Annotated in this window: 106 protein-coding genes, 3 pseudogenes and 1 riboswitch (2 of these 110 cut by a window edge); of the genes and pseudogenes, 42 read left to right on the forward strand and 67 right to left on the reverse strand. The window is 64.8% G+C overall.

The window, feature by feature from the left end; all coding sequences use genetic code 11:
* The 4 genes in view from AC4BCK_RS00280 to AC4BCK_RS00295 are tightly spaced (each overlapping or abutting the next) and all read left to right on the forward strand, a layout consistent with a single transcriptional unit that may run on beyond the window.
* Positions 1-133: the end of a carbohydrate ABC transporter permease gene (locus AC4BCK_RS00280; RefSeq protein WP_363936458.1), read on the forward strand. It extends 857 nt beyond the left edge of the window; the window shows 133 of its 990 coding nt (coding positions 858-990); its start codon lies beyond the left edge, outside the window; its stop codon occupies positions 131-133.
* Positions 130-1,047 (forward strand): carbohydrate ABC transporter permease, encoded by a 918-nt coding sequence (locus tag AC4BCK_RS00285; RefSeq protein ID WP_174180806.1) that lies wholly within the window; start codon positions 130-132, stop codon positions 1,045-1,047. The genes AC4BCK_RS00280 and AC4BCK_RS00285 overlap by 4 nt, the downstream gene beginning before the upstream one ends.
* Positions 1,044-2,528 (forward strand): glycoside hydrolase family 1 protein, encoded by a 1,485-nt coding sequence (locus AC4BCK_RS00290; RefSeq protein WP_364320517.1) that lies wholly within the window; start codon positions 1,044-1,046, stop codon positions 2,526-2,528. Before AC4BCK_RS00285 ends, AC4BCK_RS00290 begins: the two co-directional genes overlap by 4 nt.
* A complete protein-coding gene (locus AC4BCK_RS00295) occupies positions 2,528-3,589 on the forward strand; it encodes a LacI family DNA-binding transcriptional regulator (protein ID WP_174180802.1) in 1,062 nt (353 codons plus the stop codon). Before AC4BCK_RS00290 ends, AC4BCK_RS00295 begins: the two co-directional genes overlap by 1 nt.
* Positions 3,590-3,656: 67 nt before the next feature.
* On the opposite strand, the gene rsgA is transcribed toward AC4BCK_RS00295, so the two are convergent.
* Positions 3,657-4,832: a ribosome small subunit-dependent GTPase A gene (gene rsgA, locus AC4BCK_RS00300; protein WP_490566442.1), complete on the reverse strand. Its 1,176-nt coding sequence runs from the start codon at positions 4,830-4,832 to the stop codon at positions 3,657-3,659.
* Positions 4,833-5,224: 392 nt separating this feature from the next.
* Between rsgA and AC4BCK_RS00305 the strand changes: the two genes are divergently transcribed.
* A complete protein-coding gene (locus tag AC4BCK_RS00305) occupies positions 5,225-6,583 on the forward strand; it encodes an Nramp family divalent metal transporter (protein WP_251421283.1) in 1,359 nt (452 codons plus the stop codon).
* 33 nt (positions 6,584-6,616) lie between these two features.
* On the opposite strand, the gene AC4BCK_RS00310 is transcribed toward AC4BCK_RS00305, so the two are convergent.
* Positions 6,617-6,853 (reverse strand): zinc-ribbon domain-containing protein, encoded by a 237-nt coding sequence (locus AC4BCK_RS00310; RefSeq protein WP_174180798.1) that lies wholly within the window; start codon positions 6,851-6,853, stop codon positions 6,617-6,619.
* Positions 6,854-6,999: 146 nt separating this feature from the next.
* Between AC4BCK_RS00310 and AC4BCK_RS00315 the strand changes: the two genes are divergently transcribed.
* Positions 7,000-8,151, forward strand: coding sequence for a GGDEF domain-containing protein (locus AC4BCK_RS00315; protein ID WP_490566443.1), 1,152 nt, complete (start codon positions 7,000-7,002; stop codon positions 8,149-8,151).
* 156 nt (positions 8,152-8,307) lie between these two features.
* A complete protein-coding gene (gene mptB, locus AC4BCK_RS00320; protein WP_490566444.1) occupies positions 8,308-9,927 on the forward strand; it encodes a polyprenol phosphomannose-dependent alpha 1,6 mannosyltransferase MptB in 1,620 nt (539 codons plus the stop codon).
* Between the two features lie 9 nt (positions 9,928-9,936).
* Here mptB and AC4BCK_RS00325 read toward each other — a convergent pair whose 3' ends face one another.
* The 6 genes and pseudogenes from AC4BCK_RS00325 to AC4BCK_RS00350 all read right to left on the reverse strand — a co-directional run.
* Positions 9,937-10,179, reverse strand: a complete 243-nt coding sequence (locus tag AC4BCK_RS00325) for an acyl carrier protein (protein WP_174180792.1) — start codon at positions 10,177-10,179, stop codon at positions 9,937-9,939.
* A complete protein-coding gene (locus AC4BCK_RS00330; RefSeq protein ID WP_363936471.1) occupies positions 10,176-11,621 on the reverse strand; it encodes a dihydrolipoamide acetyltransferase family protein in 1,446 nt (481 codons plus the stop codon). The genes AC4BCK_RS00325 and AC4BCK_RS00330 overlap by 4 nt, the downstream gene beginning before the upstream one ends.
* Positions 11,614-12,594 carry an alpha-ketoacid dehydrogenase subunit beta gene (locus AC4BCK_RS00335; RefSeq protein ID WP_400511472.1) on the reverse strand — a complete coding sequence of 327 codons (981 nt, stop codon included), beginning with the start codon at positions 12,592-12,594 and terminating at the stop codon, positions 11,614-11,616. Before AC4BCK_RS00335 ends, AC4BCK_RS00330 begins: the two co-directional genes overlap by 8 nt.
* Entirely contained in the window at positions 12,591-13,589 is a 999-nt protein-coding gene (pdhA, locus tag AC4BCK_RS00340) for a pyruvate dehydrogenase (acetyl-transferring) E1 component subunit alpha (protein ID WP_343045014.1), read from the reverse strand. The genes AC4BCK_RS00335 and pdhA overlap by 4 nt, the downstream gene beginning before the upstream one ends.
* Complete coding sequence (locus AC4BCK_RS00345; protein ID WP_400511471.1) at positions 13,586-13,891, reverse strand: AMP-binding enzyme; 306 nt, start codon at positions 13,889-13,891, stop codon at positions 13,586-13,588. Before AC4BCK_RS00345 ends, pdhA begins: the two co-directional genes overlap by 4 nt.
* Positions 13,892-14,118: 227 nt before the next feature.
* Positions 14,119-15,333 (reverse strand): annotated as a pseudogene (locus tag AC4BCK_RS00350) (AMP-binding protein); the annotation flags it as partial.
* Positions 15,334-15,600: 267 nt separating this feature from the next.
* Here AC4BCK_RS00350 and AC4BCK_RS00355 point away from each other — a divergent pair.
* From AC4BCK_RS00355 to AC4BCK_RS00365, 3 genes are all read left to right on the forward strand, one after another.
* Complete coding sequence (locus tag AC4BCK_RS00355; protein WP_363936476.1) at positions 15,601-15,933, forward strand: CU044_2847 family protein; 333 nt, start codon at positions 15,601-15,603, stop codon at positions 15,931-15,933.
* Between the two features lie 72 nt (positions 15,934-16,005).
* Positions 16,006-17,343, forward strand: coding sequence for a phosphoribosyltransferase family protein (locus AC4BCK_RS00360; protein WP_364408819.1), 1,338 nt, complete (start codon positions 16,006-16,008; stop codon positions 17,341-17,343).
* The gene (locus tag AC4BCK_RS00365; protein WP_490566445.1) at positions 17,340-18,659 is read left to right on the forward strand and encodes an erythromycin esterase family protein; all 1,320 of its coding nucleotides are present in this window, start codon (positions 17,340-17,342) and stop codon (positions 18,657-18,659) included. Before AC4BCK_RS00360 ends, AC4BCK_RS00365 begins: the two co-directional genes overlap by 4 nt.
* 7 nt (positions 18,660-18,666) lie before the next feature.
* Here AC4BCK_RS00365 and AC4BCK_RS00370 read toward each other — a convergent pair whose 3' ends face one another.
* Positions 18,667-19,887: a glycosyltransferase 87 family protein gene (locus tag AC4BCK_RS00370; protein ID WP_490566446.1), complete on the reverse strand. Its 1,221-nt coding sequence runs from the start codon at positions 19,885-19,887 to the stop codon at positions 18,667-18,669.
* Positions 19,888-19,948: 61 nt separating this feature from the next.
* Positions 19,949-21,235, reverse strand: coding sequence for a glycosyltransferase 87 family protein (locus tag AC4BCK_RS00375; protein WP_490566940.1), 1,287 nt, complete (start codon positions 21,233-21,235; stop codon positions 19,949-19,951).
* Between the two features lie 351 nt (positions 21,236-21,586).
* Between AC4BCK_RS00375 and AC4BCK_RS00380 the strand changes: the two genes are divergently transcribed.
* Together AC4BCK_RS00380 and AC4BCK_RS00385 are read left to right on the forward strand one after the other, a co-directional pair.
* Positions 21,587-21,796, forward strand: coding sequence for a hypothetical protein (locus tag AC4BCK_RS00380; RefSeq protein WP_363936484.1), 210 nt, complete (start codon positions 21,587-21,589; stop codon positions 21,794-21,796).
* A gap of 207 nt (positions 21,797-22,003) precedes the next feature.
* Entirely contained in the window at positions 22,004-22,294 is a 291-nt protein-coding gene (locus tag AC4BCK_RS00385; protein WP_251421307.1) for a hypothetical protein, read from the forward strand.
* Here AC4BCK_RS00385 and AC4BCK_RS00390 read toward each other — a convergent pair.
* Complete coding sequence (locus AC4BCK_RS00390) at positions 22,291-22,770, reverse strand: hypothetical protein (protein WP_174180773.1); 480 nt, start codon at positions 22,768-22,770, stop codon at positions 22,291-22,293. The two genes, AC4BCK_RS00385 and AC4BCK_RS00390, sit on opposite strands and share 4 nt — an antisense overlap.
* 221 nt (positions 22,771-22,991) lie before the next feature.
* Here AC4BCK_RS00390 and AC4BCK_RS00395 point away from each other — a divergent pair, with 221 nt between their 5' ends.
* Positions 22,992-24,482, forward strand: a complete 1,491-nt coding sequence (locus tag AC4BCK_RS00395) for an FAD-dependent monooxygenase (RefSeq protein ID WP_490566447.1) — start codon at positions 22,992-22,994, stop codon at positions 24,480-24,482.
* A gap of 21 nt (positions 24,483-24,503) precedes the next feature.
* Here AC4BCK_RS00395 and AC4BCK_RS00400 read toward each other — a convergent pair whose 3' ends face one another.
* Both AC4BCK_RS00400 and AC4BCK_RS00405 read right to left on the reverse strand, forming a co-directional pair.
* Positions 24,504-25,391 (reverse strand): SAM-dependent methyltransferase, encoded by an 888-nt coding sequence (locus AC4BCK_RS00400; RefSeq protein WP_490566448.1) that lies wholly within the window; start codon positions 25,389-25,391, stop codon positions 24,504-24,506.
* Positions 25,392-25,437: 46 nt separating this feature from the next.
* Positions 25,438-26,241 carry an IclR family transcriptional regulator gene (locus tag AC4BCK_RS00405; RefSeq protein WP_174180767.1) on the reverse strand — a complete coding sequence of 268 codons (804 nt, stop codon included), beginning with the start codon at positions 26,239-26,241 and terminating at the stop codon, positions 25,438-25,440.
* 134 nt (positions 26,242-26,375) lie between these two features.
* Here AC4BCK_RS00405 and AC4BCK_RS00410 point away from each other — a divergent pair, with 134 nt between their 5' ends.
* From AC4BCK_RS00410 to AC4BCK_RS00455, 10 genes are all read left to right on the forward strand, one after another.
* Positions 26,376-26,879, forward strand: a complete 504-nt coding sequence (locus AC4BCK_RS00410; RefSeq protein ID WP_174180766.1) for a tripartite tricarboxylate transporter TctB family protein — start codon at positions 26,376-26,378, stop codon at positions 26,877-26,879.
* 2 nt (positions 26,880-26,881) lie between these two features.
* The gene (locus AC4BCK_RS00415) at positions 26,882-28,384 is read left to right on the forward strand and encodes a tripartite tricarboxylate transporter permease (RefSeq protein ID WP_490566449.1); all 1,503 of its coding nucleotides are present in this window, start codon (positions 26,882-26,884) and stop codon (positions 28,382-28,384) included.
* A gap of 52 nt (positions 28,385-28,436) precedes the next feature.
* The gene (locus tag AC4BCK_RS00420) at positions 28,437-29,441 is read left to right on the forward strand and encodes a tripartite tricarboxylate transporter substrate binding protein (protein ID WP_310113548.1); all 1,005 of its coding nucleotides are present in this window, start codon (positions 28,437-28,439) and stop codon (positions 29,439-29,441) included.
* Between the two features lie 32 nt (positions 29,442-29,473).
* The gene (locus AC4BCK_RS00425; protein WP_490566450.1) at positions 29,474-30,103 is read left to right on the forward strand and encodes an RraA family protein; all 630 of its coding nucleotides are present in this window, start codon (positions 29,474-29,476) and stop codon (positions 30,101-30,103) included.
* A 22-nt stretch (positions 30,104-30,125) separates the two neighbouring features.
* Positions 30,126-30,905 (forward strand): NAD(P)-dependent oxidoreductase, encoded by a 780-nt coding sequence (locus tag AC4BCK_RS00430; RefSeq protein ID WP_251421317.1) that lies wholly within the window; start codon positions 30,126-30,128, stop codon positions 30,903-30,905.
* 79 nt (positions 30,906-30,984) lie between these two features.
* Entirely contained in the window at positions 30,985-32,322 is a 1,338-nt protein-coding gene (locus AC4BCK_RS00435; protein ID WP_490566451.1) for a TRAP transporter large permease subunit, read from the forward strand.
* Positions 32,323-32,332: 10 nt separating this feature from the next.
* Positions 32,333-32,587 (forward strand): hypothetical protein, encoded by a 255-nt coding sequence (locus AC4BCK_RS00440; protein ID WP_364274508.1) that lies wholly within the window; start codon positions 32,333-32,335, stop codon positions 32,585-32,587.
* Positions 32,584-33,567 (forward strand): cyclase family protein, encoded by a 984-nt coding sequence (locus tag AC4BCK_RS00445; RefSeq protein WP_251421322.1) that lies wholly within the window; start codon positions 32,584-32,586, stop codon positions 33,565-33,567. Before AC4BCK_RS00440 ends, AC4BCK_RS00445 begins: the two co-directional genes overlap by 4 nt.
* A gap of 96 nt (positions 33,568-33,663) precedes the next feature.
* A complete protein-coding gene (locus tag AC4BCK_RS00450) occupies positions 33,664-34,320 on the forward strand; it encodes a GntR family transcriptional regulator (protein ID WP_174180751.1) in 657 nt (218 codons plus the stop codon).
* Positions 34,317-35,492 (forward strand): MFS transporter, encoded by a 1,176-nt coding sequence (locus AC4BCK_RS00455; protein WP_310113556.1) that lies wholly within the window; start codon positions 34,317-34,319, stop codon positions 35,490-35,492. Before AC4BCK_RS00450 ends, AC4BCK_RS00455 begins: the two co-directional genes overlap by 4 nt.
* Positions 35,493-35,524: 32 nt before the next feature.
* Here AC4BCK_RS00455 and AC4BCK_RS00460 read toward each other — a convergent pair whose 3' ends face one another.
* The 4 genes from AC4BCK_RS00460 to AC4BCK_RS00475 all read right to left on the reverse strand — a co-directional run bounded on the left by AC4BCK_RS00460 (position 35,525) and on the right by AC4BCK_RS00475 (position 39,413).
* On the reverse strand, positions 35,525-36,097 hold the full coding sequence (locus tag AC4BCK_RS00460; RefSeq protein WP_364274502.1) for an MOSC domain-containing protein: 573 nt from the start codon (positions 36,095-36,097) through the stop codon (positions 35,525-35,527).
* Positions 36,094-38,493 carry an ATP-binding cassette domain-containing protein gene (locus AC4BCK_RS00465; RefSeq protein WP_174180745.1) on the reverse strand — a complete coding sequence of 800 codons (2,400 nt, stop codon included), beginning with the start codon at positions 38,491-38,493 and terminating at the stop codon, positions 36,094-36,096. The genes AC4BCK_RS00460 and AC4BCK_RS00465 overlap by 4 nt, the downstream gene beginning before the upstream one ends.
* Before the next feature lie 93 nt (positions 38,494-38,586).
* Positions 38,587-39,009: a VOC family protein gene (locus AC4BCK_RS00470; protein ID WP_490566452.1), complete on the reverse strand. Its 423-nt coding sequence runs from the start codon at positions 39,007-39,009 to the stop codon at positions 38,587-38,589.
* Positions 39,006-39,413: a helix-turn-helix transcriptional regulator gene (locus AC4BCK_RS00475; RefSeq protein WP_174180815.1), complete on the reverse strand. Its 408-nt coding sequence runs from the start codon at positions 39,411-39,413 to the stop codon at positions 39,006-39,008. Before AC4BCK_RS00475 ends, AC4BCK_RS00470 begins: the two co-directional genes overlap by 4 nt.
* Before the next feature lie 286 nt (positions 39,414-39,699).
* Between AC4BCK_RS00475 and AC4BCK_RS00480 the strand changes: the two genes are divergently transcribed.
* Positions 39,700-40,101: a CBU_0592 family membrane protein gene (locus AC4BCK_RS00480; protein ID WP_174180741.1), complete on the forward strand. Its 402-nt coding sequence runs from the start codon at positions 39,700-39,702 to the stop codon at positions 40,099-40,101.
* Positions 40,102-40,104: 3 nt separating this feature from the next.
* Here the strand turns inward: AC4BCK_RS00480 and AC4BCK_RS00485 are convergent, their stop codons facing one another.
* The 6 genes from AC4BCK_RS00485 to AC4BCK_RS00510 all read right to left on the reverse strand — a co-directional run bounded on the left by AC4BCK_RS00485 (position 40,105) and on the right by AC4BCK_RS00510 (position 46,815).
* Positions 40,105-41,550, reverse strand: a complete 1,446-nt coding sequence (locus AC4BCK_RS00485; protein ID WP_490566453.1) for an SLC13 family permease — start codon at positions 41,548-41,550, stop codon at positions 40,105-40,107.
* Between the two features lie 24 nt (positions 41,551-41,574).
* Entirely contained in the window at positions 41,575-41,835 is a 261-nt protein-coding gene (locus AC4BCK_RS00490; RefSeq protein ID WP_174180737.1) for a hypothetical protein, read from the reverse strand.
* A 208-nt stretch (positions 41,836-42,043) separates the two neighbouring features.
* The gene (locus AC4BCK_RS00495) at positions 42,044-42,424 is read right to left on the reverse strand and encodes a universal stress protein (RefSeq protein ID WP_174180735.1); all 381 of its coding nucleotides are present in this window, start codon (positions 42,422-42,424) and stop codon (positions 42,044-42,046) included.
* Between the two features lie 36 nt (positions 42,425-42,460).
* On the reverse strand, positions 42,461-44,431 hold the full coding sequence (locus AC4BCK_RS00500) for a tripartite tricarboxylate transporter permease (protein WP_174180733.1): 1,971 nt from the start codon (positions 44,429-44,431) through the stop codon (positions 42,461-42,463).
* Between the two features lie 8 nt (positions 44,432-44,439).
* On the reverse strand, positions 44,440-45,657 hold the full coding sequence (locus AC4BCK_RS00505; RefSeq protein WP_400594551.1) for a Bug family tripartite tricarboxylate transporter substrate binding protein: 1,218 nt from the start codon (positions 45,655-45,657) through the stop codon (positions 44,440-44,442).
* A gap of 78 nt (positions 45,658-45,735) precedes the next feature.
* On the reverse strand, positions 45,736-46,815 hold the full coding sequence (locus AC4BCK_RS00510) for a PrpF domain-containing protein (protein WP_472531116.1): 1,080 nt from the start codon (positions 46,813-46,815) through the stop codon (positions 45,736-45,738).
* Positions 46,816-47,093: 278 nt separating this feature from the next.
* On the opposite strand from AC4BCK_RS00510, the gene AC4BCK_RS00515 reads away from it, so the two are divergent.
* Together AC4BCK_RS00515 and AC4BCK_RS00520 are read left to right on the forward strand one after the other, a co-directional pair.
* Positions 47,094-48,008 carry a LysR family transcriptional regulator gene (locus AC4BCK_RS00515; RefSeq protein WP_363956600.1) on the forward strand — a complete coding sequence of 305 codons (915 nt, stop codon included), beginning with the start codon at positions 47,094-47,096 and terminating at the stop codon, positions 48,006-48,008.
* A gap of 95 nt (positions 48,009-48,103) precedes the next feature.
* Positions 48,104-50,128 (forward strand): beta-galactosidase, encoded by a 2,025-nt coding sequence (locus tag AC4BCK_RS00520; RefSeq protein WP_490566454.1) that lies wholly within the window; start codon positions 48,104-48,106, stop codon positions 50,126-50,128.
* Here the strand turns inward: AC4BCK_RS00520 and AC4BCK_RS00525 are convergent.
* A complete protein-coding gene (locus AC4BCK_RS00525) occupies positions 50,093-51,097 on the reverse strand; it encodes an IS481 family transposase (RefSeq protein WP_174182309.1) in 1,005 nt (334 codons plus the stop codon). The two genes, AC4BCK_RS00520 and AC4BCK_RS00525, sit on opposite strands and share 36 nt — an antisense overlap.
* A 300-nt stretch (positions 51,098-51,397) precedes the next feature.
* Positions 51,398-52,957: an IS1182 family transposase gene (locus AC4BCK_RS00530; RefSeq protein ID WP_490566009.1), complete on the reverse strand. Its 1,560-nt coding sequence runs from the start codon at positions 52,955-52,957 to the stop codon at positions 51,398-51,400.
* Between the two features lie 141 nt (positions 52,958-53,098).
* Here AC4BCK_RS00530 and AC4BCK_RS00535 point away from each other — a divergent pair, with 141 nt between their 5' ends.
* The gene (locus AC4BCK_RS00535) at positions 53,099-53,416 is read left to right on the forward strand and encodes a hypothetical protein (RefSeq protein WP_400602061.1); all 318 of its coding nucleotides are present in this window, start codon (positions 53,099-53,101) and stop codon (positions 53,414-53,416) included.
* A 51-nt stretch (positions 53,417-53,467) separates the two neighbouring features.
* Positions 53,468-54,337, forward strand: coding sequence for a helix-turn-helix domain-containing protein (locus AC4BCK_RS00540; protein ID WP_174180725.1), 870 nt, complete (start codon positions 53,468-53,470; stop codon positions 54,335-54,337).
* A gap of 375 nt (positions 54,338-54,712) precedes the next feature.
* Here the strand turns inward: AC4BCK_RS00540 and AC4BCK_RS00545 are convergent, their stop codons facing one another.
* The 22 genes from AC4BCK_RS00545 to AC4BCK_RS00650 all read right to left on the reverse strand — a co-directional run bounded on the left by AC4BCK_RS00545 (position 54,713) and on the right by AC4BCK_RS00650 (position 76,969).
* Complete coding sequence (locus tag AC4BCK_RS00545) at positions 54,713-55,663, reverse strand: manganese catalase family protein (RefSeq protein WP_490566455.1); 951 nt, start codon at positions 55,661-55,663, stop codon at positions 54,713-54,715.
* Between the two features lie 439 nt (positions 55,664-56,102).
* On the reverse strand, positions 56,103-56,717 hold the full coding sequence (locus AC4BCK_RS00550; RefSeq protein ID WP_490566941.1) for an NUDIX hydrolase: 615 nt from the start codon (positions 56,715-56,717) through the stop codon (positions 56,103-56,105).
* Between the two features lie 467 nt (positions 56,718-57,184).
* Complete coding sequence (istB, locus tag AC4BCK_RS00555; protein WP_237428195.1) at positions 57,185-57,973, reverse strand: IS21-like element helper ATPase IstB; 789 nt, start codon at positions 57,971-57,973, stop codon at positions 57,185-57,187.
* Positions 57,970-59,499, reverse strand: coding sequence for an IS21 family transposase (istA, locus tag AC4BCK_RS00560; RefSeq protein ID WP_237428196.1), 1,530 nt, complete (start codon positions 59,497-59,499; stop codon positions 57,970-57,972). The genes istB and istA overlap by 4 nt, the downstream gene beginning before the upstream one ends.
* Positions 59,500-59,983: 484 nt before the next feature.
* On the reverse strand, positions 59,984-60,835 hold the full coding sequence (locus AC4BCK_RS00565) for an IclR family transcriptional regulator (RefSeq protein ID WP_364321802.1): 852 nt from the start codon (positions 60,833-60,835) through the stop codon (positions 59,984-59,986).
* On the reverse strand, positions 60,832-61,581 hold the full coding sequence (gene phtC / locus AC4BCK_RS00570; protein ID WP_364321805.1) for a 3,4-dihydroxyphthalate decarboxylase: 750 nt from the start codon (positions 61,579-61,581) through the stop codon (positions 60,832-60,834). Before phtC ends, AC4BCK_RS00565 begins: the two co-directional genes overlap by 4 nt.
* Entirely contained in the window at positions 61,578-62,810 is a 1,233-nt protein-coding gene (locus AC4BCK_RS00575; RefSeq protein ID WP_364321808.1) for an NAD(P)/FAD-dependent oxidoreductase, read from the reverse strand. The genes phtC and AC4BCK_RS00575 overlap by 4 nt, the downstream gene beginning before the upstream one ends.
* Positions 62,811-63,005, reverse strand: a complete 195-nt coding sequence (locus AC4BCK_RS00580; RefSeq protein WP_275215853.1) for a ferredoxin — start codon at positions 63,003-63,005, stop codon at positions 62,811-62,813.
* A 16-nt stretch (positions 63,006-63,021) separates the two neighbouring features.
* Complete coding sequence (locus AC4BCK_RS00585) at positions 63,022-63,360, reverse strand: hypothetical protein (RefSeq protein WP_364321811.1); 339 nt, start codon at positions 63,358-63,360, stop codon at positions 63,022-63,024.
* Positions 63,357-63,956: a 3-phenylpropionate/cinnamic acid dioxygenase subunit beta gene (locus AC4BCK_RS00590; RefSeq protein WP_364321814.1), complete on the reverse strand. Its 600-nt coding sequence runs from the start codon at positions 63,954-63,956 to the stop codon at positions 63,357-63,359. The genes AC4BCK_RS00585 and AC4BCK_RS00590 overlap by 4 nt, the downstream gene beginning before the upstream one ends.
* A gap of 2 nt (positions 63,957-63,958) precedes the next feature.
* Entirely contained in the window at positions 63,959-65,434 is a 1,476-nt protein-coding gene (locus AC4BCK_RS00595) for a Rieske 2Fe-2S domain-containing protein (RefSeq protein WP_400602069.1), read from the reverse strand.
* 141 nt (positions 65,435-65,575) lie between these two features.
* Positions 65,576-66,439, reverse strand: coding sequence for an aldo/keto reductase (locus AC4BCK_RS00600; protein ID WP_400602071.1), 864 nt, complete (start codon positions 66,437-66,439; stop codon positions 65,576-65,578).
* Positions 66,429-67,685, reverse strand: a complete 1,257-nt coding sequence (locus AC4BCK_RS00605) for an MFS transporter (RefSeq protein WP_490566456.1) — start codon at positions 67,683-67,685, stop codon at positions 66,429-66,431. The genes AC4BCK_RS00600 and AC4BCK_RS00605 overlap by 11 nt, the downstream gene beginning before the upstream one ends.
* Before the next feature lie 62 nt (positions 67,686-67,747).
* A complete protein-coding gene (locus tag AC4BCK_RS00610) occupies positions 67,748-68,404 on the reverse strand; it encodes an N-carbamoylsarcosine amidohydrolase (protein ID WP_490566457.1) in 657 nt (218 codons plus the stop codon).
* Positions 68,405-68,478: 74 nt separating this feature from the next.
* The gene (locus tag AC4BCK_RS00615; protein WP_400602075.1) at positions 68,479-69,138 is read right to left on the reverse strand and encodes an ABC transporter permease; all 660 of its coding nucleotides are present in this window, start codon (positions 69,136-69,138) and stop codon (positions 68,479-68,481) included.
* 137 nt (positions 69,139-69,275) lie between these two features.
* Positions 69,276-70,076 carry an ABC transporter permease gene (locus AC4BCK_RS00620; RefSeq protein ID WP_490566458.1) on the reverse strand — a complete coding sequence of 267 codons (801 nt, stop codon included), beginning with the start codon at positions 70,074-70,076 and terminating at the stop codon, positions 69,276-69,278.
* Complete coding sequence (locus tag AC4BCK_RS00625) at positions 70,073-70,834, reverse strand: ABC transporter ATP-binding protein (protein WP_490566459.1); 762 nt, start codon at positions 70,832-70,834, stop codon at positions 70,073-70,075. The genes AC4BCK_RS00620 and AC4BCK_RS00625 overlap by 4 nt, the downstream gene beginning before the upstream one ends.
* Before the next feature lie 62 nt (positions 70,835-70,896).
* Positions 70,897-71,907: an ABC transporter substrate-binding protein gene (locus AC4BCK_RS00630; RefSeq protein ID WP_364321838.1), complete on the reverse strand. Its 1,011-nt coding sequence runs from the start codon at positions 71,905-71,907 to the stop codon at positions 70,897-70,899.
* Between the two features lie 394 nt (positions 71,908-72,301).
* Positions 72,302-73,447 (reverse strand): MFS transporter, encoded by a 1,146-nt coding sequence (locus AC4BCK_RS00635; RefSeq protein WP_490566460.1) that lies wholly within the window; start codon positions 73,445-73,447, stop codon positions 72,302-72,304.
* A gap of 365 nt (positions 73,448-73,812) precedes the next feature.
* The gene (locus AC4BCK_RS00640; protein WP_400602079.1) at positions 73,813-74,862 is read right to left on the reverse strand and encodes a Bug family tripartite tricarboxylate transporter substrate binding protein; all 1,050 of its coding nucleotides are present in this window, start codon (positions 74,860-74,862) and stop codon (positions 73,813-73,815) included.
* 50 nt (positions 74,863-74,912) lie between these two features.
* On the reverse strand, positions 74,913-75,497 hold the full coding sequence (locus AC4BCK_RS00645) for a tripartite tricarboxylate transporter TctB family protein (protein ID WP_364321847.1): 585 nt from the start codon (positions 75,495-75,497) through the stop codon (positions 74,913-74,915).
* A gap of 11 nt (positions 75,498-75,508) precedes the next feature.
* Positions 75,509-76,969: a tripartite tricarboxylate transporter permease gene (locus tag AC4BCK_RS00650; protein ID WP_364321888.1), complete on the reverse strand. Its 1,461-nt coding sequence runs from the start codon at positions 76,967-76,969 to the stop codon at positions 75,509-75,511.
* Between the two features lie 1,236 nt (positions 76,970-78,205).
* On the opposite strand from AC4BCK_RS00650, the gene AC4BCK_RS00655 reads away from it, so the two are divergent.
* A complete protein-coding gene (locus tag AC4BCK_RS00655) occupies positions 78,206-78,925 on the forward strand; it encodes a FadR/GntR family transcriptional regulator (RefSeq protein ID WP_364321850.1) in 720 nt (239 codons plus the stop codon).
* Positions 78,926-79,552: 627 nt separating this feature from the next.
* Positions 79,553-80,815 (forward strand): NAD(P)/FAD-dependent oxidoreductase, encoded by a 1,263-nt coding sequence (locus tag AC4BCK_RS00660; RefSeq protein WP_490566461.1) that lies wholly within the window; start codon positions 79,553-79,555, stop codon positions 80,813-80,815.
* Between the two features lie 94 nt (positions 80,816-80,909).
* Here AC4BCK_RS00660 and AC4BCK_RS00665 read toward each other — a convergent pair whose 3' ends face one another.
* Genes AC4BCK_RS00665 through AC4BCK_RS00675 form a run of 3 tightly spaced genes read right to left on the reverse strand, consistent with a single transcriptional unit; the run spans position 80,910 to position 83,757 of the window.
* On the reverse strand, positions 80,910-81,905 hold the full coding sequence (locus tag AC4BCK_RS00665) for an amidohydrolase family protein (RefSeq protein ID WP_364321856.1): 996 nt from the start codon (positions 81,903-81,905) through the stop codon (positions 80,910-80,912).
* Complete coding sequence (locus AC4BCK_RS00670; RefSeq protein WP_490566462.1) at positions 81,902-82,609, reverse strand: 4-carboxy-4-hydroxy-2-oxoadipate aldolase/oxaloacetate decarboxylase; 708 nt, start codon at positions 82,607-82,609, stop codon at positions 81,902-81,904. Before AC4BCK_RS00670 ends, AC4BCK_RS00665 begins: the two co-directional genes overlap by 4 nt.
* Positions 82,609-83,757, reverse strand: coding sequence for a zinc-dependent alcohol dehydrogenase (locus AC4BCK_RS00675; protein WP_364321861.1), 1,149 nt, complete (start codon positions 83,755-83,757; stop codon positions 82,609-82,611). The genes AC4BCK_RS00670 and AC4BCK_RS00675 overlap by 1 nt, the downstream gene beginning before the upstream one ends.
* A gap of 99 nt (positions 83,758-83,856) precedes the next feature.
* On the opposite strand from AC4BCK_RS00675, the gene AC4BCK_RS00680 reads away from it, so the two are divergent.
* Both AC4BCK_RS00680 and AC4BCK_RS00685 read left to right on the forward strand, forming a co-directional pair.
* On the forward strand, positions 83,857-84,804 hold the full coding sequence (locus AC4BCK_RS00680; RefSeq protein WP_490566463.1) for a substrate-binding domain-containing protein: 948 nt from the start codon (positions 83,857-83,859) through the stop codon (positions 84,802-84,804).
* A gap of 17 nt (positions 84,805-84,821) precedes the next feature.
* Positions 84,822-85,186: pseudogene (locus AC4BCK_RS00685) on the forward strand (RpiB/LacA/LacB family sugar-phosphate isomerase); the annotation flags it as partial.
* Positions 85,187-85,258: 72 nt separating this feature from the next.
* On the opposite strand, the gene AC4BCK_RS00690 reads toward AC4BCK_RS00685, so the two are convergent.
* The 6 genes from AC4BCK_RS00690 to AC4BCK_RS00715 form a co-directional block, all read right to left on the reverse strand.
* On the reverse strand, positions 85,259-85,915 hold the full coding sequence (locus AC4BCK_RS00690) for a 2,3-bisphosphoglycerate-dependent phosphoglycerate mutase (RefSeq protein ID WP_364321870.1): 657 nt from the start codon (positions 85,913-85,915) through the stop codon (positions 85,259-85,261).
* Positions 85,915-86,763, reverse strand: coding sequence for an alpha/beta fold hydrolase (locus AC4BCK_RS00695; protein WP_490566464.1), 849 nt, complete (start codon positions 86,761-86,763; stop codon positions 85,915-85,917). The genes AC4BCK_RS00690 and AC4BCK_RS00695 overlap by 1 nt, the downstream gene beginning before the upstream one ends.
* A 12-nt stretch (positions 86,764-86,775) precedes the next feature.
* Positions 86,776-87,582, reverse strand: a complete 807-nt coding sequence (locus tag AC4BCK_RS00700; RefSeq protein WP_490566465.1) for a 3-methyl-2-oxobutanoate hydroxymethyltransferase — start codon at positions 87,580-87,582, stop codon at positions 86,776-86,778.
* The gene (locus AC4BCK_RS00705; protein WP_490566466.1) at positions 87,579-87,812 is read right to left on the reverse strand and encodes a hypothetical protein; all 234 of its coding nucleotides are present in this window, start codon (positions 87,810-87,812) and stop codon (positions 87,579-87,581) included. Before AC4BCK_RS00705 ends, AC4BCK_RS00700 begins: the two co-directional genes overlap by 4 nt.
* 285 nt (positions 87,813-88,097) lie before the next feature.
* Entirely contained in the window at positions 88,098-89,378 is a 1,281-nt protein-coding gene (locus AC4BCK_RS00710) for an aromatic ring-hydroxylating dioxygenase subunit alpha (RefSeq protein ID WP_490566467.1), read from the reverse strand.
* 86 nt (positions 89,379-89,464) lie between these two features.
* Positions 89,465-89,788: a 2Fe-2S iron-sulfur cluster-binding protein gene (locus tag AC4BCK_RS00715; protein ID WP_364321885.1), complete on the reverse strand. Its 324-nt coding sequence runs from the start codon at positions 89,786-89,788 to the stop codon at positions 89,465-89,467.
* A 1,018-nt stretch (positions 89,789-90,806) separates the two neighbouring features.
* On the opposite strand from AC4BCK_RS00715, the pseudogene AC4BCK_RS00720 reads away from it, so the two are divergent.
* Positions 90,807-91,688 (forward strand): annotated as a pseudogene (locus AC4BCK_RS00720) (recombinase family protein).
* Here the strand turns inward: AC4BCK_RS00720 and AC4BCK_RS00725 are convergent.
* Both AC4BCK_RS00725 and AC4BCK_RS00730 read right to left on the reverse strand, forming a co-directional pair.
* The gene (locus AC4BCK_RS00725; protein WP_251421350.1) at positions 91,685-92,917 is read right to left on the reverse strand and encodes a ZIP family metal transporter; all 1,233 of its coding nucleotides are present in this window, start codon (positions 92,915-92,917) and stop codon (positions 91,685-91,687) included. The pseudogene AC4BCK_RS00720 and the gene AC4BCK_RS00725 overlap by 4 nt on opposite strands.
* A complete protein-coding gene (locus AC4BCK_RS00730) occupies positions 92,914-94,038 on the reverse strand; it encodes a multicopper oxidase domain-containing protein (protein ID WP_397425330.1) in 1,125 nt (374 codons plus the stop codon). Before AC4BCK_RS00730 ends, AC4BCK_RS00725 begins: the two co-directional genes overlap by 4 nt.
* 70 nt (positions 94,039-94,108) lie before the next feature.
* On the opposite strand from AC4BCK_RS00730, the gene AC4BCK_RS00735 reads away from it, so the two are divergent.
* Positions 94,109-94,777 carry a metal-dependent transcriptional regulator gene (locus AC4BCK_RS00735; protein WP_251421356.1) on the forward strand — a complete coding sequence of 223 codons (669 nt, stop codon included), beginning with the start codon at positions 94,109-94,111 and terminating at the stop codon, positions 94,775-94,777.
* Positions 94,778-94,987: 210 nt separating this feature from the next.
* Positions 94,988-95,662: a fasciclin domain-containing protein gene (locus AC4BCK_RS00740; RefSeq protein WP_251421359.1), complete on the forward strand. Its 675-nt coding sequence runs from the start codon at positions 94,988-94,990 to the stop codon at positions 95,660-95,662.
* A gap of 389 nt (positions 95,663-96,051) precedes the next feature.
* Here AC4BCK_RS00740 and AC4BCK_RS00745 read toward each other — a convergent pair whose 3' ends face one another.
* Positions 96,052-97,038, reverse strand: a complete 987-nt coding sequence (locus AC4BCK_RS00745) for an arsenic resistance protein (protein WP_251421362.1) — start codon at positions 97,036-97,038, stop codon at positions 96,052-96,054.
* Between the two features lie 245 nt (positions 97,039-97,283).
* On the opposite strand from AC4BCK_RS00745, the gene AC4BCK_RS00750 reads away from it, so the two are divergent.
* Positions 97,284-98,534, forward strand: a complete 1,251-nt coding sequence (locus tag AC4BCK_RS00750) for an Nramp family divalent metal transporter (protein WP_251421365.1) — start codon at positions 97,284-97,286, stop codon at positions 98,532-98,534.
* Positions 98,535-99,123: 589 nt separating this feature from the next.
* Here the strand turns inward: AC4BCK_RS00750 and AC4BCK_RS00755 are convergent.
* The 8 genes from AC4BCK_RS00755 to AC4BCK_RS00790 form a co-directional block, all read right to left on the reverse strand.
* The gene (locus AC4BCK_RS00755) at positions 99,124-100,554 is read right to left on the reverse strand and encodes an IS1380 family transposase (protein WP_363960553.1); all 1,431 of its coding nucleotides are present in this window, start codon (positions 100,552-100,554) and stop codon (positions 99,124-99,126) included.
* 298 nt (positions 100,555-100,852) lie between these two features.
* Positions 100,853-101,560, reverse strand: a complete 708-nt coding sequence (locus AC4BCK_RS00760; protein WP_251421368.1) for a metal-dependent transcriptional regulator — start codon at positions 101,558-101,560, stop codon at positions 100,853-100,855.
* Positions 101,561-101,754: 194 nt separating this feature from the next.
* A complete protein-coding gene (locus AC4BCK_RS00765; RefSeq protein WP_251421607.1) occupies positions 101,755-102,555 on the reverse strand; it encodes an SURF1 family cytochrome oxidase biogenesis protein in 801 nt (266 codons plus the stop codon).
* A 77-nt stretch (positions 102,556-102,632) separates the two neighbouring features.
* A complete protein-coding gene (locus tag AC4BCK_RS00770) occupies positions 102,633-103,268 on the reverse strand; it encodes a thioredoxin-like domain-containing protein (protein ID WP_251421371.1) in 636 nt (211 codons plus the stop codon).
* A gap of 29 nt (positions 103,269-103,297) precedes the next feature.
* Positions 103,298-103,963 (reverse strand): DUF305 domain-containing protein, encoded by a 666-nt coding sequence (locus AC4BCK_RS00775; protein ID WP_251421610.1) that lies wholly within the window; start codon positions 103,961-103,963, stop codon positions 103,298-103,300.
* A gap of 5 nt (positions 103,964-103,968) precedes the next feature.
* Complete coding sequence (locus AC4BCK_RS00780; RefSeq protein WP_251421374.1) at positions 103,969-104,790, reverse strand: M23 family metallopeptidase; 822 nt, start codon at positions 104,788-104,790, stop codon at positions 103,969-103,971.
* A gap of 4 nt (positions 104,791-104,794) precedes the next feature.
* Positions 104,795-104,968: riboswitch (cyclic di-AMP (ydaO/yuaA leader) on the reverse strand.
* A 186-nt stretch (positions 104,969-105,154) separates the two neighbouring features.
* A complete protein-coding gene (locus AC4BCK_RS00785) occupies positions 105,155-106,126 on the reverse strand; it encodes a cytochrome c oxidase assembly protein (protein ID WP_251421378.1) in 972 nt (323 codons plus the stop codon).
* Positions 106,127-106,168: 42 nt separating this feature from the next.
* The gene (locus AC4BCK_RS00790) at positions 106,169-106,588 is read right to left on the reverse strand and encodes an ArsR/SmtB family transcription factor (protein WP_397425288.1); all 420 of its coding nucleotides are present in this window, start codon (positions 106,586-106,588) and stop codon (positions 106,169-106,171) included.
* Positions 106,589-106,800: 212 nt separating this feature from the next.
* On the opposite strand from AC4BCK_RS00790, the gene AC4BCK_RS00795 reads away from it, so the two are divergent.
* The 6 genes from AC4BCK_RS00795 to AC4BCK_RS00820 form a co-directional block, all read left to right on the forward strand.
* Positions 106,801-108,894: a bifunctional copper resistance protein CopD/cytochrome c oxidase assembly protein gene (locus AC4BCK_RS00795; protein ID WP_251421381.1), complete on the forward strand. Its 2,094-nt coding sequence runs from the start codon at positions 106,801-106,803 to the stop codon at positions 108,892-108,894.
* A 53-nt stretch (positions 108,895-108,947) separates the two neighbouring features.
* Positions 108,948-109,325, forward strand: coding sequence for an ArsR/SmtB family transcription factor (locus AC4BCK_RS00800; RefSeq protein WP_251421384.1), 378 nt, complete (start codon positions 108,948-108,950; stop codon positions 109,323-109,325).
* Positions 109,322-110,242 carry a cation diffusion facilitator family transporter gene (locus tag AC4BCK_RS00805; protein WP_251421387.1) on the forward strand — a complete coding sequence of 307 codons (921 nt, stop codon included), beginning with the start codon at positions 109,322-109,324 and terminating at the stop codon, positions 110,240-110,242. Before AC4BCK_RS00800 ends, AC4BCK_RS00805 begins: the two co-directional genes overlap by 4 nt.
* Positions 110,242-110,931 carry a DsbA family protein gene (locus AC4BCK_RS00810; protein WP_251421390.1) on the forward strand — a complete coding sequence of 230 codons (690 nt, stop codon included), beginning with the start codon at positions 110,242-110,244 and terminating at the stop codon, positions 110,929-110,931. Before AC4BCK_RS00805 ends, AC4BCK_RS00810 begins: the two co-directional genes overlap by 1 nt.
* Before the next feature lie 75 nt (positions 110,932-111,006).
* The gene (locus AC4BCK_RS00815; RefSeq protein ID WP_251421393.1) at positions 111,007-111,612 is read left to right on the forward strand and encodes a hypothetical protein; all 606 of its coding nucleotides are present in this window, start codon (positions 111,007-111,009) and stop codon (positions 111,610-111,612) included.
* An 80-nt stretch (positions 111,613-111,692) separates the two neighbouring features.
* Positions 111,693-111,770 carry the 5' portion of a copper resistance CopC family protein gene (locus tag AC4BCK_RS00820; protein ID WP_251421396.1) on the forward strand. It continues 546 nt past the right edge of the window, so the window shows 78 of its 624 coding nt (coding positions 1-78); its start codon is at positions 111,693-111,695; its stop codon lies beyond the right edge, outside the window.

The following is a 111,770-nucleotide window of genomic DNA, read 5'->3' on the forward strand; positions in this document are numbered from 1 at the left end:
ACTCGGCTGGGGCCAGCGCAACTTCGGCAGGGCTTCTGCCGTGGCGTGGCTGCTCTTCCTGATCATTGTGGTGATCGCCCTGCTCAACTTCCTCATCACCAAGCGCATCGCAAGCCAGGGAGGCCGCAAGTGAGCTCCATCCCCATGATCGAACAGACCGCCGGGAAAGGGGCAGCCAAGGCGGCAGCGAGGCGCGGGCCAGGTGCCAGGAAACCAAGGTCCGGCCACGGAAGTGACCGCCGGCCCGGCTTCCTCACCTACGGATTCCTGGGTGCAGTCCTGTTGGCGTCCCTCTTTCCGCTCTATTGGTCCTTCCTGGTGGGAAGCCATGACAACACGGTCCTGAGCCGCGGCATCCCGCTGCTGCCCGGCGGGAACTTCCTGGCCAATGCCGCGAAAGTCTTTGACAGCATCCCGTTCTGGAAGGCGATGGGCAACAGCCTGATCGTCTCGTGCGTGACCGCGGCGTCCGTCGTCGTGTTTTCCACCCTTGCCGGATTCGCCTTCGCGAAGCTCCGCTTCCGCGGCAGCAAGGGGCTGCTGGTGTTCGTCATCGCTACCATGGCGGTTCCCACCCAGCTGGGCGTCGTCCCGCTGTTTATCGTGATGTCTAAGCTGGGGTGGACCGGCTCGCTGTGGGCGGTCATCATCCCCGGCGTCGTGACCGCCTTCGGCGTGTTTTGGATGACCCAATACCTGCGTGACGCCCTCCCGGATGAACTCATCGAGGCCGTGCGGATGGACGGGGCGTCCATGATCCAGGCCTTCTGGTACATCGGGTTCCCGGCCGCGCGCCCTGCGGCCGCCATGCTCGCCCTGTTCACCTTCGTGGCCACCTGGACGAACTTCTTCTGGCCGTTCATTGTCCTCGACCCGTCAAACCCCACCCTTCCAGTGGCTCTGCAGCTGCTGCAGGCCGCGCACTTCGTGGACTACTCCGTGGTCCTGGCGGGTGCCGTCCTGGCCACCGTCCCACTCCTGCTCCTGTTCATAGCGGCGGGACGCCAACTCGTATCCGGAATTATGCAAGGAGCAGTCAAAGGATGAGTTCCACCCAACTTCCGTTCCCGGAGGGTTTTCTCTGGGGCGCGGCAACAGCTGCCTACCAGATTGAAGGCGCAGCACACACCGGCGGCCGGCAGGACTCCATCTGGGATGTGTTCTCCCGGCTGCCCGGTGCCGTGGCCGACGGCCACAACGGTGACGTGGCCTGCGACCACTACCGGCGCTACAAGCAGGACGTGGCGCTCATGGACCGGCTGCACATGAAGGCCTACCGGTTCTCCACGTCCTGGGCCCGCTGCATGCCCGACGGCGTCACGCCCAATCCGGAAGGGATCGCCTTCTACTCGCGCCTGGTGGATGAACTGCTGGCCGCCGGGATCACACCGTGGCTGACCCTCTACCACTGGGACCTGCCGCAGGCGCTTGAGGACAAGGGCGGCTGGGCCAACCGGGACACGGCCTACCGTTTCGCCGAGTACGCGGCGCTCATGCACGGCGTCCTGGGCGACAGGGTCCGGATCTGGACCACCCTCAACGAACCGTGGTGCTCGGCGTTCCTGGGCTATGCGGCCGGCGCCCATGCGCCGGGACGGCAGGACCCTCGGGCAGCACTTTCCGCCGCCCACCACCTGCTGCTCGGCCACGGCCTGGCAGCCCGTGCGCTGCGCCGCGAGGATCCGGACGCCTCAGTGGGCATCACCCTGAACCTGACGGTCCCGGATCCGCGGGATCCCGGCAGCGAGGGCGACAGGGACGCGGCCAGGCGGATCGACGGCCAGTTCAACAGGATCTTCCTGGACCCGCTGTTCAGGGGGGAGTACCCGGCCGACCTGCTGGCAGACGTGGCGCACCTTGGAATGGCTGACCTGGTGCAGGACGGGGACCTCGAGATCATATCCACGCCGCTGGACCTGCTGGGCGTCAACTACTACCACGGTGAATCCCTCACGAAGGACCCGGCGGGACCCGGGGAACAGGCGGGGCAGGAGACGACGTCGGCTCCGGGGCAGGCAGCCCGCCCGGTGTCCTCCCCGTTCGTGGCAGCCGACGGCGCCCGCTCGGCACCACGGGGCCTGCCGGTGACGGGAATGGGCTGGGAGGTCCAGCCGGAGGGGCTGCGGCGCCTGCTCAACAGGCTGCAGGGGGAGTACACGGGTCCGGCCGGGATCCCCATCTACATCACCGAAAACGGTGCAGCGTACGATGACGTCCCCGACGAGGCGGGCTTCGTGGACGACCAGGACCGGCTGGGGTTCTTCGCGGCCCACCTCCAGGCAGTGCATGGCGCCATCGCGGACGGCGTGGACGTCCGGGGGTACCTGGCCTGGTCCCTGCTGGACAACTTCGAGTGGTCCTTCGGCTACCACCAGCGCTTTGGCCTGGTGCGGGTGGACTATGCAACCCAGGAACGCATCCCGAAAGCCAGCGCCTGGTGGTACTCGGCGGTGGCGGCGGCCAACGCGATTCCGGCCGGCACCCACCCCGTGCTGCCTTCGGAGCCGGGTGTCGTATTGTCTGTGTAATGAACGAAAAGTCCCGCCGGTCCGGCCTCCTGCACGCCGGGCGGCCCAGCCCGACGCTCGAGGACCTCGCCACGGCGGCCGGAGTGTCCCGCTCCACCGCGTCCCGGGCAATCAACGGCGGGCTGAAGGTCAGCCCGGAGGCGCAGGCCGCCGTCGACGCCGCAATCGTGGCCCTCGGATATACACCAAACCGTGCTGCCCGGAGCCTGGTGACCAGGCGTACCGGATCCATTGCGCTGGTCATTCCGGAGCCGGACGCCCGCGTGATGATGGACCCCTTCTTCGCCGCTGTCATCACCGGCGTCAACGAGGCACTCCGGGGCACCGACATGCAGCTGGTGCTGCTGATGTCCCGGGCGGGGGATGACTCCGCCCGGACCATGCGGTACCTGCGGGGCGGGCACGTCGACGGCGCGATCGTGGTCTCGTTCCACGAGGCGGACGACTGGGCGGAGACCCTTGGCACAACGGGCCTGCCCACCGTCTTCATCGGCCGGCCCTGGGCCACGGGCTTCGGGGTCCCTTATGTGGACCTGGACAACTTTGAGGGCGGCCGGCTTGCCGCCCGCCACCTGGCCGGCACCGGGCGCACCCGGCTCGGAACGGTGGCAGGACCGGCAGACATGACAGCGGCAGTTGACCGCCTGGAGGGGTGGATGCAGGGTATCCGGGAGGCCGGGCTGCAGCCCGGGCCCGTGGTCCACGGGGACTTTACGACGGCGGGCGGCGCCGACGCTGCACGGACCCTTTTCTCCGAAGCGCCGGAGCTTGACGGTGTCTTTGCGGCCTCCGACCTGATGGCGCTTGGGGTCATTGACACAGTGCGGGGCAGGGGCCACAAGGTTCCGGAGGACGTTGCCGTTGTGGGGTTCGACAACCATTCCCTCCTTGCCGCCAACGGCCTGGGCCTGACCACGGTGACCCAGCCCATGGTGGACATGGCCGTGACAGCCGGTCAGCTCCTGATCCGCGCGATCGAAAACCCGGAAGAGCAGCTGGAACCGGTCATCTACCCGGCCGAGCTGGTTGTCCGCGGCAGCACCGCGGGACACAGCCGCTAGAACCACTCCGGCGGCCGGCGGTGCCCCCGCAGCTGCAGGGCACCGCCCGTCAGGTCCAGGCCGTGGTTCAGCGCCGCTTGCGCCCCGGCCGGTCCTGCCGTCCACGCTGTTCAGAGAGGTCGCGTTCTGCAGAACGCTGGGACTTTCCGGCCATGACCACTTTCTGGTGCCATTCCCGCTGGTAGGCCCGCTGCGCTGCGGCGTCGCTCCGGCGGGCCAGGGCGGCAAGCTCCCGCTGCAGCTTCAGGTAGTTGTGCCAGCGGCGTTCCTCCAGCACGCCCTCCGATATGGCCTCCTGCACGGCACAGCCCGGCTCGCTCTGGTGGGCGCAGTCCGTGAACCTGCACTGGCCTGCCAGCGCTTCAATGTCGCCGAACATTCCGCCGATGCCGTCCTCGGCGTCGAACAATCCGAAACCCCGCACGCCGGGTGTGTCCATGAGGACCGTCCCGTTGGGAAGGGGCACGAGTTCGCGGGATGTGGTGGTGTGTTTACCCCTGAAGTCGCCGGACCGAACCTCGCCGGTGTGCTGGACATCGCGGCCCACCAGGGCGTTGATGAGCGTGGATTTCCCGGCGCCGGACGGCCCCAGGAGGACGATGGTGCCGCCCGCCGGAATGTGCGCCAGCAGCTCGGGGATGCCGTCACCGGTTTCCGCTGAGGTGGTGACCACCTCCACGCCCGCCGCCTGCAGGATGACCTTCCCGACGACGTCGTCCGCCACCCCCGCGAGGTCCGCCTTGGTGACGATCGCCAGGGGAGTGGCGCCGGAGTCCCACGCGGCCACGAGCGTGCGCTCCGGCCGGTTGTGCGTCAACGGCCGGTCCACGGGGACCACCACGCCCACCATGTCCATGTTGGCCGCCAGGACCTGCGCCTCGGAGGAATCCTCGAAGGCGCGCTTCCGGCTGAGCTCCGAGAGCCGCGGAAGGACGCCGAGGACCTGGCGGTCCCCGGCCCTGTTGGGCCCCATCCACACCCAGTCGCCGGTGACTGCCGCGTCACCGGTCAGCGGATACGGAAGGTGGAGCAGGTCTGTTCCCGCGGCCACCAGGAGCAGTGAACGGTCCACGCGGACCACCCGGCCCCGCTCCGTTGCCCCGGGCAAGGGGTGGATGTCGAAGTGCCGGGCGACCGCCGGCGTGTAGCCGTAGGCACGCGGGCCGATTGGAGTTGCGTTGTGTGGGGTTGTGACGTTTGTGGTGGTGATGCTGTCCAGGGCACGGCCTGACGATGTGTTCACTGTGATACCTCAGGGAAAGCCCCTGCGCACCGGCCGCAGGTGGGCCCGGGTGTTGTGGCGCTCCGCGGAAGGGTCAGGCGGGGCCGGTGCAGTACAGGGAAGGAGTCTGGAAGAGGGGTGCGGAGCGCTCAGGGCGCGGGGCTGCAACAGTCATCAAAACCACCTCCCTCTCCTGCCGTGGGTGACCGGTATCAGGTCCCCTGGTTCCGCCGGCGTCATCCGGCGGATCCCACTTTAGCCCCGGCCGGCGGAATCCACCAGAGCCCGGAAGCGGCCATCGGGTTCCCGTAAAGTGCCCCGCACCCGCCAGTTGTCCTTGGAGGGGGCGACGGTTCCGGCATAGGTTGGCTGCAGTTGTGTTTTCCACGCTGCAGGACAATCGAGGAGGAACCATGGGCGATGACGCCGTGGGCAAGGCCGCTGCAAGGAACGACGCTGTGTTGAACGCGGGCAGGGAGAGCCAGCCCGGAGTCAGCCATGCGGACAGGATTGATGACGACGGCGGCCGTCCGGCGAAGTGGCGCATCGTCGGTCCCGGACTGGTGGTGGCGGCCACAGGTGTGGGTGCCGCTGACATGGTGGCCACCCTGGTGGCGGGCTCCCGCTACGGCTACGGCCTGTTCTGGGCAGTCATTGTGGGGGTGGTCCTGAAGATCATCCTCGTCGAAGGGGCCGGCAGGTACACGCTGGCAACCGGAAAAACGATCTTTGAGGGCTGGCGTTCCCTGGGCAAATGGACCACCTGGTACTTCGGCCCCTACATCATGATCTGGGGATTCGTGTACGGGGCCACGGCCATGTCCTCCGCGGCGCTGCCGCTGGCTGCCGTGTTCCCTTTCCTGCCGCTGTGGGGGTGGGCCATCCTGATGGGCCTCGCCGGCTTCGCGATGGTGTGGTGGGGCAAATACGCCACCTTCGAGAAGATCACCGCCGTGCTGGTGGGCATGATGTTCGTGACCGTGGTGGGACTGGCCGTGATTGCCGCCCCGAACATTCCGGAGATGCTCGCCGGGCTCATCCCGATGATCCCCTCGACGGACGGCGGCATCTTCTACACGCTCGCGCTGGCCGGTGGCGTGGGCGGCACCATCACCCTCGCCGCCTACGGCTACTGGCTTCGCGAAAAGGGCTGGTACACGCCCAAGTGGATGAAGGTCATGCGGATCGACAACTCCATGGCCTACGTTATGACCGGCATCTTCGTCATCGCCATGCTCATTGTGGGTGCGGAGGTTGTGCGTTCCGCGGGTGTGTCCCTCAGCGCCAGCGACGAAGGGCTGCTGGACCTCTATGGTGTGCTGAAAGCGGAATACGGGGACGTTGTGGGAACCGGGTTCCTGGTGGGTTTCTGGGCCGCGTCCTTCTCCTCCATCATCGGCGTATGGAACGGGGTCTCCCTGATGTTCGCCGACTTCTGGGGCAACATGCGGGGCAAGGAGTCCGGCCACCCGGATACCCGGGTGGGCGGTAAATACTTCAGGTTCTACATCCTGTGGCTGACGTTCCCGCCCATGGTCCTGTTCGCGCTGGGCCAGCCGATCGGCCTGATCCTGCTGTACGGGGCACTGGGTTCGCTGTTCATGCCGTTCCTGGCACTGACCCTGCTGGGGCTGCTCAACGGCCGGCGGATCCCCAGGGCGTGGGCCAACAAGCTCCACTCCAACATCGCACTGGGGATCTGCGCCCTGCTGTTCATCGTCCTGGGCATCCGGCAGTTCTGGACATCCCTCTCGCCGCTGTTCGGCGGTTAGGAGTCCGGCTGCGGCCCCTCACGGGGACCCGGCCTACCGCTGCAGTTCCAGGGCCCGCTTCTGCCGCGCCGAGATGCTCGAAACGTACCCGCAGTTGGTGCAGGTGATGTTGTATTTCCGCGACGTGGTGAACACGGGGATGAAGAAGAGCGTGAACTTGGTGGCCCGCTCCTCCAGGCGGTGATGGACGAACGAGCGGCAGTACTGGCAGGTGGCCGGTTTGCCGGGCAGCGCGTTCAGCACTGTTTTCAAACCAAAGAGAAGGAACATGGGTCTGGCCTTTCGGGGCAGTCCTGCTGGCTGTTCTGACAACCTTAGGCCCTGGGGTTGCCGATAGCGCCATCCTGACAGCCTCCCCGACCGGTGCGATACTGGGGGTCCGCGCACTGTTCGTTATCAGGGGGATTTCGGCAATCATGGTTCTGGATACCGCGACCCTCCGGATTGCGTTCGGCCTGATGGCGCTGGTGCTGGTGTTTCTTTTCTATTTCTCGGCCTACCGGGTGACGCGCTCGCCGTACAGCGGCTGGTGGTGCCTGGCGCTGCTGTTTTTCCTGGCAGGATCGGCGTGCTTCCTGCTGGACGGCACGGCCCACCAGGTCTGGGCCAACCCGCTGGGGAACGTGCTGCTGGTGCACGGCGGGGTGGCCGTGTGGGCGGGTGCACGGTCGCTGCGGACCGTGCCGCCGCCCACATGGGCCTTCACCGGCATCCCCCTGGCCACCCTGGTGGCCTCGGTCTTCGATAACCCGGCCACCAATACCTGGTCCGGCGGACCTGTTTTCCTGGCGGCCATGAGCCTTACCATCGGACTGGCATCCCGTGAACTGTGGCGCCTGGAACCGGGCTACTCCCGGGTGCGGATCCCCATGGCCGTGGCCGCGGGCGGACTGTCCGTGTTCTACCTCCTGCGCTGGGGTGCCTTCATGCTGGAAGGCCAGGACGGGCCTGTTTTCCAGAGCGTCTTCGGTTCCGCGGTGACCACGCTGGTGACCATGGTCCTGCTGGTGGTGGTCTCGTTCAGCATGGCGGCCCTCAGCAGCGAGCAGCAGACCAGGGCCCTGCGCGTGGTGGCTTCCCGCGACGATCTCACGGGGCTGCTGAACCGCAAGGCCTTCCTGGAAATGGCGGCGGAGCAGCTGGCGGACCTGTCCATCGCCAGGGGATCAGGCGCCCTGGTCCTGGCAGACCTGGACCACTTCAAGTCCGTCAACGACACGTACGGGCATGCCGCCGGGGACCTCGCCCTGCAGACCTTCGCCGATGCGTGCACTGCCACAGTACGGCCCACCGACCTGGTAGGCCGCTACGGCGGGGAGGAATTCGTCATCCTCGTCCCGGGCGCCAGCGCCGAACGGGCGGAACTCATCGCCGAGTCGATCAGCAACCGCCTGGCCGCGGCGACCACGGCGGACGGGATGGAGATGCCCACCGCCAGCTACGGGATTGCCACCTACGACGGCGCCTCAACGGACGTTGAGCGCCTGATCGCCTCAGCAGACGCCGCACTCTACATGGCCAAGTCGCTGGGCCGGAACCAGACTGCCCGCAGCGACAGGATGTCCTAGCCGGGGCCGCGCACCGGGCCTGTTGCCAAACTGTGGCTTCCGGGCGGTCCGTCACCCAGGGGCAGTGTGAAGCCCTGCTGATAAAATGGCGGGGTTGCAGGGCGGCCTTATTGCTGGTCCAACCAGCGCCGTAACCAAGTTAGGGACCAGACACTCATGACGGCAGGCGGGTCACACCCCGGGACTTCGGAGACTCAGCCGGGCGCGCCGGCTAAAGCCTCCGGCCCGGCCACCGGCCGCGCCTATCTCGCCACCCTTGAGGGCTTCATCGGAGCCCTCATGATGTTTACCGGCTCCATCGGCACGGGCTGGATCGCCAACGGCTCACCCATGATCCGCCAGCCAGTGGTCATTGCCCTCCGCACGGAAGGCTGGGGAGTGACAGTGTCCACCGTGCTGCTCACCGTGGGCGCCATGGTGCTGATCCGTTCCTGGCTTCGGCTGGGCCAGCGGCTGGCGGACTGGGGACAGTCCGCGCTGCGGTCCGTAGTAGTGGCCATCTCCGCCTGGTCGCTGCCGCTGCTCTTCTGCGTTCCGGTGTTTTCACGGGACGTCTACGCCTACACCGGCCAGGGCAGGCTGGTGATGGAGGGCCAAAACCCGTACGAGGTGGGTATCTCAAGCCTCAGCAACTGGTTCTCGCTGGGGGCCGACCCTGCGTGGGCCGAAAACCGGACACCGTACGGCCCCTACTTCCTCTGGCTGGCACGCGGGGTGGTCGGGCTGACAGGTGCCCAGCCTGACGTGTCTGTGCTGCTCTTCCGCCTCCTGGCCGGCGCCGGCGTCCTGCTCTGCGTCATCTATGTCCCCAAGCTGGCGGAACTGCACGGCATCAACGGGGCCCGGGCGCTCTGGATTTCGGTGGCCAACCCGCTGTTCCTGATCAGCTTTATTGCCAGCGCCCACAACGACGCCCTCATGGTGGGGCTCGCCGTCGCCGGCGTCTACTTCGCAGCCACGCGCCGCTACCTGGTGGGCATCCTCCTGGTCACCGCCTCCATCGGCATCAAGCCGATCACCGTGCTCCTGCTGCCGTTCATCGGTGTGATGTGGGCGGGCCCGTCCGCGTCGTGGCCGCGCAAGTTCCTGATCTGGGCTGCGACGGCGGGCATCAGCTTCGGCGTGCTGGTCCTGAGCGGCATCCCCTACAACCTTGGCATCGGCTGGACCTGGGCCATCATGGACCCCACCCCGGGGTACACAGGCTACTCGCCGTCCGGCTTCCTGGGCCAGCAGGTGGAGTTCCTCGCCAACGTCCTGGGACTCCCCGGCGGAACCTTCGCCACCCTGTTGCGGACGGGCATGAAATGGGCCGCGATCGGGCTGGTCCTGCTGCTGATGTTCCGGGGTGACTACTCGCTGGCGGTACGCCGGATGGCGCTGGCGTTCACCGCCGTCGTGATGCTGTCCCCCATCATCCAGCCGTGGTACATCCTCTGGTTCCTGCCGTTCCTGGCCGTCACGGGAATCCGCGACGACTGGCAGATCAGGTCGCTGTACGTCGGCGTCACGTTCTTTGTGGTGTTCGGGGCGCAGGACCAGCTCTCCGTCTGGTCCTTCGTGGAACTGCCCATCGATGCGTCCTCACTGGCGTTCATCACGGCCTTGGCATTTACGTTCTATCTTTTATTCCTTGACGTGCATACACGGAAGCTGCTGATCGAAGGCAAGCCACTGGACCTGGCCAGGCGGGGCTGGACGTGGCTGATGGCGCTGCGCGAGGCCAGGCGGAGCCGGGCGGAAGAGCCTGGCCGCGAGAAGCTGGGAAGCCGCTGATCCAGGCGGTCAGCCGTGCGCAGTGACGTAGTCGATCAGCCCGCCAACGGTTGAAACCTGCGGATAGTCGCGCTCCGGAATATTTACGCCGGTGGAGGTGTCGATCGTTTCCACCAGCCGCAGGAAATCCAGCGAGTCCAGCTCCAGGTCCTGGCGCAGCCGGGCGCCCGCTTCCAGGTCCTCCGGCCCGACGTCCGGCGCCACCTGGTTAATGGCCCGGTGCACTGCCGCGCGGGCATCCTGTCCGTTCACAACTCCTCCGGTTTCTGCAGCAACTCGTCCAGCCGGGCAAGGAAGCGGGCTCCGCGGAGGCCGTCGCTGACACGATGGTCGGCGGACAGTGTTGCCGTCACCACGGGGCGTATGCCCAGCATCCCGTTGTGGGCCCACGGCTGTTCCATCACCCTGCCCAGCCCCACCATGGCCACCTGGGGCGGATAGATGACGCCGAAGACGCTGTCCACGCCAAGATCGCCCAGGTTGGTCACGGTGATGGTGGGATCTGCCATCTCCGCCCGTTGCAGCCTACCTGCCCGGGCCCGGCCCACGAGGTCGCGGAGCCCGTCCATCAGCTCGTCCACGGACAGGGTGTCCGCGTTATGGATGGCGGGGGCAACAATGCCACCCTTCCGGAGGGCGACGGCTACACCCAGGTGCACGGAGGAGCTCGGCCGGAACCCGTCGTCCAGATAGAAGCCGTTGACCTCCGGCACCGTCTTGGCAGCGAGGGCAGTTGCCTTCAGCAGCAGGGCAGACGCCACCAGCCGGGAGGACACGGGACGCTGCAGGTTCACGGACTGCATCCAGGCAACGGCTGCGGCCAGATCCACCGTGCTGCTGAGGTAGTAGTGCGGGATGGTCTGCTTGGATTTGGACATCAGCGCCCCAACGGCCCGGCGAAGGCCCGCCTCACGCTGCCGGCCCTCCGGCGGCTGGACACTTTCCGCTGGGGGCTTCTTTGCCTCAGCCTCAATCCCCTCGGCGTCCTGCGGCAGGACGGCCTCCCGCGGTGGGGCGGCCGGCGTCGATGGCGCGGCGCCCACTGCCTGGAGCACATCCTCCTCCCGCACGGCACCGCCTGGCCCGGTTCCCGTGAATGACGCCAGGTCCAGTCCGCGCTCGGCGGCAAGCCTCCGGGCGCGCGGCGATGAGCGCACCCTCCCCGGTTCCCCCGCGTCTACCCCGTCCGGGCGTGCCGCAGCCGCCGGAACTGCGGCGCGTTCCACGTCAGAACGCGTTACCGCACCATGCCGTCCGGTGCCCCGGACGGTGGCCGGATCAACTCCCAGCACATGGGCGAGGTGGCGCACCGGGGGAGAGACGGCGCCGGGGTGTTCTGCCCGTGCCGCCTCTGCCGGGGCTGCCGGAGCCGGCGGGCCCGGAGCCGCACCACCTGCCGCCCGCCCGGCCAGCCCAGGCGTGCCCGCAGGTCTTTCGGCCGCCGGTGATCCGTCGTCGGGCGTGGCCGTAATGCGGGCAAGCGGGGTGCCGATCGGGACGGTGGCGCCGATGTCCACCAGCAGTTCGGCCACTACCCCTTCCTCGAAGGACTCGATGTCCATGACCGTCTTGTCCGTGTCCACAACCGCCACCACGTCGCCACGGTGGACGTAGTCGCCCGGCTTGACCAGCCATTCGACCATCTTGCCGTGGTCCATGTCCGCCCCCAGGGACGGCATCCGGAAATCACCCACCCTTGCCCGTCACCTCCCGGGCCGCCGCGACTATTCGCCCGGCTGACGGAAGCGCCGCAAGCTCCAGGTGCTTCGCATAGGGAAGGGGAACCTCCGCGCTGCAGACCCGGCCCACCGGTGCATCGAGGTCATAGAAGGCCGCTTCCGTGATCCGGGCGCTGATCTCCGCCGAGATGCTGCCGCTGCGCCACCCCTCGTCCACCACCACAGCCCGGTGCGTGCGTCCTACGGAAGCCAGGATGGCGGCGTCATCGAGCGGCCGCAGGGTGCGGAGGTCCAGCACCTCGGCGTCGATGCCTTCCCCTGCCAGCTGCTCCGCGGCGTCGAGTACTGCGGGAAGGGTGCCGCCGTAGGTGATGAGCGAGACGTCCTTCCCTGTCCGCCTGAGCGCCGCGGTACCGATGTCCACCGGACCGGCGCCGTCGTCGAGCTCTCCCGGCATGTTGTACAGGGTCCCGTGTTCAAAGATCAGTACCGGATCCGGATCCTGCAGGGCGGTCCAGAGCATGCCGCGGGCGTCCTCCAGCGTGGCGGGCGCGAGGATGCGCAGGCCCGGAATGTGGGCGTACCAGCCTTCCAGGCTGTGGGAGTGCTGGGCGCCCAGCTGCCGGCCCGCCCCGGTGGTCATCCTGATCACCAGGGGGACGTTGAACTGCCCGCCGGACATGTGCAGGAGGGTAGCCGCGTTGTTCACGATCTGGTCCAGGGCCAGCAGGCTGAAGTTGACCGTCATGATTTCCACGATGGGCCGCATGCCGCCGAGCGCCGCGCCAATGCCCGCCCCCACAAAGCCGGATTCGGACAAGGGCGTGTCGCGGATGCGTTCCGGCCCGAATTCCTCGAAAAGTCCCAGGCTGACGGCGAAGCAGCCCCCGTACGCCCCCACGTCCTCACCCATGAGGAACACGCGTTCGTCGCGCTTCATGGCGTCCCGGATGCCGGCCCTGATGGCTTCCCGGTAGGTGGTTTTCATTGCGGGCCCCGCTCGCTGTAGACAAACCGGGTGAGTTCCTCCACCGGCTCCGGTGTCCCGGCCTCGGCGAATTCGACGGCCGCGGCCACCTCGGCGTCGGCCTCCCGCTGCAGCTCCGTCCACTGCGCTTCGGCCAGCTGGTCCGCGTCCCCCAGGGCGTTGCGGAGCAGGGTGATGGGGTCCCGCTCCAGCCAGTGCGCCACCTCCGCCTTCTCCCGGTAGCGTTCGGGATCGAACATGGAATGGGCCCGGAATCGGTACGTCCGCAGTTCCAGGAAGTGCGGCCCGGCGCCGGAACGAACCGCGTCCACGGCGCGGCGGGCAGCCTCATGGACGGCGAGCACGTCCATGCCGTCCACCGCCCAGGCCGCCAGTTCGTAGCCTGCCGCCTTCAGTGCAATGTCCGTCTGGGATTCGGAGCGCCCCAACGCCGTGCCCATCGCATACAGGTTGTTTTCGCAGCAAAAGAGCACCGGCAACTGCCACAGGGCGGCCAGGTTGAGGCTCTCGTGGAACTCACCTTCCGCTACGGCGCCCTCGCCAAAGAAGCAGACGGTCACCCTGGAGCGGCCGGCCATTTTGTCTGCCAGGGCAAGGCCGACGGCGATGGGCAGCCCGCCCGCGACGATGGCGTTGCCGCCGAAAAAGCGGGTCCCGGCGTCGAAAAGGTGCATTGAGCCGCCGCGGCCGCGGCAGCATCCCTGGACGTGCCCGTACATCTCGGCGAGGATGGCGCCCGCGGGGACGCCCCGCAACAGTGCGTGCCCGTGTTCCCGGTAGGTCGCGACGACGGCGTCCTCCCCCTGGAGGTTGTCCAGGACGCCTGCGGCAACGGCTTCTTCGCCGATATAGACGTGCAGGAAGCCACGGATTTTTGCCTCACTGTAGAGTTCGACGCATTTTTCCTCGAGCCGCCTGACGCGCAGCATCTGCAAAAGGAGGTGCCGCGCCAGGGCGGCCTGGTCCGCGCTGATGCGCCCTGCCACGGCGGTCATGGTGCCTCCTGCGGGGTTTCAATCGTGGAGGTGTCCCCTTCGGGAAGCCCCAGTTCACGCGCCTTCAGGAGCCGGCGCAGGATCTTCCCGCTGCGCGTCCTCGGGAGCGCCGTGGTGAACTCGACCATCCGCGGGGCCACCGCGGCGCCGAGCCGCTTGCGGGCGAAGCCGATGATGTCCAGGCGAAGCTCCTCTGAGGGCTCCCACCCGTTCCGCAGCTCCACGAACGCCTTGACCACTTCCCCTGCAACGGGATCGGGGACGCCAATGACCCCGGCCTGGGCCACAGCCGGGTGCTCCATGAGCGAACTTTCCACCTCGAAGGGGCCGATGAGGTGGCCGGAGGATTTAATGACATCGTCACCGCGGCCCACGAACCAGTAGTATCCGTCCGCATCACGCTTGGCGATGTCCCCGGTGAGGTACCACCCTCCGACGAGAAGCAGCGGCGGTACCGCTCCTCTTCATGCAGGTAGCCCCTGAACATCGAGGGCCAGCCGGCCCGCAAGGCCAGTTCCCCCATCGCGTCAGGCTCCGTGACCAGCACGGGAAGACCGTCCGCAATCACCGGTTTGCCGTTCTCATCCCGCTGGACCAGGGCTGCCTCCACGCCGGGCAGGGGCCGGCCCATGGAACCGGGCCGGATCTCGGTGGCCGCGAAATTGGCAATCATGATCCCGCCGGTTTCGGTCTGCCACCAGTTGTCGTGCACGGGCTGGCCAAAGGCTTCCCGGCCCCAGACCACCACCTCCGGGTTGAGGGGTTCGCCCACGCTCGCCACGAACCGGAGCGCGGACAGGTCGTGGCCCGAGGCGCGGTCGGCGCCGGCCTTCATCAGCATCCGCAGGGCGGTGGGCGCGGTGTACCAGACCGTAACGCGCTGCTCCGCCAGGATCCGGTACCATCGGTCCGCGTCCATCTCCTCCTGGTCCACCACCGTGGTGACGCCGTGCACCAAAGGGGCAATGACGCCATAGGAGGTTCCGGTCACCCAGCCCGGGTCTGCGGTGCACCAGTAGACGTCGTCCGGATGCAGGTCCAAAGCGTACAGGCCCGTGGCGTAATGGGCGGTGACGGCCTCGTGCACATGGATGGCACCTTTCGGGGTGCCGGTGGTTCCGCTGGTGAAATGGAGGAGGGCCATGTCCTCGCCCTGGGTGGAGGCAATCCCGGCGTCGCCAGGTGCGGCCTCCATGAGCATGGCCAGGTCAAGGGTTCCCGGTTCCGGCTCGCCGTCGGCGTCAATCAGCAGGACGTGTGTGAGGTCCGGAAGCGCGTCCCGGATCCTTGCCACTTTCTTGCGGTAGAGGGCCCTCGTGGTGACCAGCACGCGCCCGGACCCCAGCTGCAGGCGTTGCCTCACGGGATCCGGCCCGAAGGCAGAAAACAGGGGGCAGAACACGCTTCCGTTCTTGAGGGTTCCCAGCACCGCAACGTACAGCTCCGGACTCCGGCCCATGAGGGAAAAGACGCGTTCCGTCCGGCCAATCCCGAGCTGCGCCAGGACTGCGGCAAACCGGCTGGTCTGCTCGGCAAGTTCGCGGTAGCTGAGGGAATGGGTGGACCCGTCAGCCCGGACAAAGCGCAGGGCCTCGTGGCCTGCCCTGGGGCCTGCGGCATGGCGGTCCACGGCCTCGTGCGCGATGTTGAGGCCCCCGCCGGGAAGCCCGGACAGCGCCCGGCGGGCACCGTCCCACGAAAACGCACGGCACACGGCGTCGTAATCCGCCAGGTTGGGCACCACGGGAAAGTCCTGAAGATCCTTGGAGATCCGTGGCCAGCGCGTGGGTTAGGTTGTGCCTGCGGTCATGCTCCAATCCGACTCCTGCAGGCAGGGAGTGGCAAGGGTAGAAAGTCCCCCGGGGTGGGCAGGGACGCGCGTGATGGCGGGGCGCAGCGGGCCCTTTGACCCTGTTGCGCTGCCCGGGGCAGGTGTCTAGTGGGAGGGTATTAGCCCCGCGCCCGTGGCTCTTGCCCGCCCCGGCCGGAGCAGAGGAGAAGGGTGCTTGTCATGACTGAGGTAGTCCGGTACGAGGTGGGCTCCGGGACTGTTCTGGTGGAAGTGGCGGACAACAGCTACGGCGTGGAACACCCCGCAAGGAACGAACAGGGGATTTTGGATGCCGGCCGGCGCCTGGAGGATGCCCTGGCCCCCGTCCGCCCCGCCGCGGCGGCCGCCGTCGACGCCATGCGGGAAATCGCACCCGAGCACATGGAAGTGGAATTCGGGGTGAAACTGGCGGGCACTGCGGGGGCGGTCATCGCCCGGAACACCGCTGACGGGCACTTCATCCTGAGGATGTCGTGGTCCGCCTCCCCGGATGTCCTGTCCGAGGAAGAGTAAACCGGCCTGCGGGGCCGGGGGTTTCCGGGATGCAGCAGCAGATGACGGGTCTCCTCGCGAGGAGGTGTCCGGATGTATGAGTTCCGGGACCGGGTGGAAGCGGGCCGGAAGCTCGGGCTCGCCCTGGCCGGCCTGCGCGGGAAGGACGCGGTGGTCCTGGGCCTGCCCCGGGGCGGCGTTCCTGTGGCGGCCGAGGTTGCGAAAGCCTTGGACGCCCCCTTGGACGTGATTGTTGTGCGCAAACTGGGGGTGCCCTTCCAGCCGGAAGTGGCGATGGGTGCCATCGGGGAGGGCGGTGCCCGGGTGCTGGACCGGCGGGTCGTTTCCGTTGCCAGGCTTACAGAGGATGATCTCAGGACAGTTGAGGCGCGCGAGCGTGCACTCCTGGAATCCAGGCTGGAGCGGTACCGCCAGGGACGGCCCCCCAAGGACCTCAGCGGACGTACGGCCATCATTGTGGACGATGGCATCGCCACCGGATCAACGGCCCGGGTGGCGTGCAAGGTGGCGCGGCAGCTGGGCGCGGCAAGGGTCATCCTGGCCGTCCCGGTAGCCCCGGAACGGGCCATGGACTCCCTGCCGGAGGCGGACCAGGTCCTCTCCCTGATCTCACCCCGCAACTTCCAGGCCGTGGGCTACTACTACCGCGACTTTTCGCCCACCGCCGACGAGGAAGTGGTCCACCTGCTCGACGCCGCAGCGCGGCGCGACCAGAGTCAGCGTCCGGGACAGGCTTCCGGCGTCGACCAGGACGTCCACATCGCCGTGGACGGCGTGTCAATCAATGGCGACCTGCACCTTCCGGACCGGTGCCGGGCGGTGGTGGTCTTTGCCCACGGCAGCGGCAGCAGCCGGCACAGCCCCCGCAACCGTTACGTTGCTTCGGTCCTCCAGGGAGCAGGCCTGGGCACCCTGCTGCTGGATCTGCTGACTCCCGCAGAGGAAGTCAACCGCGAAAACGTCTTCGACATCCCGCTGCTCGCAGAGCGGCTCAGCGCAGCAACCCGGTGGCTGAACGGCAGGGCGGACACCGCTGCGTGCCGGGTGGGCTACTTCGGGGCCAGCACCGGGGCGGGCGCTGCGCTGTGGGCCGCGGCCGAACCGGGGGCCTCGGTGGACGCGGTCGTTTCCCGCGGCGGCAGGCCGGATCTCGCCGGGCCTCGCCTCGCAGCGGTGCGTGCGCCCACCCTGCTGCTGGTGGGGGGTGCCGACACCCAGGTCCTGGCCCTGAACCGGCAGGCCATGGACCTGATGCGGGCCCCGGTGCACCTGGAGACCATCCCGGGAGCCACCCACCTTTTCGAGGAGCCCGGCACGCTCGGCCAGGTGGCAGCTCTGGCCAGGGAATGGTTCTCGCGCTACTTGACGCCGGAGGGCGCTGCGGAAGGTGTCCAGGAGGCTCCACTGTGAACGGGGCGCCGGCGCCCGTGCGCCACAGGCAGGAGCTGGACGAGATCCGGCTCCTGGGACGCCCGCTCGCTGCGGCGGAGGACCTGGACGCCCTGGTCCGCCAGGCCTCGGTGGCCAGGTACGTCTGCATTGGCGAGGCGTCCCATGGCACACGCGAGTATTACCACTGGCGGGCGGTGATCAGCCGGCGGCTGATCGAGGAGCACGGGTTCACCTGGATCGGCGTCGAGGGTGACTGGCCCGACTGCTGGCGCATCAACCGCTGGGTCAGGGGGCAGGAGGACCAGGCACTGGACGCTTACCAGCTGCTCGCCGGCTTTGAACGATGGCCCACGTGGATGTGGGCAAACCACGAGGTTGCAGGGTTCCTGGCCTGGCTGCGCGAGTGGAACCTTGCCCGCCCCGACCACCTGCGCACCGGATTCTACGGCCTTGACGTGTATTCGCTCTGGGATTCTTTGCGGGAAATCTTCGCCTGGCTGGAAGCCAACGCCGCCGACGCCCTTCCTGCCGCCCTGCGCGCCTGGCACTGCTTCGTGCCGTTCGGGGAGGACCCGCACCGGTACGCGTGGAGCACGCGGCTGGTTCCGGCATCCTGCGAGACGGATGTGGTGGGCCTGCTGGCAGAAGTGCGGCGCCGGACGCTCGGCCGGGTCAAGGATGACCCGGCGGCGTTCGACGCCGTGCAGAACGCCCTGGTGGCAGCCAACGCCGAACGCTACTACCGGACCATGGTCCGCGGCGACCGGCAGTCCTGGAACATCCGCGACCACCATATGAGCGACACCATCGACCGCATCGCCGTCCATCACGGTCCGGGCTCAAAGGGCCTGGTGTGGGCGCACAACACGCACGTTGGCGACGCCCGGGCCACGGATATGGCCCAGGGCGGAATGGACAACATCGGGCAACTGATGCGCCAGCGTCATCCGGGGGAGGTCTTCCTTGCCGGCTTTGCGTCCTACACGGGGTCCGTCACCGCTGCGGATTCCTGGGGCGCCGCCGAGCAGACCATGCCGGTTCCCGCGGCCAGGCCCGGCAGCCACGAGGACCTGCTCAACAGCGCCCTGGGCGGGCCAGCCCTGCTGGTGTTCGGCAATGACCGGTCCGGACGCTGGCTCACGGAATGGCGCGGCCACCGTGCGATCGGCGTTGTCTATGATCGGGGCCATGAGGGCGGCAACTACGTTCCCACCCGCATGGCGGGCCGGTACGACGCCCTGCTCTGGATCCCGGAGGCCACGGCCCTCCGTCCCCTCCACCACGAGCAGCGGCCGGGTGAGCCCGAGCTCGAGACCGAGCCCACGGGCTTCTGAGGGGAAGTTACGCCCCGGCAGGCACCGCTGCAGGTTTCCGGCCCAGCTCGGCGGTCCGCTTCACCGACCACCACAGCAGCACCACCAGGAGCACGTTGCGCGTGGTGAGGATGGCCGCCATGACCGGGTGAGCGTGGATCAGCGGGGTGTAGAACAGCGGATAGATCACGAACGTGGTCATGGCGATGCCCATCAGCAGCGCCGCGGGGACCTTCCACCGTTCCCAGTCGTGGGTGAGCCCGGCGATAATCACCGGCGCCAGCCAGATGATGAACTGCGGGGAGCCCACCTTGTTGAACACAATGAACGCGGTGACCATCATCAGGGAGCCCTCGAGGAAGAGTTCCTCCCGTTCGGCGCCGCGGTTCAGGGCACGGACCAGCAGGACGGCGGCAATGACGGCCGCCAGGATCAGCAGCGGCTGCATCAGGAAAGCCGCCACACCGGCGCCGGGGCCGTAAACCTCGGTGGAGTTGATGGCGGTGTTGTCCGCCATCTTCGAGCCCGCAATGTTGAAGACGCTCAGCCATACCCACGGCGTGGAGAAGGTGGCTTCCAGCTGCATGCCGCGCTCGCCCTGGTTGGTGAGGAAGTCCATGATGTGCGGCAGCCCGCCGGACAGCCAGGTGCCCAGCGCCACAACCGCCGTCACCGCCACCCCGGAAAGGAGTATGTGGATCCGCTTCCGGCTGGCGATCACGATGGGCACGAGGACGGCCGCCGGCCACACCTTGATCCAGGTGGCAATGCTGAGCAGGACGCCGGCCACCACCGGCCGCTGAGCCGCATACAGCAGGGCGATGAGCACGATGGGGGCGGTGATGCCTTCAACGCGGGCGAAGCTGAGGTAACCCATGAAGACCGTGAAGAACAGCCACCACCAGGCCGGGGCGATGCCGCCCGCCTTGCGCGGTCCGCGGGTAAGGAAAGCGAGTCCGACGGCATTGAGGGCTGTGATGATCAGGAACCACACCAGGAGGTACAGGTCCGGCCCGGCGATGTTGGCCAGGAAAATGGGGATCTGCGCCAGCACGGGGTAAACCCAGGGACTGATCTTCCCGTCGAGATCCCCGGGGTTGTGGCCGTCCATGGCCCACTGGCGGTACTGCTCTGTGTCGCTGAACGTGTCGCCGTGCAGGAAGAAGGACGCCATCCAGCCCAGGAAGTACAGGTGGACGACGGCGAATCCCCACCACACGCTGGAAGGGCGGGCGAACCAGTCCACCACCTTGGCGGGCAGGACTTTGCTGCGGACGGTGACCAGGCGGTCGAAGAACCTCGTGGAAATCTCAGGACTCCTTGAGCGCGGGGGCGGCAGCGGGCGCCTTCTTGCCCAGCAGGTAGAGGCGCCGGACGCTCCAGAGGAACAGGATCACCAGGAGGACGTTCCGGATGGTCAGCACCAGGGCCATCCACGGGTTGTTGTGGCTGAGGGCGTCGTAGAACAGGGGGTAGATGAAGTAGGTTGCCACGGCAATGACGATCAGCATGGCGGCCGGGACCCGCCAATCACGCCAGCTGTGGGCGAGCCCTACGGCGACGGCCGGGGCGAGCCACACCATGAACTGCGGGGAGCCCACCTTGTTGAACACGACGAACGCGGTGGCCAGGGTCAGGGCACCGGCGAGGAGCAGTTCGGTGCGGTCAACGCCGCCGTTGAGCCGGCCCTTGTGCTGTTTCCCGTTGTGGAGTGCCCAGAACGTCAGGCCGGCCACCAGCAGTGCGGCCAGGACCAGGAGGGGCTGCATCAGCACCGACATCAGTGCGGTGCCGGGGCCGTCCACCTGCATGGAGTTGATGTCCGTGTTCATGTACATGCGGGAGTCGCCGATGTTCAGGACGGACAGCCAGAGCCAGGGCGTGGTGAAGGTGGCCTCCAGCTGCATGCCGCGGTCACCCTGCTGGGTGAGGAAGTTCAAAAGCTTGGGGACGCTGCCCAAAACAGCGGCCAGCGCGAAGACCCCCGCCGTCGTCGCAAGTCCGGCGAGCACCACCAGGACGCGGTTTCTTACGACGGCGAACAGGGCCAGCATGACGGCGGCGGGCCAGACCTTCACCCAGGTGCCAATGGCGAGCAGGACGGACGCGATGAACGGCCGGCCGACGCCATAGGCCAGGGCCACCAGGACCAGCGGGGCGGTGAGTCCGTCCACGCGGGCGAACCCCAGCCAACCCATGAGGAACGTGAACACCAGCCACCACCAGCCGGCAGGAATGGCCTGGCGGTCCCGGCCGCGGTTGGTGAGTTTCAGCAGGGCCCAGCCGTTCAGGACTGTGGTCATGAGGACCCACAGGAAGAAGAACGGACCGGGGCCGGCGATGCCTGCGATGGCCATGGGGACCAACGCAAGGATCGGGTAGACCCAGGGGCTGGGCCCGCCGGTGAGGTTGGCGTCGTTGAACCGTGCCGTGGCCCAGTCTCGGTAGATGAAGGTATCGCTGAATGCCTCCCCGCGAAGCGAGAGGGATGCGGCGAAGACCAGGAAAACCAGGTGCACCACGATGAAACCGCCCAGCAGCCCCGGCCCGGTGTTTAGCCGCTCCCGTGCAGCGGCGGGGAGAACGGCGTCGCGGATCCGGGTAAGTCGGCCGAAGAAAGCGTCCGTAGAGATGGCGGGTCCTTATCAGGTCGTTGCGCAGTGGTGCACGGGTCTTGCCGGCGGCTTCTCCGGCGGCATGGGAGGCGTTCCACAACGGCTCCCACTCCCTATCAACTGTAATTGACCAGCACTGGGCCCAGTAATTGCTGCGTTTGCGCGGTGGAGCAGGCGCCCTTGACCTGCGGTTCCTTGTTACTTGATTTTTCAAGTTGCTGGGGTCCCCATGCTGGTGCATTATGAGGTGGGCGGTAAGATGCCCTGCCGCGTCGGTAGCTTGGGGGAGCGGAATGACGCGCGTCCCACCCCTAAAACACTAAGGCCCCACCCATGACCGCTGACTTCCCTTTGACCCTCACCGTTGCCGACCGCGCGAGCATGGACAGCGAGCTCGACGCCGCTGTTACCGCCGCCAAGGCCCACGCGCTCGCCGGGAAGAGTCACGGCATCCTGGTGACGCGGCACGGCGTGGACACGTTCACCGTGGCGCTCAGCGACGCCGTTCCCTTCGGCCTGACCCGCGAACAGCAGGCTTGGTAGTACTGCAGCGGAGGTTCGCGTAACCGGCGCTGCAGCCGCCCCCCCGGCGTTGCCGGGATTGCTTCCGGCACCCTCCGTTCCGTTGCCTCCACGGCTCGGTTCCGGTGCGGCTTGAAGGGTTAGGCAACCGTGACCTTAAGGTCGTTCCTTCCCGGTGCAACGCCCACTACTGTCGACAGCACCATCGGGGACGACGGAAGAGGCACGATGAGCATCGACATCGAAATTGGTACAAGCCTCAGCAATGAGGACGCAGCGCACTTTGCGGCCACAACGGAAGCAATCACCTCAGCGATGCAGAGGGTGCGCGAAAGTCACGCGGCGTACAGCTGGGTGTGGACGGACGAGATCCGCTGCCGCGGCTGCAACGCGAGCCTGGACATCCCGCTGCTCGCCAGCACGAACCTGAGCGCCGACAAAGCCTTCCAGGCACATCAGTCCGCCCAGCTCGACGCCCTCCTGGCTGCCGGCGGACATCTGCGCGGGAAAGCCGGTTAGCGGTACCAGCCCACCGAACGGTCGTAGCTGGACACCAGTGCTCCCGTGCCCGGTGCGCCGTCTCCGCCCGCGGGGAAGTAGATGGCCCCAAACTCGGCGCCTTGGGATTCGATCCGTGTGCGTGCCCAGGCCTTGGCGTCGTCGATGTCCTTCTCCGGGATGCTTTCGCGGGTGCTGTTTCCGGCGCTCAGATGGATGTCCAGCTGGTACTGACCTGGCTGGGAGGCTCCAGCATGGTGGCCAGGATCCCGCTCATCGCGCCTGCTGACCATCACCTGCGCCAGGGCGTGGAGGACGGACGGGTCCCTGGCGGCACTGCCATGCTGCTGTTGCTCCATCCGCAGCGCTGAAACCACGCTCTCCACGGTGTCCCCGTCGCTGACCACGTATGAAGCTCCGGTGACGTCCGCCTCCGAGCCCCCAACGCTTTTCAAGTACTGCATAAATTGCTCGGAGCTGGACTGTCTGGAGTTCATGCACCCTCCCTGAGGGCTATTCGCGGCGAGTGCCGACCTTCCCCACACTAGACCCATACGGGTCGCCCAGGTCCGTGCCAGGGGCAATAGTTTGGCGGAACGAGAATTGAGCGGATCGCTCCTTCCATTTCCAATATATCTCCGGGTGCGGGGCTTGCGGCAAGGCCGGGCCGGGGGCGCACAATCGCAGTGCCCGCAACCTGGAGAACGGAGCCGGAGCAATGCGTGATCATGCAGCGGTAATAGTCGGCGGAGGCCCTACCGGGCTGATGCTGGCCGGCGAACTGGCGTTGGCGGGAGTTGATGCTGCCATCGTGGAGCGGCGTCCCAACCAGGAACTCGCGGGTGCACGTGCGGGCGGCCTGCACGCACGAACCCTTGAGGTCCTGGACCAGCGGGGCATTGCCGGCCGCTTCCTCGCCGAGGGTCAGGTGGCGCAGGTGGCCGGCTTCGCGGGAACGCGCCTCGACATCAGCGATTTTCCCACCCGGCATCCCTACGGGCTTGGTTTGTGGCAGAACCATATCGAACGCATCCTTGCCGGCTGGGTGGCGGAGCTGGCCGTCACGTTCTACCGCGGACACGAGGTGACCGGACTCGTGGAGGAAGGCGCCGCCGTCGGCGTCCAACTCCAGGACGGCAGGAGGTTGCGTGGCGGCTACGTTGTGGGGTGCGACGGCGGCCGCAGCCTCGTGCGCAAAGCGGCGGGCATCGGGTTCCCCGGCTGGGATCCCACCACCAGCGCGCTGATCGCCGAGGTGGAGATGACGGACCAGCCGGAGTTTGGCGTGCACCAGAACGCTTTGGGCATCCACTCGTTTGGCCGCAGGGAGTACCAGGTTGTAGACGGCAGGGTGGTCTACGCGGACAGCGGGCCTGTGGCGGTGATGGTAACCGAGGGGCACGTCGGGCCTGCAACGGAACCATCACTGGATGATCTCAGAGCAGCACTGACGGCTGCGTGCGGAACGGATTATGGAGTCCACAGCCCCACCTGGATTTCGCGGTTCACGGACATGACCCGGCAGGCCAACGAGTACCGCAAGGGGCGGATCCTGCTGGCCGGCGACAGTGCACACGTCCACTCTCCGGACGGCGGCCAGGGCCTGAACCTGGGTGTGCAGGACGCAGTGAATCTCGGCTGGAAGCTGGGGCAGGTAATCAACGGGACGGCCCCGGACGCGCTGCTGGATACCTACCGTTCCGAGCGCCACCCTGTGGCCGCCCGGGTGCTGCGCAACACCATGGCCCAGGTTGCGCTCCGCCGCCCGGACCCCCGCACCAGGGCGGCAGGTGAGGTGGTCTCCGAGCTCCTGGGCATGGAAGAACCCCGCCGGCGTTTCGCCGCGATGCAGTCCGGTCTTGACGTCCATTACGATCTCGGCGAGGGCCACCCGCTGCTGGGACGCCGGATGCCCGACGTCGACCTTGATACCCGGGAAGGACCCAGCACGGTCTATTCGCACCTCCATGATGCCCGGCCGGTGCTGATGAACTTCGGGGAGCGGGGGTCGCTCGGCAAGGTCCCGCGGCCGTCACAGGTGAAGTTGGTGGATGCGCGGTACGGCGGACCCTGGGAGTTGCCGGTGCTGGGGCACGTCCGTGCACCCGAGGCAGTCCTGGTCCGCCCCGACGGGTATGTGGCATGGGTGGGGGACGTTGGCGGCGACGGCCTTAAGGACGCGCTGGCCTGGTGGTCGGCCGGCCGGTAGTGGTGCCGGCGGCGCGGGCGGTCAGGTTGACTCCTGCCGCGTTGAGGTGCCGGGCTCGCCTGGTGACCCGTTCCCGCCCGCCTTCGCCAGCGTGAAAATCCCGTAGTGCATTGCGCCGGTGCGGTAGGCCAGGATCAGGCGGGGGATGCTCAAAACGAAAATGCGATTGCGTGCGCCAAGGGCGAGGCGGCGGGTCTCGCGGTCCACCAGCAGGGCCTTCACCAGGCGACGGGCGCAGATCGGCCAGGTGCGCGCGACGCGGCGGCTGGCATCCTCATAGCCAGTGATCACAAAGCCCGCCGCCGTGGCCATCGCCCCATACTCCTCGCGCGTGCCCATCGAGGGCAGGCGCCCTTCGCGGCAGATCGGCTCAAGCAGGTGGCGGACCTTCCAGCGGCCGGCATCAGTCCCGGCGAGCCACGCGCAGACGACGAAACGGCCGCCGGGGGACAGCACGCGGTGCGCCTCGGCGAAGAACCTGGGTTTGTCCACCATGTGCTCGCTCGACTCGATCGCCCACGCGGCACTGGCTGAGGCGTCGGGCAGCCCGTTGGCCAGCCAGTCGCGGAGACGGATGTCCACGTGGGGCACAGGACGCGCGGCGGCATAGTGGGCCTGCTCGGCGGACAGCGTGAAGCCGGTAACGCGCGCTCCGCGGGCCAGAGCCAGCCGCCTTGCGGTGGAGCCGTAGCCGCAGCCGATGTCGACGCACGCCTCGTCCGGCATAAGGCGCAGCCGGTCGCCGACGGTGTCCGCCAGCGCCTCGACGGCCTCGGCGGGCGTCTCGCGACCCGTTGCCCACAGGCCGTGATGGACATGCTCACCCCACACCCGGCGATAAATCGGATCGAGCTCGTCGTAGTGATCCGCCACCGCCGCGGCGTTCTGGGAAATTTCGGGGACGATCACGCCATCACAGTACAACGCCGGCGGATTCCGCCGCGGTTCCGGGCGCCTAGTACACGGAGCCCTCAAGCAGTTCGGACAGCCTGCGGGCGGCGCGCCGAAGCTCCGGCACATTGGCCTTGATTTTTTCTTCGGTCGTCGCCTCTGCCGGGCAGTTCAGCGCCATGGCCTCGTTGGCGCGGCCGGCCCTGTTGGTCAGGGCAACCCCGACGGAGAGGACGCCCACGACGCGCTCGTTCGCGGAGTACGCGTAGTCCAAGCCTGGCGCGGGCAGCCGCGACCGCAGCTCCTCAACCGTGAATCCCGGCTCCTCATGGCCGGCGGCGATCGCGGCTGCCACGACCTGTTCGAGCTCTGCGTCAGAGGCGTCCGCAATCAGGATCTTCCCTGCCGCGCCGCGGGTCAATGGCAGACGTTTACCCAGGGGAAGGTCGTACTGCATGGGCGCTTCTCCTTGAACCCGTGCCACCAGGATTCGCTCGTTCCCGAGCCGGGTATGGAGGGACACGGACATTCCGGTCTGCGTTGCCAGCTGTTGCAGGACCGGGCGACCCGCCACCGCCAGGGGATCGTTTTCCAGGAAGCTCTTTGCCGCCGGGAGCACTGCAGGCCCGATCCGGTAGGACTTGTCCGTCTGGCTCACCATGCCGAAATCCTGCAGCACCCGGAGGATCCTCAGTGTTGTGGGCAGGCTCATCCCGCAGTTCCGGGCCAGGTCGCTGAGCCGCTGGGGCCGTTCTGCGCGCTGCAGTTCCGCAAAGACCTCCAGCGCCCGGGACAGGGAGCGCATGTTTGACGCCTTGGGTCCCTCCTCAGCCGATGGGTGGGGGGAGGTGGAAGTCGTCGTCGCCATTCTTTCATTGTATGTAACTTCCTTGCGCTTGACAGGGCGTGTGTCTGGTGTCACTATTTCTCAGTACGCAATATAGTTTCATTCTGTGAAATGCAACGACGCAGCGTGAAAGTGAATCCGAGTGAGAAGGAACCATGACAACGGAGTCAGTCACAGCCACATCGAAGACCGCCGCCAGGGTGGCACCCTCCGTGCTGGCAGGCATCGGCGCGTTCGCGGCCGTCGGCGTGTACGTCCTCATCAGCTCGGTGGGCCTGGGCCTGTGGACCTCCCTTGGACCCGGCCCGGGGCTCTTCCCCTTTGCCATGGGGGCAGTCCTCGCCGCGATGTCCGCCGTCTGGCTCCTCCAGGAACTCCGCCGCCCCAGCGAAACGGCAGAAGGCGTTGACCGCGCACTGGTGATCGCCGTCGTCGCCAGCCTGGTGGTCCTCGCCGCCGTCATGGACCTGCTCGGCTTCCAGCTGAGCATGTTCCTCTTCCTCATGTACCACCTGAAGCTGCGCGGCCGCAGGGCCTGGCCCTCCTCCCTGGTCACCGCCCTCGCCGGCAGCGTGGGCGCGTTCTACGCCTTCAACTACGGCCTCAACGTGGCACTGCCCGTCTCGGCCTTCCCCCTGCTGAACACGATCGGACTCTGAACGTGGATACCCTCAACGAACTTATGGGCGGCTTCGCGGCCGCCATGACCTGGCAAAACCTGCTGTTCGCCTTCCTGGGCTGCCTGCTGGGCACCATCATCGGCGTGCTGCCCGGCATCGGTCCGGTGGCCGGCGTCGCGCTCCTCATTCCCCTCACCCTGAACCTTGATGCCACCGGGGCGATCATCATGCTCTGCGCCATCTTCTACGGCACGGCCTACGGCGGAACCATCACCAGCGTCCTGCTGAACACCCCCGGCGAAGCCGCCTCCGCCATCACCACCATTGACGGCTACGCAATGACAAAGCTCGGCAAGGCCGGGGCAGCCCTGACCATTGCCGCCGTCGGATCGTTCGTGGGCGGCACCGTCGCCACCCTGGGCCTGGTGATGGCCGCCAAACCGCTGGGCGAGCTGGGGCTGCTGGTGGGTCCGCCGGAGTTCTTTGCGCTGATGGTGGTGGGCATCTCCCTGCTCGTGGCGCTCGCCGGCAAGTCCATGGTCAAGGCCGTCATCTCCGGCGCCCTGGGATTGCTGATCGCGATGGTCGGAATCGACCCCGTGGCCGGGGCGCCGCGCTTCACCTTCGGCATGGACCGCCTCCTGGACGGCGTCAGCTTTGTTGCCGTGATCGTGGGCGTCTTCGGCCTCTCCGAGCTGCTGTCCTACCGAAAGGGCACCACCACCCCCAACGTGCACGCCCCAAACCTGCGTTCCCTGCTTCCGACAGGGAGGGAATGGCGCCGGAGTGCGCCCGCCATGGCCCGCGGAACCGGAATCGGCTTCGGGCTCGGTCTCATTCCGGGAATGACCGGCTCCGTCTCATCCCTGCTGGCCTACGGCGCGGAAAAGAAGTTCTCCCGACACCGCAACGAACTGGGCAAAGGCGCCATTGAAGGCGTGGCCGGGCCCGAAACGGCCAACAACTCCCACGCCAACGCCGCCCTGATCCCGCTGTTCACCCTGGGCATCCCGGCATCACCCACCATCGCCGTCCTGATGGGCGCCTTCCTCCAGCAGGGCCTCATTCCGGGGCCCACCCTCTTCACCGAGCACTCCGAGATTGCCTGGGCCATCATCGCCAGCCTGTTCATCGGGAACCTGCTCCTGCTGGTGCTGAATGTTCCGCTGGTGGGACTGTGGACCTCCATCCTGAGGGTCCCCACCACCATCCTCACCGCCCTGATCCTGCTCTTTATGGTCATCGGCGCCTACACCATCAACTTCAGCGTTTTTGATGTCTTCGTCATGATCGGCTTCGGCCTCCTGGGCCTCGCGCTCCGGCACCTGGACATCCCGCTGGCACCCATGGTGCTGACCCTGGTGCTCGGCCCGCTGATGGAACGCTCCCTCCGCGAGTCCCTCGAAATCTCCCAGGGTGACTTCGGCATCTTCACCAGCCGTCCCATTTCGGCAGTCCTGATCGGCCTGGGACTGCTGATCATCTTCAGCCCGCTCCTGAAGCTCCGGAAGCCCAAAGCGCTCAACGAGGACCCGGAAACCTAAACCACACCCCAACCGCAACCCCCGAACACCCCCTTCAAAGGAGAAGAACACCATGAACACCCGTTCCCGCATCGCCGCCGCCCTCGCCGCGGCCTCCCTGATCGCACTCACCGGCTGCGGCGCCAACGCCGGAGCCACGAACGCCGCCGGCGGCGACTTCCCGAAGAAGGGCAAGACGATTGACCTCGTTGTGGCCTTCTCCTCCGGCGGCGCCGTGGACACGGCCGCCCGGCTCATCCAGCCCATCCTGGAAAAGGAACTCGGCACCAACGTCGAGGTCATCAACAAGCCCGGCGCAGGCGGCCAGATCGGCTACACCCAGCTGACCAGCGCCGCCCCCGACGGCTACACCATCGGCGCCACAGGCTCCCCGTCCGTCGTCGTCTCCCCGCTGGACCCCTCACGCGGGGCCAAGTACACGAGGGACAGCTTCCAGCCCCTGGGCCGCCAGGTCATCGACCCCACCGTCATCGCAGTGCAGCCGGACAGCCCCTACCAGACGCTGAAGGACCTCCTGGACGCCGCAAAGGCGAACCCGAAGTCCATGACTGCCAGCACCACCGGGCTCCAGACCGGTGAACACTTCGCCATGGCCCAGATCCAGGAAAGCACCGGCTCCGAATTCGCCCCCGTGCACTTCTCGGAGGGGGCTTCGCAGGCCACCACTGCATTCCTGGGCAAGCACGTGGACATTCTCGTGGCCAACGTCAGCGACGTTGTTGACCTGACCAAGCAGGGCAAGGCCCGCGTGCTGGGCGTCATGACCTCGGAGCGCGCGCCGGCACTGCCGGACGTTCCCACCTTCAAGGAATCCGGCTACGACCTCGAGGCGGGCACTACGCGCGGTTACTCGGCGCCTGCCGGGCTGCCGGATGAGGTGGCCAAAAAGCTCGAGGCGGCAATCCAGAAAGCCATCGAGGACCCCGCCGTGGTGCAGAAGATGCAGGACCTTGGCCTGCAGACCAGCTACCTCTCCGGCGAAGACTACAAGCAGTACTGGGCCGGGCAGGAAGAGGACTTCAAGAAGGTCCTGCCGCTCGTCCAGAAGACCGACTGACCCTCCCGCAATTACCGGACGGAAGAACCATCATGACCAGCCCAGCCATAGACACCCTCACCGCCGATTTCCCCCGCCCCGGGAGGGGCGTGGTGGAGCGCCTCGCCAAGCTGCCCGCCGCCAACATCGGCGACGCCATGGACCGGCTCGGCGTCGCCGACTCCGCGATCCAGGCCATCTGGCCGGGTGCCCTCCTGGCCGGCCCCGCCTTTACGGTGTGGACCAGGCCCGGGGACAACCAGGGAATCCACAGGGCCCTTGAGCTGGCCCGCCCCGGTGACGTGCTGGTTGTTGCCGGCGGAGGCGATTCGTCCCGCGCCCTGTTGGGGGAGCTCATCGGTGAGCGTGCCATCAACCTTGGCATCGCGGGCTTCGCGCTGGACGGGGCAGCGCGCGACGCCGACGCGCTGCGTGAGATAGGCATGCCCGTCTTCGCCCGGGCTACTTCCCCCGCCGGTCCCTACAAGAACGGTCCGTTCCGCCTGGGGACGCCCCTCGCCTTCGGCGGCGTCCCCGTCCTGCCCGGTGACGTGGTCATCGGCGACTCCGACGGCGTCGTGGTGGTCCCGCGGGAGCAGGCGGCCGCCGTCGCAGATGCCGCGGAAGCTGTTTTCGCCGATGAAACGAACCGTCGCCAGGCCATCGTCGCAGCCCGCGGCTAAACCAAGAGAGACAGAGAAAACCATGACAGCGGTAACCGTTATTGGCCTCGGCGAAGCCGGAGCCACCTATGCCGCGGCACTCCACGCCGCCGGCCACAAGGTCACGGGATTCGATCCCGTTGCCCCCGCCACTCCTGCCGGCATCACCCGGGCCGCCACCGCAGCAGAAGCCTGTGCCGGCGCGGACATCGTCCTGGTGATGACGGGCGCCGCCGCCGCACGCAGCGTTGCCGCGGAGTGCCTTCCGGTCCTCGGTCCCGGCAGCTGCTACGCAGACTTCACCTCGTCCTCGCCCGGAACCATGCAGGAACTCGGGCGGCTGCCCGGCAACGCCGACTTCGCCGACGTCGCCATCCTGGGTCCCGTGTCGGCATTGGGGGAGAAAACGCCCCTCATGGCCAGCGGGCCAGGTGCCCGGGCTGTCGCCGACCTGCTCGGCCCGCTGGGCGTCGACGTCGAAATCGCCGAAGGGGAACCGGGGGCGGCCATGGCCCATAAGCTTCTTCGCAGCGTCCTGATGAAGGGCCTGGCTTCCGTGGTGGTGGAGGCCGTGACCGCGGGCCGCGCCGCCGGACTCGAGGATTGGATCCGGGCCCAGATCGCGAGCCAGTTGGCCGGCAACGGGCAGGCCGTGATTGACCGGTTCCTCACCGGCACTGCCAAGCACGCAGTACGCCGCTCGAAGGAGATGCAGGATACCGCCAGCTACCTGGGCGACCTCGGCGTACCGGCCGAGATGACGACCGCCTCTGCCGCTGCCCTGGCCCGGATGGCCCAGGAACCAGCGCCGGCCTTGCGCTGACCGCAGAGTCGGGGACAATCAGGAGCGGATATTTCGTGACCGACCACATCACCGGCGTCCCGCCGTCAGGAGCAGCAGCATGATCGGCATCTGGGCCCTCGCCGCCTACCTTGCCGTCATCCTGCTGTGGACCACCGTGTTCAGGCGCAGCGTGGGGGAGGCGATGATCCTCGGGTTCCTGGCCGTGCTTCCCTTCACGGGGGCGGCAGCGGCGCAGACCGGCTGGGATTCGCTGTACGCGGCAATCACCGATGACATTGTCTACGCCACCATGGCCTTCGTGTTCATGGGCTACCTGCTGGACAGAACCGGGGTCCTGGACCGGCTGATCGACCTGCTCAACTCCCTGATCGGCGGGGTCAAGGGCGGTCCGGCCTGGGTATCCACCGTGGCATCGGCGGGGCTGGGGAGCGTGGTCCACAACCAGGCCGCCATTGCCGCCACGGTGGGATCGGTGACCATCCCGTGGATGGAAAAGTCGCGGCTGGACAAGCCCTCGGCGGCGACGCTCGTGGCGGGCAACGCCGGCATGGGCATCACCTTTCCGTTCAGCGCCTCCATGTTCGTCCTGGTCGGTTCGGCCACCGTGGGGCCGCTGCTGGACATCAACGCCCTGGTCCTCCCGCTGCTGTTCGGCGGCCTCTGGTGCTTCCTGCACCGGCTGGTTGTCACCTGGCTGCTGGTCCGCAAGAGCGGCATGGCCCCGCTCAATGCCGCGCACCGGCTGCCCGTCCGGGCGGCGTTCGGCCGCGGCTGGGCCACGCTTCTGCTGTTTGTTGTGGTGGCCATCCCGCTGGTTGTCACCTCCGGCGCCATCGCCGAGGGGCTTTCGGGCTGGACCGGGGCGGATGTCACCAAGGCCGTCAGCGTCATCGTTTGGATTCCGGTGGTGCTGATCATCACCGGCTTCCTGCTGGGCCGGAAGAAGCTCCCCGCCGGCAGCCGGGAGTGGTGGGCGCTCCTGCAGGACTCCGCGCCCCGCTTCGGGATCGTGGGCGTCACCGTGGTGTTCGCGTTTGCCGGCGCCAACGCCCTGGCTGCCACCGGACTTCCCCGGCAGATGACCGAACTGCTCAACGGGATGAACCTGCCGCTGTGGCTCCTGGCCATCCTGATCGGCCTGATTGTCATCGCAGTGGCCGCGCCGCTGTCCGCGACGGCCACCATGGCCGCCGTCGGAACCGTCGGCGTGGCTGCCCTGGTGGCGGCCGGCGTCCCCGCGACCACCGCAGCCGTGGCCGTGCTGGTCTTTTCGTCCTGCGAGGCGGCGGTCCCGCCGGGCGGCGCCCCGCTGTACGTGGCGTGCGGCATCGCGGACGTGGACCCGGTCACCACGTTCCTCCGGCTGTTCACCCACTATGCCCTGCCGCTGCTGGGCATCGGCGTCCTGATCATCCTCGGCATCCTCCCCATTTAAGGAATCCACCATGCACACCATCCGAAGGGCCGTCGAAGTCCTCTTCGTCCTGACCCTGGCAGCGCTGCTGGCCGGCGGCACGGTGTTCGTCGCCGGCCAGGCGATCGCCCTGGTGGCCGGCAAGGGCGATTGGCTCACATTGCTCAACGACACCATCAAGGCGCCCATGTGCATCGCGGCCTCCCTCTGCGCCGTGGCCGGGTTCCTGCTCAGCTACAAGCGCCGCCAGGACCAGGAACAGCCGCAGGAAGCGGAGGCGCGATGAATCCCGGAGAGGGGACCTACCCGTCCTTCGCGGATTTGCTCGAGCGTGAGGGGGCCTTAGCCGGAACCTCCTGGGGCCTCTTCCCGGACCCCACCCGGGGGACGCCGTCGTTCATTACTCCCCAGGCGGTGCTGGCGGCACGCACCTGCATCCGCACGGGCATGGCCTTTGGCCTGGACTATCCGGCGGATGCCTTTGATCCCGGCATGTCCCTCAAACGCGGCGCGCCCCGGCACACCATCTACTCCTCGCACCCGGCCCACCGCGACGACTTCCTGGACGGGTACTACCTGCAGGGATCCAGCCAGGTCGACGGGCTGCGGCACCGCCGGGCGGACGACGCCGGGTTCTACAACGGCACGCCGGACGAGCGAATCACCGAGGGCACCGCGGACCTGGGGATCCAGGAATGGGCGGACCATCCCATCGTGGGCAGGGGAGTCCTGGTGGACCTGGCCGGGTACCGGGCCGGGCAGGGCGCTCCAATTGACCATGCCTCCGGGGAACCCCTGGGCCTTGACCTGATCGAGGGGGCGATGGCCGCCCAGTCCGTGGACCTCCGGCAGGGCGACATCCTGATGCTGCATACGGGCTGGTGCGAATGGTTCCTTGGCCTGCAGCCGGAGGAGAAGCAGCGGATGCGGGACAGCAGGCGCGCCACGGGAATTGCACAGTCCGAGGAGTTCGTCGCCTGGGCCTGGGACCACCGGCTGGCGCTCCTCGCGGCGGACAACTTCGCCGTCGAATGCCTGCCCGCCGTGCCCGCAAGCCCTTACCGTGAGTCAGCGCCGAGCGACCACGGCATGATGCACCAGCAGCTCCTGGCCAAACTTGGCATGCCCCTGGGTGAACTGTGGCGGCTGGGTCCCCTCGCCCGGCATATGAGGAGTGCCGGCCAATGGGACGCCTTCATCACCATCAAGCCGCTGAACATCACCGGCGGGACCGGGTCGCCTGCGAACGCCACAGCACTGGTGTAAGGCGGCCGCTGGCGCGACGGCGGGCTCCCTCAGAACCCGGTCCTAATTTGTATACATGTATGCATCTACGGCTAAAGTGGCTGTGGAGGTAACAACATGCCTGGTGCAACCACCCGCAACACCGGAGCGGATTTCGTCTACGACGAGCTGAAGCGGCAGATCATCAGCCTGGAGCTGAAGCCCGGGGAACGGGTTTACGAACCAAAGATGGCGTCTGCACTGCAGGTGAGCCGGACGCCGCTGCGGGAAGCCATCCGGCGGCTGGTCTCGGAGAGCCTCCTGGAACAGCAGCCCACCGGCGGCGTGGTGGTGCCTGCGCTGGACGAGGCAGCAATTTCCGAGCTGTACGAAGTCCGCGCGGCCATGGAATCACTCATGGCGCGGAACGCCTGCCTCAAAGCGACGCCGGCGGACATCGAGGCACTCGAAGGCATCCTGGAACGCAACGCTGCGATGGTTGGTTTCGCGGATGAGGCAATGAAGCAGGGGATGTCGCTGCACGGGAGGATCGCCGAGATCGCCGGCAATTCGTGGGCCCGGCGGTTCCATGACCAGGTCTCAAACCAGATGGAGCGGTACCGGCACTTCACCAACAGCACCCAGGAGCGGAGGGACCAGGCCCTGGCCCAGCACCGGACCCTGGTTGCCGCCGTGGCCGCCGGCAACCCGGACCAGGCTGCCAGGACGGCTTTCGAGCATGTCATGGGTGCCCGCGACGCGGCGGTCCGGGCCATGTCCGGCACCCCTGCATGATCGGCGAACTGGGGCGCCGGTCGACGGCGGCACTCCTGGTCCATTCCATGCTGATCCAGGCCCTGACCTTCCTGCTGCGGCCGGCCGCCACGTACCGTGCGCTGGAGCTGGACGTTCCCGGCTTCGCCCTGGGGCTCCTGGCGGCCAGCTATGCCGTCTTCCCGCTGCTGCTCGCCGTCCCCACCGGTGGCCTGGTGGACCGCCTGGGTGAACGCCGCCTCATGGCGGCCGGAGCCGCCGTCGTCCTGGCCAGCGCGTCCTTCCTGCTGCTGTGGGGTACATCGATCGCCGCGCTGATCATCGGAACCGCCCTTCTTGGCGTCGGCCAGCTGGCCTGCGTGGTGGGGCAGCAGGCGGTGGTGGCGAACAACGCCGCCTCGTCCCGGATGGATTCGGCGTTCGGATACCTCACCTTCGCGGCATCCCTGGGACAGGCGCTGGGTCCCCTGGCCATCGCCCTGGTGGGAGGGGCCGCCATCCGCCCGGACACCCAGGCGATCTTCCTCCTTTCGGTGTGCATGGGCCTGGTGCTCCTGGTGGCCACCTTCGGTATCTCGGCAACGGTCAGCGGCAGGAAGGGAAGGGCGGCTGCGGCGGGCGGCGGCAAAGGCAACGTTGCCGCGCTGCTGAAGACGCCCGGCGTGGCGCGGGCGCTCGCCACGTCCGCCACCGTCCTTGCCGTGGTGGACCTGACCATGGTCTACCTCCCGGTGCTTGGATCCGAACGCGGGCTCACAGCGGCAACCGTTGGCGCCCTGCTCGCCGTCCGCGCCGTGTTTTCCATGGTGTCCCGGATCCTGTTGGGGCACGTCTCCCGGAAGCTGGGGCGCAAGCGGCTGCTCGTGGCCAGCCTGGTGCTGTCCACCATCGCTTTGGCCGCCACGGCGGTTCCCATGCCGGTGCTTCTGCTCTTCGCGGTCATGGCCGTGCTCGGACTGGGCCTTGGCATTGGCCAGCCCCTCACCATGTCGTGGCTTTCGGCGCAGGCCCCCGCAGGGCAGCGCGGGCGTGCCCTTGCCCTCCGGCTCGCCGGGAACCGGGTGGGCCAGGTGGTGCTTCCCAGCGTTATCGGTGTGGCAGCGGCAGGAGTTGGCGCTGTGGGGGTTTTCCTCGCGTCAGCCGCCGCGGTGGGCGGGACCCTCCTGCTGCTCCGCGGCGTGCGCCTGGACTGACCGTGGTGCGTCCCCCGGGAGGTGCCGCACGGTTACGGCAGCCGCGACGGGCGGAGCAGGCTGGCCTCACCCGCCTGGGACGGGTCCAACGGCACGGGGCTGACAAGCACGGCAGGGCCACGGCGCAGCAGCCCACTTGAGAGGGCGCGGCACCGGATACCGCCGCGGCCCCGCATGGCCGGGTGGGCGCCGGGCGCCAGCATCTCGTTCATCCAGGCGCAGGGCTGGGCATGCCGGCCGCCGTGGAAAGCCACAGACTGCCCGCCCGACTCCAGCACAAAGTCCTGCCCCAGCAGGGGCACCAGGTGTGCGCCGCGGAGCACCACGTTCCGCCGGGCCAGGAGGGGATTGAACGGCTCCGCGCCCAGTTTGGCCGCGATGGCCTCCAGGGATTCGACGGCGAACAGGGTCACCGCGGCATCCATGTGCGCGGCCTTGCCGAAGAACCTGTCACCCACAATGCCCTTGCCCGCCACCACCTCGGCAGCATCGGCATCCGTGGTGGGCACGTCTGCGGCGCCGTCCCGCGCCCGGCCGAAGTAGGCGTGGGAGGGGGACACCAGCAGGTGCAGGATTTCGACTCCGTACCTGTACTCCTCCGTCATGCCGCGGGGGCACCGACGTAGGCGGCCAGGTGCTTGCCGGTGAGTGTCGGGGAGCCGGCCACCAGTTCAGCCGGCGTGCCCTCGAAAACGATCCGGCCGCCGTCGTGCCCTGCTCCCGGGCCAAGGTCGATGATCCAGTCCGCGTGGGCCATCACGGCCTGGTGGTGCTCGATCACGATCACGGACTTGCCCGACTCAACCAGCCGGTCCAGCAGGCCCAGCAGGTTCTCCACATCGGCCAGGTGCAGGCCGGTGGTGGGCTCGTCCAGGACGTACACGTCGCCCTTCTCGGCCATCTGGGTGGCGAGCTTGAGCCGCTGGCGCTCGCCGCCGGAAAGCGTGGTGAGCGGCTGGCCCAGGCTGAGGTAGCCCAGGCCGACATCCTCAAGCCGCGCCAGGATGGTCCGCGCGGCCGGCGTCTTGGCCTCACCTTCGGCAAAGAACGCTGCGGCCTCGGTCACGGACATGGCGAGGACCTCGGCGATGTTCCTCCCGCCCACCGTGTATTCCAGCACGGCGGCCTGGAAGCGGCGGCCCTCGCAGTCCTCGCAGGGTGACTCCACGGTGGCCATCACGCCGAGTTCGGTGAAAATGACGCCCGCGCCGTTGCAGGTGGGGCAGGCGCCCTCGGAGTTTGAGCTGAACAGTGCCGGCTTCACGCCGTTGACCTTGGCGAACGTCTTGCGGATGGGCTCCAGCAGCCCGGTGTAGGTGGCCGGGTTGCTGCGGCGCGAACCGCGGATGGCGCCCTGGTCGATCACCACCACGCCCTCGCGCTTGGCCACGGAACCGTGGATCAGGGAGCTCTTGCCCGAGCCGGCCACCCCGGTGACGACCGTCAGGACGCCCAGGGGAATATCGACGTCGACGTCCTGGAGGTTGTGCGTCGAGGCGCCGCGGACCTCCAGCACCCCGGACGCCTTCCGGGCGGCCTCCTTCAGGGCCGCGCGGTCCTCCAGATGGTGCCCGGTGATGGTGTCGCTGCTCCGCAGGCCCTCCACGGTGCCCTCGAAGCAGACCTCGCCGCCGTTGGTCCCGGCCCCGGGACCAAGGTCGACGACGTGGTCTGCGATGGTGATCATCTCCGGCTTGTGCTCCACCACCAGGACGGTGTTGCCTTTGTCCCGGAGCTGGAGCAGGAGCTGGTTCATCCGTTCGATGTCGTGCGGATGGAGGCCGATGGACGGCTCGTCGAAGACGTAGGTAACGTCCGTGAGCGAGGAGCCGAGGTGGCGGATCATTTTGGTGCGCTGGGCCTCGCCGCCGGACAGGGTGCCGGCCGGCCGGTCCAGGCTGAGGTATCCGAGGCCGATCTCCGAAAAGGAGTCGAGCAGGTGCTGGAGGCCCTTGAGCAGGGGAGCCACCGAGGGGTCCTTCACGTCCCGGACCCACCCGGCAAGGTCGTTGATCTGCATCTGGCACAGCTCGGCGATGTTCCTGCCGTTGATCCTGGAGGAGAGGGCCTGCTGGGTCAGCCGGGTCCCCTTGCACTCGGGGCAGGTCTGGAACGTGACGGCCCGCTCCACGAACCGGCGGACGTGCGGCTGCATGGCCTCGGGGTCCTTGGACAGCATGGACTTCTGGATCTTGGGGATGATCCCCTCGAAGGTCAGGTTGACGCCTTCCACCTTGATCTTGGTGGGCTCCGCGTAGAGCATGGTGTCCAGCTGCTTATTGGTGAATTTGGCGATGGGCTTGTCCATCGGCAGGCCCATGCCCTCGAACAATCGCCCGTACCACCCGTCCATGGAGTAGCCCGGAACTGTCAGCGCTCCCTCGTTCAGGGACTTGGCGTCGTCGTACAGTGCCGTGCGGTCAATGTCGCTGACGTTGCCCATGCCCTCGCAGCGCGGGCACATCCCGCCGAGGTAGACGGCATGGTTGACCACCGCCTTCTCCACCCGGCCGCCCTTGTCCGTGGACATGACGCCGCTGGCCTTCCGGGTGGGAACGTTAAAGGAGAACGCCGTGGGCGGGCCGGCGTACGGGGTGCCGAGCCGGCTGAAGAGGATGCGGAGCATGGCGTTGGCATCCGTGGCGGTGCCCACGGTGGACCGCGGGTTGGCGCCCATGCGCTCCTGGTCAACGATGATCGCGGTCGTCAGGCCTTCCAGGAAGTCCACCTCGGGGCGGGCCAGGTTCGGCATGAAGCCCTGGACAAACGCGCTGTAGGTCTCGTTGATCATGCGCTGCGACTCTGCGGCGATGGTGGCGAACACCAGGGAGCTCTTGCCCGAGCCGGACACCCCCGTAAACACCGTCAAGCGGCGCTTGGGCAGCTCAACGCTGATGTTCTTGAGGTTGTTCTCCCGCGCACCCTGCACGCGGATCAGGTCGTGGGTGTCGGCGACGTGCAGCCCGTTGGCCTGGGTAGTGGTGCCGGTGTCCGTGCTCATCGGGTCTCCATCTGTTGGGCTGCGCTGATGTCCCTGCCGGGGGAGACTGCGCCCGCAGCCTCCCCCGGCGTGGCTTTCTTCAATCCTTGCAGCCTACGGCTGCTGGTTGATTCGTACGGTATTCCCGGCCGGGTCGCGGAAGGCGCAGTCGCGGATGCCGTAGGGCTGGTCCACCGGTTCCTGCACGACGTCGGCCCCGCTCGCCTCCACCCTGGCGAAGGCGGCGTCGACATCCGGGGCGGAGAGGATGACGGTGGCGTAGGTGCCCTTGGCCATCATTTCGGTGATGGTGCGGCGTTCGTCGTCGGTGATGCCCGGATCCACGGCCGGCGGGTGGAGGACGATGGAAACGCCGGGCTGCCCGGCGGGGCCCACGGTGATCCAGCGCATGGCGCCGCGGCCCACATCGTTGCGGACCTCGAAGCCCAGGGCGTCACGGTAGAACGCCAGGGAAGCGTCGGGATCGTTGTGCGGAAGGAACGTTGAGGAGATGGTGATGTTGTCCATGGCAGTCATGCTAGTTGCGGTTCCGGAGCCGGCGCTTCTCGATTCCTGACCGGTCTGGTGACCTGCTTCGCCACGCACGCGGGGATGCCCGCCGTCGTGCTTTTTGCCTCCTGCTTGTAGGCGCTGGGCGGCATGCCCACCAGCTCACTGAAGCGGGTGCTGAAGGTGCCCAGCGAGGAACAGCCGACGGCGAAGCACACCTCCGTGACGGAAAGGTCACCCCGGCGCAGCAGCGCCATGGCCCGTTCGATCCGGCGGGTCATCAGGTAGCTGTACGGCGATTCCTGGTACGCGGCCTTGAACCTGCGGCTGAGGTGGCCGGCGGACATGTGGACACCGCGGGCCAGGGCCTCGACGTCCAAGGGCTGCGCGTACTCCCGGTCGATCCGGTCCTTGACCCGGCGAAGGAGCATCAGCTCGCGCAGGTGGGGGTCGGTGGTCACCCTTCAGATGGTGCTACCTGCCGGGGAAGTTGTCCAGACTTTTGAAGGCGCGGACGCTGCGCAAAACGCCCCCTTTTTGCAGGGTATGATTATGCCGCCAGCCGGCATGAGGTCCTCGCCCGAACAGGGCTCGAGTCAACGCAGTGTTGGATGATGTCCGTTCAATGAGCAGTGGCATCCGGCGAAACCAAACCCCTTTTCATCACTGTCAAAGACCCTGCCCGGATACTGCGCGGGCAGCACCTGAAAGGACCCCATGGAACTGCTGTGGGAAATCGCCGGCTGGGCCGGCGCGGCTGCGATTCTCAGCGCGTACCTGGCCGTTTCCATGGGCTGGCTGAAGGCCGGCAAGGGATTCCAGACCGCGAACCTTGTTGGCGCGGTCGCCTTCATCATCAACGGCACCTTCCACGGCGCCTGGCCTTCCGTGGTGACGAATGTGGCCTGGTTCCTCATCTCCGCCGTGGCGCTTGTCCGGATGCGTCCCGAGAACAGCCCGGCGGCGGTGCCCGCGGATCCGCAGGTCCAGTTTCCGGGTGTCCCGGACACCACGGGCCAGATGGCCGTCGTCGAGGTCCTTACCGGTTCCATGCCAGTGGTCTCCATGCCCGCCGTCTCCATGCCTGCCATGGCTGACGGGCAGCGCCTGGCGCACTGACCGTCACATGATCCCGGTGGGCACCAGCAGTGCCCAGGCCAGCAGCGGCGCAGCCAGCACAACCCCGCCGGCGTAGATCATCAGCTGGCGGTAGACGCGCTGCCGGTCGTCCTCGCGGGCGTTGGCGACCACCAGCGCACCGTCGGTGGAGAACGGCGAAACATCCACCACGGTGGCCGCGATGGCCAGGGCGGCCACCGTTCCCGATGCGCTCAGCGTGCTGGTGGCCAGCAGCGGGCCGGCCATGGGAATGAACGCGGTCAGCAGCGCTGTGGAGGAGGCGAAGGCCGAGCCGACGCCGATGACGTAGCAAAGCACCAGGGCGATCAGAAGCGGGGCGCCCAGGGCAAGGGCCTGCTCGGCGAGGGTGTCGATGACGCCCACATGCTGGAGCAGCGAGACGTAGGTGATCATGCCCGCCACCAGCAGCACGGTGGACCAGGAGATGCCGCCGATGAGGGTCTGGTGTTCCTTGATATTGATCAGGGCCAGGAGGAGGCCGGCGGAGAGGGCCACGAAGCCGATCGGCATGTGGAAGCCCAGGGTGCACACCAGCATCACCACGATGAGCATCAGCGTGAGGATTTGCTGGCCGTGCGGACGGATGGTGCCGGGCGCAGGCATGCCGGTGTGGTGGCTGCCGGCGCCGTCGCGCAGTTTGCCCAGGAGTGCCAGCACCACGACGGTCAGGACCGAGAGGATGAGGTTGACGGCAAAGCTGGCAATGAACAGTGCACCCTGCGAAATGGGGAAGCCGTTTTCCTGGGCGATGTCGTGCACCAGCACCCCGGCCACGGACAACGGGGAAAAACCGCCCGCGTGGGCTCCGTTGATGATGAAGGCGCCCATCAGGACCGGGTGGATGCGCGATTCGTAGGCAAAGCCGATGGCCGCCGGCGCCAGGAGCGCGACGGCGGCCGGGGAGAAGGTTCCCAGCGCCGTGAGTGCGGCAGCCATGAGGAAGAACACCCAGGGAAGCATCAGCGTCCTGCCCCTGACGAGGCGCACGCAGGCCTGCACGATGACGTCGATGGTGCCGTTCCGCTGGGCCATGCTGAAGAAGTAGGTGACGCCGATAATCGTCAGCACGATGCTCGCGGGGAACTCCGCAAGGATCTCTTTGTCGGTCATGCCCAGCATGAAGTAGCCGACGCCAAAGGACGCAACCAGCCCCATCACCCCGATGTTCAGCGGCCACCGGGTCGCCACCACAAACATCACGACGAGGATGATGAGCGGGATGATCTGGATGGCGGTCATGGTCTGCTCCGGTTCCGTGGGGGCCGCCGGGCCGGGCAGGACCACCCCAAGTACGAAGGCAGCCAGACCCAGGACCGCGAGAGCGGCGAGTACCAGCAGAATACGGCGGCGGCGCCGGGGGCGCCCTGGCCGGTCTTCCGGGGTGTGCTCCACCGCGGGGGAAAGGGTTCGCTGCGGCGTGTTGCTCATGGTGGTTCTCCTCGGTGGTTGGCTCTACGTGTTCCTGGTTGCGGGCCGGCGGTAGACACGCAGGCCGTCACTGTGCAGGAACAGGGCGCGTCCTTTTCCTTCGTCCTGCTGGAGCCAGAGGAGGCTGCCGTCCAGGGCGAGCATGTCGATCCGTCCTGATGCGATGGGCCGCCCCTGGCGGTGGATTTCCACCTGGTCGCTTCGCGAAAGCTTGCACCAGTTGGGAACCGGTTCAGGAGAGAGGGGTGCGGCACCCCGTCCGACGGGCTGGGGACGGTTGTACAAGGTTTTCTCTTTCTCCTTGGTTGGGGGGTGTCCTTGCCGGACTGCCCTCGGAAAGTTCATGGGAGGAGGCAGGGTGACCGGTGGTCACCCTGCCTCCCTTGCGTGCTGTGGCGTCCCTGCGCCCGTCCTTCGGGCTACCTGTTGCGATGGAGTGCGGGAACGGCAGCACGCGGGCCGGACAAGAAGTCCGGCAGCCAGTGGGCTCCGGTCAGAGCTTGTCGGAGCGGACCGCCAGCACCGGGCAGGTGGCGTCGAGCAGGATCCTCTGGACGGTGCTTCCGAGGATGAGCTTTCCCACCATGGACCGGTGCCGAAGGCCGATCACGATCATGTCGACGTTGCGGTCCTGGGCGATCTGGATGACAGCATCCCCGGGATCAGACAGGACCGAGGACTCGATGGTCAGGCCCAGGCCGGCCTCGGCCAGCCGGGTTTCCAGCCCGCGCACTTCCTCCGGCTCCAGGTCGTGGTGGCCGCGGCCGATATTCACAATCAGCAGGTCCGACTTCCTGAGGTGCGCTTCCTTGATTCCTTCTGACAGGGCTTCCCTGCCTTCTGAAGCAGGTGCATAGGCGACGAGTACCGTCATTTCTTTTCTCCAATGGCCAATGTGTGTGGCGGACGTCTAAACAAGGGTGTTGAACCAGCCCTGCGGCAGGTCGATCGGCAGCAGCGAGGGGAGTGCGAGGAGCACGAGGTACAGGACGCCTGTGTAGATCACGGCGACTTTCAGCCGCGCCCTTGCCACGACCAGCAGGAAGGCGGGGATGAAGATCGTTACCGCGATCAGGTACCCAAAGACGGCGGTCAGTGCGAGGAATCCGGTCATCCATGCGAACGTCTTGAACGCGAACCCTGCGTCAAGGGTCCAGCCTGCACCTTCGGTCCGTGCCCGGAGCCGGGTGCGGATCTCGGTGAACAACAGGATCCCGGAGAATACCAGGCCGCCGATACTCACCAGCTGCGGCACCAGCCGGGCCTCCGGCGAGAATGACGTGGACGATATCAGTGCCGCGGCGAAGGCCGCGGTGAAGATGCCTGCCGCAACGAGGGACCAGTTGGAGTTCTTCAGCGGAGCCTCGTCATCTTCGGGCTGTTCGTCCCTGTGTCCGTCGTCGAAGTTGGTCTTGCGGCGGGCGCGGATGAACTTGATGAAGGCCCAGATGATGGGGAGGACCAGGATGGCCAGGAACACCAGGACACCGGGACGCAGCATCCAGTCGAATCCTTCGTAGAGGCTGTCCGTCAGGAAGTAGTACCGCTCCAGCGGGATGGCCAGGACGAACCCGATCAGGAACGGTGCCCGGGGGAAGCCGGTGGACTTCAGGAGCCAGCCAAAGACGCCCAGGATGATCATGATCCAGAGGTCGCCGAGCTGGCCGCCTTCCTGGAAGGAACCCAGGAGCATCACGGCCACCAGGCCTGCTGCCAGGACCGCGAAGGGAACCTTGGTGAGCTTGGCGAGCTGCTTGACGCTGAGGAAGCAGAACAGGGCGCCCAGGATCGAGGCGATCGCGAAGGACCACACGATCAGGTACATCAGGTCCAGGTGTTCGGTGATGATGGAGGGGCCCGGCTGAATGCCGTAGGTGAGGAGCATGCCCAGGAGCATCGCCGACGGGACACCGCCGGGGATACCAAACAGGAGGGTGGGGATCAGGTCTCCGGCTTCCACGGAGTTGTTGGCGCTTTCGGGGCCGACGATCCCGCGGGGGTCCCCCTTGCCGAACTTGCGCTTGTCCTTGGCCGTTGCGACGGCCTGGCCGTACGCCAGCCAGGTTCCGGCGGTGGCGCCGACGCCGGGCAGGACACCTGCCCAGATGCCGATGAGCGCTCCCCGGATCACCTGGGTCCAGTGGCTGAGCCATTCGCGGATGCCCCGGCCCCATCCCCCGCCCAGGCTGATGGTTTCCTTCTGTCCGCGGCGCTGGCTGGCACGTGAGGCGATTTCGGCCAGGCCGAAGATGCCCAGCGCCACGGCCACAAGTGACAGGCCGTCGCCCAGGAAGAGGCTGCCGAAGGTGAAACGCTCCTCGGCCGTGGTGGGCGAGGTTCCCACCATGCCCAGCACCAGGCCCAGGAGGCCTGCCGAGACGCCCTTGATGATGTTTCCCCGGGACAGTACGGCTGCCAGGGCGACGCCCAGGACGGTCAGCATAAAGAGCTCGGGGCTGGCAAAGGAGAGGACCAGCGGCCGGGCAAGGGGGATGGCCAGGGTCAGGCCGATGGCACCGATGATGCCGCCGGCCATGGAGGACAGGAACGCCAGGGTCAGGGCACGTGCGGCCTCGCCTTTCTTCGCCATCGAATAACCGTCGAGCATCGTGACGCTGGCGGAGGCGGAGCCTGGTGCCCCGAGCAGGACAGCGGAAACGGTGTCTGAGGTGTGCACGACGGCGAGGGCGCCGATGAGCAGGGCAAGCGCCTGGGGCGGTTCCATGCCGAACGTGATGGGCAGGAGGATGGCGACGGCGCCTGTTCCGCCGAGGCCCGGGATGAGTCCCATGACCAGGCCGGCGACGGTGCCGATCAGGAGCATGATGAGGAGGGAAGGATCAGCGAGGGATGCCAGCGCTGCCATTGCGGAGTCAAGCATGATGGTCCTTATTCAACGTGGATGTTGTATTTGTCCGCGAGCAGTCCCGTGACATAGGACCGGACGGAGCTGCTGACGGTGTAGGCCTCGCGGACCCGTTCGGCCACGCCGGAATCGGCCACCAGGGGATAGCCGCCGAGTACTTTGGCGGCCTTCTCCTGGAATGCCGGGTCCGTGCCGAGCTTTTCGCTGGACTCGCGCAGCAGCTGGTACGCCTTCTCGGGGGTCTCTTGCGGAACCCAGAGCCCTTTTTGGTAGGTGTAGGTGAGTCCAAGCAGGGTCTTGTAGGCCTCGTACTTTTCACCCGAGGGCTTTGATCCGTGCAGCGTCTCGTAAGCTTCTGCAACCGTGGGAACGTCCGGAAAGTTCGGGTCGCGGACTACTTCCCCGGCCTCGTCCAGCTGGCCGAAGGACATCAGGACAACGGCTTTGCCTTCCTTGGCGATGCCTTCGACCGCCGAGCCGTAGGCCGACGTCGTCTGGTAGTCCAGATCGATTTCCCCGCGCTGGAGGGCCAGGTTGACGGGTCCGCGGCCTTCGAAGCCGAAGGTGCTGGTGACGTCCGCCTCGAGCAGGTCGAAAGCCACCAGGGTGGTGATGTCCAGGCCCGTGGCGCTGATGCCGCCGAATTCCAGCGGGGTGTCCCTGTTGATCAGGTCCTGCACGCCGGCCACCCCGGCTTCAGCCCGGGCGTAGATGACGCCGCCAGTTCCATTGACGACGACGGGCTTCAGGTCTTCGAACGAGTACTTCACCGCTGAGCGGCCCAGCACCCAGGGCACAACCGTCGATGCGGTGCCCACCAGGATCTCGGTCCCGTCAGTCTTGGCGGAGCGGGCGAACCGGTTGGTCCCGAGGATGCCTTCACCGCCGGCTTCATTCACGGGGGCAAAGCCGGGGCGGCCGGCCACATAGTTGGTGAGCTCTGTGCCGATGAAGCGCGCCCACGTGTCCGTGCCACCGCCGGATGCCAGCGGAATGAGGAATTCGAGGGTCTCGCCGCTGAAGTCGCCGTCTTCGGTGCTGGAGGGCGGGTTCAGCAGGCTTCCGCCCAGGACGGTGGTGGCAGTTCCAAGCAGTGCGAAGGCTCCTACTGCGGCAAGGATCGTGCGCCGGGAGTGCTTCGGGGGATCTGGCAGCTCTGTGTGTTGGGTCTGCTCTGCAGGGTCGGCAGCGCCGTCCGGGGAGGTTCCGGGCGGCTCCAAGGATGACTTATTGCTCGTCATTGAGGAATCCTTTGGGGTTGGTGCCTTCCTTCCATGAAACACCAGTCCGGTGCAGCTGGGCGGGGAGGCTGTTGGGGGTTACCAGGTCTGTGGAAGCAGCAGTTCCGCGTCAGCGATGCGGCGGGCGCTTCGGAGGGTGCCGACGACGGGGACGCCGTCACGTACTTCCGCCCATGTCTGGACGATGCCGGCCGGTGTCCGCATGGTCAGGCCTGAGGAGGGATCTGTGGCGAGCAGGTCCCGGACCACCGTGCCCTCATGCTGCGCGGCCATGGTCAGGGCTACGCTTCCGGTGATCGCGAGGGCGGGATGGAGTCTGCCCATGGACAGCATTCGGACAACAAGGTCAGCCTCGTCGTCAGGCGATGCCGTGGCCACGATCGCCAGCTTGGGGATGGCCCGCTCGGCCTCGGCCCGGCTGGCCGCAAGACCCATGCGGACGGCCGCGTCCCTGCGCACGTCATCGAGGTGCACCAGCAACGCCGGCTGGCTGTCGATGTCCGCCGCGGTTTCGTGGCCCGTGAGCCCGATGGACGCGGCGTCGAGGATGATCAGCGGTGCCCCGGCATCAATGAGCGTGGCGGGAACCTGCCGGCCGTCGAAGGTCACCTTGTCCAGGGGCTCGCCGGTGGGAAACAGCTTCCCGGTGGTGCGCCCCGCAGGGTCGAGGAAACCCATGCCCACCGGAAGCCCGGGGAAAGGAACGCCCGGGATCAGCTGGGTCCCGGGATCCTGGAGTGCGCCACCGGGGGTGGGGACTTTCTGCAGGATGAGCTGATCGGTGTTGGTGTTCAGCGTCCTGACCGAGGTGCTTTCCTGGCCGGGCTCCACCCAGCCGCGCTCTATGGCGTACGGTGCCACCACTGCCGAGCAGTTTCCGCAGTTGCTTCCCCAGTCCACCTTGTGTTCATCTATGGCCACCTGGGCGAACGTGTAGTCAACGTCAGCGTCCTCGCCCAGGGAACGGGAGAGGATGACTGCCTTGCTCGTCGTGGATGTCCCGCCGCCCACTCCATCCACCTGCCGGTGGTCGGGGCTGCCAAAGAGGCGGAGGAGGACCTCGTCCACGCTTTTTCCGGGGACCTGGAGGTTGTCCCATTCGAAGACCCAGCACTTGCTGGTCCCGCCCCGCATCCACACTGCTGGGATCTTAAACATGATTGCCCTTCACATCCTTGTGGGCCCTTCAATGGGCCATCAAGCCTTACCGGCTTTCACCAGTGTGATCCGGGTCAATGATGAATTACAAACGCCAAATTTTGCATATCTATGCACTTTTTCTTCAATCACAAGCACAGCTGCCCGCGCACTTTTAGCCCTTCTGCAACGGAAGCGGCGGAGCCGGCATCGGCGGGCGCGCGATTTCCAGGTCTGCATGAAGCAGTGGCCTAGAATGGTGAGGGGTATGTAACAAACACTTCAATCGGAGGGCTGGCATGTTGAACGTCCGGAGGCTTGAACTGCTGCTTGATGTTGTTGAGCTCGGGTCGATCACCGCTGCGGCGGAAAAGCATGTGTACTCGCCCTCCGGGGTTTCCCAGCAGCTCCGGCGCCTGGAAGCCGAAATCGGGCAGCCCCTCCTGCAGAGGCAGACGCGGGGCATGGTCCCCACGGATGCCGGACACGTCCTTGCCTCCCATACGCGGCGCATCCTCCGGCAGATGGCAGCGGCCGAGGCCGACCTTGCGGAAATCGCAGGCCTTAACCGGGGCAGCCTCACCATGGGAACCTTCCCCACGCTCGGAGGCTCGTTCCTCCCCGTCGTCATCAGCCGATTCAAGAAGGAGTACCCGGCCATCGAGCTGCATGTCCGCAGCAGCCGGTTCGAGGACCTGATTGAGATGCTGGAGAACGGCCAGGTGGGAATGTCACTGCTGTGGGACTACGAATGGAACCGGATGAATCCGGAGGACTTCGCCCTGACCACGGTGTTCGAGGACGCCACAGCGCTGATCGTCGGCAAGGACCACCGCCTGGCCCGCCGGAAGCAGGTGGCCATGGCGGACCTGGCGGACGAGGAATGGATCGTCCGCGGCCAGGAACACCCTGTCGTGGAGGTCCTGCAGCGAAGTGCCAGCGCTGCCGGATTTACGCCCCGGATCGCCTTCCACGCCAATGACTACCAGGAGGCCCAGGCCATGGTCAGTGTTGGCCTGGGCATCGCGCTGGCGCCCCGGACCGCCGTCGTCAATAAACACCCCGGCGTGAGCATCGTTTCGCTGGGCTCATCGGCCCCGTCCCGGCGGGTCCTGCTGGCGCACCGCCATGACAGGGTCCGTGCTGCTGCCGAAATTGCCTTCCAGACAACGCTCCTGGAGGTCGCAAAGCATTCGACGGCCGACTTCCGGTGAGGACGTGCGGAACACCGGCGCGAAGAAGATCGTCCATATAGCTGCACTTATCTGCCATGGGCGGCCAGGAGTGATGGGCATAGTGTGAAGTAGTGATGAACCCCGAGACCTCCATGCCGATCGGGCTGGGGACCCTTGAGATGCCCAGCGCCGGGATGCTGAGCGCCGCGCACCGGCCGCACGAACGGGCGCTGCAGTTCCCGCCCATGAGCAACACGGAGGACCGCCACAAAAGGTGGCGGCTCACCAGTCAGTACATGGAACACGACGGCGTCCCGGCGGTGCCGGTCTCCGGGGAAATGCATTTCAGCCGCTTGCCCCGGTCCCGCTGGGAAGAGCGGCTCCGGCTGATGAAGGCCGGAGGGATCACGGTGGTGGCGTGCTACATCTTCTGGATCCACCACGAGCCGGTTGAAGGCGAGGCACGCTTTGACGGCAACCTGGACGTGGCTGCGTTCGTCCGGCTCTGCGCTGACGTTGGCCTGGACTTGGTCCTGCGCCTGGGCCCCTGGTGCCACGGCGAGGCCCGCAACGGCGGCTTCCCGGACTGGGTGCAGGCCGCGCCGGTGGCACACCGGACCAACGACCCCGCGTACCTGGCCATGGTGGAGCGCTGGTTCACCCGCATCGGCAAGGAACTGCACGGCCTCACCGGCCCGGACAGCAATGTCATTGGCATCCAGCTGGAAAATGAGCTCTACGACCAGCCCCGGCACATCACGGAGCTCAAGAAACTGGCCAGGGCGGCCGGGCTGGGCGCACCCGTCTGGACGGCAACCGCCTGGGGCGCGGCTGACATCCCTGAGGTCGACGTCATGCCGGTCTTCGGTGGCTACGGGGACGGCTTTTGGGTTGACGCCGACGCCCCGTGGGACCCCACCTTCCGGGAACACTACTTCTTCAGCCACGAGTGGGATGACCCGGGGATCGGTGCGGACCTGCGTGAACACTTCTCGGGAAGCGGTGCTGCACCGGCCCGTTCCCAGTCCACGCTCTATCCGCCGGCAACCTGCGAACTCACCGGCGGCATGGCCACGGCCTACCAGCGGCGGCCATGGCCCGGCGGCAAGGACGTTGCGGCGGTGGCCAACACCAAGATCGGCAGCGGCTCCGCGTGGCAGGGCTATTACATGTTCACCGGCGGAATTAATCCCCCGGGCGGAATGCAGGAGTCCCAGGCAACGGGCTACCCCAACGATCTTCCGGTGTTTGACTACGATTTCCACGCCCCCATCGGTGCGGCGGGACAACTGGCGCCGAGCTTCGCCGAACTGCGGAAGCAGCACGCGTTCCTGGCGGCGTTTGGTGCCCGGCTCGCCCCGATGCCGTCCACCCTGCCGGACACACTTCCTGCAAGCATTGATGACGCGGCCACGCTCCGCTGGGCCATGCGCTCGGACGGTGGTTCCGGCTTCCTGTTTGTCACCTGGCACCAGCCGCACATTCCCCTGCCGGATTACCCGGGAGCCCAGTTCAGGCTCCTCCTGGACGGGGAAACACTCATTTTTCCGCGCGGAGGCCTCACCATTCCTGCCGGAACCATCGCGCGCTGGCCCGTCAATCTGGATGTGGCAGGTGTCCGCCTTCGCTGGGCAACGGCGTCGGCCTTCACACTGCTGGACCCGGACGGTGCACCCACGCTGGTCCTCGCCGCCGAGGAAGGGATAGTGCCGCAACTGTGCGTGCCGGAAGGAACCGTTCTGGAGGGGCCGGCAACCGCGCTGGGCGAGGGCGTGTACGCCGCCGACAGCGGCGGTCCGGTCACGTTGACGGCGAGCTCGGACGCAGGCTCTTTGGCCATTCTTGTCCTGCCCTCCCGCCTGGCCGGCCAGGCGTGGGCGTTGGAAACACCGCGGGGGCGGCAGCTGGTCCTGTCCGCAGGCCCGCTCTGGGTTGGAGCGGACGGCCGCCTGGCCGGCAGGTCGCAGGGAGAACCCGCCGTGCGGCGCTACTCCACCGCGGACGGCGGGTTCGAGGTCGTGCGGACAGGCACCTTGAAGCCTGAAATCTTTCGCCGGACGCTGCCTGCCGAGCGGATCCGCGCCGCGAAGTCCGTTCCGGCGTCGTTCGGCTCCCTAGCTGTACTAACCCGGTTGGTTGGTGACACGGCTGGCCGGTGAGGCGCCTTTGAGTGCGGTGTGGGGCCTGCGCTGATTGTAGTACTCGATGAAGTCTGGGTAACAGGCTTGCCGTTCGGCTTCTGAGTTGTAGGCCTTGGCGTAGGCCCATTCCTCTTGGAGGATGCGGTTGAAGCGTTCGACCTTGCCGTTGGTTTGGGGCCGGTAGGGGCGTGTGCGTTTGTGCTTGATGCCGGCCTCGGCCAGGACAGCGGCGAAGGCGCGGGAGCGGTAGCAGGAGCCGTTATCGGTGAGCACCCGCTGGATTTTGACGCCCCGGGCGGTGAACGCTGTGATGGCGTTGCGCATGAACGCCGAGGCTGTCTCTTTGGTTTCGTCGGGCAGGATCTCGGAGTATACGAATCGGGAATGGTCATCCACTGCGTGATGGAGGAAGGTATAGCCCCGGACCTGGCCGCGGTCCTTGGACCGGCCTTCTGCGAGGTTCCTGGCCCGGGAGTTCGCTTCGCCTTGTACCCGGCCGTGAACGCGGTGTCCGCCGCCGTTGGGTATGCGGCCGAGCTTCTTGATGTCCACGTGGATCATTTCCCCGGGCCAGGCATATTCGTATCGGCGGGCGTGGTCTCGGCCGCGGATCCTGATCCCTGTGGCCGGGTCGGTGAAGCGCAGCGGCGGACACAGGTAGCGGGTCAGGATGCGGTGGACCGTGGAGACATTCAGGTGCAGGTGGTACGCGATCCGGGCCGGACCCCAGCGACGGTTCACGCGCAGTCCCAGCACACGCCGTTCGGTGCGCATCCGGGTCCGGTGCGGGCACGTCAGGGGCCGGCTCCTGCGGTCTTCCAGCGCAGCCTCACCCAACTCCCGATAGCGGCGGGACCAGCGCGCGGCTGTCGGGACGGAAACGTTGAATCTCTCGGCAGCACGGCGCAAAGGCCAGCCATCAACCACGATGCACCGGGCCAGCTGAAGACGCCCCGAATAGGCCAAAAACGCGTTACGGTGGGACACGAGGACCTCCTGGTTTGTGTTCGCTCTCGACAAGCACCACACAACACCCGGAGGTCCTCTTATTGCGTCAAATCAATCCCCGTGTCATCAACCAGCCGGGACAGTACACCTAGGAGACTGCTGAACTAAGTGCTTTATGGGGCTGGTCCGGGGCGTTCACGTGTCGGGGCCAGCCCTTCCTTTTGTGGTCTCGGGTTCTGTGATTGAAGCATCGGGTCCTGTTTCTGGGCTTTTGAGGGTTGTTCGCCGGGTGGCGGGTCCGGTTTTCGCTGGCGGGAGGCCCTGAGGTGGTGCCCGCGTTCAAGCGATGGCCCAGGATCCTTTTTCGCTGGTAAGTCCGAGCGCGAGGAGGCGTCGCAGGTTCAGCCCGGCAATCCTCAGTTGCAGCCAGGCATTGTTCTGGTTTGTGCCGCGGTGCCGAACGCGGCGGTTGCCGCGGGTGAGCCAGGCGATGGACCGTTCGACCATGGGCCGGTGGGTGCGGTAGTCGTGCTGGAAGTCCGGGTCCGTGGCGCGTTTCCGGTGTTCGCGCTGCAGGGCGTCGTGCTCGTGCAGTTCGAGTTTGCGCCCGCGTGGGGAGCCGGTGCACCGGGCCCGGAGCGGGCAGCTGCTGCAGGCGGCGCCGAAGGTGACCCGCCGCTTAGCGGTGATCCTGCGCGTAAGCCCGTTCGGGCAGGTCGCGGTGCCTGCTGCTTCATCGACGGTGAAGTCATCGAGGGTGAACCCGCCTTCGACGGCCGGGCGCAGCGGCCAGGGTTTGATCACCGGGGTATGGCCGGTGCGGGCGAGAGCGGCGAGCATTTCCCCGGAACCGTAGGCCGAGTCTGCCAGGACGTCCACGCTGGTCCCGGCGATCGTGGGCTCCATGCCGATCAGCCGGGCGCCGACGGCCCCGTCGCTGTTCTCCGGTCCGGAGGCCTTGGTCAGCTCCGCGGCGGTGATCAGCCCGGTATCGGGCTCGATGACAATGTGGGCTTTGAATCCGTCCTGCTGCCGGGACCTGGTCTTATGCGCGTGCCGGGTGTCCGGGTCCACGGTGGAGATCATCCGGTCCGGTGCGACCTTCCGGGCGATCCGCCACCGCCCGTCGGTCCCGTCCGAGTCCTCGGCCGGTTCCACGTCCTGCCCGGCGACCAGTGCAAGCAGCGCGTACGCATCGGCCCCCCTGCCCTCCAAGGTCTCGGGATCGACCGCGGCCAGCAGCGCCAGCGCATCGGTGACCAGCGCCGAGACCAGCCCGTCCCTGGCATCCTGGTCGTCCCAGGCGATGTCCGGCTTACCGGTGCGCGTGTAGTCATACCCCTTCGCGTGGGTGGCCAGCAGGTCCTGGCCGCCGGGGATGTCACGGCCGAAGCGGCGCACCGCTGCGATCAGCTGCGTGATCGTGTCCTGCCTCGCGACCGCGTCATCCAACACTGTTGAATCAACCGCCCGCCGGCGCTTGCCCGCCAGGACTCCGGTTTCCGCAACGACCTCGGCGATGGCCTTCATGATCCGGTGCGGGTTCTTCGATGCCGCCAGCCGCCGGCGCCAGTACGTCAGCGTGCTCGGATGGAATGCCGTATCGGTCAGTCCGTACCCGCACGCGGCTTTCCAGCGCAGATCGTACGTCAACGCCTCGGCTGTTTCCCGGTCAGAGAGGCCCTGCAACGCCTGCAGCACCAGCACCGAACCGATCACCGAAGCGGGAACTGACGGCCGGCCCCGCCGCGACGGGAACAGGTCCTCCATCATCGAATCCGGAAACAACCGCCCCCGATGCTTGGCCAGAAAAGCGAAGACACTGCCCGGAGCCAACAACTCTCCGGCCAGCGCCTCCACATCCAAATACCCGCGTTGCGCGTCCTCGCGTCCCTGCATAAGACCAGTCTTAACCACCAGCCTCACCAGTCCAGCCGACGCGCCTAAACCAGCGGATATTTCAGCAGTCTCCTAGCGGGCCGCGCTGCCGCACCTACGGAGGCAGACGTTGACGAGCTGGCAGCTGTTTATGCGGTGGATGTGGCGGGGGCGGACCTGGCCGGGGACCATACGGAACTGGAGGTTTCCTGGGCCGGGGATGTTGCCCGCCTGGTGGTTGACGGAACCGTGGTGGCGGACAGGTTCTGGGATGGTTCTCCATGGATTATCGAAACCAATGACGCCGGGATACGCCCGGGTTCGGACGTAAGGCTCCAGATCCTGCCGCTCCCGAAAGATGCAGAGGTTGGGCTGCCGGCCGAGGCGCAGCGCCGGCGGGACGCGGTTGCAGGTGACCTGGTTTCCCTGGACAGCCTCGAGCTCCTCCACTGGATTGGGTGGACGGAGGAACCCGCCTGAGCTGCCACCTTGTGCCATAGCATAGACACTTCGTGGCGGAAGGAGTGCGGGGTGGAGCGGGCAGCGGGGTTCCCCAACCAGCGCTTGGTGGTGGTTCCCCGGCCGCTGGTCCGGGAGGCGCTGGAGCGTCCCATCACGCGGCGTCTGGTGGTCACCGATGCCGGCGTTTTTCCTGCTGCCGAAGAGCACGGGCGGTACCGCCCCCAGGGCGCGGAGGAAACCATCGTCATCCTCTGCGTCGCGGGGGCGGGGTGGGTGGAATCCGGCGGTGCGCGGTACGACGTTGGCAAGGCGACCGCCGTCGTACTTCCCGGCAACACCGGTGAGGCTCATGCCTACGGTGCCTCTGCTGAGGACCCCTGGACCATCTGGTGGTGCCACGTCCGTGGCTCCGATGCCGCCGAACTCGTTGAAGAATCCGGGGTGCGCGCCGGCCGGCCCATCATTCCGCTGGTGGCGGTGGACCGGCTGACCGCCATGCTGGACGGGATCATTACTGCCCTGGAGCAGGACCAGTCGCCGGCCCGCCTGGTGGCCACAGCGGGGATGGCCTGGAAGCTGCTGGCTACCCTGGCGGTGGACCGCCGCCTCCCGGAACAGGGGACGCCGCTGCAGCAGGCGATGAAGTTCCTGGAGGACCGGGTGGACGGTGCCATCCGGCTGCCGGACCTGGCCAGGGTGGTGGGTGTTTCGCCGTCGCACTTGAGCAAGCTGTTCCGGGAGGCGACAGGCGGGGGAGTGCTGGCCCACCACACAGCTTTGAAGATGGCCCGGGCCAGGCTCCTGCTCGACACAACAGACCTGACAATTGCGGAGGTGGGGCGCGAAATCGGGCTGGCAGACCAGTTCTACTTCTCGCGCCAGTTCCGCCGGCTGCACGGGGTAAGCCCCAGCGCGTACCGGGCGGACCGGAAGGGCTGAGGCGGGGGATTTACCGGCTTCCGGGGAGGCTGTAGAGGACCGGCCGCTCCAGACCCGTTCGGATGAGTGTCAGGTTGGGGCCTGAGGCCTTCCACGGGGTGTGTCCGGGATGCTCGTTAGGGATCCCAATCTGACGCTTTTGTCGGGCAAATCTGACGTCAGGTTGGGGTGTACTCAACTTGACGATGCGGCCTTTCCTATGGGGAGGTCGGCCTCACCTGTTGGTGTTCGGACCGATCGTCCGCAGTCGCGGCCCGGACCTTCGTCATCAACAAGAAGAAACCCAATATGAAGGCCCGGCAGGGCGGAGGCCCCGCCAGCAGGAGCCGTCAGTGCAGCCGGCCCCCATCCCGGTGCGGGCCGCCTGCGCGGCGTTTAGCTCTTCGTCACCGTAGGGTTGTCCGCGTCCTTGAGTTCCACTTCGGCTGTAGCCTGAATCAGCGCCAGCAACTCCGGGTCCAGCCCGGGAGCAAACTCTTCTTTCCGCTCCGGGGGCATCGTCATCGGGAAGCCCTCGGGCATCACATCGGTACTGAGCTCGGTGCCATCATTCGAGGGCGAGGCACCACGATAAAGCTTTCCGGCTTCGCTGAGGTTGTCCGCGCTGAAGGTGTACTGGACGCTTTGCAGGCCCAGGTCGAGCAGCTTCTTCACTTCCGGGAATTGCTCGGCGTTGGTCTTCGGGATGGGCAGGACCTTGCCCCAGTTCACGCCCAGGCTTTCCAACGCCTTGGCGAAGGCGTTCTCATGCGCCTGGTCCCGGACAATCAGATACGCAATGGTCGACCGTGCGGTCTTGTTTTCGGTCATCTCGTAGATACGGCATTTCTGCAGACGTCCGGTGGACTCCAGCATCAGGTTATAGAGCAGGTCCAGGACCAGGTTGCCGCTGTTGTACACATACGATCCGCTCCAAGGGTTACCCGCCGCATCCACCGGCAGGGCACCCTGCGCCCCTATGAGGTAGTGGTGGATGTTGCTGGTATCGAGGGCGATCTTCAAGGGCGTCGCCCCCTTGGCTCCGGGTTCGTCCACGGGATCGGTCTTCTTGCCCTGGTACCGCGGCGAACCGTCCAGAAGCTGGGAAATGGTGGTGCCAATGAGTTCAACGTGGCTGATCTCCTCGGTTCCCACCCCCTGCAGGAGGTCTTTGTAGGGCTTGGAGGCAGGGTCCCCGCGGAAATTCATGCTCTGGAACAGGTACTGCATCATGGTGCGCATCTCGCCGAACTGGCCGCCCAACCCTTCCTGCAGGGCATTTGCTGCGGCTGGATCCGGCTCGTCAGCGGCGATTTCGTTAATCAGAAGCTGGGTATGCAGGTACATATCGTGTCCTCTTTCTCCGTGCTTTGGCCGGCTCCGGTTCAGAGACCCGACTAATGCTTGAGTTCCTTGCTTACAGCTCTTCTGGCGGATCTTCGCCCGGCCGACCCGCAAAGCCGGGACCTACACCCGACACCACCACAGCCATACCATAAGCATGCTTAGTATCGTTCTGGCAAGAGATGCTCTATTTATTGCGGTCCCAGAACGCTATTGGGTGCGGATGGCTATTCGATGGCAAAACCTGCACGCAGTATGGTCGACTGTGAAAGCCCGTCGTTTCCCCAAGCGGCGGGCTTTCCTTGTGAGCATGAAGAACCCGCCATGGTGAACAAGAAGCTGGAAGGTTACAGGGCGGCAGCCTTGCTCCAGGCAGCCATCCCCTGTCAGGAGCGCACTCGGATGTGCCCGGCTGTACCGTGGACGCCCTGTGGCGCGTGAGTCACCACGTTATGGGCCATTTTCCTGCCAGGGCCTGAGGCAATACAGGTTCAAGTATTCGGAGAGTGAGGCCCCAAATTGTATGACCGCGAGCCCTTCGAACGGGGACTTTCTTGGGAGTGTCCCAGCCTGGGAAGTAGAGTTCTTCTTCTCCTGCTGCAGTATCGGACCCCAGCACATTCACCGATACATCTACCACCTCCTCCACTTCCGCTATTTGCGGCATCCAGAAAAAACCCGGGGTAATTCCCTTTAACTGGACTACGAAAGGTGAAACTCGGTAACGGGTTGTGCGAGTGTCAATTCGTTCGAGTTGAGCGAGAAAAACAATCTGTTCGGAATGCAGTCCCAGCTCTTCGGTAGATTCTCGAAGCGCGGTGGCCCAGGGCCCTTGATCATTTGGTTCCCGGTTACCTCCGGGCAGAGATATTTGTTGTCCATGTTGTCCATGTTTTGATCGTTTGATCAGTACTAGGCGAAGTTCCCCTCTTTCGTCCCTGTAGAAAGGTATGGCGACTGAGGCCTGCCGCAGTTCCTGCATTCGCTCCTCCAAGAGCAAGATTGGAATCAGATGGTGTTTTGCATCCTCCGTGTGCATCCTGCTCTGGTGCAACATGCAGGAAACGACCGCCAGAGGCAATACCTGCTGAGTCTGCGCACCAACGGAGTGATGCACTAACTTCACTCCGGCCACAGGTCTGGGTCCCGGGCGGGCGGCAGCCCGCTACCGAAGTGAACGCGGAACGGTTTCCGCCTACAATCTTCCTCGAGGTAACCATGTTCGTGAAGTGGTCGTTTCAACCACACTGATCTTCCGGCTGGTTGCTTACGGCTGACGAGCTGGTTGGGAGCCTGAGCCGGAGGGCGCTCCGATGCACGACCCGGCAACAGAGAAGGGACCTGCCCCCATCGGCCGCCTGGCCGGCTGAATTCTGGACCGCGGCGACGTCTGTCAATGGCCATTACGTTCTGCCCATGGGCGGCCAGTTGATGTGCCCGCTGGTGGCCAGTAAAACTGCCCGGTTATGGCCAACAGATCTGCCCACTGATTCGTTTCGGCGGGGTCGGCCATCGTTGGGTTGGTCAGTTCAAGCGGGTCACTCCTTTTCCGGCGAGGGCCTGGGTAAGACGGACGGAATCGCCGCTGGTCTGGCAGACGTGGGCGTGGTGCAGCAGTCGGTCAACGGTGGCGGTGGCGAGGGTTTTGGGCATGAGCTCATCGAACCCGGCGGGGTGGAGGTTGGAGCTGATCGCGACGGAGCGTTTTTCGTAGGCTGCGTCCACGACCCGGTAGAGGCCTTCGGCGGCGTCCGTGGCCACGGGCAACAGACCAATATCATCGATGACCACGAGCTCGGCGCGCAGGATCCGGGCAACGGCCCGGGTGACGCTGTCATCGGTTCGGTGGGCGCGGATGAGGACGCCGAGGTCCTCGAGCCTGAACCAAGCGACCCGCATTCCGGCTTCGACGGCCTGCTGGCCGAGGGCTTCGAGGAAGAACGTCTTCCCCGTCCCCGAGGGCCCGCAGACGACCAAGTTTTCCCTGCGGGTGATCCATTCCAGGGTCCGCAGTGCCTGCTGGGTCGGGCCCGGGATGGAGGACGCTGCAGGGTCCCACGCCTCGAAGGTCTTCCCGGTCGGGAACCCGGCTGCTTTGCGGCGGGAAGCGAGCATGGACCGGGCCCGGCCGGCGGCTTCCTCCGTGAAGAGGGCCTTGATGACCTCGGCCGGTTCCCACCGCTGGGCGCGGGCGGTCGCGATCAGGTCCGGGGCCAGCGCCCGGGCGTGGGGCATTTTCAGGGACCGCATCAGGGCCTCCAGGTCCGCCGGTAGCGGCGGAGCCACGGTATTGGTCGTGGTGACGGGGCTCATCGGGCCTCCTCCGGCGTGGTGATGGTTGCGGGGTTGCCGATCGCGGCCCACGCCCCTGTTCCTTGGGTGAGGGAGGTGGCTTCGTTGGCGGCGTGGGTGGTAGTGCGGCGGATGTTGGCGTTCAAGATCGAGGCGAGGTCCGGGTGCGCGAACCGGCCGTGCAGGGCGGCGTCGCCCAGGGCCCGGTCGACCTGATCAGTGCCGGCGATTTTGGCCAGCGTAACGGCTTCGGCCATTTTCACGTTCATCCTTGCGGTCCCGGCCGCGGCGGCCTCGACGAGCCAGGTTCTGGCGCCTTCGCCGATGGCCAGGAACGCGGCCTCGTCCGCGCTGCGGGCCCTCACCTCGTAGTCGCCGGGGAGCTTCGCCCGGGTTCCGGGGAAGTGTTCGTCGTTGATGGCGGGGCTGCCGGGCCGTGCCCGTTCGTGGCGGGCGACTTCGACGGGCCCGGTCGTGCCGTGGTGGACGATGATGACCTGCTCGCCGGGCCCGGTGCCGTGGGTGCGGACGAACACCCGGGCTCCGAGCAGGTGGGCCGGGACGGAGTACTGGGCGTTTTCGAAGGTGACCATTGGGGTGTTCTCCGGAACGCCGCGGGCCAGGCCGAACGCGACCGTGTGGGCGGTGTCCGGGATCCGGTGCAGCCGCGGGGCTTCCTCGGCGAGCATGGCCGCGGGTTTCCGCCGCGTCGTCCGGTGCTCACGGTGATTGACCTCGTCCATGAACGCCGTGCAGGCGGCCTCGAGCTCGGCGAAGGTGCGGTAGTCATCGCGGAGGTTGGTGTCTTTGGGCACGAGGTCGGCCTTGGCGAGTTTCACGGACGCTTCGACTCCGCCTTTGGTGGCCGGGTCCGCCGGTTGGCAGGTCAGCACGGTCACCCCGTAGTGCCGGGCGAAGTCCAGGGTCTGCTGGTTGCGCACCGGGACCCCGGCGACGTGGGCGGTGGTGACGGTCTTCTCGTTGTCCGTGAGGACATAGGTCGGCGCCCCTCCGAGGATCCGGAAGCACCGGTCCAGGGCCGCGAACACGCTCGGCGCGGTCCTGTCCCTGAGCGGGATCACGATGCGGAAGCGTGAGAACGCCAGCCAGGCCACGAAAAGGATGGTCTTCACCCCGCCGATCCGGGGCCCGTCGCCGAAGTCGTACTGCAACCACATCCCCGGTTCTGTGATCCACGGCCGGTGGACGCGGGTGTGGCCCAGCCGCCACGCGGCTTTGACCTGCGCGATCGCCCGGCGGGTAGACCGTTCCGAACCGGTGTAGCCCAGAGCGAGGAGCTTTTCGTGGGCCTTGTCGGCCCGGATCCGGCCCTTGGAGGCTTCGATCCATTCCTCGATCTTGGGCAGGAACGCGTCGGTGACCCGGCCGCGGGCCGCGGGTTCCCCGATCGGCCGGCCCGCGTCACGGGCGGTGACGTGTTTAGCAACGGTGTGGTGCGAGCAGCCCGTGAGCTCCGCGGTGGCGCGCAACGATCCGGTCAGATCGTAGGCAGCAAGAATTTCCATGATTTCTCCGTCAGACTTCATACAGGGCCTCTTCCTGGTTCGCTTTTGGTGCGCTTAGACACCGTCATCAAACCGCAGGGAGAGGCCCCCACCGCTTAAAGACGCGGCAGGAACAAGTAAGGAAGTGGGCAGATCTCATGGCCACCGGCGGGCAGTTCTGCTGGCCGCCAGCGGGCACTTTCGTGGCCGCCTATGGGCAGTTTTTCATGGCCGCTAACAGACGTCCACTGGCTCGAAGGTCCCGTACGGCTGCCACGGGCGGCACCACTTACAGTGCCGCCGTGACCCGCGACCTTGCGTATGGCACAGTCCAATGCGGGATCCTCGTCAGGTCAGGTCTTGCGTACGGCATCGATGCCCACGCCCGTGGCAGAAATCAACCACTTCGAATTAGTCGGCTCCACCTTCGCCCAGATCTTAGACAGATCCCCACGCTATGGAGGGCAAGGAGACCGATCCCGTCAACGAGCGGGGAGCCAAGGGCGCCACCGCGAGTGCCGTGCGGCTAAAGCAGCAGTCCTTGAAGGTCCTCAGCGGAGGTGCGAAGCATTTCTCCGAGTTCGGCTCGCAGCTTGTCGGACATGCGGTGGGCGGGCACCGAGACGTTGATTCCGTAGATGGCGCCGCTTGGCCCTGCAATCGATGCTGCGACCGAGGTCACGCCATCTTCGCTTTCTTCCCTGCTTGTGGCATAACCTATGCGGCGGATTTCATCAAGTTGGGCTTCAAGCTCAGCCCGCGACGTAATTGAGTTTCCTGTCAGGCCTGGGAGTTCATCGTTAGGGTAAAGTGCCCGCAACTGTTCCTCATTGAGTCGGCTCAGCATCGCTTTGCCTGTAGCAGTGCAGTTTGCCGGCAACGTGACACCCTGTCGGGAACCCACCCGCACGGTCCTTGAGCTTTCAATGGCATCAAGGAATTGGGCGTCTGTTCGCTCGAGCCTGGCGAAGTGGACTGTCTCCCCGGTTTTTTGGAACAGCTGTTCAAGTACAGGACGAGCGAGGGTCCTTATGTCCACCTGGCGTCTGATGGCGAAGGCGATCGAACTGAGCGCCTGGCCCGGCTCATAGGCGCGAGTGGCCGGGTTTTGCCGCACGAACCCCCGGTAGAGCAACATCCCCATAAGCCGGTGCGCCGTCGAAGATGCGACACCCAGATAATTACTGGCATCTGTCAACCGGATGCTGGGCTGGCTTTCGAACAACAGGAGAAGGCGCAATGCATTATCAACAGATTCAATGGGATACTGCGGGGGCGGACCATACTTGGACGTGGCGTCCGTATCTGTAGACTGCATGCCTGACATCGTACCCAGCACGGGCGTGGTTGCCTTTTTTCCCTTATTGGCTAACTTCACTCCGCAGCCTTCAGCCGAGCGAGTTCGTGTCTCCAGGCCGTTTGCGTGTTGAACGATCCACCGAGGTCTGGAAGTTCAGCCATGTCCGAATGGGGAAGGTCCCGGAGCTCTCCTCCGGCTGCGGTCACCTGCAGTGACAACCCTGCAAGAGTATCTACGCTGATCGCCTGAAGTACCGCTTGCTCTACAGTCTCCGCGGCGCTGGTCAGCCCATGGCCGCGCAGCAGCACTACAGGTCGATCACCCATGGCGTGGAGCATTTCCGCCGCTAACTGGCGGTTCCTGACCAGCACTCCTCGTGGATACACAGGTACCCCGCCTGCTGCCAGGCGGGTGCCGGGAATATCGAAGGCTCCGACGATTGGACGGACGCCAAGCCCGGCAAGGTCCGCAGCGACAACCCGCGGCGGATGCGCGTGGACGACCGCGCTGATGTCTGTGCGTTGCCGTAACAGTTCGGTGTGCAGCGGAAGTTCGTTCGGGACGGCGTATCCTCCTTCCAGCTCGCCCTCAGCAGCAGGGTTACCGTCAAGGTCCACCAACCGGATGTCGCTGGGTTCAGTGAATGCCAATCCTCGCTCCCGGGGGCCCCTGCATCGGACGAGCAGGCTATTCTCGCCCATTCGTAGGCTGATATGGCCGAGGATTCCGTCTGCCAAGCCGCGGTGCGCCAGCACCCGGCAGGCCAAAGCGATTGCTTTCCTTTCCCCTGCGTGTGCCAGGGGCAGCTGAGTCTGTCCCATCATGATGCCGTCAGCGGCTGGGGGTCCAGCATCGGTTCTAGCTTTTCCCGTAGTTCCTGAACTGATATCCCCGTCCCCATACCGCGCCGGCATGCCAAGAGGGCCTTAGGCCAGTTCACAATGGCAGCACCGCTCAGGTTGACACCATCTACCGTGTAGAGAGCCGCAAAGCGGCCGTGAACTTCCGGATGCCCGATGGTAACGTGTTCAGCTTTTCCGCCCACACGTCCTACGACTTGGATCTTCCAATCGTGTTGGTCGCTCCAGACGTACTCGACCGGAATGTAGGCGCGGGGGTTCTCCGGATGGGTGATGTTATAAGCCACGCACGCTGACTGCTCGACGGCGTTCGTCCAATGCTCAATCCGGATATCTTCGCCGTGTTTTTGATGCCGCCACCGTGCCACGTCGCCGACCCCGTAAATATGGGGGGCGTCCACCGTACGGCAATATTCATCAAGCACCAGTCCGTTGTCCACGAGCAGACCCGAAGAACCGAGCCAAGCATCGTTGGGAACAGCGCCAATTCCGACCAGAACCGTGGCCGCTTCCAGGTTCTGCCCATTGGTGAGCCGCAGGGTGAAGGAGCCCTGTTCGCCGTCGATGGCCTCGACCCCGGTACCAAACATCGTCCTCACGCCGTTGCTGCGGTGAAGGTCTCCGAACCACTGCCCGACTTCCGCATTAAAGATACGGCTCATGGGAATCGGGAGGGGGTCAATGACTGTCACTTCCAGGCCGAGCCCGCGTGCTGTCGCCGCGGCTTCTGCACCGATGAAACCCGCGCCGATCACAGCCAGCTGTCCGCCCTTGGTGAGATCTGCGCGCAGGCTGCGGGCGTCATCGAGGGTACGAAGAACATGGATGCCGGGCCGATGCCCCCACGGGGAGGGCCGGGCAGAGGCGCCTGTGGCTATGACCAGGTTGTCGAAGCGCAGAGCTTCACGGCCCTGCAGCTGCAGCAGGTTTCCTGCGACGTCGATCCCGGTAGCGGCATGTCCAAGCTCCAGCTCTATTCCCAATTCCTCCGCCTGGTCGCGGTTGAGCAAGCAGACGGAGGCTTCGGTCCGTGTACCCGCCAGGACGGCCTTGGACAACGGCGGTTTGTCGTAGGGCAGTTCCGTTTCTTCACCGACGAGGACGATGCGTCCTTCATATCCCTCCAGGCGTAGGGACTGTGCCGTGCGCACGCCCCCGATGGAGGAACCGACGATGGCAGTTACTGTATCCAATTAGTCCTCCACTATCAGGGCGGAAACGGGGCAGCTGCGGGCTGCCTCCACGACGCGGGCTCGGTCAGCCTCGGGCACTTCAGTCTTGAGGAGGACTACGATCCCGTCATCATCCAGGTCAAAGTAGTCGGTCGCCCCGACAACGCAGTTGGCGTACCCTTGGCAGGCTTCTAGGTCTGCTTTTACGACAGGCATGATCAAGCTCCTTGGCCTAAGTGTTTCTGTTCTTCTTGAGTTGGGGCGGTCGTTCATCTTCGGGGATGAGGGGACCGAACGGGTTTCCGATCATGGCCGAAAACGTTGCCGACGCCTGCCAGGTCAGCGACTCCAGTTCCAGGGGGCACAAGGAAACCCACTGGCCGGAGCGCGGGGAAGTGATCATCAGCCGGGAACCATTGCGTGTTTCCACCCTGCTGATGTGCACTTCGGAAAACTCATTGGCAATGACGATCGGAGCGCCGGTGGTGTGTGATTCCAGCCGGACGCGTTCCTCTGCCGCGCGAATGGCGGCAAGGCGGTCTTCTTCCTCGCCTTCCCATCCGATTTTCATAGGAATATGGCCAGATTCTGCATCCGGATAACCGATTCGTCCACCATGATCGTTCGGCGGGCGAGTTCCCATCCGGTTCCGGTACGGCGCAGAAGGTCTTCCCGGCCGGCGGACACCGTGGCGGCTTCACGCACATCCCCCCGGCTCCGGAAGAGCAGCACCGCCGAATCCACGATGATTTCGTTCGGATTGTCTGTGCGGAACGTTCGAACGTTCGTGACGTAGTGCCGCAATCGTGAGGGAGGGTCTTCTGTCCAGGCATGCTCGGTGGCGAAACGCGCTACCCGGCGGCTGAGCGAGTACCTGTTCTCATCGAGATGGGCCATGCCGGGGGACGTGCTGTAACCGGCCCCGAGGGCGGTAGTGACCCGGACGGGCATGAGATAGTGCACGTCTTCAGCGATTCGTGACATCCATGCGTCATAGTCCTGGGCGTCCAGGAGATACGCTTCATCAACCAGCCAGCGGTGCGCCTGAAGGTGGAGCGCGTCGTCGAACGGGAGGGATTCTCCCGTTCTCTGCGTGCGCGGGGCATGATTGCCCAGAACGGACTGTTCGGAAAGAGTCTTCCCGTTACGGTCAGCTTCAATACTCATGGCTAGGCCTCCTTTGACATGATCTGGGCGGCTGGGATAGCGGTGCTTCCGGCGGTGTTTCCGGTCGAAGCCCGTGAAGGGTCCGCCCCGCCAGCCGGGGGTGACTGAATCGGGTCGGTGCCGACGTGGAGCTGGGCCGCCTTCTCCATCGGCCGTTCAAGGTGGTCAGCCCACCGCCGCAGCAGTTCACGCTGGTTGTATTCGCTGTACCCGATCCGGGTGGAACCTGGCCCTGAATACTCATCGGCGGTCAAAGGTTCCACGACGTTCTGCCCGTTCTCCAGCATGCCCATGCGGCTGTTGAGCAACAGTCGCCGCGCCATCGGGCCACCCGCCGTGCTGGTCAGAGAGACCCAGTTTTCAACGTCATCCTGTTCGAACATGCCGCCGCTGCCGAAGCACATAAGATATGCCTTATACGAAAGCGCCTTGAATTCCTCAGACGCATTCTTGTCCACTGCGAACCATGAAACGATCTCGGTCTCGTCTTCGCTGATGGGCTGCCATTGGCGGATGGAGATGAACGGCAGAACTTCGTCGGAGTCTTCTTCTACGCGGGGCCAGTTATGGACGAAGCTCATGTTTGGGAAGACCGATGCGGCTGACACCATGAATCCGTCCTTGCCCACTACATCGAGCTGCTCCTGGCTCCACTGTTCCTTCATCCGCGCGATCATGTCGTCGGGGTAGCCGACATAGCGGAGCCGGTCCTCCAGTGTCCCCTCGGGAAGCTTGTAGGTGGTTCCGCCGCCGTTGCCGGCCCAGTACGTTGTTCCGTCCTTGCGCTTCTCGGCCTTTGGCTCGCGGAAGAGGCCAATTTCAACCACTGACGTGTGCGTCTGGGGTGTGTGGTACATGTCGCCGGCGAAGTTTTCGGCGCCGATCTTCCAGTTCGCTTTGACCCGCCACCGCTGCGGGCCGCGGAGTTCAATGCCGTCAGCGCTTTGCTTGGTGTAGTAGTCCATGTAGAACTTGAAATCGCCCAGGAAGTCCTCGAGAGGTTCCGCGTCGGGGTCAAGGCTGATGAAAATGAGACCGTTGTATATACCCAAAGACGGGGCGGGAAGCAGGGTCTGCCCTTTTTTCTTGAAGCCCTCCTCGCCACCGTAGGCCTCCTTGTGGAACGGAAGGCCAACGATTCGTCCGTCGTTGCGGTAGGACCAGCCGTGGTAAGGGCAACGGAAATGTGAGGCGTTTCCCATCTCGGCCCGGCAGACCTGCATTCCGCGGTGAAGGCACATATTGAAGAGGGCACGGATTTCGCCCTTTTCATCGCGGGAAATGATGAACGAGTCTTCCAGCACGCGGCGCACCACGTAATCGCCCGCTTCTGGCACCTCCGACTCGTGGGCAACGAAGAGCCAGCTTCGTCCAAAGAGGCGCTCCTTTTCGAGCTCGAAGATCTCCTTGTCGTTGTAGATATGAGCAGGGATCATGCCCCGCTGCACGTCCTGAATGACGCTGGTCTGATCTGTCATGAAAGGTCTCCTTCATTGGGCGCGCATGCTAAGTTCTAGGTTCTCTGCTTTGCAGAGCGTATTTCTGTTAACAAGAGGATGACGCAGAATGTGATGCTCGTCAACCCCCCTCTCTGGTCAGAAGAGAAGGGCACACCGGAATCAATGGCCGTTTTCGGGTGAGTCAGAGTCCCGTGCGGCCGCCTCGCCTCTGTCCAACCGCCGGATCGCAGCCATCTCGTCGGCGCTGAGCGAGAAGTCGAAGACGGATAGGTTTTCCTTGAGCCACAGCTGGTCGGACGCTTGCGGTATGGGCACGATGTCCTGTTGGACATGCCACCGCAGCAGGACCTGGGCTGGAGACTTGTTAAGGCGCTGAGCGATGTGGCCGATCAGCGGGTCAGCCCGCAAACCGGAGGACCGGCCGATAGGGCTCCAGGCTTCGGTGACTATTCCCAGTAATCTGTGGACAGCGCGCGGTTCCGTCCGCGCCAGGTCTGGGCTGAGCTGGATTTGGTTTACGTCGGGTACTACTCCCGTTGCGTCGATTATTTCCTTCAGGTGGGCAGGTTTGAAGTTGGAAACGCCGATGGCTTTTACACGGCCTTCCTCCAATAACTTCACGAGGCCCTTCCAGGCGTCCACGTACCTGCCCAAGGCCGGAACTGGCCAGTGGCACATGAACATGTCCAGGTGGTCAAGGCCGAGTTTGCGCAGGCTCTCGTCGTAGGCCCGCTGCACCCCATCGATGCTGTGGGACTCCTTGTTGAACTTGCTGGAAATGAACAATTCGGACCGGGGAACGCCTGCGGTGCGGATCCCCCGGCCGACCGCTTCTTCGTTTCTGTACTGGAACGCTGTGTCAACCAGCCGGTAACCGCTCTGCAGTGCGAAACGCACCGCAGTTTCACACTCGTCCTCCAGCATCGGCCAGGTTCCCAGGCCAAGCCGTGGAATAGCGTGTCCGTGCAGCAATTTCAGCCGGGAAATCTCCGAAGCCGTCGTATCAATCGTTTCAGTTGTCATCGGACACCTTTTTCTCGGGAGCTTCAAGCTGATTTTGTTGGAGCGGCCTGCAGGGACCTGATTCTGTTGGCTCCACTTGGCTGGGAGGGTCTTTTCTGCGGATACCTCCCGCCGCCGGAAGGGTCATCAGGACTCCGGCCGTGACCAGCGCTGCGGCAACGGGGACCACACTGACCAGCAGGGCCATGACAAACGGTGTAAGGAAGAGCGCTGAGGCCCGCACCGTACCAGTCAGGGCGAGAGCATCCCCGCGTTCTTCCGGGTGCACTTCATCTGCAGCTATCGCCGGCCCGACGGTCTGGAGGATCCCGGCACCAACGCCGGAAACAGCAAGGGCGGCGGCGGCGGCAACTGCGGCGCCGGCCAGTGGCCCGGCCGCGGCCAAGCCCGCCCCCGTGGCCAGGAGGCCTGTGGCAAGGGAGATCCTGTTGCCCCGCTTGCGCAGCCAGCTCGCAGATGCACTTCCGGCCAGAACGGCAGCGTTGGGTATGGCTACCAGGATGCCGATGACGGCGACGGGTTGTCCGGCAAGGGAGAGCACGATGGGCACGTAGGAGTCCAAGAGGCTCTTCCAGGCGCCCGCTCCGGCGTTCATCCAGCAGGCGGCATCGACGCCAGGCCGCCGCCAGAGGCCTCGCGCCATTATTCCGCCTGTGGCATGCTCCGGAGCAAACACAGGAAGCCTGGTCAGAAGGGCTGCAGGGATGACAGCCGCCGATCCTGCCACTGCACCCACGATCAGCGGCAACGGTGTCGAAAGTTCCCACAGATAACCTGCAAGTGCGGGCCCCAGCAGTGCCCCCACCCCTGCGGCGAGATTTACGTCAGTCAATCCCTTGACAGACGAGGTCGACATGCGGACGGCGTGCGTCTGGCTGCTGGTCCAGAACAAGGCTCGAGCCGAGCCCTGGACCAGCTGGGATGCTACGAAGACTGCCAGCGCGTCTGAGACTGCGATCAGAGCGCACGAGACGGCAATCATGAGCGCTGCTCCCGCGAGGAAGGCTTTATCGGGAACCCTGCGCATCAGTGCGCCCAGGAAGAGGCGCGTCACCAACTGCGAGACTGCTGCAAGTGCAACCATCATCCCGACTTCGACCGCGCTGTACCCTACAGCAATGGCCAATATTGGCACCACCACTGCCAGGGTTCCGAGGGCGAACGAGAACAATACCGTCGCGGCAATGCTCAGGATTCTGTCAGCGCCTGACAGGCCCACGGTCTGGCCTTTGCAGGATGATGGCACGCCGCCCATGGTCCGGAGTCCGGTTAGAGAGCCAGCACGGCGATTTCTTCGCCGTGCTGCGCTTACCCGCGGACATGTTCGAGATAGGTGTTTGCTTCCTCCAGCCCGACAACATCGCCGTATTTGTTGTCAATGTCGAAAAGGCTCGCGAGATGCGGCAGTTCAGCCCGGTCTCCCACACCCTCCTCAACAACGATGGTGTGGAATCCGTAGGAACATGAATCCACCGCCGTAGCTCGGATGCATCCACTGGTTGTGCAGCCGACGAGGATCAGCGTATCGATGCCTTTGGACACGAGACGGGCGGCAAGATCGGTGCCAAAAAAGCAGGATGCATATTTTTTCACGAGCAACATTTCATTGTTTTGGCGCTCGAGCCTGTCGTCGAGTTCCACCCATTCGCTTCCCTCGACCAACCAGCTGTTGGACGGTATTTTCTGGATCCATTTACCGGCCTCCTGCAGGTCGGTGTCGTACGCGACAGTTGAAAAGATGATCGGAACGCCAGCACCCCGAGCTCTTCCAAGAAGTTCCTGGGCTGCCTTTAGCTGTTCATCAAGGTCTCCGGCCAACGGCGATCTCGCATCCGTGAATCCGCGGATCATGTCAACCACCAGAAGCGCCGGCCGGCTCCCGAACCCGATCCTTCCGCCCAGTCCCTTTTCCTTGAACTGGGACCTTAACCTCTGGTATTCCTCTCGGGCAGCACTTGCAGACATGCTTTCCCCTTTCTTAGACCGTTCAGTAGTCAGACACCGTGGTGATGGGCGTGCAGGCCCCCTGGACCCGAGGGCTAGAGCTTGTTGCCCAGCCGCCGTTCGACTGCCCACAGGGCGAGGTTCCCGGCCAGTGCGATTGCAGCGAGGAGCACGATGATGCCGTACATCGTTGGCAGGTCCAACATGCCGTAGGCTCGCAGCGCCAGGAGCCCAAGGCCGGCACGCGCAGCGAAGAATTCGGCGATGATCACGTTGATGAACGCGATACTGAAGCCAATACGGATGCCCACCATGAGCGACGGTGCCATGGCCGGAACGTATATCTTGGTCACGGTCTGCAGCGGGGACAGGCTCAGCGAGCGTGCGAGCTTAGGCAGAAGCGGGTTAATGGCACGGACGCCTGCCGTTGTTGAGACCATGATGGGAAATACCGCTGCCAACGCGGCCATTGCCGACTGCGCCCCCACACCCACTCCGAAAATCTGGAGAAGAATGGGAAAGAAAATTACGCGTGGGATGGCGAAGGCGCCTGCGACGATGGGGTCGAAGACAGCACCGAGAAACTTACTCCGCCCAATGGCATAGCCCAAGGGAAAGCCTATGGCAGCGGCGATGAGGAACCCGATGGCCACCGCCTGCAGGGTCGCGTTGAGGTGCCGGTAAATAGAGCCATCGGCGAAGCGCTTCGCCAGCGCGTTAAGCGAGTCCGTGGGCGAAGCGACGAGGTCACTCATGGAAGACAGCAGCGCCCACAGGAGCACCAAGGTTACCAATACGGCAGCACGCCACACGTTGTCCCGGATGACCCGGGATCTGTTCGCACTCTGCTGAGTGGTGATTTTCGGGACCGAAGGAATCGTTACATCGGTACTCACAGCATGTCCCTTCTAATGCGTTTCTCCAGCCAGGTAAGCACGCTGTTGACCAACACGCTGAGAACGATGACAACGGCGATGTAGGCCCACATGTCTGCGGTATTCAGTTCCCGGTAGTAGAAGCCGGCCCGGAAGCCGACTCCTTGGGACGCGAGGATGAACTCCATGGCAACGGTGCCGATGACGGCGTAGATAAATCCGAGCTTCACACCCGGGAAAATAAGTGGCGTCGCCGCCGGAAACAGCACCTTCAAGTAGTACTGCCGTGGCGAGGCGCTGACAGAATTTGCGAGCTTGTGAAGGATAGGCTTGATGGCATTCAGGGCAACCATCGTGGTCAGCGCAATTGGAATCAGGGACATCGATGCAGCTATAACAATGATCGGTCCCGCGTTGAGCCCCATCACGGCCAAGAGAACCGGATAAAACAACAAAGTGGGCATTGCATAGCCGGTAACGATGAAGGGCTCAAGGATCCGCCCTGCAGCCGGCACCCGCCATAAGAAAACCCCGAGCGGGACCCCCAGCACAAGCCCGATGGTGAACGCCACCAGAATGGTAGTAAGAGTTCGTGCGGCGTCTTGCCCAAACTGTTCCGTTGGGACGATCGAGGCCAGCCGGGTAAGAATCTCCGATGGTGGCACCATGAGGGACTGGCTGATCATCCCCGTTCGCGTGGTGAGCTCAAGGACGGCAACAAGCGCCAGAATGATAACCCAACGGACAAGGGCCGCACGCGGAACGATGGGGGCCTTTTGCTGGCTCTGGACAGGCGGGGTCTTCTCCAGAACACTCACGCCAGCCGCGCTCCTGGCCCCAACGTTTTCTCCGCCTCAACCTTTACCAGCGCCCATAGGTGGTCTTCCAGCTCACGGAACCTGGGCAGCGCGTGGGTCCCCTCCGGTCGGGGACGTGGCAGGTCGATGGTTACCACCTCTTTGACAACGGAGGGCCTGGCTGACATGACCCAGACCTCGTCGGAGAGGTAAACGGCTTCCTGAATGTCATGGGTGATGAACAGCACGCGATTGCGTGTTTTCTCCCAGATACGGAGCAGTTCCCGGCCGATGAATTGCCGGGTCTGCTGATCCAGGGCGCCGAAAGGCTCGTCCATGAGCAGGACGCGCGGCTCCATGGCCAAGGCCCGGGCGATCGCGACGCGCTGCTTCATTCCACCGGAAAGCTGGCCCGGGCGGTGGTCCTCGAAACCGGTGAGCCCGACAAGTTCGATCATTTGGCGGGCGCGCTCATGGCGCTCCGCTTTCGGGAGGCCTTTGACCTCGAGGCCGAAAGCGACATTGTCCAGGACAGTGCGCCAGTGCAGGGTGGAGTCTTCCTGGAATACCATGGCAGTGTCCCGCCGAGGGCCCGTCACGCTTTCACCGTTTATGCTGACCGAGCCCTGAGTGGGCTTCATCAGGCCGCCGACCATGTCAAGCAACGTGCTTTTTCCGCAGCCGCTGGGGCCGATAACGGAAACGAATTTGCCTTCCGGTATCGCTCCCGAAACGTTAGCGACTGCGTGGGTGACTCCTGTCGCGGTACCGAAAGTCATTCCGATATTGTCGAAAACGACGTCACTGTCGTGTCCTACCGAATCGATTGGGGATATCTGGCTCATGAGAGGAAGTTCCTCATGACGATGGCATCCATGTCGGGTTCTTTGGTGATCTGGCCCTGTTCTTTACCGGCGGCGACGACGGCGGCGAGCTGGGCATCGGTGAAGTCCAGGCTGAAAAATTTCTGCGAGTTTTTAAGCGCCTCAAGAGCCACCTCGGGCTCGTATTTAATGGCCTTCCCGTAGGCGTCGGCGGCCTTTTCCAGGTCGTTGGTGATCAGGTCCATCGCCTTCTTGAGCGCCCGGCCCCAGCCCTTCAACGCCTCGGTATTTTCGTCTATGAACGATCCTGTCGCGACGAGGCAGGTGTCCGACCAGTCCGTTACATAGTCGCGGGAACGCCAGATAACTTTCGCTCCGCTTTCGGAGGCGATTTTCTCGGAGAGTGGCGAGGCCGTCCACGCGACGTCAACAACCTTCTGGGAGACGGCGGTCCAGGAGTCGCTCGCCGAGCCGACGCTGATAAGTTCAACGTCCTTGCCTGGAATAATGCCGGCCTCCCGGAGTGTGCGGTCTGCGAAATACGAGGAGTTTGACCCCGGCGTGCTGACTGCGACTTTCTTGCCCCTGATGTCCTCAATGGAAGTGACTGAAGAGTCCGGCAGTGCAATGAAGTCGACTGAGGCCGCTGTGTAAACATTGCCGAAGATTTTTACGTCCATGCCCTTCTCGGCCGCAATGAAGACCGGAATAGTGGACGAGGTACCGAAACCAATTCCCGACTCGATTCCTCGGACGGTGTCAAGCCCGCCTGGGAACTGAATATGCTCGAGGGTCAGTCCCTCTTCCTCGTAGTAGCCCTCCGACTGGGCGATGAAGAAGGGGGCGGAGTGGATGAGGCTGGCCAGACCCGTGATTGCTACGTCGCCGGAATATCCCTTCTGACCTCCACCGCCGCCGCTGCCGCCACTGTCCTGGCCGCAGGCTGTGAGGCCTCCCAGAAATAGTGTCCCGCCCGCTGCGGCCGTGATTTTGATAAATCCGCGACGACCCATTGCTTCAAAACTCATTCGGCTCTCCCTCGTCTTTGTGTTAGATCCGTGGTCGTTCAAGTGAAACACATCACTTTACCGCTGTCCAGATAAAAGTTCTGCCCAGCAGAGCGCACCAGGCTAGCAGCCTTCAACCTTGAGCCACAGCCAGCCGCAATACCAAAGCCACGCCAGGTAATGCAGTTAAGTTCAGCGGGGAGTGGGTCGACGCGTCCGCTTTGCCGTTGATTGGCGCGGCACACTTGGGATGGAGCATGACCGTCCCTCCTCATGGCACAAGCCTTCGTTCGGTGCGAAGCGATCCAGGTGGGGCCGAATACCCCGGTGCCAGACTCAGTTCCTATGGCAGAAATTGCTCTGCGTTTGGTCAGATTGGGAGCCGACTACATAGGTCCCGAAAGTGGTCGAGAATTTAGATCCTTCTCCATTTCCGAGGTGGTCGTAGGGCTATTGTGGCTGGCGTTGTTATGAGAATCCCGGCCAAAATCAGGGATGAAGCCAAGGGGGTGAAGGCGAGTATTCCGGCCATTCCGATTGGTGCCAGGAGGAGCGCTACAGCCCGGTAGGTACCGGCCAGAGCTAGCGCGTCGCCTCTTTCTTCGGGCCCCACCTCGTCGGCTGCAATCGCGGGACCGACTGTTTGGAGGATTCCTGCACCGAGCCCGGACAGGGCGAGTGAAGCAGCAGCGGCAAGGGTGAGGGTTGCAAGGGGTGCGGTGGCCGCCAGACCCAGTCCTGTGCACAGTAGACCCGTAGCGAAGGACGCTCTAATTCCGCGTTTCCTAATCCAACTACTGGCCGCGCTTCCTGCCAACATGGCACCGTTCGCCGTGGTTAAGAGCAGACCAATAACGACAGCGGGCTGTCCGGCGAGGGAAAGGGCGACCGGAACAAAAGAGTCAAGAATGCTTCGCCAAGCACCCGCTGCAACATTCATCCCGCAAGCAGCACGGACACCAGGTTGGCGCGAAATATGCCCGTTCCTGTCCTCGGAAGAGACCTTCCGCGCGAACAACGGGAATCGATGAAGTAAGGCCGCAGGCATGATCGCAATGCACCCGACAATCGCTGCAACCAGAAGTGGCAAGGGTGGGGATAGGCTCCAAAGAAGTCCGGCGCATGCGGGGCCGGCCAGAGACCCTACTCCGGCGGCGAGGTTCATCCGTCGCAAGCCTTTGACGGAGGTCGACGACGCACGCACCGCATGTGTCTGTGAACTTGTCCAGAACAGCGCGCGGGCGGCTCCTTGAACAAGCTGGGAAGCGGCAAAGACGAACAAGGTCGTCGAGAGCATGATCAGAACGCATGCCAGAGCGATCAGCACGGCGGACGTTACCAAGAGCATCTTGTCGGCGACCCTCCGCGTGAGTGGCCCCATCACCAACCGTGTCCCGATCTGGGTGACAGCGGCTAACGCTACAAGAAGACCGACCTGTGCAGCGTCATACCCAACACTCACGGCCAGCAAAGGCACCACTAGCGCAAGACTGCTGAGGGCAAATGAGAACATCATTGCCATCAGGAGGCTCAGCACGCGATCTCTTTTCCCTGGTGCCATAGCCTTCCCTGAGTGATTTGTTGAATAGTTTGCCGAAAGAAGAAGTCCTTGGCTTCTTGGCCTCAACCTGATTTGTCTCGCGAGGAAAAGAGCCGGCTCGCCTAGCCAGCGGTTACTTAGCTACTTAACCGGCTCAGTTCGATAAAGGCCCAACGTTTGTTGAGGCATGTGGGAGCTTTGATTAGTGCTCTGCCCTCAGTGTCGGTGCCGGCCAGCAACACTGCGTTCTTCCGGTTCAGATTTGGGACCAGGGGGGTTCCTACCGCCAACTCCGCACGGTAGGAACCCCCTTTGGCCGTTACCGGCCCGGCATGGTGGGCGGAGGGCTGAGTACGACAGCTATACCCTTGAGGGCCGGTGAAGAATTAGAACGACTGTTTCAAAACAGAGAGGTATTCCTCAGGCAATTCCTTTATCTTGTTGATTACCTGTTCTTCCAGGTCTGTTCCGGAGACGTAGCTGATGGGACGGAACTGCTTTTCCCCCTCTGCGAGTAGATCTTTATCTTTGGCGATCGTGTCAAGGGCACCGCGGAGGCACTCCAGCGCAGCCGGATCCATATCCTTAGGTCCGACCAGTGGCCGTCCCAGCTCGTTTACCGTCTGGTGCGCGGTCAGAAGCATTTCCTGTCGTTCGGTCAGCTCCAGTTCGCTGAACACAGGAGTGTCCGGAGCTTCCGGGACCCGTTCAGGTGCTATAGATAACAAGGGCGTCTGTTCTCCGCTGGCAATGCCCGCACGACGGGAGTCTGCAGGACCTGCAAGGCCGTCAACATTCCCTTGGAGGAGAGCGAGTTCGACTTCACTCTGGCCTTTGAATCCGGTCACTATTTGGGCGTTTTTGAGATCGAACGCTTCGATGAGGATCGAAGGAGTGATGTAGTCAGATGACCCGCGGCCGGAAGAACCGAACCGGAAGCCCTCAGATGCTTTCACGTCGTCCCAAGTCTCGTATTTACTTTCGGTCCCAGATACGAGCACAGTGTTATTTTCACCAACACGGCCTATGTAGCTCAGGTCATCCAGGCTGAACCCGGCTCCCTCCGCTTCCGCAAGAACGGCCGCAGCAACGCCTGCACCGTTCATGATTGCGATTTCGGTGCCGTCCCCTTTTGCACGAACCAAGCTGTTGATGGCCACCAGACCGCCGGCTCCAGGCTGGTTCTTGACGATCACCTGGGCCTTCAACGCCTTCCCCAGATCGGGGGCAATCAAGCGGGCATAACTGTCATAGCCGCCGCCAGGAGCGAACGGAACAACCACTGAAATGGTTTTGCCTTCGAGGCTTTCACAACCCCCGGCCGATGGTCCGGATTGAGGATTGCCGGACGCGCCACCGCATCCGGCAATAGCTAGGGTTGCCGAGGTCGCGAGAGCACCTATGCTCAGCCGACGCGAAAGGGATATATGACGCACTTTTGTTCCTGCCTTTTTGTAAAATGGATAATGCGGGTAATTGGAAAGCGCTATAAGCCTGTTAGAATTCCTACCGGGGTGGGAATGTAGAGTAGCCACCGGAACATAGTCAGAAGGCATAGGGTCAGAACGACTGCGTAAATTCCTGAAAACTTCCAGGACTTGTGCGCCCCCCATCGCAGGTAAAACAGGGCAAAAATACCGCTGGAAACGAATATTCCCAGAAGCCCTGTCAAGATGAGAAAGGCTGCGAGCCAGAGCAGAACCGTGACCCAAGCCCGTGTTCCCGCTGTGGCAAATACATATTCGGCCTCGTCGCTCTCGGCGTCGTCATCTTGGTTTTGATGTGGCCTGTCGCCGCTTGCCTCAGCTGGGAGCTCGCCCCTATTCCTGCGTCGAAGCTGTTTCCAGCTGATGATCGCAGCCAGTCCAATGCTGAAGGCCAGGCCGGAGACAATGACCACCCGGGGGAAAACGGCTGCTTCGGACGGCCAAGTGAAGGTCTGTATAAGAGCTGCACACAGGATTACGGCAACCGTGAGCGTAAATACCATGTCTGCTCTTGGCGATGAATTCAGGGATGGACCAGCAGGAGTTGTTTTCACGGTGGAGCCAATCTTCGGTGCGGTTTTCATATCAACTTTCCTCACTTCGAATTACCGGCCGGAGAAGAAAGCTCAGGTTTCAGGCGGGAAGCGGCGCGCCGGTTGGTGCGGATACCGTAAATAACTGATCCAAGGATGACGACGCCCAGCACCAGCACGATCGGCCGCGTCATCCAGGTTGTGCCGAAAATCGAGTTGGCGAGGTTGAGGTAGGTCTCCGCGAATCCGCCGAGAACGACGGCGAGCAGGAAGGGAACCCGCGGCCAGTCCCATCGCAGGCACACGACTCCGAATGCGGAAGCTGCAACCATCACCAGTACGTCTGCGAAGCTGTTGGTTGCCGTGTAGGACCCGATGACGAGGAGCAGGACAAGTGCCGGAATAAGGACAGGACCTTGGAGCCTGGTCAGCTTCATCAGCGGACGGATGAACAGGAGCGCTATCCCCACCGCAACGAGGTTTGAGATAATTGTGATCCAGACCATGGACATGGTGACGTCAAGACGAGTGGTGAGCATCTCTTTGCCGGGGGTAAGACCTAGGATCATGAAGCCGCCGAGCAGGACAGCGGTAGCTGCCCCTCCAGGAATGCCGAAGGCGATCGTGGGAATGAGTGATCCGCCGTCCTTGGCGTTGTTGGTGGCACCGGCGGCAATGACTCCATCGATGGCGCCCTTCCCGAACTGCTCCGGGTTCTTCGAAGTCTGTTTGGCATGGCCGTACGCCATCCATTGAGCGACAGATCCGCCCAGTCCGGGCAACATTCCTATGAGGGCCCCTATGCCGGCAGAACGAAGAACCACGCTCCAGTGCCTGAATACGTCCAACACTCCCTGTCCAGTCCCATGCAGTTTGTTCTGCCCAGGACCGGAGGGCTGGGCGATGCTGCTCTTGCTGAGCATGAGCTGCAGCACTTCAGCGCCTCCGAACAAGCCGACAACGATCGCAATCAGGTTGATGCCGTCCCACAAGTACAGCTGACCGAAGGTAAACCGCTCGATTCCCACCTGAGGATCGACACCTACTAATGCAACCAACAGGCCTATGGACACCATAATGAAGCCCTTAAAAAGCTGCTTTCCTGCGAGGGTTATGACAAAGGTGAGGCCGAGAATCGTGAGTGCGAAGAACTCAGGGGCGCCGAGGGCGAGCACCACGGGCCGGATGAGAGTAATCGACAAGGCAAGAACGACAGCACCGAAGATGGCGCCCATCGCAGAGCTGGTGAGCACCGCACCGAGGGCCCGTCCGCCCTGGCCCTTTTTGGTGAGTGGATAGCCATCCATTACTGCCGCTGCGGAGGTGGCCTCTCCCGGTACGCCGAAGAGGACTGAGGTGAGATCCCCTGTAGTTGAGGTCACCACCCACATGCCGAGGAGAAACGCGAATCCCTGGACTGGTTCCATGCCGAAGGTGAACGGCAGCATGATCGCCAGTGTGACGGCGCCCCCGAGGCCCGGGAGTATACCCACCAGGAACCCGATAAGTATGCCCAGCAGCATGATCGCCAAGGTGGCTGGCTGTAGAACCTCTGTGAGGCCACTGGATATTGCTTCAAGCATTGGAAAGGTTACCTACTCTCATGTCCTCCGAGGCGCCTCATCGCGCCCGGACAAAGGCTTTTCGTATGCGCTGTCTCACACCTTGGCCTTGGACTAACCAATATGCCATAGAAATGCGATGCGCGTTACATTTTTTCGTAACTTTGCGGAGAACTTACCTTGCGGGCGTACGGGGCGGGGTCCCGTGATCATCCGCCAAGATGGCGTCGGACGGGCCGCCTCGGAACCCAGTGGGTCTGGAAAGCGGGCTTTCTGGCGTAGCAATTTGGGGCACGTAGATTATTGAGCCTACCTACCCTCAAGTTGCGGAGCAGGCGAAGACCCAGCGCGCGGTCCATGGCACGCCGGGTCAGTAAAGGCGGCGGAACGTTCTAATACAGACCCGCTGCTGGCTGATCGTTCCGGCCGCGACGGGCGCACGTGCCGACATGGAACCTTGCCAGCTTCACCGCGCTGTCGGGGCACGCGATCTGCTCCGGCGTGGCCCAGAGATGATCCGTGCTACGAGGCTCTGCTCCAAGCGACCTGTTGCGAACGCGGACCTCCATGCCGCGATCCGCCGGAGTCTGCACCAGGGTTCCGAACCTTGGGTCCCCACACCCTGGTTTCGCGAAACCTGGGAGCGGCTTCGGACCGGGGGTGCAGTTGCCGAGGCCGGAGAGGCCGGTCCCGGAGATGTTGAGGGGCGTGGGCACTTACAGGTTTCCCGCGGACCCCGCCCTCGTGGTAGATCCTTGGACCAACGAAGCTGGCGGCGCGAAGACAGTGAATTGAAGTCGTGGGATACCGACTTTGCCGAGTTGGGCGTCACTGTCCGCGAGAGGAGGACAGTGTTGCCCAGGATTATGTATGTGGCCGTGGACGGCACTGGGCACGCGGACGGTTTCATTTTTTACCGCAGGGCCGGTGCGGTTGGTGGCTCCCGTGCCCAGGCCAGGCTTCGAGGGAGGTGACGGGCGTGCTTTTCCGGGGCGCCGGATGGCAATCTGGCGGGGCTTGGTGAGTTTGCGCGCGAGGGGGAAATACTACGCGGCTGGCGCGGCAAGAGCCCATTCATTATTCCATTGCTCTATCATTCCATTAGGCTTATTTACCTCGCAGTAATCGCTGGGAGGCTGACATATGCGTTCTGATCGCATCGCCAAACCGTCTGACTGACGGTCGACAGGGGGGACAATGGCCACCAACACCGAGGGCATGTTCCTCCCCGTGAACGTTGACCGGGCTTCACAGGTCATCGTCGACCAGATCAAAGTTCTCATTCGCGCGGGTAAGTTGCAGCCGGGCGATCGGCTGCCCAGCGAACGCGAGTTGTGCCAGCGGTTCAACGTCAGTCGTGTGACTGTCCGCGAGGCGTTACGGGTGCTCGAGACCAACGGACTGCTCACCATCCGCGTCGGCTCCCACGGTGGCGCCTTCCTCACCAGCCCTTCGGCCGAGCGACTCGGCCTGGGTCTGGCCGACCTCATTTCGCTCGCGCCTGTCACGGCACACAACGTCACCGAAGCGCGCTTCATCGTCGAGCTTGGCACCCTGCCCCTGGCGGTCGAGCGGGCCACGGAGGAGGACATCGCCGCTCTTTTCGCGATGGTCGAGGAGGCCGAGCAGGCCGTTAAGGCGGGACAGTACAACGTGGAGCTCTCCGCCGCGTTCCACACCCGGATCGCGCAGTGCACCCACAACCCAGCGATCGAGATGCTGATGCAGAGCTTCAACGGTCCTATGCGGATGTCGCTCGCGGAATCGCACATTTCCGCGCCTATGGGCAAGCAGGGTGTTGCAGAGCACCGCAGGCTTGCCGAGGCCATCGAAGCGCGCGACGTTGAAGCCGCCCGAACGGTCATGACCGAGCACCTCGGCCGGACTGCCGAGCGCGTTCGCACTCACAGCTCCTAAGACGGTGCCGGGAAATTCATTTCCGGGCGGGCTCTATGCCGGCGACCAGCGTCGTTATTTGTTTGAAGGCGCGGCTGGTTTCCGCTACGCCAGGAATCCGGGGTCGAAGGGGCATGTCGGTGCCGGTGACCTTGGCTACCCAGACCGGTGCCTGATCGGTGCCCTCACGGGCGGGTCTGCCGACACGTCCATGCATCCCCGATACCTTCCAGCGGGAGGCGTCGGGCAGCATTGAGGAACCGCGTTGGAGGGCCGGCCGGCCCGCGGCGCCGGTAGCTAACCAGGTCAATCCGCTGCAGCCCAATGTCGCCGAAGCCGTAGTGGTAAAAGGCTTTCCCCGCTGCTCTCGAGAAGGCCATCAAGCGAGCATTCTTCTTCTGTAGATCCGTCAGTGCGATGTAGCCGTCGCGTCGGAAATCCCTTCGTGGCAACTCCGCCGCCAAACAAGGGTTGTCGTGGGTTGGAACAAAACTTCGCAATCCTGCATTGCCAGACGAGTGCCTGGCTCCCGCCTCGAATGCAACCCTTGACACAGTCCTCCCAAGTTTGCGAGATCTCTGCGCTTCAACCCTCGCCACGCGGCACCTTGAGGCGCTATGGTTTAATGGACTAACCATAGGAGGATACATGACCATCTCCGCTCCCGGAACCCTCATCATCGGCGCCAGCCAGGCCGGCTTGCAGATTGCAACGTCTCTGCGCGACTTCGGTGACACCGCTCCCATCATCCTGGTCGGCAACGAAGACGTTGCCCCGTACCAGCGCCCGCCACTGTCCAAGGCCTACTTGGCTGGCAAGGCAACGGTCCAGTCTCTCGGCTTCCGCTCGCTGGACTGGTACGCCGAGAAGCAGATAGAACTACGCCTTTCCACCCACATCGAGGACATCGAGCTTGATGCGACCGGCTCGGGCAGCGGCGTCGCCGTCACCAGTACCGGAGAGAAGCTCCCCTTCGCGCGCCTCGCACTCACCGTGGGCGGCACGCCACGCCGGCTCCCGATTCGCGGCGCCGACCTCGACGGAGTCTGTGTGCTGCGCGATATTGCGCACGCTGATGATCTGCGCACCCGCTTGGAGGCCGCGTCCAATGTCGTCGTCATCGGTGGCGGCTTCATCGGGCTGGAGGCAGCGGCCGCCGCGACGGCCGCTGGCAAAGACGTGACCGTGGTCGACGTCGCCGACCGGCTTCTGGGCCGAGCCGTGGCCCCGGAGGTCTCGGCGTTCTACCTGGCAGCGCACCAGCGCCGCGGCACCAAGGTGCTCCTGTCCACCGGCATCGACGCGATCGAGGGCAACGAGCAGAACGCCGTGATCGGGATCCGCCTCGCCGACGGCACGGTGCTGCCAGCCGACATCGTACTCGTGGGCATCGGGCTCGTGGCACACACAGACCTCGCCGCGAAACTCGGCCTCGAGATCGATCGCGGAATCGTCGTGGACACGCTCGCACGCACGAGCAACCCGAACATCGTGGCCGCTGGTGACTGCGCCACCCTCCCTCACCCGCTCACCGGTGAAGGCCGCCACCGCATCGAGTCGGTCCAGAACGCGATTGCTCAGGCGCAGATCGCCGCAGCAACGCTCGTGGGACGCCCGCAGGGCCCGGCCGCCGTGCCGTGGTTCTGGTCAGACCAGGCGGACCTCAAGCTCCAGATTGCCGGCCTGTCCAACGGATACGACGAAGTGGTGGTTCGTGGCCAGCCGGACACGGAGCAGTTCTCGGTACTCTACTACGCTGCCGGACGTCTGATCGCGATCGACTCCATCAATGCCCCTCGTGACTACATGGCGGTCCGCAAGCTCCTCGGCACCGGCGGCACGATTCCCGCTGAGCTCGCCGGAGACACAAACATATCGCTCAAGGACCTCGTGGCGGCCCTGACAGTCTGATCCAGCCGGCAGTCTGAGCGGCATTCAGTAAAAGACGGCGCCCCTCACCTCCGTGGAGGTGAGGGGCGCCGTCGTTATAGCAGGGATTCTCGGCTCAGGAAGTCGCGGGAACGCGCGCGGCCAGTCCCGGATAAACCTCAAGGGCGTTCTCTAGGAGGATCCGGCGTTCATTCTCCTCAGAGAGACCGGCACCCTTGACATAGACCAGGGTATTGTCCCACTCCACACCGGTCTCCGGGTCCGCGCCACGCACGGCACCGAGCATCTCGGAAGCGAAGAGGATGTTGCGGGACGGGACAACGCGGGTCAGCAGGTCGATACCCGGCTGGTGGTACACCGCGGTGTCGAAGAAGACGTTGTTCAGCAGCTCGGAGGGATCCTGCCAGCCGTTACGCATGGACAGACCACGGTAACGGCCCCAGTGGTACGGGACTGCACCGCCGCCGTGCGGGATCACGAAACGCAGTCCCGGGAAGCGCTGGAAGAGGTCCGACTGCAGCAACTGCATGAACACGCTTGTGTCCGCGTTCAAATAGTGCGCACCGAGGGTATGGAAGTTCGGATTGCACGCCGTGGACACGTGGATCATGACGGGGATGTCGAGTCCCTGGATAACCTCGTAGAGGTCAAACCAGGACTCGTCCGTCACTGGCTTTCCCGCCCAGGTCCCTGAGGGATCCGGGTTAAGGTTCGCGCCCACGAAGCCCAGCTCGGTAACCGTGCGTCGCAGCTCGGCAATGACACCCGCATGGTTGCCCTCCGGTGTTTGTGGCAGCTGCGCCACCGGCGCGAAGTGTTCCGGGTACAGCTGGCTCACACGATGCACCAAGTCATTCGAGGCCTGCGCCCAGGCGTTCGCGATGCTGGCATCCGGGACGTGATGATCCATGCCCGAAGCCCGCGGCGAGAAGACCATGAGGTCCCCGCCGCGCTCCCGCAGCACGCGCAGCTGGTTCGGCTCCACGCTTTCGCGAAGTTCATCGTCGCTGATCGCCGGGATCGTAGCGTTCTCACCGGTGAGCTGGGCCTTACGGAAGGCGAACAGCTGCGCAGGCTCAGTGGTGTAGTGGCCGTGAATGTCGATGATCACTTCTGGGCCTCCTGAATCCAGTCCTCGTACGAGATGTAACGGATGCCAGCCTTTTCAATCAACGGACGCATATTGTTGACGTCCAAGGCAATCTCGCCAGCCTGGTACCGCGCACGTGCCTTCGCTTCCTTCTCTTCGCGCGCCTTCGAGGCGGCGAGTACCTCGGCTGCCTTGAGGCGAGGCACGACGACGACGCCGTCGTTGTCGGCGATCACCACGTCACCGGGGTTGACAATTCGGCCGGCGATCGAGATGGGGACATTAATGTCGCCAAGGGTTCCCTTGCCGGTTCCCTCGGCCGATACGGCCTTGGACCATACCGGGAAGCCCATCTCCTGAAGATCGGCCACATCCCGCACCCCTGCTTCGATGACGAGTCCCCGCACGCCGCGTGCTTTAAGCGAGGTGGCAAGGAGGTCGCCGAAGTAGCCCATATCGCATGGCGCGGTGGGTGCAACAACCAGGACATCGCCGTCGGCGCACTGCTCCACCGCGACGCCGATGGTGGTGTTGTCGCCCGGGGCGACCGTGACAGTGACGGCGGTGCCGGCGATCCGGGCTCCCGTCTGCACAGGGTTGATATGCGAGCCGAGCAGGCCCTCGCGACCCTGGGCCTCATGAACAGTGGCGACGCCGTAGCTAGCGAAGGCGTCCACAATGTCCCGTTCGGCGCGCGGCGGGTTAGTCACAACAAGACCGGCCATCAGCGCACCGCTCCGCCGGGCTGACCGATCATTTCGGGCATCATCGAGACGTGGATGGCATCCTCATCGGTTTCGCCGGCGAGCACGCGGATGGCGTGGTCCACCTGGTCGATGCCGTAGCGGTGCGTGGCGAGCTTCTCCAGGGGGTAGCGGTGGGAGGCAAGCTGAGCCACCGCAAGTTCGCAGGCGTTGAAGGAGTGGCCACGGGCCGATTTGATGGTGATTGCCTTCTCGGTAACCTGCTTGACCGGGAAATCCGGGAACGCCGCCAGTTCGCCCTGGATGAGCAGGGTGCCCTCGCGGCGCTTGAGGACGTCGACGCCGAGCAGCACCGGAGCAGTACCGGCACGGGAGGTGCAGTCGAGCACATAGTCCAGGCCCCGGCCGTTGGTCAGATCCATGATCTTCTCGCGCGGGTCCTCGGTGAGAACGTCGATTACCTCATCGGCGCCGAGTTCCTTGGCCAGCTCGAAACGGGCTTTGTCGCGCGTGGTGCCGGAGACGATCACCTGGGCAGCGCCGGCGGTTTTCGCGGCAACAAGCTGGGCAAGGCCCTGCTGGCCGGGACCCTGGATCAGCACGGTGTCGTTGTAGCCGATGCCGGCGGTCAGGAGCGCCCATTCGATGCCGTTGGATAGCGGCATGACCAAGCCGGCCTCTTCCGCCGTGACGGTGTCCGGGATCTTGTGGAGCACCGCGTTCCACGGCAGATACATGTATTCCGAGAATCCGCCCCAGAGAGTTCCGGGGAAGTCAGCGGAGGTGTATCCGAAACGGCGCGCGTCCGGGTTGGTGCGCCAGTCGGTGGCCTCGCAGTGGCGATATTCGCCAATGCGGCACCACTCGCAACTGAAGCAGGCAACATAATGCTCCACGAAGACGCGGTCGCCTTCTGTGAGTCCTTGGCGCTTCTTGAACTTTTCGCCGGCCTCCACGATGACGCCGACGTTTTCATGGCCCATGATCACCGGGCCCTGCGTGGCCCGGGTCGTGGGCGGTTTGGAATAAAGCTTCACGTCCGTGCCGCAGATTCCTGCGACCTCGATCTTCAACAGGGCCGACTCATCGTCGATATTCGGCCGGTCAAATTCACGCATTTCGGTGGTTCCCGGAGCAACCCGGACCGCCGCAAGCACCTTCTCAGACATCTACTGGCTCCCTCGAGCACGGCCTACAGGCCTTGGCAAAATGGTTAGTCCAATCTAACATGCAAATGTAGGCCATCACTAGACCTCAACGGAGGCACCATGCCCGTCCAGCTTTCCGCCCTCAGCCGATCCCAAGGAAATAACAGCCGCGTCAAGGACGGCACGGTTGCCCCTGAAGGCTACTCGCTCCATTTCGAGGAGGTGCCCGTCCTCGTCCAGGGATTCCGTCGCATGGTCCGCGAACTTGCCTTCGACGTCAGCGAAATGGCGCTCACCACCTACCTCACCGCCAGGGAACACGGGGTAAAGTTCACCGCCCTGCCGATCTTCCTGGTCCGCGGTTTCCACCACAACGCGATCATGGTCCGCCAAGATTCCGGCATCACCGATCCCGGACAGCTTGTGGGCAAGCGCGTCGGTGTGAACCGCGGCTACACCGTGACCACCGGCGTCTGGGCCCGCTCGATTATGGCAAATCAGTATGGCCTTGACCTCGACTCCGTCACTTGGGTTCTCTCCGGCGACGAGCACGTCGAGGCGTACAGGCCGCCGTCGAACGTCATTTCCGCCCCGGCTGGCAAGACGCTCGAACAGATGGTGCTCGACGGCGAGCTCGAGGCCGCGATCGGCGTCAAGAGCGACTCCCCCGACATTGTCCCGCTCATCCCCAACGCGAACGACGTCGCCCTCACAGCCCTGCGCGCAACGGGCCTCTACCCGATCAACCACCTCGTGGTCATCAAGGACGAGGTCCTGGAGGCACACCCGGATGCAGCCGTGGCGGTGTTCGAGGCGTTCGCCGAGTCCAAGCGCCAGTATGTCGCCGATCTGAAGGCCGGTGCGATCGCGGAGCCGGATTCCGCTGACCGCCTCCACCTCAAGGTCCTTGAGGCGACAGGCTGGGATGACCCGCTTCCCTATGGCATCGAGCCGAACCGTGCCGTGCTCGAGGACCTTATCGAACAGGCAAGCAAGCAGCGCATCTTGACCAAGACCGTGAAGCTGGAGGAGCTATTCGCGGAGTCCGTTCGTGGGCTCGTCGGCTAGGCAATAAGACTGTTCGTATGCGTATCGCCGTCCCCGCCGACCACAACGGCATCGAGTTCAACGCTCGGCTGCTGCTGTGGCTCCGCGAGCGTGGCCGTGAGACGTTCGACGCCGGGGCTCACGATCCCGGCGTCGTCGTCGGTTATCCGCCGCTGTGCGCGGTGATAAGCCGCCGTGTCGCCCACGAAGAAGCGGAGTTGGCTATCGTGATCGGCGGCGGCAGCGGGCAGGGCGAGGTGATCGCGTGCAACAAGATCCGTGGGTGCGCGCGGGCCTCGCCTACAACCACTTCGCGGTGGAGATCTCGCGGGGCAACGATGACGCCAACGTCATGGTGCTCGGCACCAAAGTCTTCGGCGACGATCAAGCGCTGGCTCTGGTGGAATTGTGGCTGGGGACGCCGTTCAAGGGCCGGCAGCACGCAGACCGCGCGGCGATGATCAGCGAACTCGAATCACGGAACTGGAATCTGCGCCCGAATAGTGACCGGAACCGCGGTGCCCAGCTCGCGGCAGCCCGTCTCATCCAGGGACGTCCCCGTGCACACGTGCATCAGGGCCCGCAGCGCGTTGCCATGCCCCACCACCACCACGGTTCGGTCCGCGGCGAGTTCCGGGGCCAGGACATTGCGCCAGTACGGCGTCATACGTTCTACGACATCCGCAAGGCTCTCCCCGGCAATGGCCGCCGCTTCGGGAAGTGCGGCGTAGCGCGGATCGGCGCGCTGAGCGGCAAGTACAGCATCGTCTGCTTGGGGCGGTCGGCCGTCGACGCCGCGGCGCCACCACTGAACGTTTCCGGCGCCGAAGCGCGCCCGGGCTTCGTCCTTGACCAGGCCCTGAAGCGCGCCATAATGCCGCTCATTGAGCCGCCAGTGCGCGCTCGGCGACAGCTCCCAGCCGGCTTCCTCGATCAGCAAGCGGGCCGTTTCCACGGCCCGCCCGAGGACGGAGGTGTGTACCGCATCGGGACACAGCCCCGCGAGGCTCCCGGCCGCGTCGCGCGCCTCGGCGCGGCCGCGCTCGGTGAGGGGAACGTCGAGCCAACCGGCGAATACATCGTCGGCATTCGCGACGCTCTCACCGTGGCGCAGCAGCACCAGGCGGGGCATCAGTGCTGCTCGAGGAAGGCCCGGATCCGTGCGGGGGCCGTTTCCGGAGTCTGTTCGGCAACAGGAACGTCCCAGTAGTCGTGAACCGGGAGGCATTCCTCGAGGTAGCGCGCGGCCGATGGCGCGTGGGAGCTGTCTTGGCCGGGGACGATCAGCCCGGGCACCTGGAGGGCCATGAGATCCTCGGCTTCAACGCCCGGCACCGTGTCCCGGTCGAACAGACCCCGCACGGTTCCGCCCACGATCAGTTCGTACGTCTTCACGTCCAAGGCTGCGTAAGCCGCGGCGAACTCCTCATTGCTGCGCAGCGGCGCCGCCCAGGGCCCGACGCGGGGATCCTTACTGAATCCGGCGGTGGTCGATCGGGCGAGCTCGACGACGGCCTGCATGCCGTGCTCCATCGCGAAGGCGAGGTGCTGGATGAAGCGGCGGTGCTGACCCATGCGGTACTGCGGTCCACCGGCAGGAGAGAACAGGACCATGCTGCGCACGCGTTCTGGGTGCCGGACGGCCAGCGCGGCCGCCGTCGAGCACCCAACGCAACCGCCCATGGTGTGGACGGTTTCGTATCCAAGGTGATCGATGAGACCCAGCGCCTGGGTCACATAACGGTCCCAAGTGAGGCGCTCCACTCGACCGCCGGACTGTCCGGACTCGCGCCGGTCGAAAACGACGCAGGTGTAGCTGTCCTTGAGCGCATCGACGAAGCCGAGGTCCCGGTAACGGCCGAAACTCGTCCAGTTTTCCAGAGTGGAGTCGAATCCGCCCGGGCTGAACATCAGCAGCGGCGGGCCTTCACCCACCGTTTCGTAGCGGGTGGTGATTCCGTCAATTTCGACGACGGGCATGACTAACTCCTCTTAACCTTGACCGCGGAGATGCTGCGCCCCGCGAATATCGGCGATGCACTCGGTGAGGGCCTCATAGGCAACGCGCCCCACATTGGCGTAGGTGGTGGGTTCCTTGTCAATCCACTTGGCGTTGTAGCCGATCGCGGCGGTGGACATCCGGATCCGGCCGTCAAGCCAAGGACCGCCGCCGAAACCGCCGAGCACCGGAATGGAAACCGCGTCTACGACGGCTGGCCCCACCACCGGACCCGAGTTCGTGAAGTTGAGCGCGACGGCGCCCGCAGACTCAAGCCGTTTGGCTTCGGTGACGAACTGCTCCACCATCTCGTCCGGGACCAGGGCGCCTTCGGCCTGTGAGTACGCGACGCCGTACTTGAGTGCTGTCTGCGGTGTGATGCCGAACTGCGCAAAGACGGGCACACCGGCACGTGTGACGGCCTCGACCGCCTCGGGGAAGTCGGCGGCGCCGTCGAGCTTGACGAGATCGACGCCGGCCTCTTTCACGAGGCGGATGGCTGCCCTGACAGCCTCTTTAGCACCCTCCTGAAGGGGGCCGAAGGGGAAGTCGCAGCTCAGGAGCGCATTGTCGACGCCACGGCGCACCGCCTTGGCGGCCACGAGGATCTCCTCCATGGTGATCTCCAACGGATGCGACTGGCCCCACAGGTTGACGCCTACGGAATCGCCCACGGAGATGATGTCCGCGCCAGCGCGGTCAGCAATGCGTGCCATCTGGTAGTCCCAAGCGACGATGCAGGCACTCTTCTCGCCGGCCGCCTTCATGGCCTGGAGCCGGGGAATGGTCATGGTGCTCATGCGCGGGTGGCCCTCAGCAGTTCAATCAGATCGTCTTCTTCCGCCGGGACCAACAGAATCCGGGCGTGGGGACGGAGGTGGAAGAGGGCGTCACTGGTGAGCGCACCCGGGGCCACGACCAGTCCTGCCGTCATGATGCCGCGCTCACGCGCGAGGTCACCAATGGCGGCGACCGCCGTCGCATTCTCGCCGGAAGTGGCCACCATGACCACCGTGTTGGTGTCGGTCATGACCTCATCCAGGGGCACATTCGGGGCGCCTACCTCAGCCAGCACCTCACCCGGATCGGCTATGGAGAAGAAACGAGCCTGACCCCAATCAAGCAACGCCGCGGAACGAATGATTCGCTCCGCTTCCTCGTCCAGAGCGACGACGCGGGTGTTCCGCGAGGCCGGCAAAGGGTAGTCGATTCGGTAAGCCGCTTCCTTGGCGGTCGCAGCCTCAGCGCACGAGCTCGGGCCAGCAGACACGGAGCGCGGACCACCCGCGTGGTCGTGATCATGATCAGACATGGCTCAGACCGAGGTGTGCGGCTTGGCCGGCTCGGCTACCATGGCTTCGCCGATGCCCTCGACGAAGGACTGATCGGCCGGGAGCACGATCGCGACCGAACGAACCTTCTGGTCCTTGGCGCGGTTGCCGGCGGGCTCGACGCCGTCCTGCAGCGCCTTGACGGCCTTGTAGAGCTTCTGGCGGGCCTTGATGATGCCGGCGTCGGTGGCGACGAGGCGTTCCTTGGTCCGGTCGACGAGCGGGCCCATCGACTCCTGCAGCGAGGAGTCCTGAAGCGCGATGCCCTCGATGCCCGAGTAGTTTTCGCCGCGCTTCTGGGACTCACGATCCATCAGGTAGTCGTTGTCCTTGTTCGCCAGTGGGCGGTAGGACGCGTCGTTCACGCTGTGGACACCCTTGCCGGCGCGCATCGCAGCGACCTCGGCTTCGGTGAGCTGGCGGGTGGGGTGGTAGTCGAAGCTGTATGCCCAGCAGTTCTCATCATCGATCGGTACCCAGAAGTGACCGTGGACGGGGTGGTCCCCACGCGGCGGAACCATGGTGAAGTTCGGCAGCACCCACGGCGTCACGCGCCAGTAGTACTTACCTTCTTCAGCGTTCCGGCGGGCGCCGATCAGCATGCCGCCTTCGTAGTCGACCACCTCGAAGAAGGGCTTGAGATCGCCCTTGTTGTACTCGTTGCCCTTGGAGCCCTTGAAGAGCGGGTCGCTTTCCAAGTTTCCGCCGTGCAGAAAGGTGACGTGGCTCGAGTCGATGCCGCCTTCGAGAGCCTGGAGCCAGTTGCACTCCTGCAGGCGCTTGGAGGTGAAGACCTGGCCGTCCGGAACGGTGTAGGCTTCCCACTCAGGCAGCGGCGGCTGAGCGGCAGGGTCGCCAAGGTAAGCGAAGAGCACGTCGCCTCGCTTGACCATCGGGTAGGACTTCAGCTTGACGTTGGCGCAGAAGTTGCTCGTCGCCGGCTCGCTCGGGACCTCGACGGCCTGGCCGGTGACGTCGTACTTCCAGCCGTGGTAGGGGCAGCGCAGGCCGCCTTGTTCGTTACGACCGAACCACAGCGAAACACCGCGGTGCGCGCAGAACTCGTCCATCAGGCCGTAGCGGCCTTCGGAGTCGCGGAAAGCGATGAGACGCTCGGAGAGCACCTTCACGCGTACCGGCGGGCAGTCGTTCTCGGGGAGTTCCTCGGCGAGCAGCACCGGCTGCCAGTAGCGGCGGAAGAGGTCACCCATGGGAGTTCCCGGACCCGCCTGGGCCAACAATTCATTGATGTCCGTACGCAACATTGCGAAGGATCCTTTCGTTCTAAGTGGAGCTGAGAATACTCACTGTTGTCCGGGCTCTACATGTACTTGCTCCCGGATGGGGAGATTTAGGGCTGTGTGGGGGGCAGGTCGACAACCAGACCGTCGAGCTTCTCTTCGAGCACAATCTGGCATCCGAGGCGGCTGCAGTCGCGCGGCTCGGAGACGCCCATGTCGATCAGGTCCGCCTCTATGTCGCCCGGGGTGCCGACGGCGTCCCAGAATTCTTCGCGTACCCATACGTGACAAGTAGCGCAGGAGTTGTTCCCACCGCACTCGCCGATGATGCCGGACACTCCATTGCGGAGAGCGGCAGACATGACCGAGTCGCCGGTCTCGGCGTCAACAACATTGGTTTCGCCTGCGGCACTGACATACGAAATCTTAACCATTTGAACCTCCTACTAATGGTCTAACCATTGTGCCCTTGACAACGGCGGGGTGTCAACGGCGTTCCGGGGGCCTGAGTCGCCGAGGCGTCATTTTTTACACAAGGCGAGGGCAGAATGGCAGTCATCTCCGTTCAATCCCGGCGAATTCCACACGGCAAGCGCCGCGAGCCAGGCCGCCAGGAAGAGCCCGACAATCACAAGGCCCGCGTGCCCAAGTTGATGCTCGCGATCACCGCAATTGGGTCGCGTTTCCGGGCCCCTCAGCCACCAGCTGGAGACTCTGACGCCCGCAGCAGCCCCGGCGGTAAGTGTGGTTGGTCTCGGTCATAAACAGGTCTGATGCCCAGCACCACAAGGCCCGCCGGCCGGCCACGAACCGTGTCAGTCCAAAGACGAGATTCGGACGGCATCCGCCGCGATTCGGTAGGGAGTGGAAATCGTTCTTGACGTGCGGAAACGTCCAATTCGTCCAAGGCCGGGATGTCCGTTCTCAACGTAGTTGTCAGTAGCGACGTGGGAACTGACAGGTCGGATGAGACAATCTGGCGAATTCTTTCTCATTGATGTTGTCAGTTCCGGTATGCGTTGACGGGTCCCAACGAATGTCCAGCCGGCTACACCTGCTCAGGATGCGGCCATCCCATGCGCGAGAATCCGCGCGGCTTGAGCCATTTCGTCGGCAGAACCCGTTAACTGACACGTTGAATGCGAAAACTGACATCTGGAATGAGAACGGACACGGGAGTTCGCGCAGCTACTTTTAGTCCCGCTTTAAAAGCCGATAATGGATATTCGGTCAAGTAGCCATCGAGTTATGCCAACGGGAGCAGAAATTTTAGGAGATCTCGTTGGTGTCAGAACAGTGCGATGTTCCGTTTTATTGACAGTGGCTCATGATGTTCTCAGATCCCACCCTGACAGTCGGAGGGGCAGCGAACCGGGGTGCGGTAGCCCGAGAATCATCGAAATAGTCCAAAGAATCGGGACTCGATAAAAATTGCTTCGTGCAGGGGCTGCGATGTTACCTCTTGCGGGTCGGCAAGTGTCTGAGTACACGATCAGAGCTCCACCGACAGGCGAATCCTGCCTGGCCAGACGCCCCCGACGTCAGGTTGGGGTGTGCCCTACCCGACCGGGCTCGTCGAAAACATGCGAGTCTCGAAGGCCGACGGTTCTCAGACGACAGATTTGCAGCGGGACGCACTTTTGGCCTCCCGGCACCGACGCGGCTTCGCTCTACGAAGACAAGGCTTCGGGAAAGAAGGACGACCGGCCCCACCTGGCCGCGTTTCTCAAGGCACTGCGCCAAAGCGACACCTTGGTGGTCTGGAAAACTCGACCGGCTCGGCCGGCACCTCCGGCACTTGGTTAACATCGTCCACGACCTGACTGAACGGGGCATCGGCTGAAAGTCCTTACCGGCCAGGGCACCGCTATCGACACAACCACAGCATCTGGAAAGCTCGTCTTCGGGATCTTCGCCGCCTTGGCCGAGTTCGAACGCGAACTGATCTCCGAGCGCACCCTCGCCGGCCTCGCCTCAGCCCGCGGCCGCAACGGTGGTCGCCCCTATAAGATGACACCAGCGAAACTTCGTCTCGCCATGGCCTCCATGGGTAAGCCCGGCAGCGAACTTTGCACGGGACTAGGCATCACTCGCCAGACCCTGTACCGGCACGTATCGCCCCACGGGGAACTGCGAGCCGGACGGCGAAAAGCTGCTGTCCCGGTAGACGCCGCCTGTCCGGTCCGCTGGTTCCCGCGTGTTCCCGTGTTCGTGCCTCGGAGGCGGCTTCCTCCCATCGGGAGCGCATGGGCCAGCATGGATCGTGATGCCTTGACGAGAAGGGACTTGGAGACCCTTCAGGGCCGCCGCTTCCTCCCGCCCCATATCGTCTAAGCCTGCACGAGTAGTCCGGTTGCGAACATCACGGCCAGTCCCAGGATGATCCCGATGGTGGTTGGTGCCGTGAGCGTTTTTTCTGTGCGGTCCTTGAGTAGGGGGATGAGTTTGACGGCCACCTGGGCGACCGCTCCGGCGCCGACGCCAAGCAGGAAGGCGGAGAGGGCTGGCTGGTAGACGGTTGCTCCGATCAGGGCCCCGGCGATGGCGGGTGAACCGGCGATGAGTCCTAGGAGTGCCAGACGGGCAAGGCCTGGCGGTTGCTTCGCCAAGGGGGTGACGATGGCCAGGCCTTCGGTGGTGTTGTGGATGGCGAAGCCGACGATAAGGGACGCGCCCAGGGCGAGTGAGCCCACGGCGTAGGCGGACCCGATGGCGAGTCCTTCGCCAAAGTTGTGCAGTCCGATGCCTATCGCAATCAGCAGTGCCAGGCGGCCCGGGGGGAGTGTGGCGGGCTGGGATGTAGCGCTCAGCTTCTGGTGCCGGCGCATCCAGGCGTCGGTGCCTTCAAGGACCAGGTAGGCTGCCACCGCGCCGAGGAACACCACTATCGGGCCACCGAACGCGCCGTTGTCCGCCACGAGTTCCACGGCTTCGAGTGTGGCATCGATGGCAAGGAACGCGAGCAGTCCCACGGTGACGCCCAGCAGGACCCGGACCCAGGATGCGGGCGCGCGGCGAACGAATGGCATCCACAGCATCCCCAAGGCAACGGGGATGACGCCGACGTACACGCCAAGGAGCGTCATGAGGCCGAAGAAGGAGCTGCCGCGTTCCGGACTCAGTGCCGCGGCTTCGATGTCCGCGGGGATCTTGCCTCCGAGAGAGGTCACCAGTGCAACTTCGTAGGGATCACCCTCCACCCAGTTGTAGCTGATGGTCAGGGTGGTGGACTCCAGCGGCGCCATGGTCTCGCGGGTCTGGGTGAACAGCGCGTAGTAGTCCGAGACATTGACCTGGGCGATCGAGACACGGTCCGGTCCTTCGTTTCGGACGGTGATGGCGATCTGGCCCGGCGTGAGCCGGATGTCTTCGACGGCGACTTCCTCCTTGGGCGGAACGCCCTCGGACAGCTTGGACAACCCGGGCGCATTCAGGAGCGAAAACAGGCCAAGAAGTATCGCGATCAAGACCAGCGGTCCCACGCCGAGCAGCCAGCGCGGCACCGGGGTCCGGCGGTGGGGTTCGGCTGCCGGTGCTGCGGCTGTCTTTTCATCAAGGCTCATGATGCGCTCACCTCGAAGAAGCCCATCCAGCCCAGTTCGGCGAACTCGGTCTTATGGGCGTGGAACATGTACTTGCCCGGGTACGGGAAGCGCACCTCCACGATGCCGCGCTGGCCCTGTGCCTGGGAGATGGTGTCCGTGAATTCGCTGGGCGTGAGCATGGTCCCGGTCGGGTAGTAGTGAAAGAAGTTCCCGTGCAGGTGGAAAGAGTTGATGGGGTCGTATTCGAGGATGTTGATCAGGTGGATCCGCACCAGCTCGTTCTGTTTGACCTGGACAGGGAAGTCCATGAAGTGGAAGGGCAATCCGTTGACAGAGTAGAACTCGTTGTCGTCTCCGCCGTCGGTGTTGTACCCGTTCATCACCATCACCATCTCGTTGTCGGCCTTCGGACGGCCTTCCTTGGGCTCGATGATGAACCCTCCGTAGAGACCCTTGGCGATATGGGGGGCCAAGGGTGACTGGTGGCAGTGGTAGAGATGGGTGCCGAACGGGGTCGCGTCGAATTCATAGGTGAAGCTTTGCCCCGGGGCGATCGACCCGGCCCCGATGCCTGGCGTTCCGTCCATTTCCGCGCGGTGGATCCCGTGGAAGTGGATGGTGTGCGGGTGCGCCCCTGCGTTGGTGAAGTGAATCCGCAGCGCGTCCCCTTCCTGCGCCCAGAGGGTGGGGCCGGGGATGCGGCCGTTGTAGCTCCATCCCGGGAAGGTGACGCCCGGGGCGATCTCAAAATCCTTGTCCACGGCGACGATGTCCCACTCCCGCAGGGTCCTGCCGTCGGGCAGAGTGCTGGTGGTGCCCCGGTCGAAGTCGTGCAGGATCGCGGTGGGGTCAATGCCCGCGCGCTCCGGCGGGACAGATCCGCCAGCAAAACCAGCATGCCCGGCGTGGTTGGTCGCATGGGCGGCACCCGAGCCTGTTGAGGGCTCCGGGGCAACCGAAGATCCCATGGGGGCTGTCTGTGTGCCGTGTGCCCCATGCCCGGACGACGCTGGACCTTGGATCCCTTCGAGCGACACCCAGGCGCCAACAGCGGGAAGGGCAGCGAAAGCCGCAACGCCGGAGAGCATACGCCGTCGGCTGGGCATGGCTCGGACGCTATTTTTCGGTGACCCATCCATCTTAACTCCAATGCTCAAAAACTAATGTTAGCCCAGTCTAACATTGCTTTTCTGTTGGTAGTATTGGACTATGACCGTCTCTGACTTGACCGCCCCTGCACAGGACTACCTAAAGATGATTTGGTCAGCCACTGAATGGTCACAGACCCCCATCACAGTTGGAGCGATGGCTGAGCGTCTGGGAGTGAAACCCTCCACGGTCTCTGATGGGATTCGGCGGCTCACCAAACAGGGTCTGGTCGCCCACGCGCCTTACGGAAAAATCGAATTGACCGAGGACGGGCGTGATCACGCCGTTCAAATGGTGCGCAGGCACCGGCTGCTGGAGACGTTCCTGGTCCAGATCTTGGGCTACGGCTGGGACGAGGTGCACGACGAGGCTGAAATTCTCGAACACGCCGTGTCGGACACCATGATTGAACGCATCGCTGAACGCCTCGGCCACCCCACCAGAGATCCGCACGGAGACCCCATCCCCTCGGCGAACGGTCGGCTGCCTGTACCCCAGGGCTTCCAGCTCGCGGAAGCTGAACCGGACAGAGGTTTAAGAATTACCAGGATCTCCGACTCGGACCCGCAGATGCTTCGCTATTTCGCAGAACTCGGCCTGGCACCCGATACGCAGCTGAGGGTCTTGGCACACCGCCCCTACGCGGACGTCACCACGGTCCGACTGCAAGATCGCGACGTTGACCTTGGCCCCTCAGCGGCAGAGGCGATCTGGGTCATCGCCAATTAGCTGCGGGTAAGGCAGCCCCGCCCATCGGCCGGCCCGCTTCACCCTGTATAAGTGGGCAGTTTCTCAGAAGCGAAGAATCCCACGAAAAACTCCTTGATATTGACCCATCCATGTTTCTGCGTCGGCCGAATAGTCATTGAGACACCAGCCAGGGGCAGGTGGACATCGGTCGAGGCCAGGTAACCGGCCAGAAGTCAAGGAGAACTTAGAATGCAGACAATCAAGCGCACAACTTTCACGGTCGCCGGCGTTGCAGCCGCGGCTTTGCTTAGCCTGACAGCCTGCGGTGGATCGGCTACCACTTCAGGATCCTCCGCTCCCGCCGCTGCACCTTCTGCTTCCAGCGCTGCGCCCTCGGCGTCCGCCAGCGCCTCGGCCGGCGCCATGGACCCGGCCGCCAACCTGGTCGGGCCGGGCTGCGCCGCCTACGCCGAGCAGGTCCCCACCGGCGCAGGTTCCGTCGAGGGCATGGCCCTTGACCCCGTCGCTGTCGCAGCATCGAACAACCCGATCCTGACCACCCTGACTGCCGCGGTCTCCGGCAAGCTGAACCCGAAGGTGGACCTGGTGGACACCCTCAACGGCGGCGAGTTCACCGTCTTCGCCCCAGTGGATGACGCCTTCGCCAAGATCGACGCCGCAACCATCGACACGCTGAAGACCGATGATGCCCTCCTGAGCAAGATCCTGACCTACCACGTGGTTCCCGGCCAGATCACTCCTGACAAGATCGCCGGCACCCACGCCACCGTCCAGGGCGGCTCGGTAACCGTCACCGGCAGCGGCGACGCACTCAAGGTCGACGACGCCAGCGTGATCTGCGGCGGCGTGCAGACCAAGAACGCCACGGTTTACCTCATCGACTCGGTGCTGATGCCCAAGTAAGACGCTGCTAACCCAGCGCCATAAGACTGCTCCCTGGAAGTTGGAACCGAATTTCTCAGTCCAAACTTCCCGGGAGCAGTTTCTTGTGTAGCCACACCCTCTTTGGCCGCGATAACTCATATTGGACGCCTAAGTCCATCGGGCAGGAATCCCATGGCGGGCCGGCAGTCTTGAGAGTGAACCTCCTATTTCCGTCATCTCCGCTGACTACCGTGCAGAGCCGGCACTCTCCCGCAGCCGCTTGACCAGAACTGACCCGCCGCGCTAGCCATACCCCTTTCTCAATGACTGCTGGGCAAACTCAAATGCGTAAAGCTTCATTTACTCATTTGAGTTTGAGGAGTGCTCCATGGCCGGCGGTGCGAGGGAGTGGGGCGGAGAGGGCCGCGTTAGCTGGATTGGAGGGTCCGGTCCGTCCTGATGATCCGGGGGACGATCTTGACGTAGGCCACCATCCCGGTGAGCTCCACTAATGTCTGGGTGACGACGACGAGGGATACCAGGGCGAGAGGCTCGGGAAGGGCCAGGGCAAGGGGGAGTACGACCAAGGAGTTGCGTGTTGCGCCGCTGAAGATCACGGCCTTGGTACTGGCGGCGTCCAAACCGCCTACCCGCGCCGCTGCCATACCCAGCGGGACCATCACCACGAGGAACGCAGCATAGATCGGGATTACCGACAGCAGGGATCCGATCTCGTTGCCCACGCCGGAGATCTGTGACCCGATGACGACAGCGAGGGTCAGCATCATCAAGGGAACCATCAGCCCTTCCATCAGCGTCATCACGGCACGGCCTGCGGCTGCCCGTCTGGCCCATGCCTGGGTGAGAGCCGCCAGAACAAGCGGGATAACGATCAGGAAGACAAGCGCCTCGATGAAGGGCCCTGGCTCTATCCCGGAGACCAGGTTGGGGCCCACAAAGAACAGCAGGTACAAGGGCAACAGCAGCATCTGCGTGAGCATCAGCAGCGGCGCGGCCGCAAGCAGCCGGTCGCTTGAGCCGCCGGCCAGTCCCGAGAACACGATCACGTAGTCGATGCAGGGGGTCAGCAGCACCATCATCACCCCGATCAGAAGGGCCTGATCATGTGCAATGAACCGGGACAGGGTAAAGACAACGCCTGGGACGATAAGGAAGTTCAGGACCAGAACGGTCCCCATGAACCGGACATCACGTATCGCCTTACCGATAGAGGCAAACGGGATGCCCAGGAACGTCGCAAACAGCAGCAATCCCAGGACGGGGTAGATGGCCTGTTCCAGGGGCACAGACCCGGCAGGAACGAGCCAGCCGAGCACTGCTCCAGCCACAATGGCCAGCAGGTAAAGGCCGATCTGCCGGCGCTCCATGACACTGATCAAACGGGCTACTCGCATTCATCAAGCGTAGGCGGGTGAATATGGGGCGTCGGAAGATGACGAAGCAGGCCAGCCCGGCCCGGGAACAAGCACGAGCGGGCGTCAGCTGACGAAAAACCGCCCGCCGCCGGACGGAACACTTACCAGCAGCGCTCAGCCGCGGGCCCAACACGTGCAAGGTAAACCGAAGCTTTACTTTTCGGTACGCCTAACTTTGCGTTATTCTCGGTGGTATCACCACGCCCGCGATGACGAGGACCATGATGGCTATTCCCACACTTCAGGCACGCCCGGCCGCGGGACGCCGGTGGTCCCGCCTGCTGCTGATGGGCCCGGCCTTTGTGGCCGCGATCGCTTACGTGGATCCTGGAAACGTTGCCGCGAACCTCACCGCGGGTGCGAGCTACGGATATTTGCTGGTCTGGGTTTTGGTGGCAGCGAACGCCATGGCCGTGCTGGTGCAGTATCAGTCGGCCAAACTCGGGCTGGCCACGGGCCTGAGCCTTCCCGAAATTCTGGGCAAGCGTCTTGGCAACGGCAAACGACGGATGTACTGGCTCCAGGCTGAGGTGGTCGCCGGTGCGACCGACATGGCGGAGGTCATCGGCGGTGCCGTGGCGCTGAACCTGTTGTTCGGCCTTCCGCTGCTGGCCGGCGGGCTCATCATTGGTGTGGCATCAATGCTGCTTCTCGCGTTGCAGAACGCACGGGGCCAGAAGTCCTTTGAGTACGCGATCCTGATCCTGCTTGGCGTCATCGCGGTCGGTTTCGTATCCGGGCTGTTCGTGAATCCGCCCGATGCCGGGAGCGCCCTGGGCGGCCTGATTCCCCGCTTTGAGGGAACGGACACCGTCCTGCTCGCGGCCAGCATGCTGGGAGCCACGGTGATGCCGCACGCGATTTATCTGCATTCGGCGCTGGCGAGGGACCGGCACGGCTTCTCCAAGGATCCCGCCGTCCGGACACGACTCATTAAGGCCACCCGCTTCGACGTGGCGGGCGCCCTGATGCTCGCCGGGGTAGTTAACATTGCGATGCTTTTGTTGGCTGCGTCCAGCCTGCGCGGCATCGAAGGAACAGACACCATTGCCGGCGCCCACGCCGCTGTCACCTCCGCCCTGGGCCCGGTCATCGGCGTCGTCTTCGCGATCGGGCTGCTGGCCTCGGGACTGGCCTCAACATCTGTGGGCTGCTACGCGGGCGCCACGATCATGGGTGGGCTGCTGAAGCTCCGCGTACCGCTGCTTACCCGTCGCGTCATCACCTTGATCCCTGCCCTGCTGATCCTCGGTGCCGGGATCGAGCCGACCCTAGCCCTGGTCCTGAGCCAGGTCCTGCTCAGCTTCGGCATCCCGTTCGCCCTGATCCCGCTGATCCGGCTCACCGGAAAACGTGACGTGATGGGCATCCACACCGACTCGACACCACTGAAAATCGCGGGCTGGACCAGCGCGACGCTCATCGTCGGCCTGAACTGCGTCCTCATCGCCCTCACCATCACCGGTCAAGCCTGATCATCCCGGAGTTACCTGGAAGCGGAGTCACCGCTGCCGACCGGAGCCACCCTCACCGCGTGCGTCACTCTCGGTTCGCTGGGTGACGTCCTGGCCGCTGCTGGTCATGCGGACGGTTGTTCCACCAATGAAGGGCGAACTCGTCCAGGGCTCTGCCATCGACGAGCCAAGGAGTTGGCGGCACGAGCCGGAGACCGCGGAGCTCACCACTCTCCAGCATCTTCAAAACTTCTGCTTCACTGATGCCCAGCGCCCCGGAGGCCGTTTTGACCGTGTAAAAGTGGGCCATCCGCCGTGCCGGTTTGGGGGCGTCACATGGGGACATGCCAGAACTCCTTTTCGGATCGGGCAAGTGTTGGCCGCCTGATGGGAAGTGCCGTCATTTCCACGGCCGTGCATACCGGTCGGTACCGCAATCTAACCCCGATTTTTCATGAGGGCAGGTGATGACTGCGGATTGCGTCAGGCCGGTGGCTGGTGGTTGTTTGCTGTTTTCGGGCGCGGTGGTTTGGCCTGTTGGGTCGCCTGGCTTGGCGCCGGTTCCACTTCCGGTGATGGGTCTGCTCGTCGGGGTTGGGTCAGTGACTGCTCAGCCTGAGCCGGCCAGCAGGAGTTGTCGAAGGTGCCTGGTATTCTCCAGAAGCAGGTTTATAAGGGCCTTCTCGGGTGCTCTTTCCGGCAGGAGGAGCTGGCTATGGCGGGCGCGGGTGATGATTTTCCCTGCGGTCGCGAAGAGCCGGTAGCGCCAGCGTTTGATGTCCCAGGCCTTGGCCTGGTGGCCGTCCGGGAGGGCGGCGAGCTGGATCCAGGAGACCAGGTTGAAGGCCAGCGCGGCGATGTTCGCCCAGGCCTGGTTCGCGGCGAAATCGAAGAACGGGAGTTTGCCAAGGCCGGTGTTTTTCAGGGTTTTAATCCGGTTCTCGCACCGGCCCCGGGCACGGTGCCTGGCATCCAGATACGGGCCGTGCCAGCGGGGGGAGTTGGTCAGGAACGCGGTAATCCGGTGCCCGTCGGTGTCAAGCAGGGTTGGTTGCGCGCCGGGGTGCAGCGGCTCTGCGCGCAGGAACAGTTGCGTGCCCGGCGGGTAGTCCGTGAGCGTGAGGACGTCGGTGGCGTTGATGACCCAGGCATTGGTGCGGTCGTTTCCGGTCTGGTCCAGGGCCGGCTGCCAGTACTGTTTGTCGCTGATCCAGTCGACCATGTGGGCCTTGCCGAAAGGGATGGTGTAGCTGGTGGTGAACTGCACGCCCAGGCCGTGCAGGTGCCAGAGGAATTTCCGGGAGGCCCCGGCACTGTCGGTGCGGACCAGGATCTTCTCCCCGGCCAAGGCCCCGGCCTCGGTAAAGAAGCTCTCCGGCAGTTGGGCTGTGGCGGTGTGGAAGACCCGGATGTGGTCATCAGCGCTGTTCGCCCCGGCGTTCCCCGGGCGCAGCACGGCGGCGAGAATTTCCCCGGAACCATTGCCGGCCCCGTAATCACAGGAGGCGATGAAGGGGGCGAAGCCGTAGCCGCGTTTGTAGGTTCCGGCGACGTTTTCCTTGTCGGAGTGGGAGGTCACCAGGGTCGCGTCGATGTCGATGATCAGCGGGTCCAAGGCTGTTGCGGTCAGGGCCGGGTTCCTTGCTCCGGCGGCGTTCCAGGCCCGGGTTCGCAGTTCCCGGGTGAGGGTCTCAAAGCCGTAGCGAAACAACTCGGGGTTCGTGACGGTTCGTTCGAAGAACCGGGACACCGTCGCGTTGGAGGGCAGCTGACCGAAGACTCCAGGTGAGGACCGCAGAATGTCCAGATCCGAAGCGTGTTCACCGCCGGCGGCGAGCATCGCGGCAAGGGATCCAACCAGCCGTCCCGGCCGGTGCTTCGCTCCGGAAGGGACAAACTGGCCCAGCCGGTCCTCGCACAGCCTGCCGAAACCGAGGGCGTCCATGAAGCCGGTGAGCACCGAAACTCCGGCGTGGGAGATCAGCGACTGGCCGGTGAAACTAACCGGCAGGGACGGGAAAACGAAGGTAGACTTTTGCATCGAAAGGGTGCTCCCTCGCTCGGCAAATAACGGTCTCGACAACCACTATTTTCCCAGCTCAGAGCACCCTTTCCCTGCTTAAACACGCCCCGCACCCGGCGCCCCATGAAAACCCCGGGCTAAGGGCTTCAGTTCCATTTTGTCGACCACCAAATTTGGGGACAGTACTGCCCACCCGTATCGGTAGGGTCCGGTGAAGGAGATTTCGGGACAACCGACAGTCGCTGACCAACGCGACATTGATCATGGCTGACCTGCGTTCTCACCATCACCGGCAAGCCTGATCGGACAGCCGGGCTTACCCGGACGCGGAATCCCCGCTGCTGGCAGGGACCACCCACACCGCGTCCGTCGCTTCGGTTCCGAGCGTGATGTCCTGCCCGCTGCGGGTCACGTGGAAGGTTGTCCCTGCCGCGAAGGGCTTCCGCTCCCTGATGGTGAGCTCGGTACCGGGGGTGAGGCCAAGGGCGGAAAAATAACGCAGCAACTTCGGGTCCGCGTCCGAGACCCGGCAAATAACCGCGTTTTGTCCTGGCTGCGCGGCGGTCAGCTGGCTGGCTCCGGGCCGGCGCATCTGTCCGTCGGCTGTGGGGATGGGATCGCCGTGAGGGTCAGCGGACGGGTGTTCCAGGAGTTCATCCATTGTGGCGATCAGGTGTTCGGAGGCCGCGTGTTCGAGCTTTGCGGCCTCGTCGTGGATTTCGTCCCAGGTGTATCCAAGGGTCTGCACCAGGAAGGTTTCCAGGAGCCGGTGTCGGCGGACCATGACCAGCGCATACAGCCGCCCATTGGGCGTGAGGCTGACGCTGCTGTACTTGGCGTGTGTGACAAGATCCCGCCGCGCGAGTTTTGCAATGCCCTCCGAGACCGTGGACATACTGAGGCCCAGCCGGTCCGCCAGTAATCCAACAGTGACCGGCGCTTCCGACCATTCACCGGCGGTGTAGAGGAGCTTCAAGTAGGCCTGGGCGGCAACGGTCAGGTCAGAAACGACGGGCTTATCCACTGCCGCGCCGCCCACCCTGTAGGCAGCCAGTGAGCCGTCGCTTTGGTGGAAGGATGATCAAGGGCCGGGGGCTCAGTCCTTGATGCCAAGCGGAGCAAACGACCGCCCATGGTCCGGTCGTCGCCCCTGCAGCGGATCCACCCGTCCGACGGAGGCTGGCAGTCAGGAACTCCACACGTGGCTGGCCTTTTCTGTTAGAGGCCCATGGCATCCAGAAGAGCATCTTCCTCGTCATCGGAGCGTGGGCGCCGTGGTTTGCCCTGTGGGCTGGCCTGCTGTCCAGGTTCGGACGGTTCCGCAGCTTCACGTTCCTCCCGGCCGATGCGGGCCTGCTGCCGCGCTACATAGCCGAACCCGACGAAGGCCAGCACTCCGAAGGTAATCCACTGCATTGCGTAGGACAGGTTGGATCCTTCCTGCACCTTGGGTGGGGCGAGTTGCTGAGGGGCAAGCTCCGGCGGGGGTGATTCGGAGGCCATGAGCCCATAACTGCCGGTCTTGACCGGGTATTCGAGCTGGCGCGCATAGGAGGCCAGGTCAATGCTGGCCAGTTGCCCTTCGGGAGCACTCCGGTCCACGTCGGCCTCTGATGGTTTGATCCGCACCACTGCTGCGACAGTTCCGGGGGGCGGTGCAGGAACCGTATCAGGGTAGCCTGGCCGATTGTTCCCGATGGGAACCCAGCCCCGGTTGATGATGATCGTTTCACCGGAAACCAGCCGGAACGGGACCAGAACCTCGTATCCGGCGGCCGAGTAGTTGGGCCGGTTCCGGACGATCCGCTGGTCGTTGGCGATGTACTGGCCCCTGACAGATACCGTGGTCCACTTGGCGTCCGGGTCCGGGTCGTCAAAGTAGCGGCTGGCTTCTTCGTAGGGCACGGGCGGCTTGTCGTAGTTCTGCTGGACGCGGCGGATTTCGGTGACCGCCTGGTTCCGCCGGTCCATCTGCCAGTTACCCAGCCCCATGCAGGCCGCTGCGAACAGAACGGCCATGCCCAGGATGCCCAGCCACCGCCAGGACAGCAGGAATCCGTAGGCCCGGGGCGTCCGGTCCTTGTTCGGCAGCAAGGTCAGCCCTGCACGCCGCCGGAACAAACGGCCCCGGGCTCAGGTGCCTGCGGGCCTTGCCGGTATTTCTTAATAAACGGTGCCAGACGTTCGTCGCTGCCGCTGTCCACGGCAAGCTGTTTTCCCCAGGCTGTTGCCACAACCGGGGAGGCTTGTTCGGCTACCGGGCTGAGCAGGAGGTAGTCCTGCTTGCCGGCCAAAGCGGTCAGTTCGGCGAGCTCGTCCGGGGCAAGGTCGGGGCGGTAGGTGAGCCACACGGCCCCGTGTTCGAGGGAATGCACTGCCCGGGTCTGTTCAACGGGGGCCGTGTAGATCCCGCAGTTCGTCCAGACCGGCGCATGGTCCCCGCCGGTGGCCGGAGTCTGTGGATAATTGACTGCCTGGCTGGTGTGGTTCCTGGATTGGTCCGGATAGTCCTGCTCGCCCTCGATCGGCCGTGCGGCCGCTGCATTGAGCTGTTCGCGCTGCTGCACCTCCCCTACGAGGACAAAGGTCACCGCGGCAATGATTGCGAGGACGACGGCCGCGCCGGTGCCGTAGATCAGCCAGGCCCGCCGTCTGTCAGCGGCCCGCTGTTTGGCCTGCACTGCTGCCAGGAGCGCTTTGCGGTCCTCACCGGCTTTTGGTTTTCCGGTCATCGGCGGTCTCACTCTCTTTTTTGGGGCGATCAGAGTCGGCTTCGGAGTTCTTCAAGGGCCGTGATTTCAGCTGTCTGTGCTTCGAGGATACGGGCAGCGAAGTCCCGGACCTTTGAGGTTTCCGCCAGCCGGGTACCGGCGGTGGCCATGGCGACGCCTCCTTGATGGTGGCGGATCATCAAATCAACGAACAGACGATCGGCCTCCGCACCTGAAGCTTCCCGCAGCGCCTGCATCTGTTCCGGGGTCGCCATGCCTTCCATGGCACCTTCAGGGCCGGACCCCTGGGCACCATGCGCGGCTCCGGCCCCGTCATGAGTACCATCTGCCGTCATCCAGGCCATCGGCGGCGCTGTCCCGGCCGGGGACAGTCCCCAGTCCTGCAGCCAAGCGAACATCTGCCCGTTCTGATGCTGCTGCGCGGTGGCGATGTCGTAGGCGACCGCCCGGACCTCGGGGTGGTCGGACTTGTCCCGAATCAGCATTGCCATCTCCACCGCCTGGGCATGATGGGTCTGCATATCCCGGGCAAATCCGGCGTCCGGGCCGGAGTCCGGGACGAGTGCGGGCGCCGCGGAAAGCCGGCCCAAAGCGAAGAAGCCCAGCGCGGTGAGGGCCACTACTATGAAGAAAACAGCCCAAAGCCGCTTCCGGTGCATTGGTGACGTTGCCGGCGCCTGGTCGCCCGGTTCCATGAGGGTCACGGCCGGAGCCAGCCCTGGGGATCCACCGTCACGCCGTCGCGGACGATTTCGAAGTGCAGGTGGCATCCGGTGGAGTTTCCGGTTGTTCCGGCCCCGCCGAGCCGCTGGCCCTTGGCCACCACAGAACCGACGGAGACCTCTATTGAGGACAGATGGTTGTACGTGCTTTTCATCCCATTGCCATGATCGACAACGATGCGGTTTCCGCCGCCGTTCTGGGACCATCCAGCTTCCACGACGGTCCCCGAGCCGGCCGTGAACACTGCCGTCTGGCACGAAGCCACCAGATCCAGCCCGGTATGCAATTCACCGGACGCGCCCGTGATCGGGCTCGTCCGGAACCCGAACGGAGAGGAAATGGACATGCTGGCCAGCGGAGCGCCCAGGGTGGTATCCACGGGCACAACCGTTGGCGGTGCCGCCGCTGCAGCGGAAGGAACTGCGGAGGGGGTCCCGGCGGTGGATCCTGTTGCGGCAGGCGCGGGCGTCTCAGGCCGTTCGGCCGGACGGGTCCCGACGTCAGTGCGCGGATAAGTGATGACCGCCTGTTCCTGCGCTGTTATGGCCGGGGCTGCCTCCACAGCGGCCGGCTCGGCGGCGGGAACGGTGCCGGCGGCAATAAGCCCGGCATGCGCGGCGGGTATGCCGGCTGCAAGCATCACGACGGCGGCAAAAGCGGAGGCCCCGGGAAGCCAGACAGGGCGCGGGGACGGGGCCACGGGACGGACGGCGCGGCGCGCAGTTCTGGCAGCACCGGCGCGGCGCCGGGAGCGGTCACTGGGCAGAGCGCGGCGGCGGCCATGGAGGGAGGAGGGCACAGCGGAATCCTTTCGGGTCGCCTGCGAAGTTAGCTGTCGGGTTCGGGCCAAGGAGAAAGCCCGGACGCCCCGTGGAGCCGGCCCTCGTGGCCCGGCACAGTGTGCGTCTTCACCCCAAGGCAGCAAGCTGCCGTTTGTGGGTCCTCCGCCCCCGCCGTTCATGTTCGGATCTGACACCGCCGGCGGGGCTGAGCGTGCGGCGTCGAGGGCTCAATACAGGAAAGCCTGAACTAACGTTACCTAAGAAAACCTAATTATCACAATCTGATAACAGCAGCAAGGAAGGCGCAGTTCTACGCTTCGTAAAATTCATCTGCAGATATCTTCATATGACCAGGCCCGCGGGTCAAGTTGACCGGGCCCTTTATCGGCGACGGGGTTCAGGTCTGTCTGCCAGCTGCTGCAGGTAGCTGTTGTAGGCGTCCAGCTCCGGGGTTCCTCCGGTGAGCTCGGCCCGCTCAATTCTGGCGTTGGATCTGGCTTCCTCACGCTGCCAGCGGACCAGGATGAACATCAGCAGAAGCACTCCGGGTAATTCCCCGTAGGACCATGCCAATCCGCCGGCTACGCCCTGGTCCGTCATGGGGTTGATGTTCCAGCTCGCAGGCGGCGCGGCGAAGAATTTAACCATGGGAGTGGTGGCCATCATGATGACCACCCCGAAGAACGCGTGCAACGGCATCTCCGCGAAGATATCGATCATCCGTCCGAAGTGGGTTTGGCGGCTCGGCAGCGGGTCAGCGGAAATCAACGGCACGGTGAAGAGGATCCCGGAGATCAGGAACAGCAGTTCCAGGCCGACGTGGCCGTACCAGTTTGGCAGCAGCAGGTCCGCCAGACCGGAGAAGTACACGCCGTAAAAGCTGAGCAGGAACAGCGGGACCATGAAGGCCGGGTGAATAGCAACGCGTCCCCATCGGGAACGCAGGCCCCATAGCGCGGCTTGGAGGACGCGGCGGCCCAGCCTGCCGTGGGGTGTTGCCCGCAACAGCAGTGTTCCTGGTGATCCGATGACCAGCAGCGGCGGAACGGCCATCATCAGGGTCAGTTGCTGGAACATAAAGATGGAGAACATCCGCAGTCCGTACCCTTCGATGCCGGCTCCCATGACCACGATGATGGCCAGGCAGCCGACCAGGAAGGAACAGGTCCGCACCACGGACCAGCCCCGGCCCTGCCGCCACAGACGGATCGCCCCTGCCAGGTAAAGCGCCGCGGCCAGCAACGTCAGGGCAGGGATCAGCGGTACCGGCTGCAGGTTCGGCGCCAGGTATTCAGGAAGCGAGGGCGGCAGCGACGGAAGCCAGACCGGACCGGTGATCTCGGGCTCAGACATGGCAGCACCGGCTGTCGCACTGTGCGGGCAGGCCCGCCCCTGTCAGGGTGCCTGGCCGCCTTCGACCATGCGCAACCGGTCCTTGCCTGTATGCCCAACGTGCGTCAAGCCGAGATCGAGGAGCATGCGGACGTGCGAATCCGCCAGAGAGTAGTAGGCCATCCTGCCCGAGCGGCGCACCTGAACAACCCGCGGCCCGCGCAGCAGGCGCAGGGCGTGGGAGACGCCGGACTCGCTCAGCCCGGTAGTTGCTGCCAGGTCGCAGACGCACATTTCTCCTTCGAGAAGGGCGATCAGGATTCTGACCCGGCCAGGGTCCGAGAGCAGCCCGAAAATCACCGCCAAGTCGGTTACGTCCGAATCTCCTGGCATCCTGGATCTGACCGCGCCGACTTTTTCTGCGTCGACGAGCCGGACCGAACACTCCGGCCCGGCGGGGACCCGGGGGGGAATCTGCATCATCCATCTAGGCTACCTTTACGCGCTAAAGCTTCGAGTTCCCCCGGTTACGTGCGGCAAGTGCAGGAGGCCCGCGGCGCCGGGGGAGTGCACGCCTTGACACGCACGTTTAACGTGTGAACAACTCTACAGATAATCTGGTGTCGCGCGCTGTGCTTCGTTTCGCGCTCCATCCCCACCCTTCCGTAGGGGCCAGGACCAGGTTAGGACGTATTGTGGCGCTCAAAGTCTCCACTTCACAGGAGAGGCCCGCTGTCTCACCCCGACCGGTCTGGCTGGCAGCCGCCTGCGCAATCGCCCTGGTGGTGGTTCTGGCCGCGACCGCCTACGGCAGGGGAACTCTTCCGGCCGAGACCCGGGACCCCGGGGCGCTGGTCCAGTGGGGATACGGCCTGGCACAGACGGTGCACAACCTCGCGGCGGCGGCAACGATCGGCGGACTCGTCTTTGCCGCTTTCATTATCCCGCCCACCCTGAGAAGCTCAGGCCGGGCGTCAAGGACACGCCATGACGAGCAGGGCCCGACAACAGGCGCTGAGCACCCCGCCTTTACCCGGATCATGGTCCTGGTTTCGGCCACCAGCATCATCTGGACCTTCTCGGCGCTGGCGGTCCTGGTCCTGGGCTTCGCCGACATCGCCGGCGTCCCGGTCTCCGGCAGCCCCGAATTTTCCGCGGGCCTTGTCGCCTATATGACAGAACTGCCCAGTGGAAGCGCCTGGCTGTCGGTCGTGATCATCGCAGCGGTGGTGGCAACAGTGGTGTTCGGCGCCCGTTCTCCCGGGCCCCTGGCCGCGGCCGCGCTGCTGGCGATCGCAGGACTGGTGCCCGTCATCCTTATCGGCCATGCCTCCAGCGGCACCGACCACGAACAGGCCACCAATTCCCTGGGCCTTCACCTGGTCGGGGTGTGCCTCTGGTTCGGCGGACTGATCGCCCTCGCCGCCGCCGGAACAGCCCTGGGCAAGGACACAGCCGCGGTCCTTCGCCGGTTCTCCTCCCTGGCCTTGTTCGCCTTCATCCTGGTCTCCGCCTCGGGCGTCATCAACGCCTCAATCCGGATGCCGCTGCCGGAAGGACTGACCTCCCCCTATGGCGTCCTGGTGATGGCTAAAACCGCCGCCGTCATCATCCTGGGCATCATCGGATATCTGCACCGTACCCGCCTCATCCCCGCCCTGACCCGGAAAGACGGGCCGGGTGCAGGCAGGGTGCTGTGGCGGTTCATCGTCGCCGAACTGCTGATCATGGGCGCCGTCAGCGGCCTCGCGGCGGCATTGGGCCGAACGCCTCCCCCCGGTGGGGAGGAAATCCGCGCCGCCCTCACCCCGGCAGAAGTGCTCACCGGATACCCCCTGCCGCCGGAGCTGACCCCCGAACGCTGGTTTACCGTCTGGCGGCCGGACTGGCTGTGGATTGCCGTGGCCGCCACCGCTGCCGTCCTCTACCTTTTGGGCGCGCATCGCCTGCGCCGGCGAGGGGACAACTGGCCCTGGATCCGGACGGTGCTCTGGCTCACCGGGCTTGCGGCGCTGGTCTTTTTCACCTCCGGCGGCCCATCGGTCTACGGCCGCATACTTTTCAGTGCCCACATGGTCGACCACATGGCCCTGACCATGGTCGTCCCCGTCTTCCTGGTCCTCGGTGCTCCGGTCACCCTCGCCCTGCGCACCCTGGCTCCACGGCGGGACGGCTCCCGCGGCCCCAGGGAATGGATCATGGTCCTGGTCCATTCCCGGCCCGCCGCGGTCCTGACCCACCCCTTGTTCGTTGCGGCCAACTTCGCCGGCTCCATCGTCCTGTTCTACTACTCGGACGCCTTCGGGTTCGCCCTGCGCGAACACGCCGGACACGAGCTAATGACCGCCCACTTCCTGATCACCGGCTACCTGTTCATCCTCTCGATGATCGGGACCGACCCGGTACCCCGCCGCGCCCCCTATCCGCTGCGGCTCCTGCTGCTGCTGGCAACCATGGCCTTCCATGCCTTCTTCGGGGTGACGCTCATGGGCTCACCAACTCTCCTGCAGCCGGACTGGTTCACCGGCCTGGGCCGGGACTGGGGACCGCCGGCCCTGGCCGACCAGCAGATGGGCGGAGCAATCACCTGGGGCATCGGCGAGGTCCCCACCCTGCTCATCGCCATCGGCGTCGCCATCATGTGGTCCCGCTCCGACGCCAGGGAAATGCGGCGAACCGACCGCGCGGCCCTCCGGAACAACGACGCAGACCTCGACGCATACAACGACATGCTCGCCCAGCTGCAGGAACGCGACAGCAGGATAGACCGGCAGCGGGACGGCCAGTGAACCGCGTCAATTCAGGCTTCTCTGAATCCACCCTTATCTGTACGATTGCCCGTATGCGTATCCTCTCAAGCACTGAGGTCCTGGCCCGGTTCGGCAAAGCCCTCGCAGACCCGACCCGGGCAGCTGTCCTGCTCACGCTGCGAAACGGCCCGGCGTTTCCCTCCGATCTGGCCGAAGGGATTGGTGTGAGCCGCCAAATTCTTTCCAACCACCTAGCCTGCCTGCGCGACTGCGGGCTGGTCCTGGCCGAGCCCGTGGGGCGGCGCGTCCGGTACGAACTTTCTGATCCCCGCCTTGCCCACGCCTTGGATGACCTGCTCGGTACCATCCTCACGGTCGGCCCCATCTGCCAGTGCGCCGACCCTGACTGCGCCCAAGAGACAACCGCATACTCCCGGCCCGGGGCCGTAAACCAGGAGATCCATCCGTGAGCGGGCACGACCACGCCCACGGCACCGGCGACGGGGCGGCTCAGCGCGGAAAACTAATCATCGTCTTCACTATCACCTTTACCGTGATGATCGCCGAGATCATCGGCTCCTTCCTGACCGGCAGCCTTGCCCTGCTGGCCGACGCCGGACACATGTTCACCGATTCCACTGGCCTGCTCATAGCCCTGATCGCCGCGTCGCTGGCACTCAAGCCCGCCACCATGAAGCGGACCTGGGGCTACAAGAGGGCAGAAATCGTCGCCGCTGCCGGGCAGGCGGCCCTGCTCCTGGGCGTGGGCGGATTCGTCATCATCGAAGGCATCCGCCGGCTCTTCGAACCTCCCGAAGTCGGGGGCTCCACGATGCTCTGGTTCGGCATCATCGGCCTGGCCGGCAACGCCATCGGCCTGATCGTGCTCGCCTCGGGCCGGAAACACAACTTCAACATGCGCGCCGCGTTCCTCGAAGTCCTCAACGACGCCCTCGGATCCGTCGCCGTCATCGTCGCCGCGATCATCATCGCCGTCACCGGCTGGGTGCAGGCCGACGCCGTTGTATCGCTGCTGATCGGTGCCCTGATCATCCCCCGGACACTGAAGCTCCTCAGCGAAACCCTGAACGTGCTGATGGAGAACGCCCCGGCAGGCCTTGACCTGGCAGAGGTCCGTGAACACATCCTCGCCCTGCCGCACGTCATCGACGTCCATGACCTGCACGCCTCCCTCGTCGCCTCCGGCACCCCGGTCCTCTCCGCGCACGTCACGGTCGAAGACGGCTGCATGATGGACGGCCACGCCGCGGAGATCCTGGCGGACCTGCAGCGCTGCGTCGCAGAACACTTTGAAGTCAGCGTCGAACACTCAACTTTTCAAATCGAACCCGCCGCCCACCGCGACCAGGAAAGCATCCCCCACTGATGACAAAAACAACACCCACCACCAAGCCCACCGACCCGGCACGGAAGGTCCGCATCGTCCTCTGGATCCTCCTGGCCGCCGCCGTCGGCGCCGGCCTGATCTGGTACGCGGTATTCACCTTCAACAAACCCGAACCGGCCGCCCTGCAGCCCGTCGCGGACGCCCAGGTCGTCAGGGAGGACAGCCATCGCCTCACCACCCCCGCGACCGAGAAAGCCCAGCTCGTGGAGTTCCTGGACTTCGAGTGCGAGGCCTGCGGCGCCGCCGCGCCGCTGGTGGAGGAACTGAAGAAGGAATACGGGGACCGGATCACCTTCGTGAACCGCTACTTCCCCCTGCCCTCGCACAAGAACTCCGGCCAGGCCGCCCTGGCAGTGGAAGCCGCGGCGCAGCAGGGCAAGTACGAACAGATGGCCGCCAAGATGTTTGAGACCCAGCCGCAGTGGGGCGAGAAGCAGGACTTCCAAAACGCCCTGTTCAGGACCTTCGCCGAAAAGCTCGGCCTGGACATGGAGAAGTACGACGCTGCCATGGCCGCCGAAGAGACCAAGGAACGGATCCGCAAAGACATCGCCGACGGAAAAGCCCTCGGCGTCACCGGCACCCCTACCTTTTTCCTGAACGGTGAAAAGCTGACCCTCAACACCGAAGCGGAATTCCGGCAGAAACTCGACGACGCCGTCAAATAGACGGCACATGGCGGCTTGCAGAACCGCTATCGTTCTACATGATGTAGCAGAACAACGCCCGGAAGGAGCTGGCACGTGGTCGTTCACGCGCCTTTGCGCCTGCCCCGCGCAGGGGTTCTGGCCCTGACCGTGCTCACGCTCGCCGCCGCGGCACACCTGGGCGCCGGGGGCGAACTTCCAGGGCCGTCAATCATGATGGCGCTTGCCGCGGTCGTAGGACTCTCCGCAGTCCTGCTCGCGGGGCTGAAAATGACAGCGCCCCTCCTTGCGGCCTACCTTGGCGGGTCCCAGCTGAGCCTGCACCTGGCCTTCTCAACGCTGTCCGCCAGCGCCGTGCCCGGCTCTGAGCCTTCACATCATGGGCTGGGACTGGCGGCCACCGGCCCATTGATGCTGGAAAGCGCAACGTCCCATCGGCATCTGATGGCCGACGCCGGTTCACCAATGACGTTCGCACACGTCATTGCAACGCTGGCCACAGCACTCCTCCTTGCCCGCGGCGAGGACGCCCTCTGGGCGCTTGCGGCGTGGCTGCGTCCCCTCAACGGACCCATCGATCCTGTCATTATTCCCCCGGGCTTCCGCCAGCCGCCGCGTACCCAGCGTCCTGTTCCTCTTTGCGCCAAGGTTCCCGTTCAAACCGTTGTCCGTGGGCCACCGCCGGGATTCGGCTGCTCTTAAGCGCCTCGCCGGTGACGGCGGGGCAACCCGCCTGCGGTATGCAGTGCGGTGACCGGATACGAACAGAATCGAATGAACCCATGACAGTACGAAAAAAGAACGCACGCTCCCGGGCGGGCCTGGCTCTCGCCGGGGCGCTGCTGCTTGCTGTGATCGGC

It is taken from the genome of Pseudarthrobacter sp. As-47, from assembly GCF_058215595.1.

What these genes read in the sequence shown, in the direction of transcription:
- AC4BCK_RS00290 (WP_364320517.1), top strand. Translation starts at nt 1,044, where the DNA reads ATGAGTTCCACCCAACTTCCGTTCCCGGAGGGTTTTCTCTGGGGCGCG.
- AC4BCK_RS00295 (WP_174180802.1), top strand. Translation starts at nt 2,528, where the DNA reads ATGAACGAAAAGTCCCGCCGGTCCGGCCTCCTGCACGCCGGGCGGCCC.
- AC4BCK_RS00305 (WP_251421283.1), top strand. Translation starts at nt 5,225, where the DNA reads ATGGGCGATGACGCCGTGGGCAAGGCCGCTGCAAGGAACGACGCTGTG.
- AC4BCK_RS00310 (WP_174180798.1), bottom strand. Translation starts at nt 6,853, where the DNA reads ATGTTCCTTCTCTTTGGTTTGAAAACAGTGCTGAACGCGCTGCCCGGC.
- AC4BCK_RS00315 (WP_490566443.1), top strand. Translation starts at nt 7,000, where the DNA reads ATGGTTCTGGATACCGCGACCCTCCGGATTGCGTTCGGCCTGATGGCG.
- mptB (WP_490566444.1), top strand. Translation starts at nt 8,308, where the DNA reads ATGACGGCAGGCGGGTCACACCCCGGGACTTCGGAGACTCAGCCGGGC.
- AC4BCK_RS00335 (WP_400511472.1), bottom strand. Translation starts at nt 12,594, where the DNA reads ATGAAAACCACCTACCGGGAAGCCATCAGGGCCGGCATCCGGGACGCC.
- pdhA (WP_343045014.1), bottom strand. Translation starts at nt 13,589, where the DNA reads ATGACCGCCGTGGCAGGGCGCATCAGCGCGGACCAGGCCGCCCTGGCG.
- AC4BCK_RS00345 (WP_400511471.1), bottom strand. Translation starts at nt 13,891, where the DNA reads ATGGAGCACCCGGCTGTGGCCCAGGCCGGGGTCATTGGCGTCCCCGAT.
- AC4BCK_RS00355 (WP_363936476.1), top strand. Translation starts at nt 15,601, where the DNA reads ATGACTGAGGTAGTCCGGTACGAGGTGGGCTCCGGGACTGTTCTGGTG.
- AC4BCK_RS00360 (WP_364408819.1), top strand. Translation starts at nt 16,006, where the DNA reads ATGTATGAGTTCCGGGACCGGGTGGAAGCGGGCCGGAAGCTCGGGCTC.
- AC4BCK_RS00380 (WP_363936484.1), top strand. Translation starts at nt 21,587, where the DNA reads ATGACCGCTGACTTCCCTTTGACCCTCACCGTTGCCGACCGCGCGAGC.
- AC4BCK_RS00385 (WP_251421307.1), top strand. Translation starts at nt 22,004, where the DNA reads ATGAGCATCGACATCGAAATTGGTACAAGCCTCAGCAATGAGGACGCA.
- AC4BCK_RS00390 (WP_174180773.1), bottom strand. Translation starts at nt 22,770, where the DNA reads ATGAACTCCAGACAGTCCAGCTCCGAGCAATTTATGCAGTACTTGAAA.
- AC4BCK_RS00395 (WP_490566447.1), top strand. Translation starts at nt 22,992, where the DNA reads ATGCGTGATCATGCAGCGGTAATAGTCGGCGGAGGCCCTACCGGGCTG.
- AC4BCK_RS00405 (WP_174180767.1), bottom strand. Translation starts at nt 26,241, where the DNA reads ATGGCGACGACGACTTCCACCTCCCCCCACCCATCGGCTGAGGAGGGA.
- AC4BCK_RS00410 (WP_174180766.1), top strand. Translation starts at nt 26,376, where the DNA reads ATGACAACGGAGTCAGTCACAGCCACATCGAAGACCGCCGCCAGGGTG.
- AC4BCK_RS00420 (WP_310113548.1), top strand. Translation starts at nt 28,437, where the DNA reads ATGAACACCCGTTCCCGCATCGCCGCCGCCCTCGCCGCGGCCTCCCTG.
- AC4BCK_RS00425 (WP_490566450.1), top strand. Translation starts at nt 29,474, where the DNA reads ATGACCAGCCCAGCCATAGACACCCTCACCGCCGATTTCCCCCGCCCC.
- AC4BCK_RS00430 (WP_251421317.1), top strand. Translation starts at nt 30,126, where the DNA reads ATGACAGCGGTAACCGTTATTGGCCTCGGCGAAGCCGGAGCCACCTAT.
- AC4BCK_RS00435 (WP_490566451.1), top strand. Translation starts at nt 30,985, where the DNA reads ATGATCGGCATCTGGGCCCTCGCCGCCTACCTTGCCGTCATCCTGCTG.
- AC4BCK_RS00440 (WP_364274508.1), top strand. Translation starts at nt 32,333, where the DNA reads ATGCACACCATCCGAAGGGCCGTCGAAGTCCTCTTCGTCCTGACCCTG.
- AC4BCK_RS00445 (WP_251421322.1), top strand. Translation starts at nt 32,584, where the DNA reads ATGAATCCCGGAGAGGGGACCTACCCGTCCTTCGCGGATTTGCTCGAG.
- AC4BCK_RS00450 (WP_174180751.1), top strand. Translation starts at nt 33,664, where the DNA reads ATGCCTGGTGCAACCACCCGCAACACCGGAGCGGATTTCGTCTACGAC.
- AC4BCK_RS00455 (WP_310113556.1), top strand. Translation starts at nt 34,317, where the DNA reads ATGATCGGCGAACTGGGGCGCCGGTCGACGGCGGCACTCCTGGTCCAT.
- AC4BCK_RS00460 (WP_364274502.1), bottom strand. Translation starts at nt 36,097, where the DNA reads ATGACGGAGGAGTACAGGTACGGAGTCGAAATCCTGCACCTGCTGGTG.
- AC4BCK_RS00465 (WP_174180745.1), bottom strand. Translation starts at nt 38,493, where the DNA reads ATGAGCACGGACACCGGCACCACTACCCAGGCCAACGGGCTGCACGTC.
- AC4BCK_RS00470 (WP_490566452.1), bottom strand. Translation starts at nt 39,009, where the DNA reads ATGACTGCCATGGACAACATCACCATCTCCTCAACGTTCCTTCCGCAC.
- AC4BCK_RS00475 (WP_174180815.1), bottom strand. Translation starts at nt 39,413, where the DNA reads ATGCTCCTTCGCCGGGTCAAGGACCGGATCGACCGGGAGTACGCGCAG.
- AC4BCK_RS00480 (WP_174180741.1), top strand. Translation starts at nt 39,700, where the DNA reads ATGGAACTGCTGTGGGAAATCGCCGGCTGGGCCGGCGCGGCTGCGATT.
- AC4BCK_RS00485 (WP_490566453.1), bottom strand. Translation starts at nt 41,550, where the DNA reads ATGAGCAACACGCCGCAGCGAACCCTTTCCCCCGCGGTGGAGCACACC.
- AC4BCK_RS00495 (WP_174180735.1), bottom strand. Translation starts at nt 42,424, where the DNA reads ATGACGGTACTCGTCGCCTATGCACCTGCTTCAGAAGGCAGGGAAGCC.
- AC4BCK_RS00500 (WP_174180733.1), bottom strand. Translation starts at nt 44,431, where the DNA reads ATGCTTGACTCCGCAATGGCAGCGCTGGCATCCCTCGCTGATCCTTCC.
- AC4BCK_RS00505 (WP_400594551.1), bottom strand. Translation starts at nt 45,657, where the DNA reads ATGACGAGCAATAAGTCATCCTTGGAGCCGCCCGGAACCTCCCCGGAC.
- AC4BCK_RS00510 (WP_472531116.1), bottom strand. Translation starts at nt 46,815, where the DNA reads ATGTTTAAGATCCCAGCAGTGTGGATGCGGGGCGGGACCAGCAAGTGC.
- AC4BCK_RS00515 (WP_363956600.1), top strand. Translation starts at nt 47,094, where the DNA reads ATGTTGAACGTCCGGAGGCTTGAACTGCTGCTTGATGTTGTTGAGCTC.
- AC4BCK_RS00520 (WP_490566454.1), top strand. Translation starts at nt 48,104, where the DNA reads ATGAACCCCGAGACCTCCATGCCGATCGGGCTGGGGACCCTTGAGATG.
- AC4BCK_RS00530 (WP_490566009.1), bottom strand. Translation starts at nt 52,957, where the DNA reads ATGCAGGGACGCGAGGACGCGCAACGCGGGTATTTGGATGTGGAGGCG.
- AC4BCK_RS00545 (WP_490566455.1), bottom strand. Translation starts at nt 55,663, where the DNA reads ATGTACCTGCATACCCAGCTTCTGATTAACGAAATCGCCGCTGACGAG.
- AC4BCK_RS00550 (WP_490566941.1), bottom strand. Translation starts at nt 56,717, where the DNA reads ATGTTGCACCAGAGCAGGATGCACACGGAGGATGCAAAACACCATCTG.
- istB (WP_237428195.1), bottom strand. Translation starts at nt 57,973, where the DNA reads ATGAGCCCCGTCACCACGACCAATACCGTGGCTCCGCCGCTACCGGCG.
- istA (WP_237428196.1), bottom strand. Translation starts at nt 59,499, where the DNA reads ATGAAGTCTGACGGAGAAATCATGGAAATTCTTGCTGCCTACGATCTG.
- phtC (WP_364321805.1), bottom strand. Translation starts at nt 61,581, where the DNA reads ATGATGGGACAGACTCAGCTGCCCCTGGCACACGCAGGGGAAAGGAAA.
- AC4BCK_RS00580 (WP_275215853.1), bottom strand. Translation starts at nt 63,005, where the DNA reads ATGCCTGTCGTAAAAGCAGACCTAGAAGCCTGCCAAGGGTACGCCAAC.
- AC4BCK_RS00585 (WP_364321811.1), bottom strand. Translation starts at nt 63,360, where the DNA reads ATGAAAATCGGATGGGAAGGCGAGGAAGAAGACCGCCTTGCCGCCATT.
- AC4BCK_RS00590 (WP_364321814.1), bottom strand. Translation starts at nt 63,956, where the DNA reads ATGAGTATTGAAGCTGACCGTAACGGGAAGACTCTTTCCGAACAGTCC.
- AC4BCK_RS00595 (WP_400602069.1), bottom strand. Translation starts at nt 65,434, where the DNA reads ATGACAGATCAGACCAGCGTCATTCAGGACGTGCAGCGGGGCATGATC.
- AC4BCK_RS00600 (WP_400602071.1), bottom strand. Translation starts at nt 66,439, where the DNA reads ATGACAACTGAAACGATTGATACGACGGCTTCGGAGATTTCCCGGCTG.
- AC4BCK_RS00610 (WP_490566457.1), bottom strand. Translation starts at nt 68,404, where the DNA reads ATGTCTGCAAGTGCTGCCCGAGAGGAATACCAGAGGTTAAGGTCCCAG.
- AC4BCK_RS00615 (WP_400602075.1), bottom strand. Translation starts at nt 69,138, where the DNA reads ATGAGTGACCTCGTCGCTTCGCCCACGGACTCGCTTAACGCGCTGGCG.
- AC4BCK_RS00625 (WP_490566459.1), bottom strand. Translation starts at nt 70,834, where the DNA reads ATGACTTTCGGTACCGCGACAGGAGTCACCCACGCAGTCGCTAACGTT.
- AC4BCK_RS00630 (WP_364321838.1), bottom strand. Translation starts at nt 71,907, where the DNA reads ATGAGTTTTGAAGCAATGGGTCGTCGCGGATTTATCAAAATCACGGCC.
- AC4BCK_RS00635 (WP_490566460.1), bottom strand. Translation starts at nt 73,447, where the DNA reads ATGGCACCAGGGAAAAGAGATCGCGTGCTGAGCCTCCTGATGGCAATG.
- AC4BCK_RS00645 (WP_364321847.1), bottom strand. Translation starts at nt 75,497, where the DNA reads ATGAAAACCGCACCGAAGATTGGCTCCACCGTGAAAACAACTCCTGCT.
- AC4BCK_RS00650 (WP_364321888.1), bottom strand. Translation starts at nt 76,969, where the DNA reads ATGCTGCTGGGCATACTTATCGGGTTCCTGGTGGGTATACTCCCGGGC.
- AC4BCK_RS00655 (WP_364321850.1), top strand. Translation starts at nt 78,206, where the DNA reads ATGGCCACCAACACCGAGGGCATGTTCCTCCCCGTGAACGTTGACCGG.
- AC4BCK_RS00660 (WP_490566461.1), top strand. Translation starts at nt 79,553, where the DNA reads ATGACCATCTCCGCTCCCGGAACCCTCATCATCGGCGCCAGCCAGGCC.
- AC4BCK_RS00670 (WP_490566462.1), bottom strand. Translation starts at nt 82,609, where the DNA reads ATGGCCGGTCTTGTTGTGACTAACCCGCCGCGCGCCGAACGGGACATT.
- AC4BCK_RS00675 (WP_364321861.1), bottom strand. Translation starts at nt 83,757, where the DNA reads ATGTCTGAGAAGGTGCTTGCGGCGGTCCGGGTTGCTCCGGGAACCACC.
- AC4BCK_RS00680 (WP_490566463.1), top strand. Translation starts at nt 83,857, where the DNA reads ATGCCCGTCCAGCTTTCCGCCCTCAGCCGATCCCAAGGAAATAACAGC.
- AC4BCK_RS00690 (WP_364321870.1), bottom strand. Translation starts at nt 85,915, where the DNA reads ATGCCCCGCCTGGTGCTGCTGCGCCACGGTGAGAGCGTCGCGAATGCC.
- AC4BCK_RS00695 (WP_490566464.1), bottom strand. Translation starts at nt 86,763, where the DNA reads ATGCCCGTCGTCGAAATTGACGGAATCACCACCCGCTACGAAACGGTG.
- AC4BCK_RS00700 (WP_490566465.1), bottom strand. Translation starts at nt 87,582, where the DNA reads ATGAGCACCATGACCATTCCCCGGCTCCAGGCCATGAAGGCGGCCGGC.
- AC4BCK_RS00705 (WP_490566466.1), bottom strand. Translation starts at nt 87,812, where the DNA reads ATGACCGACACCAACACGGTGGTCATGGTGGCCACTTCCGGCGAGAAT.
- AC4BCK_RS00710 (WP_490566467.1), bottom strand. Translation starts at nt 89,378, where the DNA reads ATGTTGCGTACGGACATCAATGAATTGTTGGCCCAGGCGGGTCCGGGA.
- AC4BCK_RS00715 (WP_364321885.1), bottom strand. Translation starts at nt 89,788, where the DNA reads ATGGTTAAGATTTCGTATGTCAGTGCCGCAGGCGAAACCAATGTTGTT.
- AC4BCK_RS00725 (WP_251421350.1), bottom strand. Translation starts at nt 92,917, where the DNA reads ATGAGCCTTGATGAAAAGACAGCCGCAGCACCGGCAGCCGAACCCCAC.
- AC4BCK_RS00730 (WP_397425330.1), bottom strand. Translation starts at nt 94,038, where the DNA reads ATGGATGGGTCACCGAAAAATAGCGTCCGAGCCATGCCCAGCCGACGG.
- AC4BCK_RS00735 (WP_251421356.1), top strand. Translation starts at nt 94,109, where the DNA reads ATGACCGTCTCTGACTTGACCGCCCCTGCACAGGACTACCTAAAGATG.
- AC4BCK_RS00740 (WP_251421359.1), top strand. Translation starts at nt 94,988, where the DNA reads ATGCAGACAATCAAGCGCACAACTTTCACGGTCGCCGGCGTTGCAGCC.
- AC4BCK_RS00745 (WP_251421362.1), bottom strand. Translation starts at nt 97,038, where the DNA reads ATGCGAGTAGCCCGTTTGATCAGTGTCATGGAGCGCCGGCAGATCGGC.
- AC4BCK_RS00750 (WP_251421365.1), top strand. Translation starts at nt 97,284, where the DNA reads ATGGCTATTCCCACACTTCAGGCACGCCCGGCCGCGGGACGCCGGTGG.
- AC4BCK_RS00755 (WP_363960553.1), bottom strand. Translation starts at nt 100,554, where the DNA reads ATGCAAAAGTCTACCTTCGTTTTCCCGTCCCTGCCGGTTAGTTTCACC.
- AC4BCK_RS00765 (WP_251421607.1), bottom strand. Translation starts at nt 102,555, where the DNA reads ATGGCCGTTCTGTTCGCAGCGGCCTGCATGGGGCTGGGTAACTGGCAG.
- AC4BCK_RS00770 (WP_251421371.1), bottom strand. Translation starts at nt 103,268, where the DNA reads ATGACCGGAAAACCAAAAGCCGGTGAGGACCGCAAAGCGCTCCTGGCA.
- AC4BCK_RS00775 (WP_251421610.1), bottom strand. Translation starts at nt 103,963, where the DNA reads ATGGAACCGGGCGACCAGGCGCCGGCAACGTCACCAATGCACCGGAAG.
- AC4BCK_RS00785 (WP_251421378.1), bottom strand. Translation starts at nt 106,126, where the DNA reads ATGTCTGAGCCCGAGATCACCGGTCCGGTCTGGCTTCCGTCGCTGCCG.
- AC4BCK_RS00790 (WP_397425288.1), bottom strand. Translation starts at nt 106,588, where the DNA reads ATGATGCAGATTCCCCCCCGGGTCCCCGCCGGGCCGGAGTGTTCGGTC.
- AC4BCK_RS00800 (WP_251421384.1), top strand. Translation starts at nt 108,948, where the DNA reads ATGCGTATCCTCTCAAGCACTGAGGTCCTGGCCCGGTTCGGCAAAGCC.
- AC4BCK_RS00810 (WP_251421390.1), top strand. Translation starts at nt 110,242, where the DNA reads ATGACAAAAACAACACCCACCACCAAGCCCACCGACCCGGCACGGAAG.